Raw genomic sequence first — 86,971 nt, forward strand, 5'->3', positions numbered from 1 at the left:
GACCATATGAACAATATACTAGAAGCTACACTACAAATCAAAGATGCACACAATGAAGGTGTTACATTCCATTTCTTAGAGAATATTAAAGAAGTATTGCGTGATGAGAGTGGGAAAGTAACTGGTGTAAAGGTTATTACAATGGAACTTGGTGAATCAGATGAAAGTGGAAGAAGATCAACGCATGAAGTGGCAGGTAGTGAACATATTATTCCATGTGACCTTGTCGTTGCAGCAATTGAACAAAAGTATACTTTAGTGTTCTAGATGAAAGGTAAAAATTTGACTTTCGGTCAACATCAGAAAACAATAGAAATAAATAATAACAGGTGATGCATATTTAGGTCCTCAATCTATCGCAACCGCAATTAAAGGCGGGCGAGAAGTTGCGACAGAAGTACATGAATCGTTTAAAGAAAACACATAAATAACTTGTGGTGCCTTTCGTTTTTTTACTGGGAAAATTAAGGAACTATAGTTATAAATCCTTAAAGATATTAATATATTAACATGCGTATATTTATGGGAAGAAGGTTATGTCATCTATAGTTGTACTTCTGACGATAAGGTTGTTCGTGTACCAAAGGAAATTAAAGGTAAACCTGTTATCGCAATTGGAGAACGTGGTCTTGCGAACTTGAAACATTGTGAGGCAATCGTTTTACCAGATACAGTACGATATATTGGAAAAGGTGCGTTTACGATTGACAATAAGTTAAAGTATGTCCACTTTGGTAAGTCAATAGAAACAGTAGAAGATGATGTTTTCAACTCTGACAGTTCATTAGAATCAGTTGTATTCCCAGAAGGAACAAAGAGTATTGGAACATTAGTATTCTGGGGGACATCATCAATTAAATCTATTACAATTCCAGCAAGTGTAACAGAAATTACAGAATACTTCTATTTTGTGGATAACTGTAACCCAGATGTAGAAATCCATACACCTAAGGGATCAAAGGCAGAAGAAGTAGCTAAAGCAATGCAACTTAAAGTAGTAAATGACTAAAGGGGAATAGTATGAACAAAAAATTACTATCAGGCTTAGGGACTGACCCCAAAAAGTGAGAATTTAATAAAAACACCCTAGGGCTACCGTCTTCGGTATCCAACCGGAGACAGGTAGTCCAATTTTTGTTGGATTCTTTTTTCATTAGGTTCTTCATCAACACTATTTGACAAAGAGCCAAAAGAATCAGGTGATAAACCTGATTCTTTTTTTGTTTGTAAATTCTCACCGAGATTACATGATACCGAAGAAACGAGCTGCGATACCAACTACAAAGAGGGCAAGAATGATTGTGATTGGAGATACTTTTTTCTTAAGCAACCACATGCAAAGGAAAGTAAGGAGAAGTCCCATCAATCCTGGGATCAATGAGTTCAACTGTCCTTGAAGGGTTTGTGGTTGAACGCTATCCAAGCTCAATCCGCTAAGTGCTTGGCCGAGGATTCCCTTCAATTCTCCACCTGTAACAGGACCTTCTGGGAAGACGATGTAGGCACCTTCTGACAATTGTTTACCCGGAAGGTTGATAGTGAAGTTGATTGACACCCAACGTTGTACAAGAACGGCAAGGATGAACATACCAAGGATAGAAGCTCCTTTAGTGATGTCTTTCAAGATACCACCTGACATGTCTTTAGTGATTTCAGATCCAGCCTTGTAACCAAACTCTTGTGTATACCAAAGGAAAGACATACGGATTGCATTCCATCCAAAGAAGAAGAGAAGTGGTCCGACGATATTACCAGTCGCAGCAAGTGATGCACCAAGGGCACCGAGGATAGGACGTACTGTAAACCAGAAGACTGGGTCACCGATACCAGCAAGAGGTCCCATCATACCAATCTTAACACCTTGGATAGCAGCGTCATCGATATCAGTACCGTTTGCGCGTTCTTCTTCAAGTGCAAGAGTAACCCCCATGATTGGAGCAGCTACGTATGGGTGAGTGTTGAAGAACTCAAGGTGACGTTCAAGAGCAGCAGCTTGGTCTTCTTTTTTAGTGTAAAGTTTCTTGATAGCTGGGATCAAAGAGTAAGCCCAACCCAAGTTTTGCATACGTTCGTAGTTCCAAGAACCTTGAAGGAATTGTGAACGCCACCAAACTTTTTGGCGATCTGATTTTGATAATTGAATTTTTTCAGCCATGATTGTTCCCCTTTCTAGTAGTCTTCTAGGATATCACCGATTGGATCGTTAGAAGTTGCAGCTTCTCCTCCTCCGTTTCCACCTTGTTTAGAAAGGTTGAGGTAGATGAAGGCAAGGGCAACACCGATGACACCAAGGGCAATCAAAGTCAATTGAGAGATTGCTGCAAGAGCAAAACCGATAGCGAAGAATGGCCATACTTCACGAGTAGCCATCATGTTGATAACCAATGCGTAACCAACGGCAACGACCATAGCACCACCGACAGCCATACCACCTTTAAGCCATTCTGGCATAAGGTTCAATACGCTTTGAACGGCTTCAGTTGGCATTGCAAGCAAGAGTGCAGCTGGGATAGCAATACGTAGACCTTGAAGAGCGAGGGCAAAGTAGTGAGCGCGTTCAACAGCTGTAATGTTTCCTTCTTTAGCAGCAGCGTCAGCAGTGTGAACCAAACCAACTGAGATTGTACGAACAATCATAGTCAAGAAAAGTCCAGCTACGGCAAGAGGTATTGCAGTAGCAGTTGCGACTGCGATACCTTCAGTAGTAAAGTTACCACCTTTAATCATGATGATTGCAGCGGCAACAGAGGCAAGGGCAGCGTCAGGAGCAACGGCAGCACCGATGTTTGCCCAACCAAGGGCGATCATTTGAAGTGATCCACCAAGCATAACCCCTGCTTCAAGGTTACCTGTGACAAGACCGATAAGGGTACATGCGACGATTGGTTGATGGAATTGGAATTGGTCGAGGATACCTTCAAGACCTGCGAAGAAGGCAACAACTACAACCAAGATAGCAGAAATGAATGAAATATCTGACATGGTTTTATTCCTTTTCTATTTAATGTTAATTATTGAACGTTAGCTTTGCTAATCAAGTCAAACAAATCTTTTTTAGTGTCGTTTGGTACTTTACGTACATCAAATTCAACGCCAAGGTCGCGCATTTTTTCAAATGTAGCAACGTCGTCTTTGTCCATAGACAATACATTGTTGACCATTGTTTTACCAGTTGAGTGAGCCATTGATCCAACGTTAAGAGTCTTGATTGGCACACCGCCTTCGATAGCACGAAGGGCATCTTGAGGTGTTTCAAACAAGATGAGGGCGTGTGTCTCACCAAAACGAGGGTCTTTTGCGACCTCAATCAATTTTTGGATTGGAACAACGTTAGCCTTCACTCCGTTAGGAGCCGCTTGTTTGATCAATTCTTTACGAAGGTCGTCGTTAGCTACGTTATCTGAAGCAACGATGATACGGTTAGCTTTTGAATCTGGTGTCCAAGCAGTTGCGACTTGTCCATGAAGAAGACGTGTATCAAGACGTGCAAGATTGATTTTCAATTTACCGTCTCCGATAACAGTTCCTTCTGGAATAGCAGCTTGGGCTACAGGAGCAGCTGCAGCAGTTGCAACTTCCTCAGCTGGATTTAGCTCTTCTGGAAGAGCCTTGATGCCATCTTTGGCTTCTTTAATGATGTTCGCAGCGACTTTGTCTACTCCAGCATTAGCATCCATAAGGCGCTCTGTGTAGGCTTGAATCAACATCGGCAAGTTAAGTCCTGTGATGATGGCAAATTTACGCTCAGGATTTTCTCCCATTACGCGGCTAGCTTGGTTAAATGGAGATCCACTCCAAAGGTCAGCCAAGACTAGAACCTCATCTTCTGCGTCAAATGCAGCCACAGCATTGTTGAATTTGGCGTATAAATCATCTGGACCTTCGTTTGGCATAAAGGTTACAACTTGAACCTTTTCTTGTTCACCAAAGATCATAGATCCTGACTGATGAATACCCGCGGCAAATTCACCGTGGCTCGCAATAATGATTCCGATACTCATTATTGTCATTCCTCCTTATAAAATGTTTGACTTGTAGTTTAAGAAAACTTTAAGACTCCTTAAGTATAAATCGTTTTCAGAAAAAATGCAACTAATTATAATAAAGAGTGAAAAAAATCTCAAAGCCTTATCTTTACAAATATTGATATATAAACATTTTTATAAAATCGTCTATAAAATGGTAAAAAAATTTAATATAAAAAAGAGGAGGGACTAGGAAGTTTACGTCAGTAGTGCTCTTGGGCGTCTAAAAAATGCCCCAAGTCCAATTAGTTGTCGTGTCAAAATTTTATTACAAAAAAACGAGGTGGGATTTTCTGTCCCGACCTCGTTTTGGCATTTATTATTTATCTTAGTGAGTAAAGTCTAGAACCATACGACCTTGGATGGTTCCAGCAGCCATTTCATCAAAGACAGCAATGGCATCTTCGACAGGGCGTTTTTGAACGACTGGAACAACGAGACCTTCTGCACCAAATTGGAAGGCTTCTTCCAAATCTTTACGTGTTCCAACAAGGGAACCGATGACTTGGATACCGTCAAGAACTGTTTTGACGATGCTAAGGTCCATCATTTCGGATGGGAGACCAACAGCAACTACTCGACCTCCTGCACGAACAGAATCAACTGCTTGGTTAAAGGCAACTTTTGATACAGCTGTTACGACAGCTGAGTGAGCACCACCGTTTGTCTTTTCTTTGATAAGGCCTGGGACATCTTCGACTTCAAGACCGTTAATCACGATATCTGCACCAACTTCTTTAGCTAGGGCAAGTTTATCGTTGTTAATATCTACTGCGATAACGTGAGCGTTGAATACTTTTTTAGCGTATTGGACAGCCAAGTTACCAAGACCTCCAGCACCATAGAGGACAACACATTGGCCTGGCTCAACTTTTGCTTCTTTGATAGCCTTGTAGGTGGTGACACCGGCACAAGTGATTGAAGAAGCTTGGGCTGGATCGAGACCTTCTGGAACTTTAACGGCATAATCTGCAGTTACGATACATTGTTCTGCCATACCACCATCAACTGAGTAGCCAGCATTTTTTACTGAACGGCAAAGAGTTTCGCGTCCAGTTGTACAGTATTCACACATACCACAGCCTTCAAAGAACCAAGCTACGCTGACGCGGTCGCCAACTTTTAGGCTCTTAACATCAGGAGCGATTTCTTTTACGATACCAATCCCTTCGTGACCGAGAACACGTCCTGGAACTTTTCCAAAGTCACCATGGGCAACGTGGAGGTCTGTGTGGCAAACACCACAGTACTCAACTTCAACAAGTGCTTCGCCAGTTTCGAGCGGACGGAGCACTTTTTCTTCAATAGCAACACCAGTGCTTTCTGGATTTACAACAACAGCTTTCATAGCTATCCTCCTTGGTTAGTAGTTGAGGTGCAGAGGAAAAGGGGCTTACCTTAAATCGTGATTCAAGTGAAGTCAAATTTGAACTGCCCTCTTATTTACTTATATGTGAAGTATATCACGATATTTACTATAGTACAATGGTTTTGAGGTAAAAAACCATGTAATCGCTTAACTGGTTGATAAGACTGTGAAAATTGAACAAGTAAGATTGATGCATTGGCGAGTAAATACCTATAAACGCTAGAAAAGTTGACTTTATATCGCCTCTTTAAGGTTTTCAGCAAATTTTCTGAGTTTCTTCTCGAGGGGATTTTGGTATAATATAGAAAGCAATTGATCTTTCTAGTAAGAGAATTTAGAGTGAGAGGTATCTATGTCCCCTTCTATTCAGTTATTAAAAAACCGTTATTTAAAAAATATAAAAGAAAATCCAGATCTCTATATTGGGATTGAGTTGGAGTTTCCTATCGTTCATGTAAATGGGCAAGCGACAGATATTGAAGTCAGTAAGGACTTGATGCGCTTTTTGGTGAATGCTCTCAATCTGGAAGTTGAAAAAGAGGACCAGGAAGGAAATCCGATTCAACTTGTAGAACCAAAAAGTCAGGATCGGATTCTGTTTGAGGTTTCCTACACGACCTTGGAGTTTGCCTTTGGCAGAGCCCAGAAAATCCAAGAGGTCCAAGGACGTTTTGAGACTTATATGAAGGTCATCCAAGAAAAGTTAGGCGAAAAGGATCATGCTATCCAGGGGTGGGGGATTCATCCAAACTGGAATCAGAATGACAATCAACCTGTGGCTTATCCACGTTACCAGATGTTGATGGATTACCTACATATGGGAAATCGCCAAGAGAGAGCTAATTTGCATGACTTCCCACAATATGGAGCCTTTATCTGTGGGAGTCAAGTTCAGTTGGATGTATCGACTGCTAACTACCTACGTGTCATCAATGCTTTCACTCAGATTGAGGCAGCCAAAGCTTTCTTATTTGCCAATTCTGAGTTTTCGGGAGCAGACTGGGATACTCAGATTTCACGAGATATCTTTTGGGAAGAATCCATGCATGGGATTTATCCAGAGAATGTCGGTGTCAATGCAAAACTCTTCAAAGATGAGGATGATTTCTTTGATTATCTCGACCACTCTGCGATTTTTACAGCAGAACGAGATGGGGAAACCTACTATTTTTCTCCGATTCGAGCTAGAGATTACCTAGCTACTGAGGAAGTTTCGGCCTATACTCTAAATGGAAAAGAAACTCTGCTTGTTCCTCATGAGAACGATTTTCAAACGCACCGTAGTTACCAATATCAAGACCTAACAACTCGAGGGACGGTTGAATTCCGTAGTGTTTGTACGCAACCTCTAGACCGAACCTTTGCTTCGGCAGCCTTTCATCTAGGTTTGTTGGTAAATCTAGACAAGCTTGAAACTTACCTAGAGACAGCTCCTTTCTTTGAGCACTTTGGTCGTGACTACAAGTCATTGAGACGCCAGTTTTCTCAGAAACAGCTTTTAGATGAGGAGACAGCTGGAATTGTTCAATTCTCAAAAGATTTGCTAGCTATAGCAGAGCAAGGTCTTGAAATGAGAGGTCAGCAAGAAACAACCTATTTAGAGCCTTTGAAAGAAAAATTGACTCTATAATTTTCTTATAAAGGAAGAATTTTCTGAAAAATCATGTTATAATGAATAAGACTATAGATAAAGGATAGAGATTTATGACATTAGTTTATCAATCAACGCGTGATGCGAAAAATACAGTAACAGCCAGCCAAGCGATTTTGCAAGGTTTGGCAACAGATGGAGGCTTATTTACTCCAGTTAGCTATCCAAAGGTAGATTTGGATTTTGAAACATTAAAGGACGCTTCATACCAGGAAGTAGCTAAGCTTGTCTTGTCAGCCTTCTTGGATGACTTTACAGATGAAGAGTTAGACCACTGTATCACCAATGCCTATGACAGTAAGTTTGATACTCCCACTATTGCTCCACTTGTGAAACTAAATGGCCAATACAACTTGGAACTTTTCCACGGTTCAACCATTGCCTTCAAAGACATGGCCTTGTCTATCTTGCCATACTTTATGACAACGGCAGCTAAGAAACATGGCTTGGAAAACAAGATTGTCATTTTGACAGCAACTTCTGGAGACACTGGAAAAGCTGCCATGGCAGGATTTGCGGATGTTCCTGGAACTGAAATTATCGTCTTTTATCCCAAAGATGGTGTCAGCAAGGTACAAGAGTTGCAAATGACCACTCAAACTGGGGACAATACTCATGTTATCGCCATCGATGGAAACTTTGACGATGCTCAAACCAACGTCAAGCATATGTTCAATGATGTGGCCCTTCGTGAAAAATTAGCAGCTAACAAGCTCCAGTTTTCATCAGCTAACTCTATGAACATTGGCCGTTTGGTGCCACAGATTGTCTATTATGTTTATGCCTACGCTCAGCTTGTTAAAACTGGCGAAATTAAGGCTGGTGACAAGGTCAACTTCACCGTTCCGACAGGAAACTTTGGTAATATCTTGGCTGCCTTTTACGCTAAGCAAATCGGTCTACCAGTTGGGAAACTGATCTGTGCTTCAAATGACAACAATGTTTTGACAGACTTCTTCAAAACTCGTGTCTATGACAAGAAGCGTGAGTTTAAGGTAACCACTAGTCCGTCTATGGATATCTTGGTATCTTCAAACTTGGAGCGTCTCATTTTCCACCTTTTAGAAAATGATGCTGAAGAGACAGCTGAACTCATGGATGCTTTGAACACTCAAGGTCAGTATGAGTTGATAGATTTTGATGCAGAGATTCTTGATCTTTTTGCGGCAGAGTATGCGACAGAAGCGGAAACCGCAGCAGAAATCAAGCGTGTCTACGAGTCAGATTCTTATATTGAGGATCCTCATACAGCGGTTGCTTCAGCAGTTTATAAAAAATACCAAGCAGCGACAGGTGATGCGACTAAGACTGTGATTGCGTCAACAGCTAGTCCATACAAATTCCCAGTCGTTGCAGTAGAAGCTGTGACAGGAAAATCAGGTCTTAGCGATTTTGAAGCCTTGGCTCAATTACACGAAATTTCAGGAGTAGCAGTGCCACCAGCAGTGGATGGCCTTGAAACAGCTCCAGTTCGTCACAAGACAACTGTTGCAGCATCAGAGATGCAGACTGCAGTAGAATCTTATCTAGGACTTTAAAACAGAGGAAGTAAACTCGGTTGGGAAACTAACTGAGTTTCTTTTCATCAGGAGGAAGGATTGTTTAAGAAATATAAAGACATTCTCAACATAGCTCTGCCAGCCATGGGTGAAAATTTTTTACAGATGCTCATGGGAATGGTGGATAGCTATCTGGTAGCCCATCTAGGTTTGATAGCCATTTCGGGTGTATCTGTAGCGGGCAATATTATCACCATTTACCAGGCAATTTTTATTGCTCTAGGAGCTGCGATTTCCAGTGTTATTTCCAAAAGTTTGGGGCAGAAGGACCAGTCTAGACTAGCCTACCATGTGACAGAAGCGCTCAAGATAACCCTGCTACTGAGTTTAGTTTTAGGGGGCTTGTCCATCTTTGCCGGTCAAGAGATGATTGGTCTTTTGGGGACAGAAGCGTCTGTGGCTGAGAGTGGTGGACTATACCTAGCTTTAGTTGGTGGGACAATCGTCCTCTTGGGCTTGATGACTAGTTTGGGTGCCTTGATTCGCGCCACCCATAATCCGCGCCTTCCCCTTTATGTGAGTCTTTTATCCAATGCCTTGAATATTGTCTTCTCAAGTATCGCTATTTTCATCCTTGATATGGGGATAGCTGGTGTAGCTTGGGGGACCATCCTATCTCGTTTAATCGGGGTTGTGATTTTGTGGTCAAAATTAAAACTTCCATATACGAGACCAAGCTTTGGACTGGATAAAGACTTGCTGACTCTGGCTTTGCCTGCAGCGGGAGAACGTCTCATGATGAGGGCTGGTGATGTAGTCATTATTGCCTTGGTTGTTTCCTTTGGGACGGAGGCCGTCGCAGGGAATGCTATTGGTGAAGTCTTGACTCAGTTTAATTACATGCCTGCCTTTGGTGTCGCTACGGCAACAGTTATGCAGGTAGCTCGAGCAGTTGGAGAAGATGATTGGGCAAGGGTAGACAACTTAAGTAAGCAAACTTTTTGGCTTTCTCTCTTTCTCATGTTGCCCTTAACACTTAGTATCTATGCTCTGGGAACGCCTCTAAGTCACCTCTACACCAGTGATCCTGCGGCCATTAAAGCCAGTGTTATGGTGACGCTGTTCTCTCTACTAGGGACTCCTATGACGACGGGAACAGTCATTTATACAGCTGTCTGGCAGGGTTTGGGGAATGCACGCCTCCCCTTTTATGCGACAAGTATCGGAATGTGGTGTATCCGTATCGGAACAGGGTATTTGATGGGAATTGTTCTTGGTTGGGGCTTGCCTGGTATCTGGGCAGGAACGCTTTTGGATAATGGTTTTCGCTGGTTCTTCCTGCGCTATCGTTATAAGCAATATATCTCTTTGAAAGGATGACATATGAAAAAAATTGGATTTATCTGGGATTTAGATGGGACTTTATTGGACTCTTATGAGGCTATCTTAGCAGGAATCGAAGAGACTTTTGCCCAGTTTGATATTCCTTATGATAAGGCTGAGGTTCGTGCCTTTATTCTAAAAACTTCCGTTCAAGATCTGTTGGAAAAGGTGGGAGAAGAAAGAGGCTTGGATGCTGATATGCTCAATCAGGTTCGTGCTCAGAGTTTGGCTGAGAAGAATGCTCAAGTTGTTCTGATGCCGGGGGCGCGTGAAATCTTAGCTTGGGCAGACCAGCAAGGAATTGAGCAGTTTGTTTATACCCATAAAGGGGATAATGCTTTTACAATTTTGGAAAATTTGGGTTTGGCCCACTATTTCACAGAAATTTTAACCAATCAAAGTGGCTTTTCTCGGAAGCCTAGTCCAGAAGCTGCGATCTATCTTCTAGATAAGTATGAACTAGATCCACAGCAAACTTATTATATCGGTGATCGGACTTTGGATATCGAATTTGCTCAAAATAGTGGGATTCAGAGTATCAATTTCCTTGCTTCACCTGTACCTTGTAATCAACAGATAGAGCATTTAGAAGACATTAGCTCGCTTTCCTTCTAGAATTTTCTTCAAGAAGAATGTGTCAGCCTGATGACAAGAAACTAACAAACTATTTCAAGTAATGTAATTTGTTACAACGAATGTACAGTTCTGTTAAATAGCCCCAAAAGGGCTTTTTTTCTATTTTCTTTGTGTTATGATAGACAGGTACTACATTTGAAAAGGAGTTTGATAGTATGAAGAAAAGAATTATTTTAGCATCAACAGTAGCCTTGTCCCTTGCCCCTGTATTGGCAACCCAAGCAGAAGAACTAGTATGGACAGCGCGTAGTGTTGAGCAAATTCAAAACGATGTTAGCAAGAGTGAGAATAAAACAAGCTATACGATTCAGTATGGTGATACCTTAAGTACCATTGCCGAAGCTTTGGGAGTGGATGTGACCGTTCTTGCTAACTTGAACAAGATCAGCAATATTGATTTGATCTTCCCTGAGACAGTCCTTACAACAACTGTAAATGAAAAAGAAGAAGTGACAGAGGTTGAAATTCAAACCCCTGATACAGTTCAAGGTGGCGAAGGCACAACTACAACAGCAGATTTGACAACCAACCAAGTCACTGTAGATGACCAAACTGTACAGGTTGAAGATTTAACTCAACCAGTTGCAGAAACAACTGTAGCTGAGCCAGTGGCAGAAGCAACAACAGAAGCTGTTACAGAAGTTGTAGCACCGGTAGAAGAGTCAGTAGTAGAAGCCACTACTGAAGTTGCAACACCAACGGAAGAATCTGCAGCAGAAACAACAACAGGAGCCGTTGCAGAAGTTTCAGCACCAGTAGAAGAGCCGGTAGCAGAAACACCTGTAGTGGAAGAAACAACTACAACAGAAGCACCAGTAGCAGAAACTGTAACAGAGACTCAATCAGCATCATCAACTTATCAAGCTGAAACAAGCCAAGGTTCATCATCGACTTATGCAGCACCAGCAGCACCTGATTATGCAAGTATTGCAGCTTCAAAATCAGAAAATGCAGGTCTTCAGCCACAAACAGCTGCCTTTAAAGAAGAAATTGCAAACTTGTTCGGCATCACATCATTTAGTGGTTACCGTCCAGGAGATAGTGGAGACCACGGAAAAGGTCTTGCCATTGACTTTATGGTTCCAGTAAGCTCAGCTCTTGGAGACCAAATTGCAGATTATGCTATCCAAAATATGGCTAGCCGTGGTATCAGCTACATCATCTGGAAACAACGTTTCTATGCACCATTCGATAGCAAATACGGACCAGCCTACACTTGGAATCCAATGCCAGACCGTGGTAGTATCACAGAAAACCACTATGACCACGTTCACGTATCTATGAATTAAGAATAATAAGAAGCTATACATTTAAAAGTGTAGCTTCTTTTTGTGTAAAATAGTATTGATAAGTGAAATAAAATCTAAAACATGTTAGAATGTAAGCGAATACAAAACTATACTAACGCTTTTAAGCATAGAGAGAAAGGATGAAGTGAATGACAAAACGATTAAAAACTCCATTTGAGAAAACAAGAGATGATTTTGAACAGGAATTTTGCGGAGAAATTGTTGAGCTCTTGATTTTTACCCTCCAAAATGTAAATGGGGCTGCTTCTTTAAAAGATGGTTGTCTCATGCCGTCCGTTCATTTTAAAGCTAGTGTCAATGTTGAAACTCAGGAGTTCTCTGAACGTGAGGGACGTTTGGAATGGCTCCTGACCCCAGAAGAATTTGAAGAAAAGCATTGGGGGTTTAGTTTTGAACCCTACAAAATTCATCGTATTAAATGTCAAAAACGCCCCTTAATGGAGCTAGAGCCTTATATGTCAGAAGTGGCTAACAACTGCTACCGCTTGCTGGAATACCTAGATGAGCAATCTACGGATGCTAGGTTAGAGACCTTGATTGAAAGCTATCAAAAACCTGTTATCATTCAAGACGCTATTGGAGAATTTACCTTAAACAGAGCTTATTCTTGGTTTGAGGGCTTCATCACTTATGAGGGCGTTAAGATTCATGCTATGTTTGATGCGGGTGCAGATGAAAGTCTTCCTCCAAGTTCTTTCGATGATTTAAAGAAATTTATGGGATCTTTCCAAGTTCAAGATGCTAAGATTAAAAACTATATCGTCAAAGAACTGTGGGAAACAGCTCAAGACTGGATTGATTCAGATGAAAATGATGTGGAGTTAACAGAAGAGTATTTTACCAACTCACTTTCCTTGAGTGAACTATCAATCAACGAAGATGGGGAATTGACTCTCTACTATGATGATAGCGAGGAAATTTTTGCAGGCCATGCCATCGAAGTTGTGATCGATAAAGAGGGTGAAATCCTTCGAGCAGATTTGGTAGGTTAGTGCTGGATTTTATCTAGGATATAAAAACATAGCCTTTTGGGATTGAAACCAAGAGGTTATTTTTTCGGAGTGAGCAAAATAGTTGCGTTTTTACTCTTTTTGCAATATACTTGACAAGTCAACTATTGATAGATCAAATATAAAAGAAAGGAAAAAATAAAAAATGCATGAATTACTGTACCAGCTCCATTTAACAGATCAGACCATCACTCAACTTTTTGAGAAACAATTGGGAATTAGTTTGACCCGCTATCAAATCCTGCAGTTTTTACTGCAACAGTCACCCTGTAACCAGATTGCCGTTCAGGAGAAGTTACAGATTGACCAGGCAGCCTTGACCCGTCATTTCAAGATACTGGAGTCAGAGGGTTATGTCAGTCGCAAGCGAAATCCAATCAATCGGCGAGAAGTCTTAGTTGAATTAACCCAAGAAGCCAAGAATCAACTCTTAGTCAGTCCGCCTAAACATCATTTGCGAGTGAAGGAACAGATGGAGAGCATCTTATCGACAGCCGAGCAGAAAGAGCTGACAGCTTTGTTGACAAAACTAGTCTCAGGTTTAGAAAAAATAGAATTTTAAGGAGAAAACGATGTCAATCATTACTACTATTTTAGCAACCCTTGTTGCCCTCGAACATTTTTATATCTTTTATTTGGAGAGTATAGCAACCCAATCAGATGCAACCAGCCGAGTCTTTAATATGGACAAGGAAGAATTAGGAAGGCCATCAGTAACCTCTCTTTTCAAGAATCAGGGAATTTACAATGCCTTGATTGGGGTATTTCTTATTTACGGAATTTATTTCTTACATAGCTTAGAAATCGTAACAATCTTTGTGTTGTTTGTCATAGGAGCAGCGACTTATGGTGCCTTAACAGCAGATAAAAAAATCATTCTAAAGCAAGGCGGACCAGCAATCCTAGCACTCTTGAGTATCCTTTTCTTAAAATAAAAACAACCAGCACTTTCCATATAAGGTGCTGGTTTTAATCATTCACATTAAACTTTTCTCCGCTTGATTTCGAGTAATCTTTGATAGAAGAAGAATTGACTACTATAGATATAAGGGAAAGAAGGGATGCTCGCAATTCCAAAGCTGATCCAGATAAGAAGATACCATGGTAGGAGTTGTAAATCCAGTACGAAGCGTTGGAACTTATAGCCTTTCATAAGGAAGCGACTGGTTTTGAGTACGCGACTTGGCTTGGCAATTCCAATTGCAAGGGTATCACATAGGAGCAACTCTACTTGGGAATAAGCGTAGTATTGCGGCAGATAGGCAATGGTTCCCAAAATCATCAGAAAGACGCTACCAAAGAAGTAAAGTGCAAAAGTAAGTAGGAAGTGTTCGATATCTGAATTGGTGACGTCGACAGCTGGAAATTCAGGGTGAAGTTCTACAAATTTACGAGCCATAGCACTGCTGTAAAAGAGCAAGTAAACTCCAAAAAGATTAGGGATGCTCCACAAAAAGAGATAGAAACGCTTGAGCAAGAGAGTCAGAAAGGTCTGGGTGAAGAAGCGATTGTCAAGTAAGGACAGACTATCTTTAAAAGAAAGCTCTATCTCGGAAATTCTGTAAAGATTAATGGTTGTAAAAAGAGCACCAGCTAGGATAATAGAACTTGTGAATCCAACTGCTAGAGGAAAGAGTGAGGACTGGATCAAGCTCATCAAAAAAGTAAAGAAGGATTGCTTAAGAATTCCCTCATCAAGTAGGGATAACGGACTTATGAAGCTGGATAGAATCAGGAAAATGCTTGGTAATAAAAAGACAAGCAATAAACGTGGATGTTCAGCTTGAAACTGTTTAGCTTGTTGACGAACTTCTTTTAAATCAATTTTTTGGTATTTCATTCTTTCATTATACCATAAATAGTACACGGCTTGCTAATCCTTTGAAAACAGTGGACTTCTAGCGTGTCAGGTAAAAGTGAATACGATATTGAATACGACTTTACTTTTAGCTGGAGCGGATGAAATCCATGAGCTGGTCAACGACTTCAACACGTTGATTATCATTGATATGAGTATACATATCAAGGGTGATTTGAACATTATTGTGACCGAGTCTATCCGAAATGATTTTGGCTGTAACACCAGCTTCAAACAGAAGAGAAGCATGTGTATGTCTAAACCCGTGAGGCGAAATTTTTTTAAGATCTTTATGTTTACAAAAGAATCTGCTAAGCTTCACTTTCATAGTTGCGGCTAAAAGCCATCCCCCTATATCATTCGTAAAAATATAATTCGAATCATGTTTGTAAGGCACACCAGCCTGGAAATATTCTTTTATTTGCTGTCGTTTCCAGAGTTTCAAAACATTCAGAGTTTCATCATCTAAGGTGATAACCCTCTTACTCCTTTTGGTTTTAGGATCCTGAACAGTTTGTTTTTTGTCAATTACAACAGCCGTGCGAGAAATACTTAACCGTTTATTTTCAAAGTCAACATCTGACCACATGAGGCCGATTGCTTCTCCAGTTCTCAATCCAGAAAAAGCGAGTAAGTGAAAAAAGGTATAGTCTACTGGCTTACAATTTGCTTTGTAAACTTTAAGGAACTCGGTTAGTTCCTGTTTGGTATAGTAGTTTTCTTTGCCCTTTAAGGGTTTATTTTTAGGCTTGATAATCTTGTCTAAGGGATTTGACTTAATGATATCAAGAGAAGCGGCATACTTGAAAATACGGCTGATGACAGAGTAGTAATTAGCATATAGGATATAGCGTTTACTTAACTTGATAGCAACCTTTTGACAATAAGCTACACTGATTTGCTGAATCTTCATATCTGTAAAATATGAGTCAATCATAACATTAAGTTTCTTCTTAGTGTTCTGATAAGTTGTTGGTTTTACAGTGCTCTTGTAGCTTTCAAGCCATAGCTCAGCAACTTCAGCGAAAGTAGGAGTCTGAAAATCATCATTGTTTGAAAAACCATTCTCTTCAACATCTAAGAGAAGATCACGCTCAGCAGTCTTAGCTTCTTTGATGGTTTTAAAACCACGGCGTGTTGTGCGTTTTTCTTTTCCAGTTGCAGGGTCTATGCCTAGGTATGTTTGAAAGAGATATCTAGTCTCTCCTTTTTTGGTAATGTATTTTTTTATCATAAAATGTCCTTTCTTTTCGATTGCTTGCCCGCATAGTTGAAAAGGTGTAGAACTTATGATAAACTATAGTTGTATTTTTTTATCATCTTTTCCATTGCTTGTCACATGGAAACTTGAATCCTCACACTCAAAGTTTGGCGACGGCGAGTGTGGGGACTTTTTTTATTTTTTCAAGACCTTCAATTTAATTCGTATCTTGAATGAATCTTTAACTGTACGAAGTCGGCCACTATCCGGATTAATATCTTTGTAATCACCTCCGTAAATTTCAGCATTTTTAATAACTTCATTATTTGAATCTGTTGTTAATCTTAATACTTTTCTATTTTTTGACTTAGTGACATAGCCTAAGTGATAACCTCGAACCACAATTTTAACTGCATTAGGGTCAAATTTATTATCAAATTCAGGGATAAACTCTACATCTGGAATCTCAAAAGGCAAGTATTTATAAAACCTTTCCTCAAAAATTAATTCTTCCTTAATTTCTTTAGAAGTGTATCCTAAATACGGAGGATCATTTGATTCTCTTATAAGCTCTTGACATAAATCTGAGAAAGCTTCTTGGCGATAGGACATCCCTTTCACTTTCAGAACAACACCATAAATAGTTCTTTCATCAATCTCTTCTTGTTTTAATCTATTTTCTACTCGAACAGACAATAGATTATTCAGTTCTTCAATTTCATCCTCTAGATGATCGGTGATAGATTGTCTAGGATAAATACCAATCAAAATGAGCAGAGCTAAAATACAGATAATAAAAGATAAAATTGTTAGAAGTAGATTCCCAACCATACAAAGCAGAAAAACAGAAATTAAGATCAGGAAAACCCAAAAGATTATCAAAGCTCTTTGATTTTCAAGTTTACTAATTTTTTGTCTGTGTTCGTCTATTAGTACTTTGATTTCATTTTCAGTAAGAGTAGTAGACATATAATCACCTGGACTTTAATTTTCAGTTGGCATGAAATTTCCGACGACTTTTCCGATGATGCGTGGGTCTTCTTCCCAGCGGGCGAACTTATCATCATATTTGTCATTTAGAGAGACGAGGCGGAGTCCATCTTTTTCTTTGTAGACTTTCTTGATATAGCTTTGGCCGTCCCAATCTACAGCATAAATGGCACCGTCATAGTCCCAGCCTGTATCCTTGATGAGGGCGACGGATCCGTCTGCGAAGTCTGGCTCCATGGAATCACCATAAACCCAGCTAGCGAGGTCGTGGGTGATGTCCTTTTCAAAATAGACAGTATCATAGTTGCGGTCTTCTGCGTAGCCGTATCCTGTACCTGCGGATAGCTTTTCAAAAACGTGATATTCGAATCGTTCTTCGTCTACCTCTCTTTCTTGACTCTCAAGAAGTTCTTCAGAAGTCCGTAGGACGATTTTTTTATTTTGGGTAGTTAATTGTACCACTTTATCTGTAATCTGCTGTGTGAGCAAATCTGGATCGTCTGGGATGGAATTGGTGGATTCTACTGCATTTTTTGAGAGAACGGGGAAAAAATCATCAATCGAAACATTAAATATATCGCATAACTTAAAAAGCATATCTTGATTTGCTTTTCTTTCTCCTTTTTCGTATCGACTGATTGTTTGTTTTGTAGTATTCAATCTTTTTGCGAGTTCATCTTGAGTAAAACCGGCTGATTTTCGAAAGGTTTTAATTTGGTTTCCAATGTATTTTTTCAAATCCATGTTCCGTACCTCAATTTCAGTAATTCTATAAGTAGATTATATAAAAAAGTCACCGAAAACGCAACTTTTTTTACTTTTTAATCAAAATACTGTTGACAGGTCACCAAAATGGTGATATAATTAAATCAAGCTTAAGGAAATAAGAAAAACAAATCGGAGGGAAACACCATGAACACATTAAACGAGAAAGCAATCAACATCTTCAAAGCAGTGATTGAAGAAACTTTACTTCAAAATACATACGAGGAACGCTTCCTCTACGGTCAGCTTGAATTATTCTGGAACAACAGTCGTCAGTTCGCTTTCGGTTGGACAGAGTTGGCAGAAGAGATCGAACATCAAGAGCGTTACCTTCTTGATTCTGGTTTCACTCAAGATGAAATTGATGACATTCGTTTTGATGCAGCATTCGCAGGAATGATGGACAAAATGAATGTAGCCTGATCGGTAGCACCGGGGTTCGACTCCCTGGCAGGCTGTTGCTCACAGAGCGAAAAAAGAGAAAGGAGGAGGGAAATGAACGAACTAGAAAGAACAGCCCTCAATGAGATATTGAGGACTGTGACATATATTGCTGAGAAGTTGGATGAGTTAGAGTTGACCACGGCTTTCTTAAAAGGTAGCGTAGATGCTTTGAAACTTAGGACTGACCAGTTTGTTTCTGACCCAAGTTCGCAAGAGCATTGAGCGATTCGGGGTTTTTAATCATTTCAGGGAGTATCAAAGCTAGCATACGCTCTTCCATAGTTTGTTCTGGTTTAGAGTGTTTAGCAACCTGTTCAGCTACCGTGTCAATAATAGTCGCATTATTTTGAGCGATAAGATCCATGATGGCATCTAATTTATTATTTATAGTTGTCAAAACAGATGTATCTATATTTGATGAAGAGAGAGTTGAGGTATCAGACTGGTTCTCAAAATCAAAAATTTCAATCGTTTCCTTTAGTCGTTTTATTGCAGTGTTAGCTTTGTCTAAATCATTTGTCGCATATTTTATAGCTCTTAAAGTGGTGACATCAAATGGGATAGAGCTTCCTTCTTCTATGATAGGAATGACAAGTTTACCAAGTGCTTGACGGTACCCAAATTCATAGAAAACATTTGCATTGTGACCAGTCATATCAGCTATTACTAGGTCAGCAGTCTGTAAATATTCTATAATCGTTTGGTCGATTCTATCTACTGTAGGTAATGAGTCAACACGAATAATGTCAAACTCGTCTTGCGAAAGAGCTGGTGTGATAATGTAATTTAGTACAGTATCAGAGTGTTTCCGAATTTCAGAGTTATCTTCTCCAATAGGACAAACGATAAAACAGGTTTTTTTAGACATAAGATTTCTCCAATCATTTTATTTTGATTATACCATATTTGAAAAAGGGGTGAGGAAATGAGACCTAAACGACATCCGTATAGTAGGAAAAAAGAGTCCACTTTTGTAAAGGCAGACAATGAGTTAGTTGAAAAACTTTTAAGAAACACTAGTTATCTTGACAGTTTACTAGCTGAACGAGTATAGAAAAAATAAGGAGGTAGGAAGGTGCAAATCTATCTGTATCAACTAAGAAAAGAAAAAGGTATTACACAGAAAGAATTAGCCAAAAAACTTGGTATTTCTGAAACAGCATATCGTCAGAAAGAGAAGGGACAGAGCGCTTTTACTCAGGATGAAATGTTTTTCTTGCGTAGCTTTTTTGATAAACCTTTGCAAGATATTTTTTTACCAAGAAAGTCACCAAAACGGTAACAATATATTTAAAACCTAAAAAAGCGCCTGACGGAAATCAGGCGCATACTTAAATAATTAAAACCATTATATCACAAAAATGCTTGCCCGCATAGTTGAGAGGATGTAAAAAATGGAAGGTATAACATTACAATTACGATTGGATGGCGAAAGTGCTGAATTGTTCACGAATCAATTATTGGCCTTTGCTGAAAAGCAGGTCAAGGAGAAGTTAGAGAATGATCGTATGCCAATCAATCAACAAACTTTGATGAAGAAGTTCGGCTTTACGCATGGATATGTGAAGCAGTTAGAACGCAAAGGATTAAGATTTCGTAAGCAAGGCAAAGATACTATGTATGATGTCAATGATGTTTATGAAATTTTAGAATTAGAAAAAGAAGTACGAAAATTAAGAGCGTAAAGGAGAACAAAATGACAGAACCAGCTTTATCAAGCCAGTTGCTTGGCCTAGTGGCAATCTTTATTGGGATCTTTATCCTAATGTTACTGACTGCCAAAAAAGAAGAAGCTGAACAAAAAACAGTGATCATCATTGAAGAGGCAGAAGATTTCAGAGAGGTTGCACGAAGAAATCTAAAAAACTGTGATAGGGGATTCACCTACGATTCCCAACCACCTGTCGGACTTCCTTCAACGATTAATGACGTGCCTCAAGATTTTAGAGTATGCATCGAAGATTATGACAGACTGGCTAGCGACTATCAGGATGAAGCAAGAAAGAATGATATTCTAAGAAGTCAAAATGCGAATCTCTTAGAAGAAAATGGGCGCTTACTCTACAAAGAAATGACCATAGATTTTCGTCAAAATCCAAGAAAATGGAGGGCGAAGACATGAGTGTTAGTCGCAGTATGAACGAGTTAGAAATTCGTGTATTGAACATGATTATCAATTGTGCGACCTTCGACTTACCAATCCAAGCCAGTGAAATTCGCTTAGAAACTGGACTCTCAAAACGTAAGGTAGAAGAAATCATTGAGAGTCTGCGTGTTAATTTTGGCCATCCTATCGTAGCTAAGAAGATGAAGCCGAACGGATACTACTTGCCACGAAGTGAGGAGGAGCGCCAAGCTGGCCTTGCTCCTTATCGCAGACAAATTTTGACCGAGCAAAAGAATCTTGCTGCAGTGATGACTGTGGATTTGAAGAAGTATTGGGAGGATAGCGCATGAGTGAAGATTTTAGAATACCACCTCATGACTTAGTAGCCGAGCAGTCGGTTCTGGGTGCAGTCTTTATCTCACCAGAAACGATGACGTCACTTGCAGACGAATTGATTCCAGAGGATTTCTACAAGCCTGCCAACAAGATCGTATTTAAGACCATGTTGTCTCTGTTTGAAAAAGGTGAGCCAATCGATGCCACCACTATGGTATCAGCTCTTACTAATCAGGGTGACATCTCAAATATTGGGGGTATCAACTATGTTGTCGAGCTAGTAAACTCAACTCCGACATCAAAGAATGTGGAGCATTATGCGAAGCTTGTAAAAGAAAAGGCTACGCTCCGAAAAGTAATCGCTGACTTGTCGGATTCGTTATCTAGTGCTTATCAAGGCGATGTATCGATTGGTGAGATCGTTGCTAAAACAGAAAAATCTCTACTGGATATCAGTAATCAAAATGCAGGGACAGGATTTCGCAATGTGGCCGATATTCTTGATACCCATATGCAGATAGTCGAGACTCGCTCGCAGACAGATGGATTTGTAACAGGTCTATCTACTGGCTTTGTCGGATTGGATAAGATTACAACAGGCCTTCATGAAGGGAATCTTATCATTCTTGCTGCTCGTCCAGCTATGGGTAAGACGGCATTGGCTCTGAATGTCGCTAAGTACGTAGCAACCAAAGGAAGAAAGCCTGCAGTTATCTTCTCTCTTGAAATGGGTGCAGAGGAGTTGATCGAGCGTATGTTAGCATCAGAGGGCATGGTTCCAGCTTATCATCTCAAGACTGGGAATTTGAGTACGGACGAATGGAAACGGCTTGTGCAAGCTCAAAATAATCTCTATGATGCGCCTATCTTTGTAGATGATACTGCTGGTATTCGGATTTCAGAGATACGCTCAAATGCTCGAAAACTCGCTCAAGAAATGGGCGGTCTGGGTGTCATCATCATTGACTACTTGCAATTAATTACTGGTGCCAAGGGTGAGAATCGTCAGCAGATCGTTTCTGAAATCTCAAGGGAATTGAAGATACTTGCCAAGGATTTGAAAGTGCCTGTCATTGCCTTGTCGCAGTTAAGTCGTGCAGTTGAGCAGAGACAAGATAAACGACCGATGCTGGCAGACTTGCGAGAGTCTGGCTCGATTGAGCAAGATGCAGACATTGTAGCGTTCTTGTATCGTGAGGCTTACTACCAGAAAGAGCAAGCAGACAGTCAAGAATCGAATAATGTGACGGAGCTGATCCTGGAAAAGAATCGGCATGGTAGCCTAGGGACAGTGAAGTTGTATTTTCACAAAGAATACACAAAATTTTCAAGTGTGGAGGGGTAGATGGCAGAAAGAAGAATGGTCAGCAAGACCATAATGCAAACACAAAAATTTTTAAGACTACCGCTTGAAACTCAAGCTTTGTATGTTCATTTGGTCATCAATTCAGATGATGACGGAATTGTCGAAGCATTTCCAGTCGTTAGAATGATTGGTGCCAGCGAGGACAGTTTAGGCCTATTAGTTATCAAGCAGTTCATAAAGCCACTTAATCAAGACATGGTCTATTTCATTACGGATTTCAACGAACAAAATAAAATTAGACCAGATAGACACAAGCCTAGTATACACAGGAATTTAGCTATTCAACAACTTGGATTAGAAGTTGATGGAAGTAGATTGGTTGAGCCTGGAAAGGTAGTTCTAGAGCTTACTGAAGAAGGTCAGACAGTTGACGGACAAGTGACGGACGAATGTCCGCATAGTATAGGTAAGTATAGTATAGGTAAGTATAGTATAGGTAAGTATAGTATAGGTAAGGGTAGTATAGATAATATCCCTTACAAAGAAATTATCGATTATCTTAATTCGAAGACAGGAAAGAAATATAGAGATAATGTTCAGAAGAACAGATCTCTGATTAAGGCTAGATGGTCTGAAGGATATCGACTAGAAGATTTTAAACAAGTCATTGATAATATGGTTAAGGATTGGTCAGGTACGAAGTACGCGAAATACTTGCGACCAGAAACCCTATTTGGAACTAAGTTCGATGGTTATTTGAATCAAGGGAATGTTGTTAATCGTGAGAAGAAAACAGACGAAAGGCTAGGTTTTTAGATGAAACAGTTTAAACAATTCAGAACTAGAACGGTTCTTGATGATGTCTGTGAAATCCATGGATGCCATCTTTGGTCTGTTAAAATTCCAATCAAGGGAAAGGTTGAGGAAATCAGTCAATGTCCCGAGTGTGAGAAAGAGAACATTCGTCTCTTTGAAAAGCAGTTGAATATGGAATCTGAGGTCAAGAGCAAGCTCTCGGATACTTACGAAGTCTTTTCTCGCGATAGTATCGTTTCAAGCAAGCTGGCCAGTAAGTCACTACATGACTATGAGATTCGTGTTGATATCGATGAAAAGGCTGTGAATTTTGTGAAGCGGTTGGAGCGCTACTACGCTAAAGGTGAGACTGGCAATGCTATCATCACTGGACCTTCTGGTGTTGGTAAGAGTCATCTGACCTATGGCTTTGCTCGATTTCTCAATGAGCAGTTCAAGTCTTATGATGAACCGAAAAGCGTGCTCTTTGTGTCGGTTGTGACCTTGTTTGATAAGATTCGTGAAAGCTTTGAGTTTGACAATGGTTTTTCAGAAGCTAAGATGGTCAAGCTACTGTCTGAGGTTGATTTTCTCTTCCTGGATGATCTTGGGAAAGAGAGTCGCAAGGCTGACACGAGGCGTAATGAATGGGCGCATCAGATATTGTTCAAGATCTTGGATAATCGGACCAATACGATTATCAATACGAATCTGAGTAGCGAAGAGATTAAAGAGCTTTACTCGGATGATTTTGGGAACGGTGCTCTATCAAGTCGAATTTTTGAAGGAGCGACAGGCAGATGCTTTGTGTATCCAGCTGGGATGAAGGATAGGAGGTATTGATGGAAGATATACGGATACTAGATGCGTGCTGTGGATCTCGAATGTTTTGGTTTGATAAAAAAGAACCACATACGACATACATGGATAGACGTGAAGAAGAATTTGAAATTCACAAAAAGAAAATCAATGTAAAACCAGATATTGTTGCAGATTTTCGAGATATGCCATTTGACGACGAAACATTTAATCTTGTTGTGTTCGACCCACCTCATCTTCTATGGGCTGGCCAGAAATCATTCATGCGTGCTCAATATGGACAATTAGATTTACTGACTTGGAGGTTAGATTTACAACAAGGTTTTGAAGAATGTTTTAGGGTTTTGAAAACAGGAGGAACACTTATTTTCAAGTGGTCTGATGCTCAAGTAAATGTTAAGGAAATTTTGGAATTAGTCCCCCAAACTTTTCTGTGCTTCTTTATCGGTTACTCATTCGTGGAATGTATAGCAGGAAAGGACAAGAAAGATGATCAATAATGTAGTGTTAATTGGGCGCTTAACTCGTGATCCAGAATTGCGATACACGCCGTCAAATGTTGCAGTTGCAACCTTCAATCTTGCAGTCAATCGAAATTTTAAAGGTGCGAACGGAGAGCGAGAGGCAGACTTCATTAATTGTATCATGTGGCGTAAGCAAGCTGAAAATTTTGCAAATTGGGTTAAAAAGGGTGCTCTTGTAGGAATCACAGGTCGCATCCAGACTCGTAGCTATGATAATCAGCAAGGTCAACGTGTCTATGTGACAGAAGTTGTTGCCGAGAATTTTCAAACTCTTGAAAAGAAAGATAATTCTGCAAACCAGTCGAGCATGGAAAACCAGATGCCACCAAGTTACGGACAAGGCGAGCCAATGGATATTTCAGATGATGATTTGCCATTCTAGGGAGGTAGAACAATACCAAAACCTAAAACGTATGTATTGTACAAAGGCGACAAATTAATAGGGATAGGGACAGCTCAGGAGTTGGCTGAATTAACGGGTGTATCAGTTAGCACGATCCATTACTACAACACCCCTACCTATCAACGTCGCACCAACCCCGACAGGGCTAGACGATTAATTGCCATTTGAAGAGGGCAGACATCGATGAGGTATTTGAATGAACTATACTAAACAAGCCTTGATTGACGAAATGAAACGATCAATCAAGAGAAACGAAGAAAAAATAGCCGAGTATTCGAAGCCGTGCGATGCACGGAAGAGACGGATTAGAGCGCTGGAACGGGATTCATTGAGAAAGAGGAATGAAGAATTAAGACGGAAAGTGAAGGAGTTGGAAAATGAAAGTACAACGATTGATTGAGAAGTATAAAGGACTTGAAGGGATATGGGATGCCGAAGGAGCAGAACTAGCTCGCCAAATTTTTCTGCAAGACTTGCAACAACTAGACGAACCGCAACCAGTCAAAGTACCTCAGTTTGTGGCGGAATATATAGAATTTAAAAAGAAAAACAACTTCCATGTTTATGGAGCGATGAGAGTGATTGAAGATCATTACGACAAGAGAGTTCCTGAGTGGTTTTACGAAGGCAATATCGAAAAATTCTGTCTTGCTTGGATTTTCGGCTACGAGGTCGAGGAAGAGAAGCGGTATTTGGTGAAAGTGAAAGGTGTTAATGGATATGGTTGCTATCTTAATAAAGGTTTATTATCCAAAGAATATTTTTTTGAATCAAAAAACGAAATCGGTGGGTGCAGAACCAAGCACACTCGTAAACAATTAGAAGATGACGACTTCGGCTGGGTATTTGATTGTGAGGGGATTGAGATTAAGGAGGTGGAGAAATGACAGTTGAACAATTCCTTCAATCGTTATCATACCTTATGTGGGCTTCATATTGGTCAGTAATTTTTTATAAGTTCTTTAAAAATAATAAAAAAAATAATAAAGATTGAGGAGGTGGAGTGATGGAAGAAATGAAAAGAGATTTTGCAGGTAAATTGTACAGAAAAGCTTGTGAAATTGCAGAATTTTATGAAGAGCAGATGGATAGCGAAGACGATAACGAGGTGTTTGATATTGAGGAGTGTCTGGTGGAGTTATGTCAATTAGTTTTTGATGAAATGATTTTTGTTGAAGCAGCAGTATCAATGAAACGCTACGCAACATTGCCGACAGACAATCCTCACGTTATGAGTGAAGCAAGGAAAGAACTACCTTTTTAAACCAAGTAAGGAGGCCTCAGAATGAAACGATTCATCACGATATGGATTCTTGTCTCTGCTGGATTGAACATCTGGCAGATGGATAAAATCCGGAATCTGGAAGAGAAGAAGCCAATGGTTATCTACACGGCTGATAACGTAGGCGCTGAGATATTTGGTAAGGTCGTTGAGAAAGGACGACACGGCAAGCTATACACGCTTACCATTCGTGACTATGGTGTGTTCGTGGTTACGAAGGAAGTGTATGATAATGTGAAAGTTGGGGATGAGGTGATGTTGTGAAAATTCGATTTAATGGAAAGTATAACTTTTTCTTAACTCAATTTGTCCATTTTATTGTATTGGACTATCTCTGGAAGATACTTGAAATTATTATCTTAGGTGGAGTGAGAGGGAACTTGCCGGATTCCATAATACTCGCTCTGATTTGTGTCTATATTGCATGGATTTTAGATAAGGAGGAATAAAACAGATGACTACACTAGAAAACGTAAAACAATGGTTTATTGACCGTGATTTAGAAAACGGTGGGCGGTTAGACAAGCAGTCACTTAAATTGAGTGAAGAATTTGGAGAGCTATGCGCTGGTTATCTCAAGAAGAATGAGAAACTGACCAAGGATAGTATCGGAGATTGTGCAGTTGTGATTGTCGGTCTTGCATTACTGATTAAGGAAGATGTCAATCAGATTTTTAAAACATCAGAAAATGATAGAGATGTAATGACATGTTTTAGTTTTTTGAGTAGAAATATAAGCGATTTTCAGATTAACCAAGACTTATTTTCTAAAGATTTCTGTAAATTAAGTTTGATACGTACAATCAGATGGTTAAAATCGATCAGTACTGCACTAGGATATGACTTTGATGAATGTTTTGAGTTAGCCTATCAAGAAATCAAAGACCGTAAAGGTCGCTGGATCGATGGCTCATTTGTCAAAGAGGAGGATTTACAGTGAAAGCATTGGGTGTTTTTATTTGGGCAATATTTGGAGCCATCGTAACAGCATTCATTATCCAGTACGGATGGAATGAAATCATGGTAACAATCATTCCAGTTAATAAGATTTCTTTTTGGCAAGCATTTGGGATGAATGTGTTTCTATCTTTTATTCTCCCTACACCACATAGAAAAGAAGATGAAGATTATTTAAAAACTGTGATGATAGGTGTTTTAAAAGCTATAATCGTTACATTTTTCATCTGGTTAGCTAGTTCGTTTATCTAAGGAGGATTTGTGATGAACAAAATAATAGGAATACTTGAATTTAAGGATTTTGATGCATTGGTTGGTGGGAAAATTATGCCTGCATATCTTCGAAGCACTAATCCAAATGTGCCAACTACAAATAAAAATGAGGCCATGAAGGTTACGAAAAGTAGGTACAGGAAAGAGTTCTCTGACAAATATATCTTCAGAAAGGTAGGTGAAACCGATGAATGACAACGTAAACAGACCAAGCCACTACCAAGGCTCAAAAGGTCTTGAAAGTATTGAAGTGATTGATAACTTCATTGGCAATTTGCCAGGTAAAGCAGCGTGGTGTTGGGGGAATGCTATTAAGTATTAGCTTCGATTCCAGAAGAAAAACGGTCTTGAAGACCTGAAGAAAGCACGTAAGAACCTTGATTGGTTGATTGAGGAGATGGAACATGAGAATTAAGACATCAAATGGATCCATCATCAACGTTGACAAAATAAAACGTAGCATCACAATTGATGGTGTTGAGTATGGTTCAGATTGTCGAGCGCTGGTCTCTAAGCATAGAGATGGGACAGGGACTATTACATTAGTATTTGAAGGAAAAATGATTTGAAAGATGCAAGGAGATTTTCAAGATGCAGATAAGATTGAAAGAACTTAGAGAGGACCTATGTCTCTCTGTTGGGCAAATGGCAAAGGAAACAGGTGTTTCACAAAATACAATTCATTTGTATGAGCGAGGTGGATATCCGTCCATCAAGCAAATTGAAATGATCGCTAAAACATATGATGTGAATCCTGCTTGGTTAGTCGGGTGGATAGATGATGAAATGATGCCTGGAATCCAGGTCGTTGAAAAAGTGGTCTACAAAGAAAGTCCAACAGCAAGATTGCCAGATTATTTTAACAACAATAACGACGGTAAGATTATCAAGTGGGTTAAAACTAAAAGATAAATAGGAGGTAAGGTTTGGTCAAAAAGAACTTAACAAAAGCACGAAGGGATTATCTCGAGTTTGAACTCGATGATAAATATTTAAAGATTGACAGACTTATCGGCCAACGAAGGCATGAGCTAGAACGATTGTACGAGGTTAAGCATCTTACTATTCCCGGCATTGACGATACTGGAGCAAGTGGAAGTGGGACATTCGTCAACAGGTCAGAGAACCTAGCGGTTGCTTATGCAAGTGATCCTATGATTTTAAGATTAGAAAATCTCCAAAATTCTATCTCCCAATTACTAGAAAATCTAGAACCAGACGACAAAAAAATCTTTTATCTTCGCTGGGGAGAACATACTGGATATGACTGGATTCAAGTTTGGCATATCATGGAGAATGGAGAAACAGGTTACTTGTATAGGCATAGCAAGCAGATCTATAGAAGACGCGAAGTCATTCTTGATACACTTGCAAATTTGCTCTTTATGTAAAGTTGTCAAAAACACATATAGAATTGACAAAAAGAATGTGGTAAATTAGTATCATGAACAAAAGCAGAGAGAAAACCTCTGCTTTTTTTGTGCATTAAAAAAGGAGGTGAGGATATGTGGTAGTTGTTGAACCAATCAGAAATAGAGATGATGTTCAGCTTATGATTGAATACCTGACGTTTCATAGTGCAGTTAAAGAGTCGGATAGACAACGTAACCTCATGCTCTTTCTGTCTGGCGTTAATCTGGGATTTCGGATTGGAGATATCGTTAAACTAAAAGTAAAGCACGTTAAAGGCTGGCATGTCCAGATCGTTGATGAAAAGACAGACAAGCCAACTAAACGAAAGATGCCAAAGAAATTCAAGAATGCCATGAGGCAGTATATCAAAGACAAGAAAGATGAAGACTTCCTCTTTCCAAGTCGAAACGGAAAGCACCAGCACATAAAACCTAACACAGCTTATAAGATTATAAAGAAAGCTGCTGAAGAAGTCGGACTGGAAAACATAGCGACTCACTCGATGAGAAAGACCTTCGGTTTATTCATGTATGAGCAAACTAAAGATGTTGCTCTGATAATGGACCTACTGAACCACTCAAGCCAGAGCATTTCACTACGATATATTGGCAAAAACCAAGATTCACAAGACAGAGCCATGACGAAGTTTCAGGGCTTTTAATTTTTTTATTTTAACATCAATTCATTGTTTTGAGGTTATGATGATTTCATTTCACACATACAGGATAAACGCTTGATAAATCTGAGTTAAAACTCATGTAGCGAATTCATTAGAATATGTAAAACAAGGAATTGAGAGAACGAAAACAAAGGAGACTACAAAGTTATGAAAGGTATTTTTAAAAGACTATTTAATAATAGAACCACTAAACAAAAACCATTAGGAGAAATTGTAGTTGGAGTCGAAATTGAAAATTGTTCAGAATTAAAAGAGCTAACTCAAGAATGTTGTGAAGCACTTGAACACTTGAACAATTGTATTGACAAGCTAAATAAATTCGAAGTCAAAGCATCAACATCAATAATCAAATGATTGAAGTTTCAACCAGAGCTGACCGAACAGAGTTTTATAATTCAAGTGACTGGAGAGAACTACGCAAGCTTGCACTCGAACGTGATCACTACGAATGTGTTTGGTGTAGAGGAGAAGGCAAGGTTACAACTGAAGATCTCGAGATTGACCACATCAAGGAGTTAGAGTTCTATCCAGAGTTCGCTCTTGATTTAGATAACCTTAGAACGTTATGTAAAGAGTGTCACAATAAGAGACATGAACGCTTTCAATTCCGAAAATCTAAAAAAATGCAAGAAAAGAATTTCAGGACCGATGAATTTTGGGGAGAATAACACCCCCCGGTCAAAAAAAATCCAGTATTTTTAAGGTTTTGGGAACCGGTGGGAGGGGTCAACTGTCCAAATTTTTAACAAAAAATTAAAGGGGGTGGGGGGTAATGGAAGAATACTCAGAAAAAAATATAAAAGAATTAGAAAATCAGCTACTTTCTAAAATAGGCTATTTTAGTCCTAGAAAAAAGGATGCGATCCAGTACGAAAAAGTGAATCGTTATCTTTATCTCGTCAGACTGCTCTATGAGCTGAAAGACAAACTTCATGAAGATGGATTGGTCATCACTGTCCACAATGGTCAACAGAGATTCCAAAAAGCGAATTCTCTCATCAAGGAAATCAACACAACAAGCAATCAGCTTTTAGCTATTGAGCGGTCGTTTGATTTTGAGGTGGAAAACTCGCCTGTTGAGAAACCTACGTCTGGAAGTGACTTGCTATGATTTCTCATCCGCTGGTTGATGACTACATCAAAATGGCCGAAAGTGGAGAAATCGTCGTCAACAAAGAAAGAAAGCTGCTGTTTAAAATAATCAAGGAGAAAATCTATCCTCGTGATGATTTATATTTTGACAATGACTTGATTGACAAGTTCATTCGTTTTGCAGAAAAGAACTTTTTCCCTCTAGCCAAGTACCAACTTTTCTTGACTCCGTTTATCTTTCTTTTTCGGAAGGAAGACGGGGAGCCACATTTCGACGAGTATCTATACACACTCGCTCGTGGTGGTGGTAAGAATGGTTTTATGTCTGCCAGGTCATCGTTCTTTATCAGCCCTATCTACCCTATCAGAGACTATGATGTTACTATTACTGCAAACTCTGAGAAACAGGGGAAGGTTTCCTTTGAGGAGGTTTATGAGACTGTTCAAAGGCGTGGTCTTGAGGATCATTTTTATCTAACTAAAATGTCTATTACAGGTCGAGCGAACAACTCGGTCTTTTCTTTTCGGACGAATAATCCAAAAACGATGGACTCTGCTCGTGATGGTTGTCTTGAGTTTGATGAGATTCACCAGTTTGAAGATGATAAGGCTGTGAAGGTTCAACGGTCTGGTCTTGGTAAGATTGCTCATGCTCGGACTTTCTACAACGGGACGAATGGATATGTGCGTGAGGGATTCTATGACAAGCTGATAGAGAAGTCTATGCAAATCTTGAATGGAGAGGTTGATGATTTTAGGCTGTTTCCTTTCATCTGCAAGTTAGACAGTGCGGATGAAGTGGACGACATGAAGAATTGGCCAAAGGCAAATCCGATGTTGGATGAAAGCACGCCTTACGCTAAAAGGCTCCTTGCAAGAATCAAGGCTGACTATGACGACCTTGAGTTGGAGCCGTCTGGCCGTCAGGAGTTCATGACTAAACGAATGAACCTTCCTGAAGCAGACCTTGAGAAAGATGTCACCTCTCGAGAAAAGCTAGTTGCTTGTTTGCGTTCTCCTGGTATTGACTTGAAAGGTCGTTCATGTGTGGCTGGCTTTGACTATGCGAGTATTCGAGATTTTGCAAGTGTCGGTTTATTATTTAAAAACGGTGATGACTTCATTTGGAGACAACACTCATTTGCACGAAAAGCGTTTTTGAAAGCTTTCAAGCTAAAAGCTCCTATTCAGGAGTGGGCAGATAAAGGACTATTTACGATTGTGGATGGTCCGAGTATTGATCCTAGGCTTTTGATTGCCAAGCTTGTGGAATGGAGAAATCTTTATCAGATCGAGCTTGTATGTGCTGATGGCTTCAGAATGGACTTGTTGAAACCACTTCTTGAAGAAGCAGGGTTTGATTATGAGTTTTTGAGAAACCCAGGAGCGATTCAATCCAAGGTGGCGCCAACCATCGAAGATGGATTTGAAAATGAGCGTTTTATCTTTGAGGGTGATAACTCTATGATTTGGTATACGGATAATACCTACGTCAAAGAGGACAAGGATGGCAATAAGCGTTTCTTGAAGAAAGAACCTGTCAGAAGAAAGACGGATGGTTTCCATGCCTTGATTGCTGCTCTTTACAAGAGGGAGTTAGTGCAAGAGTCGAATGTCGGGGAATTTCTCGACATGATCGATAGCTGGGAGTTTTAATAATTGGGTGGGTGGTCGGCAGAAATTAAAAGAAAGGAGGACGAACCTTGGGATTGCTGAATTTGTTTAAACGCGAAACACCAAATGCTAGTTTTGAATTTGAAGAGCTGGAGCGAATATTTGGGAATCTACAATTAAAAAGTTTGGCTGTCGATAAGTCTGCTGAGTTTGTTGCTCGGATTTTTGCTAAGTCAGAGTTCAAGTATCTCGAAAAGGGAAAAACAAAAAAATCTGATTGGGATTACTTGTTAAATGTTAGGCCAAATAAGAACGAGTCAGCTTCTGAATTTTGGCAAAAAGTTGTTTATCGTTTGATTACTAAGAATGAAGTTCTAATTTTTCTTACTGATGATGATCAGCTGCTTGTCGCAGATTCCTTTACAAGAACTAAATATGCTGTTTATGACGATGTATTTGAGTATGTATCTTGTAGGGGTTATACTTTTGAAAAAAGATTCAGGATGAGTGAAGTGATTTTCTTGCAATATAACAACAATCGACTGCAAGAGTATGTATCTGATTTATTTTCAGACTATGAGAAACTTCACACTCGTCTAGTCGAAGCTTTGGCGAGAACGAATCAAATCAGGGGGACTCTTAGTACGAGAACAAACGGGAGTTTCAATGATGAAATGCGCAAAAAACTCCAAGCCTATGCTGATGGACTTTTTAAGTCATTTAGCACCAAAACAATTGCGATTGTTCCATCGCAGGACGGAATGGAATACACTGAGCATACGAATACAACAGGGACTTCAAATATCTCTGTTGACGAGTTGAAGAAACTGCGTCGGCAATTTGATGATGAGGTTGCTGACATCTTAGGGATTCCAACTGCTTTAATTCATGGCGACATGGCCAATCTGGAAAATAGCCAAAAAATGTTTAATAGTTATTGCTACCAATCACTCGTTAAGAAAATGAGTGATGGGCTTAATTTCGCTTTAGTGTCAAGACAGGAATACGAGCGCAAGAATCTATTTGTAATCATTGGCGAAGGTCAGAGAGACAAGTTTGCACTCGCTGGTAGCATTGATAAGCTTATATCTTCTGGAGCGATGACTCGAAACGAGGTGCGCTCCGAACTTGGTTTAGAATCTGTCCCTGGTGGCGATAAATTCCTCATCACCAAAAACTATCAACTTGGTGAACAGTTAGAGAAAGGAGGTGAGAAAGAAGATGAAAGTAATTCCGATTAAGGGTACGATTGTATCAAACAGCGACAAATGGCTTTACGATTGGCTTGAGTGGGAGGCTACAGCTCCTAAAGATATTGTTCTTCCTGAAAATGGAGAACCGATTGAGGTTCATATCAATTCGGGAGGAGGAGATGTTTATGCTGGTAGTGAAATCTATACTGCTCTACGCTCGTATCCTGGTGACGTGACCGTGAAGATTGTCGGCATTGCAGCAAGCGCAGCAAGCGTGATTGCAATGGCAGGAGATACGGTTGAAATCAGTCCGACCGCCCAAATCATGATCCACAATGTCTCAACGCAAGTAAATGGAGACCATAACACCCTGCTTCATGAAGCTGGGGTACTAGAAGGGTTTAACAAATCTATTGCTAGTGCCTATGTTCATAAGACTGGCAAGGCTCTTGATGACTTGCTTGCTTTGATGAATAAGACTACCTGGTTTGATGCCGAGTCAGCTTTGAATCATGGATTTGTAGACAAGATTATGTTTACAAATGAAGTCGCTCCGACTCTAGTAGCGAGTGAAACTCCTATGATCCCAAGTGATTTTATCGAGAAAATGAGGTCGGCAATGACACCAGATATTGACAAAATCGCAGAACTGGTAGCTGACAAGCTAGAAGCTAAACTACCAGATATACAAATTGAAAAAGAGGCTTTCGAAAATAGTGAATTTGTACAGAAGAAATTCAATCTTCCAGAAAGTCCAGAAAATAGCACAAACAAGGCTGTACCTAAAGGGTTCGGTCTTTTTATGTTTTAAGAAAGGAAAAAACAGAATGACAATGAAATTATCTAATCAATTTGAAAAACAACGTCAGGCATTTTTGAATGCTGTTACAAATGGTGCACCTCAAGAAGAACAAGCAAAGCTTTACAATGACATGATTGAGTCCATGACAAATGAAATGATGGCTCAAGCTCGTGATGCTGCTCGTGAAGAAGTTTCAGCTTTGAATCCATACGATGCCAAACTTACTGCAGAAGCTCGTGAGTTCTTCAATGACATTGAAAAAGTTGCACCTAAAGGAGTCGAAAAACTCTTCCCACAAGAAACAATTGACCGTATCTTTGAAGATATGGTTAAAGCGCGTCCATTGCTTCAACATATCGGTCTTAAAAATGCCGGCATCCGTTTAAAATTCCTCAAGTCAACACAGACTGGACAAGCTCTTTGGGGGAAAATCAATGGAGCAATCCAAGGTCAGTTGAAGCAAGAATTTAACGAAGAAGAATCTATCCAAAACAAATTGACTGCATTTGTAGTCATTCCTAAAGACTCTGAAAAATTCGGTCCAGCTTGGTTGCAAGCCTTTGTTTCTGCCCAAATCACAGAAGCATTTGCAGCAGCACTTGAAGCCGCATTCTTGAATGGTGATGGGGATGACAAACCTATTGGGCTGTCTCGCACTCTTACGGGAACTGCATCAGGTGGTAAAACAACTTATGCTGAGAAAACAGCTGAAACAACTAAGTTGACTTTTGCCGATTCAGCTACCGTAGTCAAAGAATTGACAAAGGTTTATAAACATCATTCTGTGAAAGCAGATGGAGAAACCCCAGTCGCAGTTGAAGGTAATCTTGTAATGGTTGTTAACCCAGCTGATGCTTGGGATGTGAAGAAGCAATACACTTCGTTGAACGCCCAAGGTGTATACATTACTGCTATGCCTTACAACCTTATCTTAGTCGAGTCAGTAGCACAAACGTCAGGTAAAGTTACTACATTTGTTAAAGGTCGTTACGATGCATTCGTAGGTGGTGGAATTGAATTTGGTCGCTTCACAGAAACGTATGCTTTGGAAGATTTGAACCTTTACACTGCTAAGCAATTCGCTTATGGTAAGGCTCATGATGAGAAGACAGCTGCAGTCTGGACCCTACAACTTCCTCAAGCTTAATCTCGGAGTTGAGTTATGACTACGGAAGAACAACTTCATCCACTCCTTAAATCTTTCAAGGAGCGGATGAAGATTTTTCATAATGGAGAGGATGAAAATATCTCCAGGATATTGGAAAGTTCTGAGGCCTATATTCTTAAAACTGTTGGCAGTCAAGATATTTCTGATCCACGGATTAAGGAATTAGTTCAAGAACGTGCACGATACGTCTACAATGACCAAGTCGAGTTCTTTTATGAGAACTTTCAGGGGGATTTGATGATGCTATCTCTAGAAAATTACGAACCGGAGGAAAAACATGATTAAGGTTTTAAAAGAATTTTACGATCTCAAAGAAGGGGTATTTCGTTCTGTTGATGAAGAATTTGAAGCGACAAAAGAACGCTTTGATGAAATCAATGAGGCATTACCTGAATTTGTAAAATGGTTAGGAGATCAGGAAGAAGTAACAACGTCTGATGTCTTATAATCGCCCCAGCTTTCGCTACAAAAAGCCAGAGGCTCAAAATGGAGATTTAAGAACCCCCTTGACTTTCTATACTTCTCAAGTTGAAGAGGGAGTTGATGGCCGTGATGTGAGTTACAAGAAGGCTTTTTATACAATGGGGCAAGTTTATTCGCCTAGCATGAAAGATATTGAGATTGCTAGTGGTAAGTCAATGAGAGCAAAAATGACTCTGAAAATTCGTGATCCTTTAGCAGATTATCAACCAGAAAATCAACATTTCGTTGAAGTGGAAGATATTCGCTTGACTAACAAGAAATGGCAAATAATCGATATACGTCCTGATTTTGACAATCGGGATTTTTTGATAGTCATAATTGGTGGTGGTCAAGATGTCTAGTGGTGCAGAATTGAAAGGCTTTGATGACGTTCTGAGAAACCTTGAAATGCGCCTTGGAGATGCAAAGGTTAAGCGTGCAACTAGTCGAGCGTTAAAGGCAACTGCAAATGAGACTCTGGAAGAATTTAAAGGTGCTTTAGAAGTCTTTAAAGACACAGGAGAAACCATTGAAAGCGCGACTACTGGACGTGTGACCGGTCTTCCTGTCGGCGTTCCAGTCATTAAGATTGGATTTGGTGAAGGTTCACGGTGGCGCTTAGTTCACTTGAATGAGTTTGGATATAGAAAGAATCAACATCCAAGAGGGTTCGGTGTTATTAGACGATTTTCAGAATCAAATGCTCAGAAATATAAATATCGTATTGCTAACCACTTAAAGATTGAGGGATTTAGATGATTAAAGATAAACTAACCGAACTCTACAATGCTTTGAAAGAAGATAAGACTTTAGCTAGTATTAGTATCAAGTCATTTGAACGCCCTGAAACTTTATCAAATGACAAGACAAGTATTGTCATTAGACCTGTTGGTTCACCAATGCAAGCAGTAAGTGGCAGTGATACAAGTTTAGCAAAGGTTTTTCTCTATCAAATCAATGTAGAGTCAAAAAACCGTGTGGAGTGCAAAGAACTCCAAAGAAAAGTTGAAAAGATTATGGAAGAACAGGGATTCTATCAAACTACTGGTGGTTTGGATGAATGGATTCCAGAAATTAAACGCTATGTAGATGCCCGAACCTACAAAGGTCGAAGTGCTCTATATGAAGAATACTAAAAAAAGAAAGAGGTGCTATAAATGGCATTAGTTGGTTTTAAACGCATGACAATTCGTGTGTTGGATGGGAACGCTACTCCGACACTCGGACAAAACCTTTTCGTGATCGAAGGTAAAACTGGTGAAGGTGCGACTCGTACTGCTAAGATTTCAGGTCTTGCAAGTGATCCGGTAAAAACATATGGTAGTGATGTTGCTTACCACGTATCAAACCGTGGTGTGGGCGATGTGAAGATGGAAATGACTGCGGTTGATATCCCTTCAACGGTATTGGCTAAGATCCTTGGACACCAAGTGAAAGATGAAATCATTGGTATCGGTGCTGACACTACTGCGCCATTCTGCTCAGTCATGCTTGAATCTAAGACTGCAAATGGAACTCAGGCGCAAGTCGGATTCTTTAAGGGTCAGTTCTCAATGGATTCTGAAGAGCTTGAAACACTTAAAGACAAGCAAGAAGAACTTCCAGATGATAGCTTGAGTTTTGCTGCAATCGCGAGTGATGATGCTGAAACAGAAGGTCTTTACTACGTGAAATATATTGGTAAGGATGATGCTAAGCTCAAAAAATTCAAAGGTCAGCTTAAAATGGTTGCTGCAGGGTAGGAAGAGGGCGCAAGCTCTCTTTTTATCTTTTTTCTAGAAAGGAAAGTATATGGCAAAGGTTAAATTTTTAATTAAAAACGAAAAGGGTCAGGACGTTCAAAAGACGAGTAAGGAAATCACTACTAAAGACTATCGTGACTACCTGATTCTCAATGAAGCACTATCTTCTGATTTGTCTGAAGTTGAAAAATTAGACAAGCAATTAGAATTCATCGCCTCATTGTTTGAAGACTTGGAAGTGGAAGAACTGTTGAAATACACAGATATGGCTGATATTTTCGCAGTATTCACAGACATTTATTCTCATTTGGTAGGTGATGTTGACCCAAAGGAGAAAAAATAAAGCCAAGCGAAGCATTAAAAAGATTTTATAGATTTATCAAGCAAGCAACTGAAGGGCCATACAGCATGAGTATTCGGGATGTAATGGATACTAGTTGGGAGGATCTAATGGGCGTTCTTGGTGAAACTGAATCTGCTAAAACCGAAGAAGTCATTGATCTAGCTGACTTTCTAGAAACAATTTAAAAAGGAGGATTCGAATGGCAGGTGGAACGCCGTTAGGTCAAATGTATATCGAGCTAGGGCTGGACGTGTCGAAGTTCAATCCTACTCTAAATGGTGCTAAGAATGCGGTTAAATATTTTCAAAGTAACGTAAAGGCGCTAGATAGTTCTCTTAAAAATAACGGTAAAAATACAGACTTACTTCAAGCTAAGTACAAGACACTTGGTCAAGCGATTGAAGCGCAAAGAAAAGTCTTGGAACAGATGAAGAATAGCTTTGATACTCTCGAACCTGGCACGGCTAAATTTGATAAGGCCGCTGCTGAGATTGAACGCGAAAATGCCAAGTTGGCAGCTATGGAAGGTCAGCTTCATAGAGTGCAGCAAGCTCTGATCGCAGTTGGGAAAGAAAATAGCTTTGCGAATCGTATTAACAAACTCGGAGATAGTCTGATTAAAGGCGGAGATAAAATCAAAACTTTTGGTGACAATATTTCAAGTTTCGGAGGCAAGTTAACAACAGGGTTAACCGCACCTTTAGTTGCTAGTGTCGGCTTAATTACAAAGGCTGCGATTGATTATGAGAGTGCGTTTGCTGGAGTTAAGAAAACAGTAGACGAAACTGCTACCGTGTCTTACCAGAAGTTATCAGATGGCATTCGTCAGATGGCTAAAGAATTGCCAGCCAGTGCAGTAGAAATTGCAAATGTCGCTGAAGTTGCTGGTCAGTTAGGTATCAAGGCGGAAGATATTCTTACATTCTCCCGTACCATGATTGATATGGGTGAATCAACGAACTTGAGCGCTGAAGATGCCGCAAGCTCCATCGCTAAGATTGCGAATATTCTTGGTTTGACATCAGACGAATACAAACGTTTTGGTTCATCTGTTGTTGACTTAGGTAACAACTTTGCTACTACCGAGCGTGATATCGTTGAAATGACCAACCGTTTGGCGGCTGGTGGTCGGCTAGCTGGATTGACTGCTCCAGATATCCTAGGGCTTGCTACGGCTATGAGCTCTGTTGGCATCGAGGCGGAGGCTGGTGGTACTGCTATGACTCAGACACTGACCGCAATTGGTAATGCCGTTTCATTAACAGGAAAGGGAGCAGCAGATGACTTGAATCTTATCGCTAAGACTGCAGGAATGACAGCAGAGGAATTTCAACAGGCTTGGAAAGAGAAACCTGTTGTTGCCTTGCAATCCTTTATTAAGGGTCTAAAAAATGCTCAAGAAAAAGGCGTAAATATGAACGCTATCTTGGAACAACTTGGAATGACTGGTATTCGACAAAGCAACATGCTAAAATCTTTGGCTCTGGCCTCTGATAAGATGGGAGATGCTGTGGATCGCTCTAATCAGGCTTGGAAAGAGAACACTGCTCTGACTAATGAGGCTAACAAGCGATACGAGACAACAGAATCTCAATTGAAGATGTTCAAGAACCAGGTAACTGACTTAGCGATTGAGTTTGGAGGTCCACTTTTAAAGGCTTTACGTGACGGTCTAAAGGCTGCGAAGCCTTGGATTGACACGCTGGCTACGATGGCTAAACAGTTCAGTTCTATGTCTGAAGAACAACAAAGAAACGTTCTCAAGTGGGCAGCATTGACTGCTGGTGCTGGACCTGCTTTAAGCATCCTTGGGAAAGGTCTTGGAATTATCGGGAACCTTACGAAAGCACTTGGTTGGCTCACTAAAGGTACTGGAAAGGCAGTAGGTGGCATGTCCTTGATGCTCAAGACTTTTCAGGCTTTTAGAACGACTGGAAATTTAACATCTGCATTCCAACTTGCAAGTTCAGGCGCGGCGTCGCTTGGAACTGCTACGGCATCTGCTTCATCATCAGTAGGATTGCTAGGAACATCTATGAGTTTGCTTGCAAATCCTTTAGGATTGACAATCGGTACGATTGCTTTAGCAACTGCAGGTCTTGTCTATCTTGGAAACGAGAAGGACAAAGCAAGAATCAAAGCGGAGGAATTCGGCTCTACCTTAAATGATGTTCAGCGTGGAGAATTGCGAAGCTTTCAAAAGACTGTTGATGAAACAAGCACAGCCGTCGCAAACTTTGGGAGTACAGCAGGAAGCGCTGAGAAAGTTTCTGGAGCCTTTAAAAAACTTTATGAAGAAGTTGCTGCCACTGCGGATAAAACCAACAAACGCATGGAGGAGTTAGGCGCTAAGTGGGGACTAAGTGAAGAAGATATTGCGAAAGCAAAAGAAAAAAATGCCCAGGTTGTATCTAATACTGAGTCCATGATGAATCAAATCAATGAGATTTATCAGCGTCATAACGGTGATGCGAGCAAGTTCTCTCAAGAGGAGAAGGAAATCATCCTGAACAATCAGAATGAGATGATTAAGGCCAAACTCTCGATGATGGACTTGTCAGCTGAGCAACAGAAGGCCGCTTTACAAGCTTTGAATGGCGATGTCAGAAGTCTGAATGAAACGCAATTGAAGCACACTAGAGATGTTTTGAAACAAGCGCTTGATGAGGAAAAGAAACTCTACGAGAACTCAAAGAGTGAGCTAAAAGAGTTGCTGGATGGGAAAGCCATTGATCAAGAAACTTACAACAAGAAAATGCAGACTCTAGAAGCCAACCATGCTCAAACCATGGAAGCTTTAGGAAGTAAGTACTACCAGGTCATGCAAAATCTTGACGATAAGGTGAAAGCTCGAACTGGCCAAAGTTGGAACTATTGGGAAGAAGCCAAGAAGGTTCTGGAAGAATACGGTCTGTCCTATGAAGAAATCGGAAAGAAAGCTGCTGAAGCTTCTCAAAAGGTAGGGAATTCGCATAGTATCCTTGCTAACTATACTAGTGAGATGAGCAAGGAAGTAAAAGAGGCTAATGATGCCTGGTCGTTGTTGGTAGGTAACATTGATAAGAATGGGAATTTCCAAGTGAAATCCAATGTTAAGGAAGTCATCGGAGAGGCTGCTAAATCTGCTGAAGGTTGGGAACAATTGCAGTTTATCGCTAAAACTGCGGAAATCAACTCTAACGCTCGTGCTACAATCGCAGAGGCTCTTGTAGAATCCGGTAAATGGAAAGACATGACTCTGGAAGAAAAGCAAGTGATTGTCAAGAACCAAGCTGGTCTACAAGCCATCTTTGATAGCGAAACTCATCTTAAAACATGGAACAGTATGCCAGCCAAAGTCAAAGAACTCCTCATGAAGAACGCTGATGTCATGAACAAGGCAGAGGAAGCATCAAAGGCTTTAGCTAACTACGAAGCTCTGAAACCAAAACAGAAGGAGTTGCTAGCTAATGATGAAAGCGTCCGGAGGGCTGTTGCTCGCTCTACTGATACTCTGACAGCATGGAATGCTACAACTCCGTTCACAAAAGATTTGAAGGCAGATCCTACGAATGTTTTGAACAATGGCCAGTTATCTATCGATAAGATTACAGCATGGAATTTTGCATCTGCTGAGACGAAATCTTTGGATGCGGTAGATAATACGAGCGCAGCTGTTGGAAGTGCTATTTTGAGTGTTAATTCACCAAAACAAGAAGCTCCTATCAACTTGTTTGCTGCTGACCAAACGGGAGGTGTTCGAAACGAGACGAGCGGTGCTATCAATGCTATCAAACAGTATGATCCAGTGAATATCCTCGCTAAGAACGGTACTAATGATACTGTTAGCGAGGTCAAAACAGGCGTGAATGGTATTCAGGACAAAACTGTTACTATTAATGCTCGAGATAATGCTTCGGGTGTTCTTTCAGGTATTAAGAGCTGGATTGATAGCGTGACTGGTAATTTCTTTACGAATATCTTTGCAAGCAAGCATGCCCACGGGACCAACTATCACCCAGGTGGGCTTGCTATCGTCAATGACCAACGAAACAGCAACTATAAAGAAATGGTTACTCTTCCGAATGGTCGGAGTTTCATCCCTCAAGGCAGGGATGTCCTACTCCCTCTTCCAAGAGGTTCTAAGGTCTTGCGAGCGGATAAGACTAGACGTTTGATGCGTGAGATAGGTGTTCCGAAATACGCTTCTGGTATCGGGATTCCGAGCGATGCGAAATTTCTCCGTGAAATGGAAGAAGCGCAACGTAATATCACAATTCAGACTACTAGTGTCCAAAATGGGCAAGATACAGATAAAGTCGTGTCTGAGATGAGGATTCTGAGGTCAAGTTTAGAAAAATTGCTTACTGCTATCCTTAACAAGGACACAAATACTTATCTAGATAGCTCAAAAGTTACGGATATTATTACCAGGAAGCAGAATGAAAACGAAAGATTACAATTGTTGATGAAAGGAGTGATTGAATGAGCGCAGTTACTATGAATTTTAATAAAACGGATTTAAGCGATCTGATTGAAATCCATGATATTCAACGAGATATTGGGAACAATCGCTCTATCGCAACTTCCTACACTTCGACTATTGGAGTCAATGTTCAGCAACAGACTATCGATGCGAAGTTCATCGAAGTGAAATTCTCCATTTGGTCTAAAGACAGGAATACCCTCAAGCACAAGCTTGCGGGTATTTTTAATGTTAGCAGCGCTAAAAAACTAGTCTTTTCAGACGAGCCTGACAAATACTATCTGGCCATGCCGATTGAGAGTATTTCGATGCAAGAAACGAGTGGGCGATGGTCAACTGGTTCTATGAGATTTATCGTGCCAGATGGCGTGGCGCATAGCTCTGCATACAAGTCTGTTACTGAGCCAATATCTGCAACGGATAGGCTTGTCTTTGAAGTGAATAACGAAGGTAACGTTGATACATATCCGATTATTACCATCAAAAATAACTCTGAAAATGGGTACGTTGGCATTGTTAATGCGCAGTCTGCCTTTGAAATGGGGAATCGTGAGGCAGTTGATGCAAGTGCGGCTAAGCCTTCTGAGATTTTACTAGACTTTCGTGAAGATAAAATATCATCTGGTTATACCAAAGCGTTGAAAAACAAAGCTATCACAAACGACGGAACAGAGTATATCGTAGGAACCGCTGAAATGCTAAATCTCTGGGACCGCCCACACATTAGATTGAAAAATCTACGAGGTGAAACTAAGTTACAAAACTATGCTACTAGTTTGACTTGGGAAATTCCTGTTGATAGTGACGGTGAAGTTGGTTCTTTGGATGACTATCTGTGGTGGAGACAAGTCTTTTGGTCTGAAGCAAACAATCAATACGGCTTTATCAAGGTGACAGTATCGGATGAAGCAGGTCAATTTTTGTATGGTGTAGAGACTTTTAAAAGGTCTCTAGGTTCGGAATGTGAGTATAACTTTTTTGTTAGCGATGGAAAGGGTGGCTATAATATTCTGAAACGTTGGGGGTTTGATGCAAGCACCATGGGAGACATTAACCCTTTTAGTGTCGCTAAAGGCTGGTCGGATTTGAAACGAAACGATGATAAGATACAAGTCTTTTATCGAGGCTCTGACTTTACTTTTACAGTTCCTGAAATCAAGGATAAAAAATCTGCTAAAATCCATATCACAATTGGGGCTTATCGAGACAATCCTATGGTTTCACATATGTATCTTGACGAAATTTATTATCGTAAAGATTTTGTCTCTATTGCCAAAGATATCCCCAATCGCTATCCTATCGGCTCTACAATTATCGTCAATAACGAGGAAGACACAATCATGGTGGATGGAATTAACAAATTTGGAGATAGGGTTCATGGGTCCTCATGGATCAAACTTCCTCCAGGCAAGAGCCAACTAGAGATTTATACATCAAGTTGGGTCAAAAAGAAACCAACGGTGTCTATAAATTTTGAAGAAAGGTGGCTGTGATAATGCTCTTAACAATCCATGATATGAACCTGCGACAAGTCGCCTCTATCGATAATGATAAGCAAGGGACATTGAATTACTACGATGACTCATGGGTGCGTTATCTAGAGACCGGTTCATCTACCTTTGACTTCACAGTAGCCAAGAAACTTTTGAGCGCAGACTCTGCCCTCACTAGAATCCACAATCACCTTAATGAGAAAGCCTTTGTTTCGTTTGAGTATGGAGGGCGGACTCACCTTTTCACGGTCCACAAAGTACTTGAGAATGAGCGTTCTATCGAGGTTAATTGTATCAATTTAAACCTTGAGTTAATCAATGAGTATGCCAATCCTTACAAAGCTACAAAGACAATGACTTTTGTAGAATACTGCCAGGTAATGGACTTATTGAACTATGCGCTGCTCTCTGTTGGAATCAATGAGATTTCAGAGAAGCAACTTAAGCTAGAATGGAGCAATCAGGAAACAAAACTGGCCAGACTCCTTAACCTAGCTAAGCAATTTGGTGCAGAGCTTGATTTTGACACGAAATTGCATGCAGATAGTTCTATCAAGTCCTTTACTGTTAATGTCTACCGCGAGAACGATGGCGAACATCAAGGTGTTGGGCGAGATAGGACAGATATCAGCTTGACCTATGGTAAAAATATCGGATCTATCACTCGTGAGATTGACAAGACTGGTATTTTCAACACTATCCGGCCAACAGGAAATATGCCGACAGTAGAGGTAGAGGACAGTGGTGAACGGCATCTCTCTAGCAATAGGGTCAAGAACTCAGATGGTTCGACAACCGAAACGATCATTCGGACAGCTTCGGATGGGACTAAAAGTAAGACTATTGTCCATACAAAAATCACAAAACTAGCTGACAAGACACGCATCACAACAACCACAACTACACGTTCTGATGGTTCGATTGAGCAGACCGTCACAACTAGTAAGAAGGGCGGACCTTCAAATACTGAGAAACGGATCATCAAACCTCCTAAGAAGAAGGAGAAAGAAGCTGATCCTGAGAAAGAGGTTCTGACTCTTGAAGGTCTTGGTGATTGGTCTATTAAGAATGAGAGAGGAGAAGTAGAGTTTTACCAGAGAGGGCAAGCTCTGTACGCACCTCTCTCAATGCAGCTCTATCCTTCGACCTTTACCTCTGCAACAGCCAAAGATCAGTGGACGAGACGAGACTTTCACTTTGACACAGATGAGCCAAATGAATTAAGACGTCTTGCTTACTTGAAGTTGAAACAGCACTGCTATCCAGCCATCACTTATGAAGTGGATGGATTTGTGGATGCTGAAATCGGGGATACAATCCAAATCTACGACGATGGTTTCAACCCTGCTTTAATCGTGAAGGCTCGTGTTTCTGAGCAGAAAATCAGCTTTACGAATCCTGCAAACAATAAGACCAAGTTTGCGAATTTCAAAGCCTTAGAGAATAAACTATCCTCTGGCATCCAGTCAGCATTTGAGCGACTTTTCGAGAATGCAAAACCTTATATCATCAAATTGTCAACCGACAAAGGGGTTATTTTTAAGAATGGTAGTGGTGAAAGTGTTGTAACACCAACTCTTTATAGAGGAGGGAAACCTATCGTAACTGGTGTCACATGGCGCTGGTCATTAGATGGTACTGTTTCAACAGGTATGAAATATCTTGTACGTGGTTCAACTATTGATAGAACCTCGACACTCACTGTTTCGGCCTATATAGATAACGACCAAGTGGCTATCGACGAGATTTCTTTCGTGAATGTCTCAGATGGTCAAAATGGACAGAAAGGTGACAAGGGAGAACCTGGACCTAAAGGTCCTCAAGGTGAACGTGGAGAGCAAGGAGCACCAGGACTTCAGGGTTTGCAAGGTCCAAAGGGAGATAGAGGCATTCCTGGTTTAAAAGGTGTCGATGGACGTACACAGTACACCCACATTGCCTATGCAGATGATGCTACAGGGGGAGGATTTAGCCAAACTAACGCTGACAAAGCCTATATTGGAGTGTACGTTGACTTTAATGCAACCGATAGTAAAAACCCTGCTGATTATCGCTGGACAAAATGGCGTGGTCGTGATGGTGCTGATGGGCTACCAGGTAAACCTGGAGCAGATGGAAGAACACCGTATGTTCACTTTGCTTATTCTGACAATGCCGATGGCTCAGGTTTGACAATGACAGATAACGGACAGCGTTATTTTGGTCATTATTCAGACTATGAAAAACCTGATAGCTCAGATAAAACTAAGTACAAGTGGGCTGATCGTTGGGCTAAAGTTGAGATTGGTGGGAGGAACCTCTTTCTTAATTCATTATTCAAACGTAGTCTAAGAGAGCAATACTCAACTTACTATTTATATGATAGTCAGGAGCAGACGCAAGGGCAGCTCGCCTTGAGCATAGATACTAATATCAAATTCAGAGGAGCAAATACTTTAAAAATTGTATCTACTTATAACGGTAATGCGACTAATCAAAAAGCTACGTTTAGAACTGGTGGAGATACACGTTCAGGCACTGCTGACGAAATGAAAAATAAAGCTGTTAGGTTTAGTTTTTGGGCAAAATCTACTGTCAATAATACGAATTTCCAAGCAAGAACAGGATATAGGAGCGCTGTTCAGCCTGTCAAGTTGACTACAGATTGGGGATTCTATGACATTGAGCTTACGAAAAAAGAGGACTCGAATGCGACTAATGAACTCATTTTACATATTTTCACGGCTGCTACTGTTTGGATTGCTTTTCCAAAAGTTGAGGTAGGAACAGTCTCTACTGACTTTTCGGAGGCTCCCGAAGATATCCAGAATGACATTGCCTCTAAGGCTGACCAAGCACTCACACAAGAACAGCTAAACGCTCTAAATGAGAAAGCTGGTATCATCCAGGCTGAGCTTGAGGCTAAGGCGAGCGCTGACACACTTGATAACTGGATTAAGGCTTATCAAGACTTTGTCAAGTCAAATGAAGAGGCAAGAGCTCAAGCTGAAACAGATTTAATTTCAGCTAGTCAGCGTGTCTCTAACATTGCTAAAGACCTTGGAGAATTGTCTGACCGTTGGAATTTCATTGATACTTACATGAGTTCATCAAACGAGGGACTAGTCATCGGTAAGAATGACGGCTCATCCAGTATGTTATTCAGTCCCAATGGACGGATTTCAATGTATTCAGCGGGGGTAGAGGTTATGTATATCTCTCAAGGGGTTATACACATTGAAAATGGTATCTTTTCTAAAACCGTTCAAATTGGACGATTTAGAGAGGAACAATATCACATCAATCCAGATATGAATGTAATCAGATACGTAGGAGGTGCTTAATGGCTGAGTTTTGGTCAAATAATGATAGAAGTTACTATATAAGATTGTGGGTAGACCAGGTATCACAAAATATCGCTGAAAACAGCAGTCAGGTTAGAGTAAGGCTTGCCTTGACAAACGGTGCTCATACATTCGCAGATTATAGCTGTACGGCCTCAGTAACAGTAGACGGTCAGACTTTGAGTTGGTCAGGCATGCCGTCAATGTTGAGTCAATATAGCTCAATTATGCTGATTGATGAGACGGTAACAATCGGACATAATGCGGATGGCACAAAGACGTTTAATTTATCCGCTACATTTAGCGGAGGCGGTGGATGGTCTCCAGGCTCGTTGACAATCGGCGGAAACTCATTCACGCTTTCAACGATACCACGTTCAAGCTCTGTAAGTGTGAGCGCTGGGGTAATTGGTAGTTCAGTAACTATCAACATTAACCGTCAAAGCTCAAGTTTTAAGCACACAGTCCGTTATAAGTGGGCTGGTAAGAGCGGGACGATTGCAAGCAATGTGGATACATCTACAAGTTGGACAATCCCTTTTGACTTTGCAAACGACATCCCAAACTCAGCAAGTGGGACAGGGACAATCTACGTTGATACCTATTCAGGCTCTACCAAGACTGGAACACAGTCAACCACCTTGACTGCAAGCGTACCAGCTAGTATCAAACCTACTTTCTCAGGTGTCACTCTCTCAGATTTGAACTCTGCAGCACAGAACCTTATCCCGAATTTTGATACGTTCATCCAGGTTATTTCTAACATTAAGGTAGGATTTAATGGCGCAGTTGGTTCCTACGGATCGTCAATAACTGGATACTATGCTGAGATTATCGGCAAAAACCAATCCACGAGCTCGAACGGCGGGAGCCTGGGCATTATGAACTACCACGGCATCATCAAAATCAGAGCAAGAGTCTCTGATAGTCGTGGTAGATGGTCTGATACTAGAGAGGTATCTGTAACCGTGCTTGAGTATTTTGCTCCTGCTCTCAGCTTTAGCATTGCCAGAACAGGCTCAACCTCTAGCACCTTGACGGTTACACGAAATGCCAAAGTAGCACCTCTGACAGTTTCAGGAAGTCAAAGAAATACAATGACCTTAACATTCAAGGTAGCACGGCTTGGCACTAATGACTTTACAGTTAATAACGGTCAAGCTACTGGAGCCTGGTCAAGTATTTCAAACCTAACCAATTCACGAGCTAATCTCGCAGGGAATTATCTAGCTAATCAGTCATGGGTGGTTATCGGTATTCTTGAGGATAGGTTCACCCGTACTGAGTTCATGATCAATGTGGCCACAGAGAGCGTAGTATTCTCTTATGATCGATCAGGCGTGGGCGTTAACAAGATTAGGGAACAGGGCGCCCTTGATGTCAAGGGTGACATCTATGCTAATGATCAACCTATTCAGCAATATCAATTAACTAATGCTGATGGTGGCTTAAGTAGAGGTAGTGCTCAATGGGATGATGTTTGGAATAAGCAGGCGACAGAATTTGGTTGGAGGTCTGGTAAATACGATGATAACCCTACAGGAAAAAATGGTGAGTGGGGTCTGTATCAAAATTTTTGGTTAGATGACTGGAAAGGTGTTCAATTTTTTACTAGTTTGGACTCAAAAAGATTTTTCTTTAGGACATACAACAACAAAGAGTGGAGACCGTCGCAGTGGAAAGAAGTCGCTACAATTCAAGAAACAGTCAAGAGGGAGGTTGACCTAGGTTGGTTTATAAAAGGAAATATTACAAGAATTGGTAACATGGTTACAATTTCAACAGTAAGAAAAATCACAAGCCTAGACACACTTTCAGATTATCGAGAAGTCAAAGAAACAATACCAGCGGGCTTTAGACCAGCTCAAGAGGTGAATTTTGCTTTACAAGGTATCTCAGACTCAACAGTCACAGGTACGGCTATCTTACACCTTGCATCAGATGGCAAAATCCGTCTGACAAGTAAATCACCGGGAAATAAATATTGGACAGGTACAATCACTTATGTCACAAGCGATCCATATCCTTAAAAACGTAAAAAATCCCTAATTATTAACTGATAATTAGTTTATAAAGGAGGAAATGACAATGCTAAAAGTCACTAAAACACGTCAGCTAGTAGCTGAATTTTTCGTACAGTAGTTTTGACCAACAAAAATTGGTCAAAACTACTGTAGTCAACACAGACAATGAAGCCGTTTCAACAACATCTGAAACACTTCACGATCCGGATTTATACGCTAAAAATCGTAAGGCCATGCGCACTCACGAACAAGAGTTGCGTACTATGCGATACAAGATTGAAGATGAAATCTTGGCTGAGCATGATGGTGGAAATCCTGATCATCAAGAGTAAACATAAAGGAGAGTAATAAATGGCAACAAATTATGAACTAGCAGCAACACCTATCTACCGTCAACCAGAAAATGCGACGATTGTAGTTATCAAGAAAGAGCACGGCCAACGCTATAGCTATGAGCAAGCAGGCTTGTCTGGTGACCGCACGCATGAAAATCAAGAAGTGCTTATTCAAGCAGTTTTGGACGTGGTAAAAGCTGAATTAGACCCAGCAAGTGCAATCGTTCAGACGCAAGCGAAGTTGGAAGAAGCGACACATAAACTTGCTGAAACCGAAGCGAAACAAACTGCTACTGATGAAGCAGTCAAACATAATCAAGAAGAAACAGACCGTTATGGAAAGATTATCCATGCGGTCGTTTTAAATGCCGTAGCAGGCAAGACAATTGCTTATGGAACCAACTACAAGGAGTTGGTAGAGTTGATTCCACTTGCTGAAGTCGGTGAACATTACATGGCACATGACTTGATTACTATCGAAGACCCAACGCACGTTGAAGTGGACGGTGAAGGTAAGCGTATCTTGGTTCAGTTGAATAAGGAATTTACCTACAACGGTGAACCAGTCAGCGACTTTTCACGAAATGGCCATCTTGAAATGGACGGAACAGGCGCAGCATGGAAATTTGAACCTAAAGAATAGGAGGTATCTATGCCAGGATATGAACGATTTCTCATACAGATTTTCATCACCCTTATCCCTGTGATTGGTCTTTATTTTTCGATGAAAGATAAGGCTACCAAGCAGGAAAATCGCATCACGATCATGGAAAAAGACATCGAAAATTTACGAGAATTTAAGGCATCCGCTAATAAAAGGCTAGATAATCATGACGAACAAAATAAAGCGATTCTGGTACTAGCTGAGCAGGTCAAATCTTTAGGTGAAGATGTCAGAGAGCTGAAAAATTTGATTCAAAGTAAGGATTGAGAAAGGAGGTACGAAAATGGCCAGTGTTCACAATTCAACTAATCTCGAACAGGTGGATGGTGGCTTTTTGGTCAAGCAGGGCGATGTGGCTTCCACCTTCGCCTTCTCTTTGTTGGATGAGAATCACATGCCTATCCCTCAACTTGAAGGCCAAGAGGCATCTATCATGCTAACAAAGGACCAAGAGCAAATTAAGAAAAAAGCCATTGTAACGAAAGGAACAGTGGCTTTTAATTTGGATAAGATTCTGCCTGTCGGACTCTATCGAATTGAGATTTCAGCTGGTGGCTTCACATTTCCGAGTGACGACTCGACTCAAATTCGAGTGACAAAATCGGATAAGAATTTGGTGACGGAAGAGGTTCACACTCTCAAAGAGCTCGATATTTCAGAAGAAGTCAAAAAACAACTTGCAGGTAGGACCACAGGCAACAGTGAAGTAGGTATGGAATTTCCTGACCTACTCTTTTATTACAACTTAGGAAAGGTATAGAGAATGGATACAACTAAATTAACAGCATTCGCTCAAGCAGTCGGTGTTGACATTAAGGAGTTGAAGCAATTGCTAAATGGCAAGGTCGATAATGCTACTGTCAACCAACTAATCGAACAAGCTAAAACAGCAGTCAAGAATGACATTTTAGGCGAAGGTGTATCTGAGCAGTTTGATACCCTTAAAGAAATCGCTGACCATATCGCTAATCTTAATGGCGATACAGGTGGAGCAGTGGTTCAGAAGATTGCCGACTTGGGCAATCGCATTGATGCCATTGCCAGTCTTGATTTGGTCGCAACGTATAATCAAGCGAAAGCGTGATTGCTATGAGCAATTTTGAAGAATTCGCAAGAGCGGTCGGCAAAGATATCAAAATTATTCAACAAAAGCCAGAGCCAACATTGACGCTTACAGGCAATGTCTTGGGTATAGTTGGAGGGAATACTGTATCTCTCCCGTTGTCGAATAACGCAGGACAGGAAATTCGTGGTTCGGGTTCTCCAGAAGGGCGAATTAAAGCGGATGTCGGGACCAGCTATATTGATGTAAATGCTACTAACGGCGCTCTGGTGTGGATCAAAAAGCAAGGCGACGGTGTTACAGGCTGGCAAGTATTTTTTGGAGATACAGGTTGGAGAAATCTAACGACGGTATCTACTCTGAATGTCGGTCGTAAAGCTTCATTCGTAAGAATTAGACGTGTTAACAATTTAGTTAACTTTATGTTCGGCGGATTAGAGAGAGACCGTTTTGGAATCATTAGACGTGGCAGTGAAGGTTTTATTGGACAAAATGGAGATAAGGGAGTCAAGATTGTGATGCCCCGAGGCATTTCTGAAGGTTTCCGAAGCAAAAACTCATTAATAGGAAATATTTTTAATGATGTAGGCGAGTCCTATGGGGTTTGGTATCTTGGTGGTAGGTCAGACTCGAATTATATGCATTTCACGTTTAATGAAGATATTCCTACGGATAAAGATATCGATGATATCCGCGTTAGTACAATCAGCTACTTCACAGAAGATCCGTGGCCTACAACGTTGCCATAAAAAGAAAAAGGAGAAATAACATGCAACAGATTAACGAAATTTTACTAAACGGAGCAATTAGCATCCTAGTCATTTTGATTGGGATTGTGGTTAAGGCAGTCAAAGATTACCTTATCAAAAAAGGTGGAGAGAAAACCATCAAAATTGTTGAAGTCTTAGCCAAAAACGCAGTCAATGCGGTAGAGCAGGTATCATCTGAAACTGGCTACAAGGGCGAGGAGAAGCTAGAGCAAGCACGAACTAAAATCCGTGCTGAACTATCAAAATACAATATTAGCATGACAGATAAGGACTTGGACACATTCGTTGAATCTGCTGTGAAGCAGATGAATGATGCTTGGAAAGGGGAATAAGGATGGTAGAAATCATTAACCATACAATTTTTAATGGGATTTCAGGCTCCCGACCAACTGAGAGACCAAAGTATTATGTTTTACATAATGATGCTGGTTCAAAAAGTGCAAAGGCCTATATCGAATGGCTCCAAGAACGATATGACAATGGCCAGTCTGAACTTGGTTTTGCTCATTACTACATCACAAGAGATGCAATTGTGCGAGTCGAAGACACAAACAATGGTTCGTGGTCTGCTGCTAACTACGATGCTAACATGAACTCCATCAGTTATGAAGTCTGTCAGCAACTCAGCGCATCAGATGCCGAGTTTATCGAAAACGAAAACATGGTATTGCGCCAAATGGCCGAGGACATGGCTTACTACGGTGATACTCCGAACTATTCAAATATCAAGTTCCACAATGAGTTTTCAAGCACCTCGTGCCCTGCTCGTTCACTTGAATTGCACGGTGGCTACAATGATAGCTTGCGTTACTATGTGATTGCTAAAATCAAGCATTATCAATCCCTTGGCTCAACTGTCCAAGAAATGCTCGATAATGAGGGCAGCCAGGAAGGTTGGAAGAAAAATTCAACTGGCTGGTGGTATGTCAACGCAGATGGAAGCTACCTAACAAATAAGTGGCAGAAGATAAACAATGTCTGGTATTACTTTGATAGCAACGGCTACATGAAGGCTAACTCATGGCACAAGCACACAGACGGATACTGGTACTACTTGCTCCCAAGTGGAGCCATGGCTACTAGTTGGGTGCTCATCGCTAACAAGTGGTACTATTTCAAAGAAGATGGTAAAATGGCCACTGGTTGGGTTAAGTACAAGGAGCATTGGTATTATCTCGATGCTAAGGATGGCGACATGAAATCCAAGCAGTTCATCAAATCAGCAGATGGTACAGGTTGGTACTACCTTAAATCAGATGGAACAATGGCAGACAAACCAGAATTTACGATTGAGCCTGATGGCTTAATCACCACAAAATAAAATAAAAACAGAAAGACTAAAAAATTATTACACTAGACCGCAGGCTCACGCTTGCGGTTTTTTGTTTGCAATAATAAAAGCAGTGACCAAAATCACTGCTTATCAGTTGTAGCAAATTCATAAAGTTTTTCCGCTGTGAGAAGTGCCATTTTGTCCATGCTTGTTTTTCCTTTTCTGAGATCAGAAACAGTAGTCCACGGAACTCCAGCGCCTTGCGAAATAGCAGATGTAGACATCGAACTGTCTAATAATTCTTGAATAACTTTCCTCATACTTATTTGTCCTTTTTATTTTTTAGATAAATATATACATTGATTGCAATTATAAAAATAGCTATTGCACTAACCATTGCTTTTCCTCTTTTCATTTGATAAAATAGAGGTGTGAGGGGCTTTCGCCCCCACCTCTTAGCGTTTACCTTTTTCTTTTGCGGGAGTTGGGTTTACGCTTTTTGTTTTGCCTTGCGACCGTTATTGCGGTTACTAGACTTGCGATAGCAGTTACTGTTTCAGGAATATTATCTATTGCCTTTTCAAGTAACCTAAGCCAATCTTCTTTGTTCAACTTCCTCACCTCCTTTCCTTATCTTGATTATATTATATCACGGTATACCGAGAAAGTCAAGCGTTTTGATGAAGTTTTTTTAAATTTTTTCAAAAAAAAATAGACCTTGTCCAGAGGTCGGGGAGTTGGAGGGGACACCCTCCAATGTAAACTATTAGAACTAAATTGCAGCCTTCTCAACTATACGGGCAAAGGTGAGTATGAAAATGAATACGAAGATGAATACGATTTAAAAAAATGACGAAAATTAATGGAAATGATTTTAAATAAAAATAAGCAAAAACTAAAATATTGATAAGCAACAGAAAGCATTGGTAAACATTTGTCACTTATACCATAGTTAGTGACAGTTCCTGTTTTTTTTGATAGAATCATACAGTATGCCCTTGGGCACAAAGTAAGAACTGGGACTGTCTTTCCCAGCTTCGGAGGTAAAAAATGTCAGAATCACCAATCAAATATCGATTAATTAAGAAAGAAAAACACACGGGAGCTCGTCTGGGTGAGATTATCACGCCACACGGAACCTTCCCAACTCCTATGTTTATGCCAGTTGGGACTCAAGCAACGGTCAAAACCCAATCACCAGAAGAGTTGAAAGAGATGGGGTCAGGGATTATCCTCTCTAATACCTATCACTTGTGGTTGCGTCCTGGAGATGAGTTGATTGCTCGAGCAGGTGGGCTTCATAAGTTCATGAACTGGGATCAGCCTATCTTGACAGATAGTGGCGGTTTCCAAGTATACTCTCTAGCGGATAGTCGTAACATCACAGAAGAAGGGGTAACGTTTAAGAACCACCTCAACGGTTCTAAGATGTTTCTATCACCTGAAAAGGCTATTTCTATCCAGAATAATCTAGGCTCAGACATCATGATGTCTTTTGATGAATGTCCTCAGTTCTACCAACCCTATGATTATGTGAAAAAGTCAATCGAACGTACTAGCCGTTGGGCAGAGCGTGGATTAAAAGCTCATCGTCGTCCCCATGATCAAGGTTTGTTTGGGATTGTACAAGGTGCAGGCTTTGAAGATCTTCGTCGTCAGTCAGCTCATGACCTTGTCAGCATGGATTTTCCAGGATACTCTATCGGAGGGTTGGCAGTTGGAGAAACTCACGAAGAGATGAATGCAGTTTTGGACTTCACCACTCAACTCCTTCCTGAAAACAAACCTCGCTACTTGATGGGAGTGGGAGCGCCAGATAGCTTGATTGATGGGGTTATTCGTGGGGTCGATATGTTTGACTGTGTCTTGCCGACTCGTATCGCTCGTAACGGTACTTGTATGACTAGCCAAGGACGTTTGGTTGTCAAGAATGCCCAGTTTGCGGAGGACTTTACACCACTTGATCCTGAATGCGATTGCTACACATGTAAGAACTACACCCGTGCCTACCTTCGTCACTTGCTCAAGGCTGACGAAACCTTTGGTATTCGCTTGACCAGTTACCATAACCTCTACTTCTTGCTCAATCTTATGAAGCAGGTTCGCCAGGCTATTATGGATGACAATCTCTTGGAATTCCGTGAGCATTTTGTTGAAAAATATGGCTACAATAAATCAGGTCGTAATTTCTAAGATTATCAATCTAAAGCTCAAATCCTAAGTTTTCTCTTAGGATTTTTCTTCTTTTTTTGATAAAATAAAGGTAATATGGAATGAACATTAGATGGTTTTTTTACTACTCTAATGAACGGAGAATAAACTCGTATGCGTATTAAATGGTTTTCCTTGATCAGGATTACAGGCTTACTCTTGGTACTCTTGTACCATTTCTTTCAGACGGTTTTTCCAGGAGGTTTCTTCGGGGTTGATGTCTTCTTCACTTTCTCAGGTTTCCTAATTACGTCACTTTTGTTAGAAGAATTTGGCCAAAAAGGGAAGATTGATATCCTAGGATTTTTCAGGAGACGTTTCTATCGGATTTTTCCACCGGTCGTCTTGATGATCCTGGTCGTTATGCCCTTTACTTTCTTGGTTCGGCAGGATTATATAGCAGGGATTGGTGGTCAGATTGCTGGTGTCCTTGGTTTTATGACCAACTTCTATGAAATGTTAACAGGGGGAAGTTATGAATCTCAGTTCATTCCTCATCTCTTTGTTCATAACTGGAGTTTAGCAGTTGAAGTTCATTACTATATCTTGTGGGGCTTGGCAGTTTGGCTCATGTCTAAGCAAGCCAAAACAGGTGGGCAACTACGGGGAATGGTTTTTCTACTATCTTCAACTACCTTTGTTGTTAGCTTCCTTTCAATGTTTATTGGTAGCTTTATCGTTTCTTCCTACTCAACGCTTTACTTTTCAAGTCTAACTCATGTTTATCCATTCTTCCTAGGTAGTGTCCTAGCTACCTTGATAGGGGTCCGTCATACGACACCTCTTCTCAAACGTTTGAATCAAACCCTGGACTTGAAACAGACCTTATTAGTCTTTTCAGCTGGTCTCGGAGTTTTACTCTTATTGACCTTCTTCGTGAAATTCAATTATCTCTTTGCCTACTTGCTTGGCTTCTTGTTGGCAAGTTTAGCTGCTCTTATGATGATCGTTGCAGCACGACTTTTGCATGAGAAAACTCCGACGATTGAAGAGCCAAAGGTAATTAGCTTCTTAGCTGACACCAGCTATGCCGTTTATCTTTTCCACTGGCCGTTTTATATCATTTTCTCTCAGTTGATGAGCAATCTACCAGCAGTGATTCTCACCACTATCTTTTCTTATCTCTTTGCAAGCCTTTCTTTCTATGTGATTGAACCTTTCATTGCCGGGAAGAACACTAGCTTATTGCAAAGGGTAAGAGAAATTCCACATATTCAACCAATCTTTGCGGGTAGCGTCGGATTTCTTAGCTTGCTGACACTGATTGTGATGCTCATAGCTCCCCAAGTCGGTGCTTTTGAAACGGATTTGATGGTAAATGGCCTCAATCAAGCTCAAAACAATATTACCCGTACAAAAACCATGGCGGATCAAGCAGAAGCCAGTCGCTACAATATTGCTGAAGGTGTATCCATTATCGGAGATTCTGTAACCTTGCGCGCAACACCTGGACTTAAAGAGGTTCTACCAGACGCTCAGACAGATGGTCAAGTAAGCAGAAATACTAAGCAAGCCAATGCTATTATGCTCAACCACAGTCAGAATAAAGTCCTCCCTAAAATAGTTGTTATTGCTACTGGAGTGAATAACCCTGAGGATTATAAGGCTGATATCGATTCTTTGATAACAAATCTACCTAAGGGACATCAGCTTGTACTTGTGACACCTTATGAGGGTGATACAACTCAAGCAACTCAGCCTTATGTAGAACAGTATGCTAGCTATGTGCGTGAAGTAGCTCAAAAGTATCCTTACATTGAGGTTGCAGACTGGAATCAGGTGTCTAAAGATCATCCAGACATCTGGAAAGGAACGGACCAAGTTCACTTTGGAAGTGATAATACCAAATTAGAAGAGGGTGCTAAGCTCTATGCAGAAACGATAGCATCAGCTATCAAGGCCTTAGCAGATAAGCCTGTGAAGTCAAAATAATATTTAAAAAGTAGAGATGACCGTTCTCTACTTTTTCTTTTTAGAAAGTACTTCTTAGAAAATAATTCGTTCTCTAAGCTTCTCTCTCTAACCTATGGCAATATCATCTTACTCTAGCTTGTTAGATCTTTGGATAGTTTGGCCCAACGATGGCGATCTCTAGGCTTTCGTTTTTATGGGGGATCACGTCTTGATTGGGAAAAACTTGCCAAATTGTCAGAATTATGAGAAAATAGGTGCAGTCAGAAAATGGAGGGAATTCAATGAGAGAAGACATCAAGATTAATGACCGTGCTTTAGCATTAGGAAATCAAATCATTGACAAGCTAGAAAAAGTTTACGATACAGATGTGGAATTAGATGTCTATAATCTTGGCTTGATTTACGAGATTCATTTAGACGAGACTGGTCTTTGTACAATTGTCATGACCTTCACCGATACAGCCTGTGACTGTGCAGAAAGTTTACCTATTGAAATTGTAGCAGGTCTGAAACAGATTGAAGGAATTAAGGATGTTAGGGTTGAAGTTACCTGGTCACCTGCCTGGAAGATTACACGCATCAGTCGCTATGGACGTATAGCACTTGGACTACCACCGCGATAGTTATCTATTTTGAAACACACAAAAAAGCAAGTCAAAAATGGCTTGCTTTTGATTTGTTTATTTTTTACCAGATTGTTCCATATTCCAGAAATCTGTAACGGCACCACGTGATGCAGAAGATACGGTATGGGCATATTTACCAAGGACACCACGGCTATAGAGTGGTGGCAAGGTTGTTTCTGCCTTGCGTTTTTCAAGTTCTTCATCGGAAACGGCCATGGAAATTTCTTTTGTATCTTGGTCGACAGTGACGATATCGCCTGTACGGAGATAGGCAATTGGTCCACCATCCTGAGCTTCAGGGGCGATATGTCCAACAACCAATCCATAAGTACCACCAGAGAAGCGTCCGTCTGTCAAGAGGGCAACCTTGTCTCCTTGACCTTTACCAACGATCATTGATGAAAGTGATAGCATCTCAGGCATACCAGGACCACCCTTAGGTCCAACGAAACGAACAACGACAACATCGCCATCAACGATTTCATCTGACAAGACAGCTTGGATAGCATCTTCTTCTGAGTCAAAGACCTTGGCTGGACCAACGTGACGACGAACCTTAACACCTGACACCTTGGCAACTGCACCGTCAGGAGCAAGATTCCCGTTCAAGATGATAAGCGGACCGTCCGCACGTTTAGGATTTTCAAGTGGCATGATAACTTTTTGACCTGGTGTAAGATCTGCAAAGTCAGCTAAGTTTTCAGCGACAGTTTTACCAGTACATGTGATACGGTCTCCGTGAAGGAATCCATTTGCCAACAAGTACTTCATAACTGCAGGCACACCACCAACCTCGTAAAGGTCTTGGAAGACATACTGACCAGAAGGTTTCAAATCGGCCAAGTGAGGCACACGTTCTTGGATGGTATTGAAGTCCTCAAGTGACAAGTCAACGTTAGCTGCGTGGGCAATGGCGAGTAAGTGAAGAGTGGCGTTAGTAGAACCACCTAGAGCCATGGTCACTGTAATGGCATCTTCAAAGGCTTCACGAGTCAAGATATCAGACGGTTTGATACCGAGTTCAAGCATTTTAACCACAGCACGTCCAGCTGCTTCTATGTCTTCTTTCTTATCAGCAGATTCTGCTGGGTGAGAAGAAGAACCTGGCAAACTCATCCCCAAAACTTCGATAGCAGTAGCCATAGTATTGGCAGTATACATACCACCACAACCACCAGGCCCAGGGCAGGCATTACATTCCAGACGTTTCACGTCCTCAGCTGTCATATCACCGTGGTTCCATTTACCGATTCCTTCAAATACAGAAACCAAGTCAATGTCTTTGCCATCCAGTTTTCCAGGGGCGATAGTACCACCGTAAGCGAAAATAGCTGGGATATCCATATTGGCAATGGCAATCATAGAACCAGGCATGTTCTTGTCACAACCACCGATAGCCACAAAGGCATCCACGTTGTGACCGCCCATAGCAGCTTCGATTGAGTCCGCAATGATATCACGTGACGTTAGAGAGAAGCGCATACCAGGCGTTCCCATGGCAATCCCGTCTGCTACCGTAATGGTTCCAAATTGAACCGGCCAAGCACCAGCAGATTTGACACCTTCTTTGGCTAATTTACCAAAATCATGCAAGTGGATGTTACATGGTGTATTTTCCGCCCAAGTCGAAATGACTCCCACAATCGGTGTTTCAAAGTCCTTATCTGTCATACCAGTCGCACGAAGCATGGCACGGTTTGGTGATTTAACCATGCTGTCATAAATGCTACTGCGGTGACGTTTATCTAATTCTGTCATTAAGTTCCCTCCCATTTCAGTTCTTACCATTATAGCACATTTTAAAAACAATGAACAGAAGAAAATTCTTGAATTTTCAGACAATTCAAACCATTGAAATCTTCTTAAAAAAGATTGCATTTATTTCTTGACTTTATAAATTAAAGTGATATCATTTAGATATCAAATACAGGAGGTCATTCTGATGACTGAAAAACTAATCAATTCAAAACCAAATGGTGTAGTAGCATTGATTCTCATTGAGTTGGCACTCGTACTTGGTTTCTTTATATTTATCATGGGTGCTGGTTCAGAAAACATTTTTGGAATTATTATCGGGCTTTTATTAATCTTAATTTCAGCTCTAGCTCATGCTGGTTTAAAAGTAGTCAAACCTCAGGAAGCACTGGTTTTGACCCTCTTTGGTAACTATACTGGGACCATAAAAGAACCTGGTTTTTACTTTGTCAATCCCTTCAGTATAGCGGTCAACCCTGCAAATCACACTCGACTTGGTCAAAGTGGTGACGTTAGCACGAAATCCCCTTTTTCAGGGATGAAATCATCAAATGGCAATGATGTAAATCTTGAAATTGGCAAGAAACAGATTTCTCTCAAAGTTATGACCTTGAGTAATTCTCGCCAAAAAATTAACGATTGCTTAGGGAACCCTGTTGAAATCGGAATTGCCGTTACTTGGCGTGTGGTCGATACGGCAAAAGCAGTCTTCAACGTTGATAACTATAAAGAATATCTGTCATTGCAGTGTGATAGTGCCCTTCGTAATATTGTCCGCATCTATCCTTACGATGTGTCTCCGAATGTGGATACTACAGGTGATGGGCAAGCCGATGAAGGCAGCCTCCGCGGTTCTAGTGAGATTGTAGCTAGTCGCATTCGTGAAGAAATCCAAAGTCGCGTAGAGGATGCTGGCTTGGAAATTCTTGAGGCACGTATTACTTACCTAGCTTATGCACCGGAAATTGCAGCTGTCATGCTTCAACGTCAACAAGCATCAGCCATTATCGATGCACGTAAGATGATTGTTGATGGCGCTGTAGGAATGGTTGAAATGGCACTAGAACGTCTCAATGAAGGAGAGTTGGTTGAACTAGATGAAGAGCGTAAAGCTGCCATGGTTTCAAATCTCCTAGTCGTTCTCTGTGGCAATCATGATGCACAACCAATTGTCAATACAGGAAGCCTTTATTAGAAATGGCAGAAGCTAAAAAAAAGCAAATCCCCCTTCGACTCTCGAATAAGTTATATGCTGCACTCGCATCATGGGCAGAAGATGACTTCCGATCAGTTAACGGGCAAATTGAATATCTTCTCACCGAATGCGTCAAACAACGAAAAAAAGACGGGAAATACATCTCAGAAACCATTGATGAACCATTCGAGATTGATATTTAGTCTATTTTCCTATCCATAAGATTGGATAGGAAAATTTTTTAATCTTTTTTTGTCAAGTAACTTTACTTTACAAAAAAGTTTTGATATACTATTAAAGTTGATGAAAATCAAACCTAACTGAATTTATATCTTAAAAGGAGAAATCAAAATGGCAGTACCTGCACGTCGCACTTCAAAAGCGAAGAAAAACAAACGTCGTACACACTACAAAGTAACAGCTCCATCTGTAAACTTTGACGAAACTACTGGAGATTACTCACGTTCTCACCGTGTATCACTTAAAGGATACTACAAAGGACGTAAGATCGCTAAAGCTGCATCAGCTGAATAATAGAAGGGAGATACCATGCGCGTAAATATTACACTTGAACACAAAGAATCTGGTGAACGCTTGTACCTTACTTCTAAAAACAAACGTAACACTCCAGACCGTCTTCAATTGAAGAAATACTCACCAAAACTTCGCAAACACGTTGTGTTTACAGAAGTGAAGTAAGCATTCAATACGAATCAATACATAAGAAAAACGCTGATTTTAAGCGTTTTTTCTTTTTTCCAATTTCAATACATTTCACTATATTTCAGTTCAATCTCTACCTTTTTTAGATAAATATATCATTTAGATATTGAAATTAAGCCCTGCTATCATTTCGATGGCAGAGCTTTTTAATGTTTGGTACACTACCTTCTTATCTATATTTTGATGGAGCTGAAGTTGACATCTACAAAGTTTAATGTTAAAATACATTCAAAAATATATTTGAATGAGGTGTTTTATGATTCAAAATGTTGTTACTTCAATAATCCTGTATTCTGGGACAGCCGTAGACTTACTTATTATCCTAATGTTATTTTTTGCCAAAAGAAAAAGCAGAAAAGACATCATTAACATCTATTTAGGACAATTTCTAGGCTCTGTTAGTCTAATATTGCTAAGTTTACTTTTTGCATTTGTCTTAAATTATATTCCTAGTAAAGAGATTTTAGGTTTGCTCGGTTTGATTCCAATTTTCCTAGGACTCAAAGTTTTGCTTTTAGGAGATTCTGATGGAGAAGCTATTGCAAAAGATGGTTTGCGCAAAGATAATAAAAACCTGATTTTTCTAGTCGCTATGATTACTTTTGCAAGTTGTGGTGCTGACAATATTGGTGTTTTTGTCCCATATTTTATTACCTTAAATTTAGCGAATTTGATAGTGGCTTTACTTACCTTTCTAGTCATGATTTATCTCTTGGTTTTTTCTGCACAAAAATTAGCACAAGTCCCTTCTGTTGGAGAAACTTTGGAAAAATATAGCAGATGGTTTATTGCCGTCGTTTATTTAGGATTGGGGATGTATATTCTGATTGAAAACAACAGCTTTGACATGCTAAGGACTGTGTTCGGCTAGGAGAAAAAATTATGAAAAAAGATAGTATATGCCAAGTGAATATTATAAATCAACAAAATGTTACAACCGCAACGAACTACCTTGAAAAGGAAAAAGTCCAAAAATCACTTCGCATTTTATCAAAATTTACCGATAATAAACAGATAAATATCATCTTTTATCTCCTTGCTGTTGAAGAACTCTGTGTCTGCGATATAGCCTGTTTACTAAATCTCAGTATGGCATCTGCCTCCCACCATCTTCGTAAACTAGCCAATCAAAACATCTTGGACACTAGAAGAGAGGGGAAAATTATATATTATTTTATAAAAGATGAGGAAATCAAAGACTTTTTTAATCAACTAGGATAACAACTATTTTTACTACTTTACCATGATTATATATAGGACTTATCTATGAAATTATTTGATGAAAATTACTCACAAGAAAGACCTACTCGTAGCAAATGTTTAAGAAAAAAGTATAATTTAAAGCAAACCGACTTGGACTATAAAGAAATTATTTTCTAAGATATTGCCAAGCTTGTTGAAAATATGTTTTACCACTGCTTCGGCTCTATTACATTTAGAGATTTAGAAACTGTAGATAGAAGTGAAGTATGCATTCAATACGAATCAATAAAGAAGAAAAACGCTGATTTCAAGCGTTTTTTCTTTTTGCCAAATGCGATATATTGCACTGTATTTCAATTCAAACTCTACCTTTTTCTCACCTAGTTTAGCTATGTTTTTAATCAATAGTATATAATATAAAAAAGGAGAAACAATCGTGGAAAAGAAAGCTAATATATCTAAAGACAAAATTTATCGTTACACACTGTCTCGAACTTGGGACTCTACAAAACCTACAGTTTTATTTATTGGATTAAACCCTTCAATAGCAGATGAAAATATTGATGATCCCACAATTACTAGATGCATAAATTTTGCAAAAGATTGGGGATATGGGACTTTACTTATGGCTAATTTATTTGCTTTTAGAAGTACTTATCCGAAAGAAATATATTTAATTGATGATCCTATAGGAAAAGATAATGATCATTATATTTTAGAATGTGTAAAACAGTCTGATTTAATAATTGCTTGCTGGGGAAACAATGGTACTTACATGGATAGGGAAAAAATTATTAAAGAATTAGTACCAAATCTCTATTGCCTTCAGAAAAATAAGAATGGAACCCCACATCATCCCCTTAGACTCTCTAGAGATATTAATCCAATACCATTCAATTTCTAATATCGTTTTTCCGAAAAATAATTGTTTTTCGAAAAGTTTCTTCATAAACTATTTAAATTTATAAATTATTAAGATTCACAGATTTTAATTAAGTTGTGCATTTTTTTGTTTAAGGTGAATTCAAAGTATGCTCATATACCATATAGCTGAGAAATTAATCAAAAATTAGATGAGCACCTTCATATCGAAGACTTGGACGAAAAAATTTGTAAACTAGAAAATCTTATTGATTTATTGAATGATCAATTGGATAGGATTTATTTTCACCAAAATCTTTGAAGAGAGTGGGATTATTTTTTTGTTGAAAAAATAAAATTATTAGAACGTAGACATAATTTGTCCATTAAATATGATAAAATAAAATTGTTTAACGAAACAATATGAAAAATTAATTTAGGAGAATTTTATGTTGGATAATAAAATAAAATTTGAAGAAAAATTAACAAGAGAAGAAATAGATTTCTTAAAAAGAAATTTAAAAACCTGCTTTGATATAATAGTGGAGAGAACTGGTGCAGAAGAATTTGATGTAAAAAATAAGGATAATTTTTTAAAAGAATTTAACCCTTGGCAGAAAGACAAAGGTAAAAATTTAATTGAAGTTTTTGTAGATAACATTAATAAACCTGATTCTAATATAGATTTTTCCTGGTTGGATATTTTAGATAAAGATATTGATAAAAGATGGAACGAATTTAAAGATGATAAGTTTAAAAAAGAAATAAAAGAAAATAAAAAGAAATATACGAATATGCGTTACCAAATCCCAACTCATTTTCATGGGGATATTGATAATGCTGTAATTTTTCACTGTATGGAAAATCCTAAAGGTTATTTAGGAGACCTCAGTGATAGTGAAGTAGATGACGGATTCACAGGAGAAAACCTAAAAGAATTTTATTTTTATTCGGCTGATATACGTGAAGAAGAAAGTGGAACAGTAAAAGAAATAGTTAAAGAACGATATCAATTAGAGGATGTTACTATAGATTCGATTGAAAAGATTATTTATAGCAAAGATAAGAGTGCTTTAGGACGTGAAATTGAACGTATTTATAAACAAAATGAGGATAATCAATATTGTAACTTTGATTTTGATAACGAGAATGGAACGAATAAAACAGTCTTATTAAAAGATTATTATTATTATTTGAAAAAGTATTATTCTCAACTCATTCAAACAAATCAAGAATTAGATTTTCAAAAATTAAAGTATAAGAAAAAAGAAGTTGAAGAGATTGCTAAAAAAATTTGTAATTTAGAAATTTATCCATTCGCATGCAAGTCTCCAAATCTAGGGAAAGGGAGGACTGGTAACAAGATTCTTTTGAATTCAGATCTATCTCGTTTGGGGGCATACATAGTATTGAGAAGAATATATCGGTATCTAAATGGCTTAAATGATAATACCAAACCTATTATTATTTTTCGTAAATACGATATGGCTTGGGAAAAATTGTTTATAAACATATTTGATGAAGTGAAACGAGAATTAGAACGAAAGAATCAAAGTTTTGAAAATGAGATAGTTCTAAACTTGTTAGAAAAAGGTTTCTTTTATTGTCAAACAGGATCACAGGGAGGAGGGATAACAGATGGGAATGTAATCTCAGTTCCTCATTATAGATTATTTTTATCTATGAAAGATGATGCTTTTAAAGAAATTTCTAGCCTATTACCTCGAATCGAAGTTGATAAGAAAGAAACAAAAATAGGTAAATAAAATGTCTAAGACGAACTCTTAAGAACGACTACTAACAATTTTTCTTCGGTTACAAGCCGGTAAAAAACTGATAAAAGCAAGATTATCTAAAGAGTTTGTTGTTGATCCCAAATCAATTCAAAGAGATATAAGTAGATTGAAAGGAATACTAGAGGAAAATCCTCATTTAGGTTTAGAGATTATATTCGATTCTTTAGACAATATTTACCGTTTGATTGGCAAAACAACTTTCAATAATAAGGATATTTTGGGAATCTCAAAAATTCTTTTAGAAAATCGTTCACTAAACAAATCAGAACTAAATTCATTACTCGAAGGCCTTCTAGCTTTACTCTCAATTGAAGAAAAAAGTACAAGCCAGAACTTGTTGATATGCTTTTTTTATTTTTCACTGACAGGCAAACAATAATTATCAGATTGGGACCTAAACGGTCCTATAATCTTTCCTTTTATTGAAAAAGTAAGATATAATCAATCTATAAAATAAAAAAGGAATAAAAATGTGGAAAAATAAACAGCTTACAGATGTACAGAAAGTAAAGAGAATAGAACATGATATGGTTTTTGCTGATTATATTAGGTTAATTTCAGAGCAAAAACTAAGTGAGAATGGAGATTTTCGTGTGAAAACAAGAGAATTAAGTGAGCGAGTCGGTATTGATTATGAAATGTTTCGAAAGATACTAAATAAACACAAGCCAAACCAACCTAGGGATTGTATAATCGCTATTTGTGCAGCGCTATTTTGTTCAGTTGAGGAGACAAATAAGGCGCTGTTTTATTACGATGATATGCCAGGATTGGATACTACTGAAGGCTGTAGAGATTATTTCATAATTCAAGCATTAGAAGGTAATATTGGTAGGGAACACGATTATAATTATATAAGCAAGGGTGTCGAATCGGTCAACAAAACATTAGATAATAATAAATTTTCTATGCTACGTCTATCTAATAAAACTAAAAGTATAGAGAGACAGATTATTTTGAACGGGAGTGATTCTAGTAGTATCAATTGGATTTCGTCAGAAAAATTTTCTAATCGTGAGGAATATCACTCATCGTTAAGTGAGTTTTATAAACCTTATAACTATGGTGTTAGTACGACAATGGAAGTTGAAGTCAATGGTGAAATTCAATATTTGAACATAAAAAGTGATCGAAGTGCTATTTATGTTAAGAATAGGAATAATTTATTTCCAAAAATTTTAGATGAGCAAACAAATTTATTCATTAAATTTTCTTCAAGTTTAAATGATGCAAACTTAAGAGAATTAAAGAAATGCTATGAAATCCTTTATGATACAAGAAATTGGGGACTTAGAAAATGTGCGAAATTAAAAGATGAAGGTATCGTAGTTTATTGCGAGAAATTTAACTACAATATTCCAGAGAGAAATGAATATTTCTATTCAGAAATAAAAGATGGTGTATACACTTTTTCAATTTGTGAAAATAGTATGTTTATGAAAGAATATCTGTCTATAAATGAATTTAAACAATATTATTCTCACAAAAAAAGAAGTAATAAATCAGTAGTTAAAACATTCCATTCTTTGGAAGAGATTAAAGAATTCTTTAATAAAATGAATAGTTTTTCTATTGAACTTCAACATAGTTATTTAGCAAACTTTATAACAATGAAAGAAAGCCTTGAGAAGTTGCATGATAATTTAAAGAATAGGAAAGAATTTATTCGTAATTTTAATGATATTTTCGGTGATGAGTCAAACATGATATATATCTTTTTTGATGTACAAAAAGAATTTGATTGTATTGAAGAAGAAATGGATATAGTCTGTAGAAAGAAGGATGCAGTATTTGAATTTGAAAATAAAAAAATTACTTTATCTAGGGAAGATCTGATTGTAGCTTTCGAGCTTGGAATTGATGATATAGAAGAGGTAATCAGTCTAAAAGTTAAGCATCAAGATTTAAATAAAATTTATAAATAAAAACAAATCGGGACTAAAAAGTCCCGATTTTTGTTGAACTTCTCTTATTTATTAATTATACTTAGTTTATAAATTTGAGGAGGGGCTCTAATGACTAATATTGAATATGTAAATGCGTTACTTTGTAGCAATGATGTAATCTATATCGATACTTCATCTCTAATGAATGTGCAAGAACTTAGGAAGTTTTTAGATAGCTATCAACAATGTTTTATAAAGCATAATAAGAAGATAATTGTTACTAGGGAGGTTTGTTTAGAGATCGTAAAGCATTTAAGTTCAAAAATAGAATCTAAGCAATTTAAAGCACAACGTGTAATTGATTTATTTAAAGAATTTCGTGATGTATTTATTTTTGAAGATCAGAATTTAAATAATTTGGACGCTGAGAAGGCTTTTGCAGATTCAGAATTGTTATCACGTCTGACAAAGGGAAAAACCGAATTTAGTCAATTATTGATTACGAACGATAAGAAGTTAAGTGTAGATGCGTATAGTTTGAATAATCTAAATTCTTGTTTTGGAGAAAAAATATCTGTATGTTATATTTCTAGAAATGGATTGTTGCATAAAGGTGAAACAGAATTTGGGAATCACGTAGTTAATGAAAATAATGGAATAGAACCAGAGAATTCAACTGAGGAACAAATAGTTTCAACGATTTCTGAAGAATTTAAATCAAAACTTTTATTTAGTGCGGCAGGAATTGTTATTGGTGTAGTGTTTACCAAATATGTTCCCAAATTATTGAGATTTATCTAATAAAGATCATTACATCAAAACTTTTTTATTGATAGGGGAATGGTATGGATTTTCAAATTTATTTAATTGTACTTTTATTTATTTTAGTTATATATTTGTCATGGAAGAAATTCATCATTAAAAATAAATTTACACAATATATTATTGATAATGGTGGAAAAGCAGTTAATTCCATTAAAAATAATGAGGGTAGTTTTTATGATTCAGCTAAATTGCTGAATAAGAGATATAAAATAGGTTTACTTAATGCGTATACTGTTGTTAATTCGCTTAAAGATAATAATGAATCTGAGTTGTAGTAAGTCGTTTAATTTTTAAATTAATAGTGTTAGAAAAGGAATATTAATTTTTGGGGTATTATTATGGGTTTGTCAATTGAAAATAGAGAAAAAATTTTGAACTTACTGAATGCTGAGTACGTGATTCCGGATGAAATAATTGGATGTGTTAAAGAAGCTGTCAGAACGTATTCCACCAAAAATTACTCTGATGAAGTGATTGATAAAATTGTTAGAACACCACAAAGTTTATCTAGAGGGTTAACGTTGCTAAGAGAAAGAGATGGGAAAAAGGATTTAAGCTTATTTCGTGGGATATTAACTGAATGGTTGGTTTGTGCAGAATATAATGCTCTTAAAAATAAAGGATCAGTAGTGATGACAATAACTAATCCGGATCCATCGTCAAAGGCTGACCTTCTTCATATTATAAAAATTGGTAATAGTTTCAAAGCGCTACCAGGTCCAGATGTTAAGAGTGGTGGAAGTACTTATGTTTTTAACCAATGGAAAAAGATAATTCTAAACAGATATGAGATACCAATGGTTGATGTGGATGGTATTCTTACTACTGACGTTGGGATGAAAAAATTAACTAAGAAACAAAAACATGAGTTTGAAGAACTGAAAAGAAAGTTCCCTAATAAAAAAGCATTGGAAACTTGTTGGAATAATGAAGATATTTTGAGGGTGATTTCTGACTATTTAAAGTTTATAGAGTTTGAAATCTATCCAGGTACTGAGACTGATCTTGGAATTAAGGATATTGATGTAAAAAACTTGAAAACAAAATTATATAGTGGGGAACTTTTAAATAGTCGAACTTTGGATTGGATAGTATTTTCAAATGAATCAAAAACTATTTTTAACCCAGAAACTGAAGATGCTAGTTTGGTAGAAAATAATATTAACTCTGGCTCAGAAAATGCAAAAGGAACAAATTTAACGAGCTCTGATGTCAAAGAAAAGAACAAGAAAACCAATAGATTCTGGCGTAAAGCTAAGATGATAAGTAACAATAGCATTGAGGTAGCTAAGAAAGTTGGTAGTCATACTATAGAGTGGATGGCAAACAATCCAGAGGCAGTTCTCTCTATAGGTGCTAGTGTTGTTACATTTTTGATAAAAAATATCTCAAATCAAGAAGCTGATGACTATATAAGTGATTCTAGTTATAAATCTAATTATCAATCAGAGTATAATTTAGTTGGAGAACAAATTGTCGAAAAAACTGGCTCACATCACGCTAGCAAGCATATTAGAAATTTACCTGAAGGTCATAATGCTTCTGCAGAAAAAATTGCGACAGCTGAAGAACACGGTTTTTCTTTGGGAGAGGGACAAACTTGGGTTGATGATTATTAATATTTCTGGATGAAACCATAAATAAGTTGATTTAAGTGCCAATGATGATTTTGATAATTAATTAAGTTATTCACTTTCAAAATTTAAAAAGAATACTCATAGTTATATTGTTGAGTTACGAAAGTCTGAATGATAGTGTAATAAAAGACTAACTACGCAAAGTATTATATTTTTAACATGAGTTATCTAACTATTTAACTTGAGAAAACAATGAGTAAAACTACTGTGAAGGTTCCCCTCACAGTGGTTTTGGTAAAAATTGTTAAAGTTATTAATGGATTAGAATCATTGTTACGCACTAAATCTATTAATTCAGTGTATTTTCCATCATCCGAAACGATTTTATTCAGACTAGTTAAATGATAATGAGAATCCTGTCTAAGTGAGTTTTCAAATTCTTGATCCAAGAGTTTCAGTACTGGCCCCCAGTCATTTTGCTTTTTTGCTTGGAGTTTTTTTCTTCTCTTTTATTAATAATTTTTGATATTTTCTTGTCCTTTTCATATGTGACTTAGAACGACGAAAAGAAACAAGGAAACATTGGCCTTATACGCTGACGGAGGAACAATGAATTTTACATGTCTCAAGCCGTCTTCAGTAATGGGTTAAATTTGAAATAATGGAAAAAGAATAGCTTAGTCTTCTTTCATGTGTGCAAACCTCCTTTCTTTAATCGGTATTGATTATTAAAATTAGACACAAAAAAAGGCCAACAATATTTCTCGGTCTTTTTGTATATAAATTTTTTAGATTATATACTTACAGTGAAAGCTCTGGCAATGGGGCAGGAGGAATTTTTAAAAAATAGAGCTCTTTTACTAGAGTGGAGGAATATCAGAGAAGATATAGAGAGTTGTCACTTCTATATTATATTGTGCTTATAAAGCAACGAACCAATAATTAATAAATAACTAACTATTGGAAGTACTTTTAGTGCGCTCTCGAATCTTCAATAAAATAGGAAAAAAGCTAACAAAAGAAATGAACTGCACCCCAAAAGTTAGACAGAAAAAATCAAACTTTTGGGGTATTTTTATTATGAAATTAACTTAAGAAGATAAAGTTCAAATATATGAATTGAGAAAGCAAGGTCAAAGCTTCAACTAGCTTTCAAAAAGATTTGGTGTCGATGTTTCTGTATCCATGGGATTCCGAGGAACATAGATATCACTCCCATCTGAAGCGAATATTGGAAGAGCATAATTGAGTGGAATAGGTCTTGTGAATTCTTTAAATAGGAAGGGTTTTATCTAACGGTATCTTTGGATAAAGATTGAATTTGAAGTCGCCAATTTAGCATCCAGTAATTTTTGATAATGATTCTCTTCCATTCCCAGAATTGTACGAATCATAGTTTCATGTGATAAACTTCTTTGACGCGTTGAGGCCTGTTTACCTTGTTTTACGAACTCACTTTTTGACTAAGGATGATCTGTATACTCCTATTCAAGTGGGATTTAATCTGTTTCATCATGGGAAACACTTCCTTAACTATAATTTGTGATAATGAGTTCAACTCTCACTACCTTTTCTTTCCTCCTATTTTTGAGAGCGCTTGAAATATGTTATAATAGTTCTAGATTATTTTTTTTGGAGGCAAACCGTGGGAAATTTTATTGAGCTAGTCTTTCATCGTTTCTTTTTAGGGATGATTGCAACTGCTTATTTTTGGTTATTGACACTAGCAGGAGGTGTGGTTTTTGGTATAGCACCAGCTAGTGCGACTATCATGAGTTTATTTGCAGAACATGGTTATTCTTACCGTGCCTATGGTTTTAAAGAGGCTTGGACTCTTTACAAGAGTAATTTTATTAAAAGCAATCTCAGTTTCTACACCTTTATGGGACTTGACTTGATCTTGATTTATGGTTTGTATCTCATGATCCAATTGCCGCATCAGACCATTATCCACTTGGCAGCAACTTTTCTGAATATCTTTCTGGTAGCCTTGGTCTTTTTGGCTTATACAGTTTCTCTAAAATTACAAGTTTATTTTGACTTATCCTATCAAAATACCTTAAAGCTTGCCTTTATCGGAATTTTTATGAGCTTGTCAGCAGTGGCTAAAGTTCTTCTTGGTAGCGTCTTGTTAGCCATTATTGGGTTTTATATGCCAGCCCTTATCATTTTTGTAGGGATTGGTATGTGGCATTTCTTTATTAGTGATTTATTGGAGCCTGTTTATGAAAGCATTCATGAAAAATTGGCGTCCAAATAGAATGAAACAATTTTGGCTTCATTCACTCCTTCGAACCTATACTTGGGTGATGATTGTCATCATTGCTAGTTTTGCTCTGTTGATTTCCTATGTGAACTGGGATAGTCGAGAAAAAGAAGCAAGACAGGTTTCCCAGCGGGTTTTGACTCGGACAGTGAGTGAGGTTGAGTATTATTATCGAGAATCAGCGCGTTCAGCCCAAAGTTTAGTAGATAATCAAGCGCGAATCGAGGGAATTTATAAGTATTTTAGCCTCAGTACACCAGATTATTTCTATTGGCAACTGGAGCGTAAAGCATCGCCCTATATATCTGTATCCATTTATGAAAATATCGATGACCTCTATGTGCGCAATGATTTTGTAACGGGTGTAGCCATTGTCTTGCAAGACTCGACAGAAGTTTATGTTTCGAAGAGGGACAATCGTAGTGGTTACAAGGTTTCTGCAGATGCCTTTAAGCCAGATGCCAATAGTTTCGCCATTCCCGTTTCCGATCCAGTATCGGATCAAGCTCTTGGTGTTATTTATGTCTCTGTATCTTCCGATGTTTTTTATAAGGCTATTGACAATACCAGAGGAAATATCCCAATTGCTGTGAGCATCACCTCTCCTTTTGAAACGGATATGTTTCACCAAGGTGAAAAAAGTGATCGAGAGGAATGGGTGCAAGATGAGACAGCTCATGGTTATCAGGTTCAGGTTGCAGTTCCGAGGGATTATGTCCTTAGTGGGAGTATCACTAGTTCGATTTTTATTCTTGCTTTGAGTCTCCTCTTTATCGTTATTTTATATGTAACCTTGAAAAAAACATTTTCGAAGTATCAAACCCAAGTTGTTGACCTAGTGGAAACTATCCATGATATTGCGCAAGGGGAGCAAGGTAAAAGAATTGATCTCACGAAAAAAGACCAGGAATTACTTTTAATCGCTGAGACAACAAATGATATGTTGGATCGATTGGAGAGAAATATCCATGATATTTACCAGCTTGAACTGAGTCAAAAAGATGCCAATATGCGCGCCCTACAAGCTCAGATAAATCCACATTTCATGTACAATACCCTCGAGTTTTTACGGATGTACGCGGTCATGGAAAACCAAAATGAACTAGCGGATATTATCTACGAATTCAGTAGTCTCCTGCGCAACAACATCTCTGACGAACGAGAAACAACATTAAAGCAAGAAGTGGAATTTTGTCGGAAGTATAGTTATCTCTGTATGGTGCGTTATCCAAAATCCATTGCTTACGGATTTAAGATTGACCCTGGATTGGAAGAAATGCGCATTCCAAAATTTACCCTCCAACCCTTGGTGGAGAATTATTTTGCCCACGGAGTTGATCATCGACGTACAGATAATGTGATTAGTATCAAGGCCTTGAAAAAAGAAGGATATGTCGAAATCTTGGTAACCGATAATGGGCGTGGAATGCCTGCTGATAAGCTAGCAGAGATCCAGGATAAATTAGCTCAAAGAACCTTTGAACATACAGTGGATTATAGTGGGAAACGACAGTCCATTGGGATTGTCAATGTGCATGAGCGCTTTGTACTCTACTTTGGTGACCGGTATGATATTAGTGTAGAATCTGTTGAAAAAGAAGGTGTTCGCTATCGAATTACTATTCAAAATGAAGAGAAAGGATAAAGATGTATAAAGTACTTTTAGTGGACGATGAGTACATGATTACAGAAGGACTCAAACGTTTGATTCCTTTTGATAAGTGGGATATGGAAGTCGTTGCAACAGCCAATCATGCTGACGATGCTCTGGACTACGTTCGAGAACATCCCGTCGATATTGTTATTTCAGATGTCAATATGCCTGACAAGACAGGGCTTGAAATGATTGGGGAGATGAAGGAGTTGTTGCCAAATGCTTACTATATCCTCCTTTCAGGTTACCAAGAATTTGACTATGTCAAAAAAGCCATGAATCTCAATGTCGTTGATTATCTGGTCAAACCAGTCGACAAGGTTGAACTTGAACGCTTGCTTGAAAAGATTGCCAGTCAGCTTGGTGAAAAATCTCATGAGCCAGAAATATTGAGTCAGCAACTCGATGAAGAAGCCTTCAAGACTCATCTCAGCCAAAAAGAAAATTGGTGGATCGGACTTTCAAAAGAAAAACAAGGGAATTTTGTCATTCCTTACTACGTTCTAGGTCAAGACTGGCAGATCGTCCTTGCTGATCAGGAATTTGAGGGCTTGTTGGTCATGCCTTTTGAAGCACCTTATCAATCCAACTTTGAAAAATGGAAGCGTGATATTGAAAAGACTCTCTTTTATGGCTCTGTCAATTTAGATCAGTCTGAAAGTCTCTTTTCTTACTACGAGCCCATCTATCGAGTGATTATCCAGGGGAATCTCCAGCAGATTATCGAGGAGTTGACCTTACTTGAGAAGATTGTCTTAGAAAACACACCGAGGGTATCCATTACCAAGCAGCTCTTTACCCAGTTTGTCATGGATGTTTTCCATCTTTTTGAACATCTGAAGGCAGACGACATGACAGATATTGTCAAGAACATTCATGCCATTACAACTTTTGAGGACTTAGTCGCTTATACCAAGGAAACCTTGACATCCTTCTTTGGTCAATACCGCATGAATGAAAATGTAGTCAGCGTGCTTGAAGTCATTGGTAGAGACTACAAAAAAGAACTTTCCCTCAAGGATATCAGCAAGGATCTCTTTATCAATCCCGTTTATTTGGGTCAGTTGATCAAGAAGGAAACCAATTCCACCTTTGCAGAGCTTCTCAATAAGCAACGTATCAAGGCAGCTCAGCAGCTCTTGCTATCTACAAATGATAGTATTGAGGATATTTGCTATACGGTTGGTTACAGTAATGTAGGCTATTTCTATAAGGTCTTTCGAAAACTATGTGGGAAGTCTCCTAAGGCCTACCGTAAGCAGGTGGAAGCAAACTTGTAGGATTTGTTTTGCTTGTTAAAATATGCTATAATAAACTAAAAAACATAAGGGGGTTGCTTTGATGAAAAAGAAACCAATCTATCTATGGGTATTACTGATTTTTTCAGCCTTACTCTCAGCAATGTCACTATTTGGAATCATATCTCCAGTACCTACTGCGGAGGGTATGAGCAATCTAGAAACATCAGCATCAGGTGTTAATGCTACTTATGCTAAGGAGCTCGTTGCTTACACCATTAAGGTATCGGAGCATGGTCATTCTGTCTTCAGCATTCTCTTGGTTGTCTTATCTGTTATTCTAGTTGTTGTGGCTTTCGTTTTCCTTGTTCGTAAAAACATCCAATTGGCTAACTACACTTATCTTGCTTATGTCTTCGTTGCCATCGTTGGTTCTATCTACAACTTTATCGGCGTTCAGGATGCGGTTTCACTTTTTACAGACCCTAACATCCGTATGGGAGCGGAGCTTGGTGCCAAAGGTTCAGCCATTTTTGGGATCGTACTCAATGTTATCTTCCTAGCAATCGTCTTCTATAAAATGTGGCGTCAGCAAAAAGAATTAACAGAAGCTCAAGAAGAGGAAGAACTAGCCTAAGAGTTGACAAAGCATAACTATCAAGATACAATCTTGGTAGTTATTTTTTGAATTCAAAAAAGAAGGAGGAGAGCATGAAAAAAATTTCCTTAGTCTATATCAGTCTGAGTGGAAATACCGAAAGTTTCGTCACACGTCTGAAAGCTTACTTATTAGAACAGTATGAGAATATTGAAGTTGAAAAGATCCATATTAAAGATTTGGTCAAGGAGGGAGAGAATTTCTTTGAGATGACCAATCCATATGTCGCTTTTCTACCGACTTATCTAGAAGGTGGCAATGGAGTTGACAATGGTGATGTGGAGATTTTGACCACTCCAGTAGGGGACTTTATCGCTTACGGTGACAATGCCAGCAAGTGTTTTGGTGTCGTAGGATCAGGCAATCGTAACTTCAACAACCAATACTGTTTGACGGCTAAACAATACAGCCAACGCTTCGGATTCCCCGTTCTAGCAGACTTTGAGATGCGTGGTATGCTGGGAGATATCAAGAAGGTCGCAGGGATTATTGCGGAACTCTATGAATTAGAAGCTTTGTAAGAGGTCAGATTTTCTGAGAAAGAGTTTTATTCCATGAATAAAGGATTTACTTCAAAAGGAAACAGTCGAAATGAGTAAATTACAGAGATCATTTTTAAAGTATATAAGACGCAAACCAAGCTTCAAGGATATTATGCTTTGCAGTGCCTTGCTACTCTTAGCGATCGCCCTGTTGCAGTTCTGCGAGAAATTTCTTGATGAAAGTTTGTCAGCATACGGAACCATGGCATCATTAGGGATTGTTATATTGGTGGGAATCATAGTTCTCAGGAAAAAATAGAAAAGGACTCGAGAAATACTATCTCGAATCCTTTTTTTATTTTCTGATGTCTTCAATAATTTCTTTTGAAATCATAATTCCCAAACGATATCCTTTATTGATGTAGTCGATGACATCGTTAATGTTTTCTGTTGTTTGAATCTTTTCCTTGATAGTAGCGCGAAAAGATTCATCCTTTAACAGCTGTTCTTGTAGAAGTCTTTGTAGTTTTTCCTTTTCGTATTTGTTGATGAGAAAAAGAGCGACAAGACTGATGACAACTAAAATATAAGCATATTGGCTCATAAAATCTCTCCCTAAGTGATAAAGAAATTAATAGCAAGAGAAAAGCGAAAAAGATTTTTCGCTTTTCAAGTAAGGACAATATAGAAATTAGGCAAGTGATCGCTAATCTAAAATAGTAGATGTAATGCCCTCCGCCCCTAGTACCAAATAAAAGTCCGTAGAGGTTTAGGATTGGTTGCTTAAATCGCTCTGTAATCCCGTAACTTTAAGATTGAGACGTCTTTCGGTAGAAATCGATAATATTTCTATCGAAAGACTAGTGAAGCGCCTAGCCAAACTCTGAATAGGATTTGGCGTTAGTTACTTAGACTGCATTACAATAAAGTGATTAAAAGCCTACGACATGAGCCTAACCAAATCGATATTATTTGGTTAGGTGAATTAGTGAAGCGTTTAGGCAATTCGCCATAGTTACGATGTCATGTTCTCTAAATCGATTACATTTAGAGAACATGACTAGTGAAGCAGTTAGCTAGTCCGCATAAAAGCAGCTAGCGTCTAACAATTAGGAACTTTAGTTCCAGTAACTTTAAGATTACGACGTCTTTCGGTAGAAATCGATAATATTTCTATCGAAAGACTAGTGAAGCACCTAGCCAAATCCCCTATAGGATTTAGCGTTAGTTACTTAGATTGCTTTACAATAAAGTGATTAAAAGTCTACGACATGAGCCTAACCAAATCGATATTATTTGGTTAGGTGAATTAGATAAGCGTTTAGGCAATTCACCTCATTTACGACGTCGTGGCCCTCGAAATCGATTATATTTAGGGGCGATGACTAGTGAAGCAGTGAGCTAGTCCGCATAAAAGCGGCTAACGTCCAACAATTAGGAACTTTAGTTCCAGTAACTTTAAGATTACGACGTCTTTCGGTAGAAATCGATATTATTTGGTTAGGTGAATTAGTGAAGCGTTTAGGCAATTCGCCTCATTTACGACGTCGTGGCCCTCTAAATCGATTATATTTAGGGGCTATGACTAGTGAAGCAGTTAGCTAGTCCGCATAAAAGCGGCTAGCGTCCAACAATTAGGAACTTTAGTTCCAGTAACTTTAAGATTACGACGTCTTTCGGTAGAAATCGATAATATTTCTATCGAAAGACTAGTGAAGCGCCTAGCCAAATCCCTTATAGGATTTGGCGTTAGTTACTTAGATTGCTTCGCGATCAAGTAACTTTGGCGATTTACATCTTCTCTGGTGCTTCTACACCCAACAAACGAAGGGCTTCTTTGAGGACAACTGCAGTTGCATAGCTGAGGGCTAAACGACTGTCGCGTTCTGGACTTTCATCCAAGATACGAGTGTGAGCGTAATATTTGTTAAAGGCTTGCGCTAAGCTAATTGCAAATTTAGCAATGATAGAAGGTTCAAAGTTATCTGCCGCACGGTTGATAATACGTGGGAAATCTTGGATGAGTTTAATGATTTCCCAGCTTTCAGGATCATTCAAGCTATAGTTGGCATCTGCTTCAGGTTTGAAATCCGCTTTGCGCAAGATAGATTGGATACGAGCATAGGCGTATTGAACATAAGGACCAGTCTCGCCTTCAAAGGATACCATAGCTTCAAGGTCAAAGTCGTATCCATTTGTACGGTCAGTTTTAAGGTCATAGAATTTAATGGCTCCAACTCCAACAGCATGAGCAACCTGGTCTTTATTTTCAAGTTCCGGATTTTTGGCTTCAATTTGCGCTTTGGCACGGCTGATGGCTTCTGCGACAGTAGGCTCTAACAAGATAACATTCCCTTTACGAGTAGAGAGTTTCTTGCCTTCTTTTGTTACCAATCCAAAAGGAACATGGACAATATCTTGACTCCAATCGTAACCCATCTCTTGCAAGACAGCCTTGAGTTGTTTAAAGTGAGCAGATTGTTCTTGACCAACGACATAGATAGATTTAGCAAATTGGTATTCGTTTTTACGGTAAAGGGCAGCGGCCAAGTCACGTGTGATGTAGAGAGTTGCACCGTCAGATTTCTTGATAAGTGCTGGATGTTCAATTCCATATTTTTCAAGATTCACAACTTGGGCACCTTCTGACTCAACAAGAAGTCCTTTTTCAGAAAGGATGTCTACAACTGCATCCATCTTGTCATTGTAGAAGGCTTCCCCGTTGTAGCTGTCGAATTCAACCTTCAATTCATTATAAAGGCGGTTAAATTCCACCAAACTTTCATCACGGAACCATTGCCAAAGAGCGAGAGCTTCCTCATCTCCATTTTCAAGCTTACGGAACCATTCGCGTGCTTCTTCATCCAAGCTAGGGTCATTTTCAGCTTCAGCATTGATGCGAACGTAGAGTTTAAGAAGTTCATCAATCGGATGAGCTTTTACAGCTTCTTCGTCGCCCCATTTTTTGTAGGCAACGATCAGCATTCCAAACTGTTTACCCCAGTCTCCTAAATGGTTGACCTTGACTGTTTGATAACCGATTTTTTGGAAAATATGTGACAAGCTATCTCCGATAACAGTTGAGCGCAGGTGACCAATAGAGAATGGTTTAGCAATATTAGGACTAGACATGTCGATAACAACATTTTCTTGTTTACCAATATTTTGGTCAGCATAGTGTTCTTTTTCAGTGATAACAGCTTGTAATACTTGAGCAGAAATGGCATTTTTATCAAGGAAGAAGTTAACATAAGGTCCAGTAGCGACGACTTTTTCAAAGGCTTGGCTATTGATTTTTTCAGCGATATCTGCTGCGATCATTTGTGGAGCTTTTCTCTCAACTTTTGCTAGAGTAAAGGCAGGGAAGGCGATGTCTCCCATGTCAGAGTTTTTGGGTTGTTCTAGTAAATTTAAAATAGCCTCTTGATCCAGGCTGTCAATGACGCTAGCCAATTCGCTAGCAATCAATTGTTTTGTATTCATTATAAACTCCTTTGGACTTTTCTTCTATTTTATCACAATTTTGAGGAATGATAAGAATTTTTTTGAAATATTCGGTTTTTTTGGTATAATGTTCTTATTAAATAGTTGTAAAATGTTATAAATATTCACTCGAGAGGATGTTATGAGAAAAAGAGAACGTCATCAGTTGATCAAGCAGATGATCACTGAGGAAAAATTAGGGACTCAAAAAGAGATCCAGGATCGGTTGGAAGCACGCAATGTTTTTGTGACGCAAACGACCTTGTCGCGTGACCTTCGCGAATTGGGCTTGACCAAGGTTAAGAAAAATGATAAGGTCTACTACGTACTAGCAAATGAGACAGAGAAGATTGACCTGGTTGAGTTCTTGTCCCATCATTTGGAAGGTGTAGCAAGAGCTGAGTTTACCTTAGTTTTGCACACTAAATTGGGTGAAGCCGCAGTTTTAGCCAATGTTGTCGATGCCAACAAGGATGAATGGATTTTAGGAACAGTTGCGGGTGCCAATACTCTCTTGGTAATCTGCCGAGATCAGCATGTTGCTAAACTCATGGAAGATCGTTTGTTAGATTTGATGAAGGATAGATAAGGTCTTGGGAGTCTCTCTCAAGACTATTTTTAACAAGGAGAGAATGGATGATGACAGAAAAATTATCACCTGGCATGCAACAGTATGTGGATATAAAAAAACAATATCCAGATGCTTTTTTGCTCTTTCGTATGGGTGATTTTTATGAGTTATTTTACGAAGATGCAGTCAATGCTGCCCAGATACTAGAAATTTCACTAACCAGTCGCAATAAGAATGCTGACAATCCTATTCCCATGGCTGGAGTTCCTTATCACTCAGCGCAACAGTATATTGATGTCCTAGTGGAGCGTGGCTACAAGGTTGCCATTGCTGAGCAGATGGAGGATCCTAAGCAGGCAGTAGGGGTTGTTAAGCGCGAGGTTGTGCAGGTGATTACCCCTGGTACAGTCGTCGATAGTAGTAAACCAGATAGTCAAAACAACTTTTTGGTGGCTATCGACCGTGACGGTCAGCAATTTGGTTTGGCATACATGGACTTAGTGACGGGTGATTTCTATGTGACAGGTTTATTGGATTTTACCCTAGTCTGTGGTGAAATCCGAAATCTTAAGGCAAAAGAAGTTGTCATCGGCTATGCCTTAACTGAAGAGGAAGAACAGATTCTCAGCCGTCAAATGAATTTGGTGCTTTCTTATGAGAAAGAATTATTTGAAGACATACATCTGTTGGATCCACGCTTGGCGCCTATTGAACAAGCTGCCAGCAGTAAGCTTCTTCAGTATGTTCATCGGACTCAGATGAGAGAGTTGAATCACTTGAAGCCAGTTGTCCGTTATGAAATTAAGGATTTCTTGCAGATGGATTATGCAACCAAGGCTAGTCTAGATCTAGTAGAAAATGCTCGTTCTGGCAAGAAACAAGGGAGTCTTTTCTGGTTGCTAGATGAAACTAAGACTGCCATGGGAATGCGTCTTTTGCGCTCTTGGATCCACCGTCCCTTGATTGACAAGGATCGTATCCTTGAACGTCAGGAGGTTGTACAGGTCTTTTTAGATTATTTCTTTGAGCGCAGTGATTTGACAGAAAGCCTCAAGGGAGTCTACGATATTGAGCGTCTGGCTAGTCGTGTGTCTTTTGGGAAAAGCAATCCTAAAGACCTCTTACAATTAGCGACTACCTTGGGAAGTGTTCCACGAATTCGAGCAATTTTAGAAGGAATGGAGCAACCAGCTCTTGCCTATCTGATTGAACAATTAGATCCTATTTCTGAGTTGGAAAGTCTTATTAGCGCAGCCATTGCTCCTGAGGCTCCTCATGTGATTACCGAAGGTGGTATTATTCGGACTGGTTTTGACGAGACCTTGGACAAGTATCGTCGGGTACTGAGAGAAGGAACCAGCTGGATTGCTGAGATTGAGGCTAAGGAGAGAGAAAATTCTGGCATCAGTACGCTCAAGATTGACTACAATAAAAAAGACGGCTACTATTTCCATGTGACCAATTCGCAGCTTGGTAACGTACCAGCCCACTTTTTCCGTAAGGCTACGCTGAAAAACTCGGAGCGTTTTGGGACAGAGGAGTTGGCTCGTATCGAAGGAGAAATGTTAGAAGCGCGTGAGAAATCAGCAAACCTAGAGTACGAAATTTTTATGCGGATCCGTGAGGAGGTTGGGAAGTATATCCAACGCCTGCAAGCCCTAGCCCAAGGAATTGCTACTGTCGATGTCTTACAAGGCTTGGCAGTGGTAGCAGAAAATCAACACCTGATTCGTCCAGAGTTTGGTCAGGACTCGCAAATTGACATTCAAAAAGGTCGTCACGCTGTCGTTGAGAAGGTCATGGGAGCCCAAACCTATATTCCCAATAGTATCCAAATGGGTGAAGATACTAGCATCCAGCTGATTACAGGGCCTAATATGAGCGGGAAGTCAACCTATATGCGCCAGCTAGCTATGACAGCAGTCATGGCCCAGATAGGATCTTATGTTCCGGCAGAAAGTGCTCACTTGCCTATCTTTGATGCGATTTTTACCCGTATCGGTGCAGCAGATGACTTGGTGTCAGGTCAGTCAACCTTTATGGTCGAGATGATGGAAGCCAATAATGCCATTGCGCATGCGACTGAGAATTCTCTCATTCTCTTTGATGAGCTTGGACGCGGAACGGCAACTTATGATGGCATGGCCTTGGCCCAGGCAATTATCGAGTATATTCATGAACATATCGGAGCCAAGACTCTCTTTGCGACTCATTACCATGAATTGACTAGTTTGGAGACTAGTCTGGGACATCTGGTTAACGTTCACGTGGCTACACTTGAGCAAAATGGACAAGTTACCTTCCTTCACAAGATCGAAGCAGGACCAGCTGATAAATCATACGGTATTCACGTAGCTAAGATTGCAGGTTTACCGGTAGACTTACTGAAAAGAGCAGATGAAATTTTAACTCAATTAGAGAGTCAAGGTCAGGAAAGTCCTGCTCCAATGAAACAAACACATGCAGTCTCTGAACAAATTTCCCTATTTGACTCGGCGGAAGAAAATCCTATTCTAGCAGAATTGGCTAAAGTAGATGTGTACAACATGACACCGATGCAAGCCATGAACCTCTTGTTAGAATGGAAACAAAAATTATAAATCAAAACCCACTCAGTCCTGTGAGTGGGTTTCTGTTGCATTATTTCTTCTGAGCCAATAATTGGTTGATGTGGGCAACCTTCTTTGATTCTCTTTTGTAGAGAATCGACCAGATGATGAGATAGACGATGGCAAACTCTGGGATGAGTTGAAGGATGAAAGTCCAGCGAAGTGGAAACCAACCTGCCAGAATTGCTAGAGGAACAAAACCTAATAGCATGAGGAAGAAGTGAGTGACAGTAGCACGAAGAAGGCTCCAGTCTTTGGCAAAGAGACGGCTACCAAAACTAAAGAGGACTCCGATAGCTGCCCAGATGATAGAACAGTAGAGCAAAACTAGAGCGCCATGTACCTGTTGTTGGATCATGAATTGGCCAATCAAAGAGTTGGGGCTAAGTGGTGCATAGTTGCTTGGTGAAAAGATAAAAGAAAAGATAATAGATAGGATGAGGCCGATGAGGATACCGGTTGCGGCATCGTGGAAAATTTGTTTTTTCATAGTTCTAATTTCTCCTTAATAGCTTTGAGGTAACGGCGAGATGAGTAGGTGAAACTGTCATTTTTTAGATAGATTTCAATCAAGCCGTTAGAGGTTAGTTTTAGATGACTAATAGCATCGATGTTGACAATTTCCGATTGGGAAATTTGGATAAAGGAAGCAGGTAGAATTTCACTTGCTTGGTAAAGACGAATGTCGAGCGCATAGGTTTGGCTATCCGTTTCAGCTAAGACTTTGCGATTTTCAATATATATACGTTGAATCTTACTAATCTGAATCAAGTAGACCTGGTCTTGGAATTTTCCTTTAAGAGTTTCGTTTTGATCCAGTGATTGAACAAAGTCTTGAACTTTTTGAACTCTGGGGGACAAAGATGGTGCTTCTATGATGATTTGTTCTTCGGCGTATTGTTGATCAATGTCAAGTCTAACTTTCATATTTTCTCCTTTGTAAAAGTTGTAATAGAGATCTCTTACTTACAAATCTATTAAACACCATTTTGTTGACAATTACAAGAAGGTTTGTCTATGTGGTCGGTTGAAGAGTCTATCTGGCAGGTGACCGTTTTCATAGAATTTTTAGAGTAAAGAAGTCAAAAAATAAGAAGAAATATATTGACAAAAATAGAAAAAACGTGGTACAATAATAGACGGTACTTTTTACTTTTGGTCTCTCAAGAGTGTACAGGGACGTGCTGACAAATGTTGCAAAAGTACACACAGATGATAGCTGTCACCAAGTGTATCATCACCAAAAATAAAAAAACACAGGAGAATGTAGATGCCTACAATTAACCAATTGGTTCGCAAACCGCGTAAATCAAAAGTAGAAAAATCTAAATCACCAGCTTTGAACGTTGGTTACAACAGTCATAAAAAAGTTCAAACAAACGTTTCTTCACCACAAAAACGTGGTGTTGCAACTCGTGTTGGAACAATGACACCTAAAAAACCTAACTCTGCCCTTCGTAAATTTGCTCGTGTACGTTTGAGCAACCTTATCGAAGTTACTGCCTACATCCCAGGTATCGGACACAACTTGCAAGAGCACAGCGTGGTGCTTCTTCGTGGTGGACGTGTAAAAGACCTTCCAGGGGTACGTTACCATATCGTCCGTGGTGCACTTGATACTGCAGGTGTTAACGATCGTAAACAAGGCCGTTCTAAATACGGTACTAAACGTCCGAAAAAAGCATAAGGAAAGGGGATAAAGAGAAATGAGTCGTAAAAATAGAGCTCCAAAACGTGACGTATTGCCAGATCCGCTTTACAATTCACAATTAGTTACTCGTCTTATCAACCGCGTTATGCTTGACGGTAAACGTGGTACAGCTGCTTCAATCGTTTACGGTGCTTTTGAGCAAATCAAAGAAGTTACTGGTAACGATGCACTTGAAGTATTTGAAACAGCTATGGAAAACATCATGCCTGTACTTGAAGTACGTGCACGTCGTGTTGGTGGTTCTAACTACCAAGTCCCAGTTGAAGTTCGTCCAGAACGTCGTACAACACTTGGACTTCGTTGGTTGGTAACAATCGCTCGCCTTCGTGGTGAACACACAATGCAAGACCGTCTTGCAAAAGAAATCTTGGATGCTGCTAACAACACTGGTGCAGCAGTTAAGAAACGTGAAGACACTCACCGTATGGCTGAAGCTAACCGTGCCTTCGCACACTTCCGTTGGTAAAATCATGATGCTAGGAACGGCAAGGATGCAAAGTGAAAATAGGAAACTGACGCAGTATTCGACGAATACAAGGAAGTTTATCTTTTTCACACAGCATCCCGTTCCGGCTCAAATCGGCTAATTAACTTTAGCTCGAGTACAACTCAACTTATCTACAAGTTGAAACCAACAATAACAAGATAAACATTGAGAACGGGTAGGTCCTGCCTATCCGTTTTTATTAAATCGTGTTATAATAGAATAGAAATAAAAAAATATAGGAGAAACAAACCTCATGGCACGCGAATTTTCACTTGAAAAAACTCGTAATATCGGTATCATGGCTCACGTCGATGCTGGTAAAACAACTACAACTGAGCGTATCCTTTACTACACTGGTAAAATCCACAAAATCGGTGAAACTCACGAAGGTGCGTCACAAATGGACTGGATGGAGCAAGAGCAAGAACGTGGTATCACTATCACATCTGCTGCGACAACAGCTCAATGGAACAACCACCGCGTAAACATCATCGACACACCAGGACACGTGGACTTCACAATCGAAGTACAACGTTCTCTTCGTGTATTGGACGGTGCGGTTACAGTTCTTGACTCACAATCAGGTGTTGAGCCTCAAACTGAAACAGTTTGGCGTCAAGCGACTGAGTACGGAGTTCCACGTATCGTATTTGCCAACAAAATGGATAAAATCGGTGCTGACTTCCTTTACTCAGTAAGCACACTTCACGATCGTCTTCAAGCAAACGCACACCCAATTCAATTGCCAATCGGTTCTGAAGATGACTTCCGTGGTATCATCGACTTGATCAAGATGAAAGCTGAAATCTATACTAACGACCTTGGTACAGATATTCTTGAAGAAGACATTCCAGCTGAATACCTTGAGCAAGCTCAAGAATACCGTGAAAAATTGATCGAAGCAGTTGCTGAAACTGACGAAGAATTGATGATGAAATACCTCGAAGGTGAAGAAATCACTAACGAAGAATTGAAAGCTGGTATCCGTAAAGCGACTATCAACGTTGAATTCTTCCCAGTATTGTGTGGTTCTGCCTTCAAGAACAAAGGTGTTCAATTGATGCTTGATGCGGTTATCGACTACCTTCCAAGTCCACTTGATATCCCAGCGATCAAAGGTATTAACCCAGATACAGACGAAGAAGAAACTCGTCCAGCATCTGATGAAGAGCCATTTGCAGCTCTTGCCTTCAAGATCATGACTGACCCATTCGTAGGTCGTTTGACATTCTTCCGTGTTTACTCAGGTGTTCTTCAATCAGGTTCTTACGTATTGAACACTTCTAAAGGTAAACGTGAACGTATCGGACGTATCCTTCAAATGCACGCTAACAGCCGTCAAGAAATCGACACTGTTTACTCAGGTGATATCGCTGCTGCCGTTGGTTTGAAAGATACTACAACTGGTGACTCATTGACAGATGAAAAAGCTAAAATCATCCTTGAGTCAATTAACGTTCCAGAACCAGTTATCCAATTGATGGTTGAGCCTAAATCTAAAGCAGACCAAGACAAGATGGGTATCGCCCTTCAAAAATTGGCTGAAGAAGATCCAACATTCCGCGTTGAAACTAACGTTGAAACTGGTGAAACAGTTATCTCTGGTATGGGTGAGCTTCACCTTGACGTCCTTGTTGACCGTATGCGTCGTGAATTCAAAGTTGAAGCGAACGTAGGTGCTCCTCAAGTATCTTACCGTGAAACATTCCGTGCTCCTACTCAAGCACGTGGATTCTTCAAACGTCAGTCTGGTGGTAAAGGTCAGTTCGGTGATGTATGGATTGAATTTACTCCAAACGAAGAAGGAAAAGGATTCGAATTTGAAAACGCAATCGTCGGTGGTGTGGTTCCTCGTGAATTTATCCCAGCGGTTGAAAAAGGTTTGGTAGAATCTATGGCTAACGGTGTTCTTGCAGGTTACCCAATGGTTGACGTTAAAGCTAAGCTTTACGATGGTTCATACCACGATGTCGACTCATCTGAAACTGCCTTCAAGATCGCTGCATCTCTTGCACTTAAAGAAGCTGCTAAGACTGCACAACCAGCTATCCTTGAACCAATGATGCTTGTAACAATCACTGTTCCAGAAGAAAACCTTGGTGATGTTATGGGTCACGTAACTGCTCGTCGTGGACGTGTAGATGGTATGGAAGCACACGGTAACAGCCAAATCGTTCGTGCTTACGTTCCACTTGCTGAAATGTTCGGTTATGCAACAGTTCTTCGTTCTGCATCACAAGGACGTGGTACATTTATGATGGTATTCGACCACTACGAAGATGTACCTAAGTCAGTACAAGAAGAAATCATTAAGAAAAACAAAGGTGAAGAATAATTGGCTCTTTGTCAACTGTAGTGGGTTGAATAAAAGCTAACATC

The 86,971-nt window shown here is 39.3% G+C and carries 100 protein-coding genes and 1 pseudogene; 84 read left to right on the forward strand and 17 right to left on the reverse strand.

The annotated features are described in order from the left end of the window. Together AB2B50_RS07985 and AB2B50_RS07990 are read left to right on the forward strand one after the other, a co-directional pair. Positions 1–267: hypothetical protein (locus tag AB2B50_RS07985; protein WP_320693317.1), on the forward strand; the 267-nt coding region annotated here is incomplete at its 5' end. A gap of 346 nt (positions 268–613) precedes the next feature. After that, positions 614–1,009, forward strand: coding sequence for a leucine-rich repeat domain-containing protein (locus AB2B50_RS07990; protein ID WP_075230488.1), 396 nt, complete (start codon positions 614–616; stop codon positions 1,007–1,009). Between the two features lie 234 nt (positions 1,010–1,243). On the opposite strand, the gene AB2B50_RS07995 is transcribed toward AB2B50_RS07990, so the two are convergent. The 4 genes from AB2B50_RS07995 to adhP all read right to left on the reverse strand — a co-directional run bounded on the left by AB2B50_RS07995 (position 1,244) and on the right by adhP (position 5,373). Beyond that, positions 1,244–2,155 carry a PTS system mannose/fructose/sorbose family transporter subunit IID gene (locus AB2B50_RS07995; RefSeq protein WP_000818311.1) on the reverse strand — a complete coding sequence of 304 codons (912 nt, stop codon included), beginning with the start codon at positions 2,153–2,155 and terminating at the stop codon, positions 1,244–1,246. 14 nt (positions 2,156–2,169) lie between these two features. Then, a complete protein-coding gene (locus AB2B50_RS08000; RefSeq protein ID WP_320692575.1) occupies positions 2,170–2,982 on the reverse strand; it encodes a PTS mannose/fructose/sorbose transporter subunit IIC in 813 nt (270 codons plus the stop codon). A 29-nt stretch (positions 2,983–3,011) separates the two neighbouring features. After that, positions 3,012–4,001, reverse strand: coding sequence for a PTS sugar transporter subunit IIB (locus tag AB2B50_RS08005; RefSeq protein WP_320692574.1), 990 nt, complete (start codon positions 3,999–4,001; stop codon positions 3,012–3,014). A 352-nt stretch (positions 4,002–4,353) separates the two neighbouring features. Continuing rightward, complete coding sequence (adhP, locus tag AB2B50_RS08010; protein ID WP_320693318.1) at positions 4,354–5,373, reverse strand: alcohol dehydrogenase AdhP; 1,020 nt, start codon at positions 5,371–5,373, stop codon at positions 4,354–4,356. Between the two features lie 373 nt (positions 5,374–5,746). Between adhP and AB2B50_RS08015 the strand changes: the two genes are divergently transcribed. The 8 genes from AB2B50_RS08015 to AB2B50_RS08050 all read left to right on the forward strand — a co-directional run bounded on the left by AB2B50_RS08015 (position 5,747) and on the right by AB2B50_RS08050 (position 13,818). Continuing rightward, positions 5,747–7,024: a gamma-glutamylcysteine synthetase gene (locus AB2B50_RS08015; protein WP_320692572.1), complete on the forward strand. Its 1,278-nt coding sequence runs from the start codon at positions 5,747–5,749 to the stop codon at positions 7,022–7,024. Positions 7,025–7,098: 74 nt separating this feature from the next. After that, a complete protein-coding gene (gene thrC, locus AB2B50_RS08020) occupies positions 7,099–8,583 on the forward strand; it encodes a threonine synthase (RefSeq protein WP_320692571.1) in 1,485 nt (494 codons plus the stop codon). A 60-nt stretch (positions 8,584–8,643) separates the two neighbouring features. After that, entirely contained in the window at positions 8,644–9,924 is a 1,281-nt protein-coding gene (locus AB2B50_RS08025; RefSeq protein WP_320692570.1) for an MATE family efflux transporter, read from the forward strand. 3 nt (positions 9,925–9,927) lie between these two features. Continuing rightward, positions 9,928–10,542, forward strand: a complete 615-nt coding sequence (locus tag AB2B50_RS08030; RefSeq protein ID WP_320692569.1) for an HAD-IA family hydrolase — start codon at positions 9,928–9,930, stop codon at positions 10,540–10,542. A gap of 176 nt (positions 10,543–10,718) precedes the next feature. Next, positions 10,719–11,852, forward strand: coding sequence for a LysM peptidoglycan-binding domain-containing protein (locus tag AB2B50_RS08035; protein ID WP_320692568.1), 1,134 nt, complete (start codon positions 10,719–10,721; stop codon positions 11,850–11,852). Between the two features lie 149 nt (positions 11,853–12,001). After that, positions 12,002–12,865 carry a DUF2262 domain-containing protein gene (locus AB2B50_RS08040; protein ID WP_320692567.1) on the forward strand — a complete coding sequence of 288 codons (864 nt, stop codon included), beginning with the start codon at positions 12,002–12,004 and terminating at the stop codon, positions 12,863–12,865. Between the two features lie 163 nt (positions 12,866–13,028). After that, positions 13,029–13,445, forward strand: coding sequence for a MarR family winged helix-turn-helix transcriptional regulator (locus tag AB2B50_RS08045; protein ID WP_320692566.1), 417 nt, complete (start codon positions 13,029–13,031; stop codon positions 13,443–13,445). A 10-nt stretch (positions 13,446–13,455) separates the two neighbouring features. Next, positions 13,456–13,818, forward strand: a complete 363-nt coding sequence (locus AB2B50_RS08050) for a DUF1304 domain-containing protein (RefSeq protein WP_320692565.1) — start codon at positions 13,456–13,458, stop codon at positions 13,816–13,818. Between the two features lie 47 nt (positions 13,819–13,865). On the opposite strand, the gene AB2B50_RS08055 is transcribed toward AB2B50_RS08050, so the two are convergent. From AB2B50_RS08055 to AB2B50_RS08070, 4 genes are all read right to left on the reverse strand, one after another. Next, the gene (locus AB2B50_RS08055; RefSeq protein ID WP_320692564.1) at positions 13,866–14,723 is read right to left on the reverse strand and encodes a DUF975 family protein; all 858 of its coding nucleotides are present in this window, start codon (positions 14,721–14,723) and stop codon (positions 13,866–13,868) included. Between the two features lie 106 nt (positions 14,724–14,829). Further along, a complete protein-coding gene (locus AB2B50_RS08060) occupies positions 14,830–15,975 on the reverse strand; it encodes a site-specific integrase (RefSeq protein ID WP_320692563.1) in 1,146 nt (381 codons plus the stop codon). Between the two features lie 162 nt (positions 15,976–16,137). After that, positions 16,138–16,911 carry a hypothetical protein gene (locus tag AB2B50_RS08065; protein WP_320692562.1) on the reverse strand — a complete coding sequence of 258 codons (774 nt, stop codon included), beginning with the start codon at positions 16,909–16,911 and terminating at the stop codon, positions 16,138–16,140. Positions 16,912–16,926: 15 nt separating this feature from the next. Further along, positions 16,927–17,676, reverse strand: a complete 750-nt coding sequence (locus tag AB2B50_RS08070; RefSeq protein ID WP_320692561.1) for an XRE family transcriptional regulator — start codon at positions 17,674–17,676, stop codon at positions 16,927–16,929. Between the two features lie 168 nt (positions 17,677–17,844). On the opposite strand from AB2B50_RS08070, the gene AB2B50_RS08075 reads away from it, so the two are divergent. Then, positions 17,845–18,120 carry a hypothetical protein gene (locus AB2B50_RS08075; protein WP_320692560.1) on the forward strand — a complete coding sequence of 92 codons (276 nt, stop codon included), beginning with the start codon at positions 17,845–17,847 and terminating at the stop codon, positions 18,118–18,120. A gap of 72 nt (positions 18,121–18,192) precedes the next feature. Then, complete coding sequence (locus tag AB2B50_RS08080; RefSeq protein WP_320692559.1) at positions 18,193–18,363, forward strand: hypothetical protein; 171 nt, start codon at positions 18,193–18,195, stop codon at positions 18,361–18,363. Here the strand turns inward: AB2B50_RS08080 and AB2B50_RS08085 are convergent. Further along, on the reverse strand, positions 18,317–19,009 hold the full coding sequence (locus AB2B50_RS08085) for a hypothetical protein (protein ID WP_320692558.1): 693 nt from the start codon (positions 19,007–19,009) through the stop codon (positions 18,317–18,319). The two genes, AB2B50_RS08080 and AB2B50_RS08085, sit on opposite strands and share 47 nt — an antisense overlap. A gap of 207 nt (positions 19,010–19,216) precedes the next feature. Between AB2B50_RS08085 and AB2B50_RS08090 the strand changes: the two genes are divergently transcribed. The 46 genes and pseudogenes from AB2B50_RS08090 to AB2B50_RS08315 all read left to right on the forward strand — a co-directional run bounded on the left by AB2B50_RS08090 (position 19,217) and on the right by AB2B50_RS08315 (position 52,909). Further along, positions 19,217–19,423: a helix-turn-helix transcriptional regulator gene (locus tag AB2B50_RS08090; RefSeq protein ID WP_050202003.1), complete on the forward strand. Its 207-nt coding sequence runs from the start codon at positions 19,217–19,219 to the stop codon at positions 19,421–19,423. A 112-nt stretch (positions 19,424–19,535) separates the two neighbouring features. Then, complete coding sequence (locus AB2B50_RS08095; protein WP_054368745.1) at positions 19,536–19,826, forward strand: hypothetical protein; 291 nt, start codon at positions 19,536–19,538, stop codon at positions 19,824–19,826. A gap of 11 nt (positions 19,827–19,837) precedes the next feature. Then, complete coding sequence (locus AB2B50_RS08100) at positions 19,838–20,263, forward strand: hypothetical protein (protein WP_320692557.1); 426 nt, start codon at positions 19,838–19,840, stop codon at positions 20,261–20,263. After that, positions 20,260–20,598 carry a hypothetical protein gene (locus tag AB2B50_RS08105; RefSeq protein ID WP_320692556.1) on the forward strand — a complete coding sequence of 113 codons (339 nt, stop codon included), beginning with the start codon at positions 20,260–20,262 and terminating at the stop codon, positions 20,596–20,598. The genes AB2B50_RS08100 and AB2B50_RS08105 overlap by 4 nt, the downstream gene beginning before the upstream one ends. Further along, positions 20,595–21,929 (forward strand): replicative DNA helicase, encoded by a 1,335-nt coding sequence (gene dnaB, locus AB2B50_RS08110; protein ID WP_320692555.1) that lies wholly within the window; start codon positions 20,595–20,597, stop codon positions 21,927–21,929. Before AB2B50_RS08105 ends, dnaB begins: the two co-directional genes overlap by 4 nt. Beyond that, positions 21,930–22,706, forward strand: a complete 777-nt coding sequence (locus tag AB2B50_RS08115; RefSeq protein ID WP_320692554.1) for a conserved phage C-terminal domain-containing protein — start codon at positions 21,930–21,932, stop codon at positions 22,704–22,706. Continuing rightward, a complete protein-coding gene (locus AB2B50_RS08120; RefSeq protein WP_320692553.1) occupies positions 22,707–23,528 on the forward strand; it encodes an ATP-binding protein in 822 nt (273 codons plus the stop codon). It abuts the gene before it with no gap. After that, on the forward strand, positions 23,528–24,004 hold the full coding sequence (locus AB2B50_RS08125; RefSeq protein WP_320692552.1) for a class I SAM-dependent methyltransferase: 477 nt from the start codon (positions 23,528–23,530) through the stop codon (positions 24,002–24,004). The genes AB2B50_RS08120 and AB2B50_RS08125 overlap by 1 nt, the downstream gene beginning before the upstream one ends. Continuing rightward, entirely contained in the window at positions 23,994–24,410 is a 417-nt protein-coding gene (ssb, locus tag AB2B50_RS08130; RefSeq protein WP_320692551.1) for a single-stranded DNA-binding protein, read from the forward strand. Before AB2B50_RS08125 ends, ssb begins: the two co-directional genes overlap by 11 nt. A 398-nt stretch (positions 24,411–24,808) precedes the next feature. After that, positions 24,809–25,318: a DUF1642 domain-containing protein gene (locus AB2B50_RS08135; RefSeq protein WP_320692550.1), complete on the forward strand. Its 510-nt coding sequence runs from the start codon at positions 24,809–24,811 to the stop codon at positions 25,316–25,318. 119 nt (positions 25,319–25,437) lie between these two features. Continuing rightward, on the forward strand, positions 25,438–25,695 hold the full coding sequence (locus tag AB2B50_RS08140; protein WP_320692549.1) for a hypothetical protein: 258 nt from the start codon (positions 25,438–25,440) through the stop codon (positions 25,693–25,695). Positions 25,696–25,716: 21 nt separating this feature from the next. Beyond that, entirely contained in the window at positions 25,717–25,977 is a 261-nt protein-coding gene (locus tag AB2B50_RS08145) for a DUF1372 family protein (protein ID WP_320692548.1), read from the forward strand. A 190-nt stretch (positions 25,978–26,167) separates the two neighbouring features. Beyond that, positions 26,168–26,653, forward strand: a complete 486-nt coding sequence (locus tag AB2B50_RS08150) for a MazG-like family protein (RefSeq protein WP_320692547.1) — start codon at positions 26,168–26,170, stop codon at positions 26,651–26,653. Then, positions 26,650–26,922, forward strand: coding sequence for a hypothetical protein (locus AB2B50_RS08155; protein ID WP_320692546.1), 273 nt, complete (start codon positions 26,650–26,652; stop codon positions 26,920–26,922). The genes AB2B50_RS08150 and AB2B50_RS08155 overlap by 4 nt, the downstream gene beginning before the upstream one ends. A gap of 12 nt (positions 26,923–26,934) precedes the next feature. Further along, positions 26,935–27,138, forward strand: a complete 204-nt coding sequence (locus tag AB2B50_RS08160) for a hypothetical protein (RefSeq protein ID WP_320692545.1) — start codon at positions 26,935–26,937, stop codon at positions 27,136–27,138. Continuing rightward, positions 27,131–27,358 (forward strand): annotated as a pseudogene (locus AB2B50_RS08165) (DUF3310 domain-containing protein). The gene AB2B50_RS08160 and the pseudogene AB2B50_RS08165 overlap by 8 nt, the downstream one beginning before the upstream one ends. Further along, positions 27,348–27,512 (forward strand): hypothetical protein, encoded by a 165-nt coding sequence (locus AB2B50_RS08170; RefSeq protein ID WP_212574046.1) that lies wholly within the window; start codon positions 27,348–27,350, stop codon positions 27,510–27,512. The pseudogene AB2B50_RS08165 and the gene AB2B50_RS08170 overlap by 11 nt, the downstream one beginning before the upstream one ends. A 22-nt stretch (positions 27,513–27,534) precedes the next feature. Continuing rightward, positions 27,535–27,855: a helix-turn-helix domain-containing protein gene (locus AB2B50_RS08175; RefSeq protein ID WP_320692544.1), complete on the forward strand. Its 321-nt coding sequence runs from the start codon at positions 27,535–27,537 to the stop codon at positions 27,853–27,855. Positions 27,856–27,869: 14 nt separating this feature from the next. Further along, complete coding sequence (locus AB2B50_RS08180) at positions 27,870–28,334, forward strand: hypothetical protein (RefSeq protein WP_320692543.1); 465 nt, start codon at positions 27,870–27,872, stop codon at positions 28,332–28,334. Between the two features lie 116 nt (positions 28,335–28,450). Next, on the forward strand, positions 28,451–29,017 hold the full coding sequence (locus AB2B50_RS08185) for a tyrosine-type recombinase/integrase (protein WP_320692542.1): 567 nt from the start codon (positions 28,451–28,453) through the stop codon (positions 29,015–29,017). Between the two features lie 165 nt (positions 29,018–29,182). Continuing rightward, positions 29,183–29,389 (forward strand): hypothetical protein, encoded by a 207-nt coding sequence (locus AB2B50_RS08190; RefSeq protein ID WP_320692541.1) that lies wholly within the window; start codon positions 29,183–29,185, stop codon positions 29,387–29,389. Then, positions 29,386–29,703 carry an HNH endonuclease gene (locus AB2B50_RS08195; RefSeq protein ID WP_320692540.1) on the forward strand — a complete coding sequence of 106 codons (318 nt, stop codon included), beginning with the start codon at positions 29,386–29,388 and terminating at the stop codon, positions 29,701–29,703. Before AB2B50_RS08190 ends, AB2B50_RS08195 begins: the two co-directional genes overlap by 4 nt. Before the next feature lie 104 nt (positions 29,704–29,807). Continuing rightward, positions 29,808–30,146 carry a hypothetical protein gene (locus AB2B50_RS08200; protein ID WP_320692539.1) on the forward strand — a complete coding sequence of 113 codons (339 nt, stop codon included), beginning with the start codon at positions 29,808–29,810 and terminating at the stop codon, positions 30,144–30,146. Next, on the forward strand, positions 30,143–31,783 hold the full coding sequence (locus tag AB2B50_RS08205) for a terminase TerL endonuclease subunit (protein ID WP_320692538.1): 1,641 nt from the start codon (positions 30,143–30,145) through the stop codon (positions 31,781–31,783). The genes AB2B50_RS08200 and AB2B50_RS08205 overlap by 4 nt, the downstream gene beginning before the upstream one ends. A 47-nt stretch (positions 31,784–31,830) precedes the next feature. Next, the gene (locus tag AB2B50_RS08210) at positions 31,831–32,982 is read left to right on the forward strand and encodes a phage portal protein (RefSeq protein ID WP_320692537.1); all 1,152 of its coding nucleotides are present in this window, start codon (positions 31,831–31,833) and stop codon (positions 32,980–32,982) included. After that, positions 32,963–33,745 carry a head maturation protease, ClpP-related gene (locus AB2B50_RS08215; RefSeq protein ID WP_320692536.1) on the forward strand — a complete coding sequence of 261 codons (783 nt, stop codon included), beginning with the start codon at positions 32,963–32,965 and terminating at the stop codon, positions 33,743–33,745. Before AB2B50_RS08210 ends, AB2B50_RS08215 begins: the two co-directional genes overlap by 20 nt. 16 nt (positions 33,746–33,761) lie before the next feature. Further along, on the forward strand, positions 33,762–34,883 hold the full coding sequence (locus AB2B50_RS08220) for a phage major capsid protein (protein ID WP_320692535.1): 1,122 nt from the start codon (positions 33,762–33,764) through the stop codon (positions 34,881–34,883). Between the two features lie 15 nt (positions 34,884–34,898). Further along, positions 34,899–35,189, forward strand: coding sequence for a head-tail connector protein (locus tag AB2B50_RS08225; RefSeq protein WP_320692534.1), 291 nt, complete (start codon positions 34,899–34,901; stop codon positions 35,187–35,189). Next, complete coding sequence (locus AB2B50_RS08230) at positions 35,182–35,352, forward strand: hypothetical protein (RefSeq protein ID WP_320692533.1); 171 nt, start codon at positions 35,182–35,184, stop codon at positions 35,350–35,352. The genes AB2B50_RS08225 and AB2B50_RS08230 overlap by 8 nt, the downstream gene beginning before the upstream one ends. Beyond that, entirely contained in the window at positions 35,342–35,728 is a 387-nt protein-coding gene (locus AB2B50_RS08235) for a phage head-tail adapter protein (protein WP_320692532.1), read from the forward strand. Before AB2B50_RS08230 ends, AB2B50_RS08235 begins: the two co-directional genes overlap by 11 nt. Next, entirely contained in the window at positions 35,721–36,125 is a 405-nt protein-coding gene (locus tag AB2B50_RS08240) for a hypothetical protein (protein WP_320692531.1), read from the forward strand. The genes AB2B50_RS08235 and AB2B50_RS08240 overlap by 8 nt, the downstream gene beginning before the upstream one ends. After that, a complete protein-coding gene (locus tag AB2B50_RS08245; protein WP_320692530.1) occupies positions 36,122–36,502 on the forward strand; it encodes a hypothetical protein in 381 nt (126 codons plus the stop codon). The genes AB2B50_RS08240 and AB2B50_RS08245 overlap by 4 nt, the downstream gene beginning before the upstream one ends. A gap of 21 nt (positions 36,503–36,523) precedes the next feature. Next, positions 36,524–37,108, forward strand: a complete 585-nt coding sequence (locus AB2B50_RS08250) for a major tail protein (protein WP_320692529.1) — start codon at positions 36,524–36,526, stop codon at positions 37,106–37,108. 49 nt (positions 37,109–37,157) lie between these two features. Beyond that, positions 37,158–37,451: a phage tail assembly chaperone G gene (gene gpG / locus AB2B50_RS08255; RefSeq protein ID WP_261202840.1), complete on the forward strand. Its 294-nt coding sequence runs from the start codon at positions 37,158–37,160 to the stop codon at positions 37,449–37,451. A 199-nt stretch (positions 37,452–37,650) separates the two neighbouring features. Beyond that, positions 37,651–41,919 (forward strand): phage tail tape measure protein, encoded by a 4,269-nt coding sequence (locus AB2B50_RS08260; protein WP_320692528.1) that lies wholly within the window; start codon positions 37,651–37,653, stop codon positions 41,917–41,919. Further along, positions 41,916–43,409, forward strand: a complete 1,494-nt coding sequence (locus AB2B50_RS08265) for a distal tail protein Dit (protein WP_320692527.1) — start codon at positions 41,916–41,918, stop codon at positions 43,407–43,409. Before AB2B50_RS08260 ends, AB2B50_RS08265 begins: the two co-directional genes overlap by 4 nt. Before the next feature lie 2 nt (positions 43,410–43,411). Then, a complete protein-coding gene (locus AB2B50_RS08270) occupies positions 43,412–46,732 on the forward strand; it encodes a phage tail protein (protein WP_320692526.1) in 3,321 nt (1,106 codons plus the stop codon). Then, positions 46,732–48,762: a DUF859 domain-containing protein gene (locus AB2B50_RS08275; RefSeq protein WP_320692525.1), complete on the forward strand. Its 2,031-nt coding sequence runs from the start codon at positions 46,732–46,734 to the stop codon at positions 48,760–48,762. The genes AB2B50_RS08270 and AB2B50_RS08275 overlap by 1 nt, the downstream gene beginning before the upstream one ends. Before the next feature lie 128 nt (positions 48,763–48,890). Further along, positions 48,891–49,088 carry a hypothetical protein gene (locus AB2B50_RS08280; protein WP_320692524.1) on the forward strand — a complete coding sequence of 66 codons (198 nt, stop codon included), beginning with the start codon at positions 48,891–48,893 and terminating at the stop codon, positions 49,086–49,088. A 19-nt stretch (positions 49,089–49,107) separates the two neighbouring features. Then, entirely contained in the window at positions 49,108–49,734 is a 627-nt protein-coding gene (locus AB2B50_RS08285) for a hypothetical protein (RefSeq protein WP_320692523.1), read from the forward strand. A gap of 9 nt (positions 49,735–49,743) precedes the next feature. Then, complete coding sequence (locus tag AB2B50_RS08290) at positions 49,744–50,022, forward strand: DUF7365 family protein (RefSeq protein ID WP_320692522.1); 279 nt, start codon at positions 49,744–49,746, stop codon at positions 50,020–50,022. A 16-nt stretch (positions 50,023–50,038) separates the two neighbouring features. After that, complete coding sequence (locus AB2B50_RS08295; protein WP_320692521.1) at positions 50,039–50,515, forward strand: hypothetical protein; 477 nt, start codon at positions 50,039–50,041, stop codon at positions 50,513–50,515. Between the two features lie 3 nt (positions 50,516–50,518). Beyond that, positions 50,519–50,839: a hypothetical protein gene (locus AB2B50_RS08300; protein WP_320692520.1), complete on the forward strand. Its 321-nt coding sequence runs from the start codon at positions 50,519–50,521 to the stop codon at positions 50,837–50,839. A gap of 5 nt (positions 50,840–50,844) precedes the next feature. Further along, positions 50,845–51,567, forward strand: a complete 723-nt coding sequence (locus tag AB2B50_RS08305; protein WP_320692519.1) for a hypothetical protein — start codon at positions 50,845–50,847, stop codon at positions 51,565–51,567. 20 nt (positions 51,568–51,587) lie between these two features. Continuing rightward, entirely contained in the window at positions 51,588–51,920 is a 333-nt protein-coding gene (locus AB2B50_RS08310) for a phage holin (RefSeq protein ID WP_320692518.1), read from the forward strand. A 2-nt stretch (positions 51,921–51,922) separates the two neighbouring features. Then, positions 51,923–52,909 (forward strand): N-acetylmuramoyl-L-alanine amidase, encoded by a 987-nt coding sequence (locus tag AB2B50_RS08315; protein ID WP_320692517.1) that lies wholly within the window; start codon positions 51,923–51,925, stop codon positions 52,907–52,909. A gap of 92 nt (positions 52,910–53,001) precedes the next feature. Here the strand turns inward: AB2B50_RS08315 and AB2B50_RS08320 are convergent, their stop codons facing one another. Continuing rightward, a complete protein-coding gene (locus AB2B50_RS08320) occupies positions 53,002–53,181 on the reverse strand; it encodes a hypothetical protein (protein ID WP_023937752.1) in 180 nt (59 codons plus the stop codon). A 142-nt stretch (positions 53,182–53,323) separates the two neighbouring features. Further along, positions 53,324–53,473 carry a hypothetical protein gene (locus tag AB2B50_RS08325; protein WP_169446852.1) on the reverse strand — a complete coding sequence of 50 codons (150 nt, stop codon included), beginning with the start codon at positions 53,471–53,473 and terminating at the stop codon, positions 53,324–53,326. 438 nt (positions 53,474–53,911) lie between these two features. On the opposite strand from AB2B50_RS08325, the gene tgt reads away from it, so the two are divergent. The 3 genes from tgt (at position 53,912) to AB2B50_RS08340 (ending at position 57,609) form a co-directional block, all read left to right on the forward strand. After that, positions 53,912–55,054 carry a tRNA guanosine(34) transglycosylase Tgt gene (gene tgt / locus AB2B50_RS08330; RefSeq protein WP_320693197.1) on the forward strand — a complete coding sequence of 381 codons (1,143 nt, stop codon included), beginning with the start codon at positions 53,912–53,914 and terminating at the stop codon, positions 55,052–55,054. Between the two features lie 132 nt (positions 55,055–55,186). Further along, on the forward strand, positions 55,187–57,004 hold the full coding sequence (locus AB2B50_RS08335) for an acyltransferase family protein (protein WP_320693198.1): 1,818 nt from the start codon (positions 55,187–55,189) through the stop codon (positions 57,002–57,004). Positions 57,005–57,267: 263 nt separating this feature from the next. Further along, positions 57,268–57,609: a metal-sulfur cluster assembly factor gene (locus AB2B50_RS08340; RefSeq protein WP_320693199.1), complete on the forward strand. Its 342-nt coding sequence runs from the start codon at positions 57,268–57,270 to the stop codon at positions 57,607–57,609. 57 nt (positions 57,610–57,666) lie between these two features. Here the strand turns inward: AB2B50_RS08340 and ilvD are convergent, their stop codons facing one another. Further along, the gene (gene ilvD / locus AB2B50_RS08345) at positions 57,667–59,370 is read right to left on the reverse strand and encodes a dihydroxy-acid dehydratase (protein WP_006149292.1); all 1,704 of its coding nucleotides are present in this window, start codon (positions 59,368–59,370) and stop codon (positions 57,667–57,669) included. A 184-nt stretch (positions 59,371–59,554) separates the two neighbouring features. Here ilvD and AB2B50_RS08350 point away from each other — a divergent pair, with 184 nt between their 5' ends. From AB2B50_RS08350 to rpmG, 4 genes are all read left to right on the forward strand, one after another. Then, a complete protein-coding gene (locus AB2B50_RS08350; protein ID WP_320693200.1) occupies positions 59,555–60,562 on the forward strand; it encodes an SPFH domain-containing protein in 1,008 nt (335 codons plus the stop codon). A 2-nt stretch (positions 60,563–60,564) separates the two neighbouring features. After that, positions 60,565–60,765, forward strand: a complete 201-nt coding sequence (locus tag AB2B50_RS08355) for a type II toxin-antitoxin system antitoxin (RefSeq protein WP_320693201.1) — start codon at positions 60,565–60,567, stop codon at positions 60,763–60,765. A 148-nt stretch (positions 60,766–60,913) separates the two neighbouring features. Beyond that, positions 60,914–61,096, forward strand: a complete 183-nt coding sequence (gene rpmF / locus AB2B50_RS08360; protein WP_000290417.1) for a 50S ribosomal protein L32 — start codon at positions 60,914–60,916, stop codon at positions 61,094–61,096. A gap of 15 nt (positions 61,097–61,111) precedes the next feature. Further along, positions 61,112–61,261, forward strand: a complete 150-nt coding sequence (rpmG, locus tag AB2B50_RS08365; RefSeq protein ID WP_001265622.1) for a 50S ribosomal protein L33 — start codon at positions 61,112–61,114, stop codon at positions 61,259–61,261. Between the two features lie 123 nt (positions 61,262–61,384). On the opposite strand, the gene AB2B50_RS08370 is transcribed toward rpmG, so the two are convergent. Next, complete coding sequence (locus AB2B50_RS08370) at positions 61,385–61,513, reverse strand: FanG protein (protein WP_080979389.1); 129 nt, start codon at positions 61,511–61,513, stop codon at positions 61,385–61,387. Positions 61,514–61,541: 28 nt separating this feature from the next. On the opposite strand from AB2B50_RS08370, the gene AB2B50_RS08375 reads away from it, so the two are divergent. The 14 genes from AB2B50_RS08375 (at position 61,542) to nrdI (ending at position 75,770) form a co-directional block, all read left to right on the forward strand. Continuing rightward, positions 61,542–62,156 carry a CadD family cadmium resistance transporter gene (locus AB2B50_RS08375; protein WP_000615745.1) on the forward strand — a complete coding sequence of 205 codons (615 nt, stop codon included), beginning with the start codon at positions 61,542–61,544 and terminating at the stop codon, positions 62,154–62,156. Between the two features lie 11 nt (positions 62,157–62,167). Next, positions 62,168–62,506, forward strand: coding sequence for a Cd(II)/Zn(II)-sensing metalloregulatory transcriptional regulator CadX (gene cadX, locus AB2B50_RS08380; protein WP_000711083.1), 339 nt, complete (start codon positions 62,168–62,170; stop codon positions 62,504–62,506). Between the two features lie 418 nt (positions 62,507–62,924). Continuing rightward, positions 62,925–63,392 (forward strand): DUF1643 domain-containing protein, encoded by a 468-nt coding sequence (locus AB2B50_RS08385; RefSeq protein WP_045773649.1) that lies wholly within the window; start codon positions 62,925–62,927, stop codon positions 63,390–63,392. A gap of 406 nt (positions 63,393–63,798) precedes the next feature. Beyond that, a complete protein-coding gene (locus tag AB2B50_RS08390; protein WP_320693202.1) occupies positions 63,799–65,115 on the forward strand; it encodes a hypothetical protein in 1,317 nt (438 codons plus the stop codon). 136 nt (positions 65,116–65,251) lie between these two features. Beyond that, positions 65,252–65,524 carry a hypothetical protein gene (locus tag AB2B50_RS08395; protein ID WP_320693203.1) on the forward strand — a complete coding sequence of 91 codons (273 nt, stop codon included), beginning with the start codon at positions 65,252–65,254 and terminating at the stop codon, positions 65,522–65,524. 91 nt (positions 65,525–65,615) lie between these two features. Next, positions 65,616–67,070, forward strand: a complete 1,455-nt coding sequence (locus AB2B50_RS08400; RefSeq protein WP_320693204.1) for a hypothetical protein — start codon at positions 65,616–65,618, stop codon at positions 67,068–67,070. 90 nt (positions 67,071–67,160) lie between these two features. Next, positions 67,161–67,832, forward strand: a complete 672-nt coding sequence (locus tag AB2B50_RS08405; RefSeq protein WP_320693205.1) for a PIN domain-containing protein — start codon at positions 67,161–67,163, stop codon at positions 67,830–67,832. A 44-nt stretch (positions 67,833–67,876) separates the two neighbouring features. Then, a complete protein-coding gene (locus AB2B50_RS08410) occupies positions 67,877–68,131 on the forward strand; it encodes a hypothetical protein (RefSeq protein WP_320693206.1) in 255 nt (84 codons plus the stop codon). Between the two features lie 63 nt (positions 68,132–68,194). Beyond that, complete coding sequence (locus AB2B50_RS08415) at positions 68,195–69,475, forward strand: hypothetical protein (RefSeq protein WP_320693207.1); 1,281 nt, start codon at positions 68,195–68,197, stop codon at positions 69,473–69,475. Positions 69,476–71,078: 1,603 nt separating this feature from the next. Continuing rightward, on the forward strand, positions 71,079–71,693 hold the full coding sequence (locus tag AB2B50_RS08420) for a YesL family protein (RefSeq protein WP_061863454.1): 615 nt from the start codon (positions 71,079–71,081) through the stop codon (positions 71,691–71,693). Beyond that, on the forward strand, positions 71,671–73,344 hold the full coding sequence (locus AB2B50_RS08425) for a sensor histidine kinase (RefSeq protein WP_320693216.1): 1,674 nt from the start codon (positions 71,671–71,673) through the stop codon (positions 73,342–73,344). Before AB2B50_RS08420 ends, AB2B50_RS08425 begins: the two co-directional genes overlap by 23 nt. 2 nt (positions 73,345–73,346) lie before the next feature. Continuing rightward, positions 73,347–74,633 carry a response regulator transcription factor gene (locus tag AB2B50_RS08430; RefSeq protein ID WP_320693208.1) on the forward strand — a complete coding sequence of 429 codons (1,287 nt, stop codon included), beginning with the start codon at positions 73,347–73,349 and terminating at the stop codon, positions 74,631–74,633. 61 nt (positions 74,634–74,694) lie between these two features. Further along, entirely contained in the window at positions 74,695–75,228 is a 534-nt protein-coding gene (locus tag AB2B50_RS08435; RefSeq protein ID WP_320693209.1) for an ABC transporter permease, read from the forward strand. 74 nt (positions 75,229–75,302) lie between these two features. Continuing rightward, positions 75,303–75,770: a class Ib ribonucleoside-diphosphate reductase assembly flavoprotein NrdI gene (nrdI, locus tag AB2B50_RS08440; RefSeq protein ID WP_320693210.1), complete on the forward strand. Its 468-nt coding sequence runs from the start codon at positions 75,303–75,305 to the stop codon at positions 75,768–75,770. A 316-nt stretch (positions 75,771–76,086) separates the two neighbouring features. Here the strand turns inward: nrdI and AB2B50_RS08445 are convergent, their stop codons facing one another. Together AB2B50_RS08445 and argS are read right to left on the reverse strand one after the other, a co-directional pair. After that, positions 76,087–76,335: a MarR family transcriptional regulator gene (locus AB2B50_RS08445; protein WP_320693211.1), complete on the reverse strand. Its 249-nt coding sequence runs from the start codon at positions 76,333–76,335 to the stop codon at positions 76,087–76,089. A 1,187-nt stretch (positions 76,336–77,522) separates the two neighbouring features. Further along, positions 77,523–79,214, reverse strand: coding sequence for an arginine--tRNA ligase (gene argS, locus AB2B50_RS08450; RefSeq protein WP_320693212.1), 1,692 nt, complete (start codon positions 79,212–79,214; stop codon positions 77,523–77,525). A gap of 142 nt (positions 79,215–79,356) precedes the next feature. On the opposite strand from argS, the gene argR reads away from it, so the two are divergent. Together argR and mutS are read left to right on the forward strand one after the other, a co-directional pair. Continuing rightward, entirely contained in the window at positions 79,357–79,803 is a 447-nt protein-coding gene (gene argR / locus AB2B50_RS08455) for an arginine repressor (protein WP_001231485.1), read from the forward strand. A 47-nt stretch (positions 79,804–79,850) separates the two neighbouring features. Continuing rightward, the gene (gene mutS / locus AB2B50_RS08460; protein ID WP_320693213.1) at positions 79,851–82,385 is read left to right on the forward strand and encodes a DNA mismatch repair protein MutS; all 2,535 of its coding nucleotides are present in this window, start codon (positions 79,851–79,853) and stop codon (positions 82,383–82,385) included. A 40-nt stretch (positions 82,386–82,425) separates the two neighbouring features. Here the strand turns inward: mutS and AB2B50_RS08465 are convergent, their stop codons facing one another. Further along, entirely contained in the window at positions 82,426–82,884 is a 459-nt protein-coding gene (locus tag AB2B50_RS08465) for a DUF3021 domain-containing protein (protein WP_320693214.1), read from the reverse strand. Continuing rightward, a complete protein-coding gene (locus tag AB2B50_RS08470) occupies positions 82,881–83,321 on the reverse strand; it encodes a LytTR family DNA-binding domain-containing protein (RefSeq protein WP_060955207.1) in 441 nt (146 codons plus the stop codon). The genes AB2B50_RS08465 and AB2B50_RS08470 overlap by 4 nt, the downstream gene beginning before the upstream one ends. Before the next feature lie 343 nt (positions 83,322–83,664). Between AB2B50_RS08470 and rpsL the strand changes: the two genes are divergently transcribed. From rpsL to fusA, 3 genes are all read left to right on the forward strand, one after another. Further along, on the forward strand, positions 83,665–84,081 hold the full coding sequence (gene rpsL, locus AB2B50_RS08475) for a 30S ribosomal protein S12 (RefSeq protein WP_001142333.1): 417 nt from the start codon (positions 83,665–83,667) through the stop codon (positions 84,079–84,081). A gap of 19 nt (positions 84,082–84,100) precedes the next feature. Beyond that, complete coding sequence (gene rpsG, locus AB2B50_RS08480; protein WP_000087876.1) at positions 84,101–84,571, forward strand: 30S ribosomal protein S7; 471 nt, start codon at positions 84,101–84,103, stop codon at positions 84,569–84,571. Between the two features lie 274 nt (positions 84,572–84,845). Then, positions 84,846–86,927: an elongation factor G gene (gene fusA, locus AB2B50_RS08485; RefSeq protein ID WP_320693215.1), complete on the forward strand. Its 2,082-nt coding sequence runs from the start codon at positions 84,846–84,848 to the stop codon at positions 86,925–86,927. Positions 86,928–86,971: the final 44 nt, after the last annotated feature.

This window comes from Streptococcus fermentans (assembly GCF_040888305.1).
Taxonomy (GTDB): Bacteria; Bacillota; Bacilli; order Lactobacillales; family Streptococcaceae; genus Streptococcus; species Streptococcus fermentans.

Bases quoted from the DNA above. Each gene is read 5' to 3' on its own strand.
- AB2B50_RS08250 (WP_320692529.1), top strand. From the start codon at position 36,524: ATGGCATTAGTTGGTTTTAAACGCATGACAATTCGTGTGTTGGATGGG.
- ilvD (WP_006149292.1), bottom strand. From the start codon at position 59,370: ATGACAGAATTAGATAAACGTCACCGCAGTAGCATTTATGACAGCATG.
- AB2B50_RS08445 (WP_320693211.1), bottom strand. From the start codon at position 76,335: ATGAGCCAATATGCTTATATTTTAGTTGTCATCAGTCTTGTCGCTCTT.
- AB2B50_RS08160 (WP_320692545.1), top strand. From the start codon at position 26,935: ATGAACAAAATAATAGGAATACTTGAATTTAAGGATTTTGATGCATTG.
- dnaB (WP_320692555.1), top strand. From the start codon at position 20,595: ATGAGTGAAGATTTTAGAATACCACCTCATGACTTAGTAGCCGAGCAG.
- AB2B50_RS08270 (WP_320692526.1), top strand. From the start codon at position 43,412: ATGCTCTTAACAATCCATGATATGAACCTGCGACAAGTCGCCTCTATC.
- AB2B50_RS08000 (WP_320692575.1), bottom strand. From the start codon at position 2,982: ATGTCAGATATTTCATTCATTTCTGCTATCTTGGTTGTAGTTGTTGCC.
- AB2B50_RS08085 (WP_320692558.1), bottom strand. From the start codon at position 19,009: ATGTCTAAAAAAACCTGTTTTATCGTTTGTCCTATTGGAGAAGATAAC.
- AB2B50_RS08350 (WP_320693200.1), top strand. From the start codon at position 59,555: ATGACTGAAAAACTAATCAATTCAAAACCAAATGGTGTAGTAGCATTG.
- AB2B50_RS08390 (WP_320693202.1), top strand. From the start codon at position 63,799: ATGTTGGATAATAAAATAAAATTTGAAGAAAAATTAACAAGAGAAGAA.
- AB2B50_RS08230 (WP_320692533.1), top strand. From the start codon at position 35,182: ATGATTAAGGTTTTAAAAGAATTTTACGATCTCAAAGAAGGGGTATTT.
- AB2B50_RS08310 (WP_320692518.1), top strand. From the start codon at position 51,588: ATGCAACAGATTAACGAAATTTTACTAAACGGAGCAATTAGCATCCTA.
- AB2B50_RS08070 (WP_320692561.1), bottom strand. From the start codon at position 17,676: ATGGATTTGAAAAAATACATTGGAAACCAAATTAAAACCTTTCGAAAA.
- AB2B50_RS08060 (WP_320692563.1), bottom strand. From the start codon at position 15,975: ATGATAAAAAAATACATTACCAAAAAAGGAGAGACTAGATATCTCTTT.
- mutS (WP_320693213.1), top strand. From the start codon at position 79,851: ATGATGACAGAAAAATTATCACCTGGCATGCAACAGTATGTGGATATA.
- ssb (WP_320692551.1), top strand. From the start codon at position 23,994: ATGATCAATAATGTAGTGTTAATTGGGCGCTTAACTCGTGATCCAGAA.
- AB2B50_RS08170 (WP_212574046.1), top strand. From the start codon at position 27,348: ATGAGAATTAAGACATCAAATGGATCCATCATCAACGTTGACAAAATA.
- AB2B50_RS08435 (WP_320693209.1), top strand. From the start codon at position 74,695: ATGAAAAAGAAACCAATCTATCTATGGGTATTACTGATTTTTTCAGCC.
- AB2B50_RS08015 (WP_320692572.1), top strand. From the start codon at position 5,747: ATGTCCCCTTCTATTCAGTTATTAAAAAACCGTTATTTAAAAAATATA.
- AB2B50_RS08430 (WP_320693208.1), top strand. From the start codon at position 73,347: ATGTATAAAGTACTTTTAGTGGACGATGAGTACATGATTACAGAAGGA.
- AB2B50_RS08260 (WP_320692528.1), top strand. From the start codon at position 37,651: ATGGCAGGTGGAACGCCGTTAGGTCAAATGTATATCGAGCTAGGGCTG.
- adhP (WP_320693318.1), bottom strand. From the start codon at position 5,373: ATGAAAGCTGTTGTTGTAAATCCAGAAAGCACTGGTGTTGCTATTGAA.
- AB2B50_RS08105 (WP_320692556.1), top strand. From the start codon at position 20,260: ATGAGTGTTAGTCGCAGTATGAACGAGTTAGAAATTCGTGTATTGAAC.
- AB2B50_RS08425 (WP_320693216.1), top strand. From the start codon at position 71,671: ATGAAAAATTGGCGTCCAAATAGAATGAAACAATTTTGGCTTCATTCA.
- AB2B50_RS08205 (WP_320692538.1), top strand. From the start codon at position 30,143: ATGATTTCTCATCCGCTGGTTGATGACTACATCAAAATGGCCGAAAGT.
- AB2B50_RS08465 (WP_320693214.1), bottom strand. From the start codon at position 82,884: ATGAAAAAACAAATTTTCCACGATGCCGCAACCGGTATCCTCATCGGC.
- AB2B50_RS08040 (WP_320692567.1), top strand. From the start codon at position 12,002: ATGACAAAACGATTAAAAACTCCATTTGAGAAAACAAGAGATGATTTT.
- AB2B50_RS08125 (WP_320692552.1), top strand. From the start codon at position 23,528: ATGGAAGATATACGGATACTAGATGCGTGCTGTGGATCTCGAATGTTT.
- AB2B50_RS08135 (WP_320692550.1), top strand. From the start codon at position 24,809: ATGAAAGTACAACGATTGATTGAGAAGTATAAAGGACTTGAAGGGATA.
- argR (WP_001231485.1), top strand. From the start codon at position 79,357: ATGAGAAAAAGAGAACGTCATCAGTTGATCAAGCAGATGATCACTGAG.
- AB2B50_RS08050 (WP_320692565.1), top strand. From the start codon at position 13,456: ATGTCAATCATTACTACTATTTTAGCAACCCTTGTTGCCCTCGAACAT.
- AB2B50_RS08065 (WP_320692562.1), bottom strand. From the start codon at position 16,911: ATGTCTACTACTCTTACTGAAAATGAAATCAAAGTACTAATAGACGAA.
- AB2B50_RS08245 (WP_320692530.1), top strand. From the start codon at position 36,122: ATGATTAAAGATAAACTAACCGAACTCTACAATGCTTTGAAAGAAGAT.
- AB2B50_RS08075 (WP_320692560.1), top strand. From the start codon at position 17,845: ATGAACACATTAAACGAGAAAGCAATCAACATCTTCAAAGCAGTGATT.
- AB2B50_RS08100 (WP_320692557.1), top strand. From the start codon at position 19,838: ATGACAGAACCAGCTTTATCAAGCCAGTTGCTTGGCCTAGTGGCAATC.
- AB2B50_RS08370 (WP_080979389.1), bottom strand. From the start codon at position 61,513: ATGTATTTTAACATTAAACTTTGTAGATGTCAACTTCAGCTCCATCAA.
- AB2B50_RS08175 (WP_320692544.1), top strand. From the start codon at position 27,535: ATGCAGATAAGATTGAAAGAACTTAGAGAGGACCTATGTCTCTCTGTT.
- nrdI (WP_320693210.1), top strand. From the start codon at position 75,303: ATGAAAAAAATTTCCTTAGTCTATATCAGTCTGAGTGGAAATACCGAA.
- AB2B50_RS08225 (WP_320692534.1), top strand. From the start codon at position 34,899: ATGACTACGGAAGAACAACTTCATCCACTCCTTAAATCTTTCAAGGAG.
- AB2B50_RS08355 (WP_320693201.1), top strand. From the start codon at position 60,565: ATGGCAGAAGCTAAAAAAAAGCAAATCCCCCTTCGACTCTCGAATAAG.
- AB2B50_RS08335 (WP_320693198.1), top strand. From the start codon at position 55,187: ATGCGTATTAAATGGTTTTCCTTGATCAGGATTACAGGCTTACTCTTG.
- AB2B50_RS08150 (WP_320692547.1), top strand. From the start codon at position 26,168: ATGACTACACTAGAAAACGTAAAACAATGGTTTATTGACCGTGATTTA.
- rpmG (WP_001265622.1), top strand. From the start codon at position 61,112: ATGCGCGTAAATATTACACTTGAACACAAAGAATCTGGTGAACGCTTG.
- AB2B50_RS08410 (WP_320693206.1), top strand. From the start codon at position 67,877: ATGGATTTTCAAATTTATTTAATTGTACTTTTATTTATTTTAGTTATA.
- AB2B50_RS08140 (WP_320692549.1), top strand. From the start codon at position 25,438: ATGGAAGAAATGAAAAGAGATTTTGCAGGTAAATTGTACAGAAAAGCT.
- AB2B50_RS08030 (WP_320692569.1), top strand. From the start codon at position 9,928: ATGAAAAAAATTGGATTTATCTGGGATTTAGATGGGACTTTATTGGAC.
- AB2B50_RS08115 (WP_320692554.1), top strand. From the start codon at position 21,930: ATGGCAGAAAGAAGAATGGTCAGCAAGACCATAATGCAAACACAAAAA.
- AB2B50_RS08215 (WP_320692536.1), top strand. From the start codon at position 32,963: ATGAAAGTAATTCCGATTAAGGGTACGATTGTATCAAACAGCGACAAA.
- AB2B50_RS08415 (WP_320693207.1), top strand. From the start codon at position 68,195: ATGGGTTTGTCAATTGAAAATAGAGAAAAAATTTTGAACTTACTGAAT.
- AB2B50_RS08145 (WP_320692548.1), top strand. From the start codon at position 25,717: ATGAAACGATTCATCACGATATGGATTCTTGTCTCTGCTGGATTGAAC.
- AB2B50_RS08220 (WP_320692535.1), top strand. From the start codon at position 33,762: ATGACAATGAAATTATCTAATCAATTTGAAAAACAACGTCAGGCATTT.
- rpsG (WP_000087876.1), top strand. From the start codon at position 84,101: ATGAGTCGTAAAAATAGAGCTCCAAAACGTGACGTATTGCCAGATCCG.
- thrC (WP_320692571.1), top strand. From the start codon at position 7,099: ATGACATTAGTTTATCAATCAACGCGTGATGCGAAAAATACAGTAACA.
- AB2B50_RS08315 (WP_320692517.1), top strand. From the start codon at position 51,923: ATGGTAGAAATCATTAACCATACAATTTTTAATGGGATTTCAGGCTCC.
- AB2B50_RS08290 (WP_320692522.1), top strand. From the start codon at position 49,744: ATGCCAGGATATGAACGATTTCTCATACAGATTTTCATCACCCTTATC.
- AB2B50_RS08300 (WP_320692520.1), top strand. From the start codon at position 50,519: ATGGATACAACTAAATTAACAGCATTCGCTCAAGCAGTCGGTGTTGAC.
- AB2B50_RS08195 (WP_320692540.1), top strand. From the start codon at position 29,386: ATGATTGAAGTTTCAACCAGAGCTGACCGAACAGAGTTTTATAATTCA.
- AB2B50_RS08405 (WP_320693205.1), top strand. From the start codon at position 67,161: ATGACTAATATTGAATATGTAAATGCGTTACTTTGTAGCAATGATGTA.
- fusA (WP_320693215.1), top strand. From the start codon at position 84,846: ATGGCACGCGAATTTTCACTTGAAAAAACTCGTAATATCGGTATCATG.
- AB2B50_RS08200 (WP_320692539.1), top strand. From the start codon at position 29,808: ATGGAAGAATACTCAGAAAAAAATATAAAAGAATTAGAAAATCAGCTA.
- AB2B50_RS08285 (WP_320692523.1), top strand. From the start codon at position 49,108: ATGGCAACAAATTATGAACTAGCAGCAACACCTATCTACCGTCAACCA.
- cadX (WP_000711083.1), top strand. From the start codon at position 62,168: ATGAAAAAAGATAGTATATGCCAAGTGAATATTATAAATCAACAAAAT.
- AB2B50_RS08005 (WP_320692574.1), bottom strand. From the start codon at position 4,001: ATGAGTATCGGAATCATTATTGCGAGCCACGGTGAATTTGCCGCGGGT.
- AB2B50_RS08400 (WP_320693204.1), top strand. From the start codon at position 65,616: ATGTGGAAAAATAAACAGCTTACAGATGTACAGAAAGTAAAGAGAATA.
- AB2B50_RS08235 (WP_320692532.1), top strand. From the start codon at position 35,342: ATGTCTTATAATCGCCCCAGCTTTCGCTACAAAAAGCCAGAGGCTCAA.
- tgt (WP_320693197.1), top strand. From the start codon at position 53,912: ATGTCAGAATCACCAATCAAATATCGATTAATTAAGAAAGAAAAACAC.
- AB2B50_RS08240 (WP_320692531.1), top strand. From the start codon at position 35,721: ATGTCTAGTGGTGCAGAATTGAAAGGCTTTGATGACGTTCTGAGAAAC.
- rpsL (WP_001142333.1), top strand. From the start codon at position 83,665: ATGCCTACAATTAACCAATTGGTTCGCAAACCGCGTAAATCAAAAGTA.
- AB2B50_RS08305 (WP_320692519.1), top strand. From the start codon at position 50,845: ATGAGCAATTTTGAAGAATTCGCAAGAGCGGTCGGCAAAGATATCAAA.
- AB2B50_RS08375 (WP_000615745.1), top strand. From the start codon at position 61,542: ATGATTCAAAATGTTGTTACTTCAATAATCCTGTATTCTGGGACAGCC.
- argS (WP_320693212.1), bottom strand. From the start codon at position 79,214: ATGAATACAAAACAATTGATTGCTAGCGAATTGGCTAGCGTCATTGAC.
- AB2B50_RS08035 (WP_320692568.1), top strand. From the start codon at position 10,719: ATGAAGAAAAGAATTATTTTAGCATCAACAGTAGCCTTGTCCCTTGCC.
- AB2B50_RS07995 (WP_000818311.1), bottom strand. From the start codon at position 2,155: ATGGCTGAAAAAATTCAATTATCAAAATCAGATCGCCAAAAAGTTTGG.
- AB2B50_RS08265 (WP_320692527.1), top strand. From the start codon at position 41,916: ATGAGCGCAGTTACTATGAATTTTAATAAAACGGATTTAAGCGATCTG.
- gpG (WP_261202840.1), top strand. From the start codon at position 37,158: ATGGCAAAGGTTAAATTTTTAATTAAAAACGAAAAGGGTCAGGACGTT.
- AB2B50_RS08120 (WP_320692553.1), top strand. From the start codon at position 22,707: ATGAAACAGTTTAAACAATTCAGAACTAGAACGGTTCTTGATGATGTC.
- AB2B50_RS08190 (WP_320692541.1), top strand. From the start codon at position 29,183: ATGAAAGGTATTTTTAAAAGACTATTTAATAATAGAACCACTAAACAA.
- AB2B50_RS08095 (WP_054368745.1), top strand. From the start codon at position 19,536: ATGGAAGGTATAACATTACAATTACGATTGGATGGCGAAAGTGCTGAA.
- rpmF (WP_000290417.1), top strand. From the start codon at position 60,914: ATGGCAGTACCTGCACGTCGCACTTCAAAAGCGAAGAAAAACAAACGT.
- AB2B50_RS08080 (WP_320692559.1), top strand. From the start codon at position 18,193: ATGAACGAACTAGAAAGAACAGCCCTCAATGAGATATTGAGGACTGTG.
- AB2B50_RS08295 (WP_320692521.1), top strand. From the start codon at position 50,039: ATGGCCAGTGTTCACAATTCAACTAATCTCGAACAGGTGGATGGTGGC.
- AB2B50_RS08275 (WP_320692525.1), top strand. From the start codon at position 46,732: ATGGCTGAGTTTTGGTCAAATAATGATAGAAGTTACTATATAAGATTG.
- AB2B50_RS08055 (WP_320692564.1), bottom strand. From the start codon at position 14,723: ATGAAATACCAAAAAATTGATTTAAAAGAAGTTCGTCAACAAGCTAAA.
- AB2B50_RS08320 (WP_023937752.1), bottom strand. From the start codon at position 53,181: ATGAGGAAAGTTATTCAAGAATTATTAGACAGTTCGATGTCTACATCT.
- AB2B50_RS08340 (WP_320693199.1), top strand. From the start codon at position 57,268: ATGAGAGAAGACATCAAGATTAATGACCGTGCTTTAGCATTAGGAAAT.
- AB2B50_RS08045 (WP_320692566.1), top strand. From the start codon at position 13,029: ATGCATGAATTACTGTACCAGCTCCATTTAACAGATCAGACCATCACT.
- AB2B50_RS08470 (WP_060955207.1), bottom strand. From the start codon at position 83,321: ATGAAAGTTAGACTTGACATTGATCAACAATACGCCGAAGAACAAATC.